This window comes from Brevundimonas aurantiaca (assembly GCF_014199955.1).
Lineage (GTDB): Bacteria > Pseudomonadota > Alphaproteobacteria > Caulobacterales > Caulobacteraceae > Brevundimonas > Brevundimonas aurantiaca.
On sequence record NZ_JACHOQ010000009.1, the window covers coordinates 1 to 85,841 of the forward strand.

The window sequence follows — 85,841 nt, forward strand, 5'->3', positions numbered from 1 at the left end:
CTACGCTGAACGGCCTCTTGCCAACCCCACCAACCCCAGTTCAGATCACCAAAGGACTCTCGTTATGGCTGGATGAGAAACGGGGGTCACGTCAGTCGAGATGACTGGGTCGAAGTGCGGGTAGCCCTTAAGGTCTGATTCCTTGATTTTCCAGTCGGTCATAGCCTGACCGGCGAGAGGGGGCGGCGGTACATCGCCGTGCATGCGAACCTGCCGCCCCACACTGTTGTCACCGAAGTACTGTGTCTTCTAACTGCACGATCTTCGACGTTGTCGTCTATACTGTCGTCATGGTGCGGTGCACCTGGGCGGCGGGAGTTCGACGCGATTACACGGAGACCCTTATGGACCTGACCATGTTCCTCGCGGCCAACTTTGGCCTTGACAGTTTCAACGATCACTCCGGCCCCCCAGACAAGTCCTCGTGGCAGGATTAGCGCAAGCGCCACAGAGGACAATGGGAAGCGGTCTAGCTTCCCGCAAGGGTGGTTACCAAGAAAATCACACCTTCACCTCCACCACCCCGCCCCCGGCGCGGAACTTCGCGCTCATCTCCGCCATCCCGGCCTCGGCCTCCGCCAGGCTCGCCCCCGCGTCGTTCTGCGCCGCCGCCGCGTCGCGGATGTCCTGGCTGATCTTCATGCTGCAGAATTTCGGGCCGCACATGGAGCAGAAGTGGGCGGTCTTGTGGGCCTCCTTGGGCAGGGTGGCGTCGTGGTATTTGCGGGCGGTTTCGGGGTCCAGGCCGAGGTTGAACTGGTCCTCCCAGCGGAACTCGAACCGGGCGCGTGACAGGGCGTCGTCGTGCAGCCGGGCGGCGGGGTGGCCCTTGGCCAGGTCGGCGGCGTGGGCGGCGATCTTATAGGTGATGACGCCGTCCTTGACGTCCTGACGATCCGGCAGGCCCAGATGCTCCTTGGGCGTGACGTAGCAGAGCATGGCCGTGCCGAACCAGCCGATCATGGCCGCGCCGATGGCGCTGGTGATGTGGTCATAGCCCGGCGCGATGTCGGTGGTCAGCGGCCCCAGCGTATAGAAGGGCGCCTCGTGGCAGTGTTTCAGCTGCTCGTCCATATTCTGTTTGATCTTGTGCATCGGCACATGGCCGGGGCCCTCGATCATCACCTGGCAGCCCTTGGACCAGGCGATCTTCGTCAGTTCGCCCAGCGTCCGCAGCTCGGCGAACTGGGCCTCGTCATTGGCGTCGGCGATGGAGCCGGGGCGCAGACCGTCGCCCAGGCTGAAGGAGACGTCATAGGCCCGCATGATGTCGCAGATGTCTTCGAAATGCTCATACAGGAAGCTCTCCCTGTGGTGGGCCAGGCACCATTTGGCCATGATGGAGCCGCCGCGCGAGACGATGCCGGTGACGCGTTTCGCCGTCATCGGCACGAAGGGCAGGCGCACCCCGGCGTGGATGGTGAAATAGTCGACGCCCTGTTCCGCCTGTTCGATCAATGTGTCGCGGAACACCTCCCAGGTCAGGTCCTCGGCTATGCCGCCCACCTTCTCCAGCGCCTGATAGATGGGGACGGTGCCGATGGGGACGGACGAGTTGCGGATGATCCAGTCGCGGATGTTGTGGATGTTGCGGCCGGTCGACAGGTCCATGACATTGTCCGCGCCCCAGCGGGTGGCCCAGACCAGCTTGTCGACCTCGTCGTCCACCGACGACAGGACGGCGGAGTTGCCGATGTTGGCGTTGATCTTCACCAGGAAGTTGCGGCCGATGATCATCGGCTCGACCTCGGGGTGGTTGATGTTGTGCGGGATGATGGCGCGGCCGCGGGCGATCTCGGAGCGCACGAACTCGGGCGTCACGAAGTCGGGGATCGAGGCGCCGAAGGATTCGCCGTCGCGCTCCAGTGGCGAGTGGCGAGTGGCGAGTGGCGAGGAGGAAGAGGGGACAGGGACCGTCGTGCCATCGGCTAGGGTGATGGTGGAGGCGACGTCACTCGCCACTCGCCACTCGCCACTCGCCACTGCCTCCCGCCGCAGGTTCTCCCGGATCGCCACATATTCCATCTCGGGCGTGATGATCCCGGCCTTGGCGTATTCGTACTGCGTCACCGGGCGGCCCTCCACGCCCTTGAAGACGCGGTGGTTGGAGGTGTCGAAGCGGGGGGCCAGGTGGCGGCCCGAGGCATGGCCGTTGTCCTCGGGCTTGACCTCGCGCGGGTTCAGGACGGGGGCGATGTCGCCGCGGTCCAGCTGCCAGCTGGATTTGACGTGCGGCAGGCCCTTCTTGATGTCGATCGTGACGTTCGGGTCGGTATAGGGGCCCGAGCTGTCATAGACCGTCACCGGCGGCTCGTTCGCCGAGGGGTGCAGGGCGATCTCGCGGAAGGGGACGCGGATATCCGGATAGAGGACGCCCTGGACATAGACCTTGCGCGACCCGGCACGTTCGCCGGTCGGGATACGGCCGGTCTCAGCCTCGACCGCCTTGCGCGCCTCGGCCAGGGCCAGATCCACATTGGGCTCTTCGGGCAGGGCGGGCGGGGTGACTTGGATGTTCATGGCGGCCTCAAACGGTTTGAGGTCCGCCGACGTCGGGCGCGAGGGTCCTGTGGCGCATGGACCTAAAGCGTACTCATCCCTTCGCCGGCATGACCCGGATCAGGTTCGACGGGTCAGAGGAGGAACCTCTATCTCAGCCGCTCGATTGCGACACCCCGGAGAACGGCCTCAGGGTGACGCCGGGGGAGGCGGACGTCAAGCCGGGCGGGCGGCGCCGGAAAAAGACGCCCCTTCCCACAGGCTTAGCCATGAAACGGACTTGCCCCCCGGCGTCGGGACGGCCAAACCACGGGGGTGACTGTCCAATCCCTGATCATCGACTGCGACCCCGGCGTGGATGACGCCGCAGCGCTCTTCCTGGCCTTCGCCGCCCCCGAGCTGGAGCTGCTGGCCGTCACCACCGTCGGCGGCAACGTCCCCGCCCATCTGACCCAGCGCAATGCGCGCATGCTGCGCCAGATCGCCGGCCGCGAGGACGTGCCCGTCTATGGCGGGGCCGAACGGCCGCTGAAACGCCCGCCCGCCGGCGCCGGCGACTTCCACGGGGCGGAGGGGCTGGGCGACCTGGAGCCGTTCGAGCCCCAGGGCATCATCGGCGACGGACCGGCGGCCAACGCCATCGTCGACCTGGTGATGAAGCGCCCCGCCGGATCGGTGGCGATCGCCGTCCTGGGGCCGATGACCAATCTGGCCCTGGCGATGAAGCGCGAACGGCGGCTGGCCGAACACCTGGGCCCGGTCGTGGTCATGGGCGGGGCGCGGTCGGAGGGCGGCAACATCACGGCTTCCGCCGAGTTCAACATCTGGGCCGACCCGGATGCGGCGGCCGTGGTGTTCGGCTCGGGCTGTCAGGTGACCGCCTTCGGTCTGGATGCGACGCATCAGGTGCGGGCGACCGAGGCCCGCATCCGCGCCATAGAGACGATCCGCACCGAACCGGCCCGCACCACCGCCGCCCTGCTGCGCTTTTCCCAGAGGACCGAACGGACCCTGGTCGGCTGGCCCAGCCCGGACTGGGGCGCCCCCCTGCACGACCCCTGTCCGATCGCCTGGCTGATGAAGCCCGACCTGTTCAGCCTGAAGCCCTGCCGGATCGAGGTCGAGACCGGATCGGACCTGACGCGCGGCCATACGGCGGTGGAGTTCCGGGTGGATCCGGCGACGGCCCGGCATCGCTGGGCGGTCGCGGCGGACGCTCAAGGGGTGTTCGACCTGATCGCCGAAACCCTGAAGGGCGCTGAAAGGGCGCGCGGGGGATGAGGATCACCGTCGTCGGCTCGATCAACCTGGACCTGGTGGCGTCGGCGCCCCGCCTGCCGGGCCCGGGCGAGACGGTGACGGGGGCGACCCTGGCCCGCTATCCCGGCGGCAAGGGCGCCAACCAGGCCTATGCCGCCGAGAAACTGGGCGCCGAGGTCAGCCTGATCGGGCGGGTCGGGAACGACTCCCTGGCCGGCGAGGCCCTGGCTCTGATGTCGGACCTGGGCGTCGATCTGGCGGGGGTGGAGGTCGATGTGGCGGCGCCCACGGGCGTCGCCCTGATCGCCGTCGATCCCACGGGCGAGAACCAGATCGTGGTGGCGGCCGGGGCCAATCATCTGGTCACGCCCGAACAGCTGCCCCAGCGGATCGAGGGCGCCCTGATCGTGCAGCTGGAGCTGCCGATCGAGACGGTGGAGGCGGCGGTCGGCCGGGCCACGGGCTTCGTCTGCGCCAATCTGGCGCCCGCCCAGCCGGTGTCGGAGGCCCTGCTGCGCCGCGCCGACCTGATCGTGGTCAATGAGACCGAGGCCGCCTTCTATGGCGAGGCCCTGCACCGGGGCGGCGGCCGGGTGGTGGTGACCCAGGGCGCTCGCGGGGCGGTGATGTATCAGCGCGGCGTTCAGACGGCCTGGGCCGAGCCGCCCGCCGTCCAGGCGGTGGATGCGACGGGCGCGGGCGACGCCTTCGTCGCCGCCATCACCGTGGCCCTGCTGGAGGGGATGGAGCCCGCGCAGGCGCTGCGCTTCGCCTGCGCGGCCGGGGCCTTTGCGGCGACGCGGCCGGGGGCCCAGCCGTCGGCGCCGGAACGGGATCAGGTCGAGGCGCTGCTGGGAGGGTGAGGGGGGCGGGCCCCCTCCGTCTCTTCGCTGCGCTCAGAGCCACCTCCCCCAAGGGGGGAGGATTGGGGTTGCCGCCGTGTTGCGGCTGTCGTTAGTCTGACACTTAAATCAGTGGGGACTTCAGACGATGATGATGCGTGTTCGCGGTTCCGGCCTTGCGCTGGCGGCGGTGTTGCTGGCCACGACGGCGAGCGGGGCCCTGGCCCAGTCCGCGGCGCCCGGCCAGACGACCTATCAGCAGCCGCCGTCCCCCATCGCCGACATTCTGGACGCCAAGCCGACGCCGTCGTCGATGCTGAGCCCGGACCGCAAGACCCTGGTACTGATGGACCGGTCGAACCTGCCCAGCATCCAGGCCCTGGCCGAGCCGATGCTGCGGCTGGCGGGGTCGCGGATCAATCCCCGCAACAACGGGCCGGCCGAGAGCCGGGTCTCGTGGCTGACGGGGCTGACGCTTCAGGCCGTGGACGGGGGCCAGCCCCGGGTCGTGGCCCTGCCGGCGGGGGCGCGGTTCACGGAGGCGCGCTTCTCGCCCGATGCGAAACACCTGGCCTTCGTCATGGACCGGCCGACGGGGCTGGAGCTGTGGGTCGTGGACGTGGCGAGCGCGCGGGCGCGCAAGCTGACCGAGCCGGTGGTCAATATGACGGGCGGGGCCGGCTATGACTGGCTGCCGGACAGTTCGGGCCTGCTGGTCGAGGCGGTCCCGGCCGGGCGGGGGGCTGCGCCGGACGTGACGGCGGCGCCGACCGGGCCGAACATCGAGGAGACGGCCGGGCGCGCGGCGCCGGTCCGGACCTATCAGGACCTCTTGTCCAATCCGGGCGACGAGGCCCTGTTCGACCACTATTTCACCAGCCAGCTGACCCTGGTTCCGCTGAACGGCCGTGCACGGACGATCGGCGCCCCGGCCGTCTATCTGGACGCCTCGCTGTCGCCCGACGGGAAATACATTCTGCACGAGATCGCCAAACGGCCCTATTCCTACGCCGTGCCGGCGGGCCTGTTCCCGACCGAGATCGTGGTGACGGACATGGCCGGTCGGGTGGTGCGGACCGTCGCCGACCTGCCGCTGAGGGACGATGTGCCGACCGCCTTCGACGCCGTGGCGCCGGGGCCGCGTTCCGTGGGCTGGCGGGCCGATGCGCCGGCGACCCTGACCTGGGTCGAGGCCCTGGACGGCGGGGACATCCGCCGCGAGGCCGAGTTCCGCGACCGGGTCTTCATGCAGGCCGCCCCCTTCACGGCCGAGCCGGTCAAGCTGATCGACCTGAAGGAGCGGTACGCCGGGATCGTCTGGGGCAAGGATGACTTGGCCGTGGTCAACAGCCGCTGGTTCAACACCCGGCATGAGAGCCGCTTCGTGGTCGATCCGTCCAAGCCCGGCGAGGGCCGGCTGCTGCTGGAGCGGAACTATCAGGCCCGCTACGACAATCCGGGCCAGCCGGTGACCCAGCCGAATGCGGCGGGCCGGTCGGTGATCCGCTTCACCCCCGACGGCAAGATCCTGATGCAGGGGGCGGGCGCCACGCCCCAGGGCGAATTCCCCTTCCTGGCCGCGATGGACTCGGCAACGGGGCGCAGCGAGCGGCTGTGGACCTCGGCCCAGACCGACTATGAATATGTGGTCGGTTTCCTGGACGCGGACGGCAAGCGGGTGGTGACCCAGCGCGAGACGCGGCTGGACCCGCCGAACCTGCAGATCCGCGACCTGACGACGGGCCAGACCACGGCCCTGACCAACTTCCCCGATCCGGCGCCGCAGCTGGCCGGAGCGACGCGCCAGCTGGTGACCTATGAGCGGGCCGACGGGGTCAAGCTGTCGGGGACCCTGTATCTGCCGGCCGGCTATGACAAGGACCGCGACGGGCCCCTGCCGATGCTGATGTGGGCCTATCCGGCCGAGTTCACCGATGCGGCGGTGGCGGGCCAGACGGTGGACGTTCAGAACCGGTTCGTGCGACCGGGCGGGTCCAGCCATCTGTTCCTGCTGACCCAGGGCTATGCGATCTTCGACAACCCCTCCATGCCCATTATCGGCAAGGATGGGGCAGAGCCGAACGACACCTATGTCGAACAACTGGTCGCCGACGCGAAGGCTGCGGTCGATGCGGTGGTCGGCATGGGGGTGGCGGATCGCGACCGGATCGCCGTCGGCGGCCACAGTTACGGCGCCTTCATGACGGCGAACCTCTTGGTCCATTCGGACCTGTTCCGGACCGGGATCGCGCGGTCGGGCGCCTATAACCGCACCCTGACCCCGTTCGGCTTCCAGTCGGAACAGCGCAACTATTGGGAGGCGACCGAGGTCTATACGGAGATGTCGCCCTTCACCTACGCCGACCGGATGAATGAGCCGATCCTGCTGATCCACGGCGAGGCGGACGACAACTCCGGCACCTTCCCGGTCCAGTCCGAGCGTTTCTATGCGGCGCTGAAGGGGCTGGGGGCGACGGCGCGTTACGTCACCCTGCCGCTGGAGGCGCACGGATACCGGGCGCGGGAATCGGTGGGCCATACGCTGTGGGAGATGACCCGCTGGCTGGACCAGTATGTGAAGAACGCGCCGCCGAAACCGGCGGCGAACTGAGCGATCAGGGCTTTGGCGTCGCGGCTTCGGTCGCGGCGTTGACGGCGGCGAGCCGGGCGTCCTGTTCCGCCTGGGGCGGGACGCCGAAGACCGCGCGTAGGCTGTCGGGGACAAGGGCGCGGTCGTAGGGTTCGAGGGTGGCCGGGGCGTCGCGGGTCTTGCGGGTCTGGGTGCCGTAGATCTGGGGCTTGTCCGTCATCTGCAGATAGCGGTCCAGGGTGGCGGCGGCGATCCAGGCGGCGTCCGCATCGCCCTTGGCCACCGCTGCGACGGCCAGGCTGTGGGCCAGCAGATAGTCCTCGGGCGTCGAGCCGTGCTGGAAGACGAAGGCGGCGGCGCGATAGTCGGCGCCGGTCTTCAGCGCCCCGGCGTCCAGCAGGGCGCGGGTCTGAACGCGCCGGGCGGCGTCGGCGGCGTGTATCTGCTCGACGAAGGCGCGGTCGCGAAACTTCTGGGGGTCGATGTTCTGGCGGACGGCCTGGTCGGCGGCGAAGATGGCCGCCATTTCGGCATTGTCCTGCCCCCGGGCGTTGTCGGATGGGGCGTCCTGGGCGAAGGCCGGGGCGGCGAAGGCGAGGACGACGGCCGACATGGCGGCGGCCAAGGACGGGCGGGACAGGCGCATGGTAATCTCCGCTGAAGCTTGGGCCGGGATTGGCGCTCGGCTTTGCGGCGGAAAACGGGCGCCGGAATTACCGTCTCTTCACGGGCGAACGATCAGCCGCACCACCTCCCCGGCGTGAAGCCGGTCGAAGCCGGCGTTGATCTCGTCCAGCGGGATGACGCCGCTCATCAGCCGGTCCACCGGCAGGCGGCCCTGGCGGTAGAGGGCGACATAGCGGGGGATGTCGCGGCTGGGGACGCAGGTTCCGATGTAGGAGCCCTTCAGGGTGCGTTCCTCCCCGACCAGGGAGACGATGTTGACGGCGAGCGCCGCCTCGGGCGGGGGCAGGCCGGCGGTGACGGTGGTTCCGCCGCGCCGGGTCATCTTCCAGGCGTTCTCCAGGGCGCGGGCCGAGCCGGCCATTTCGAAGGCGAAGTCGGCGCCGCCGAGGGTCAGGGCGCGGACCTGATCCACCGCATCGGGATCGGCGGCGTTGACGGTCTGGACCGGACCCAGGCTGCGCGCCAGGGCCAGCTTGTCCTCGGACAGATCGACGGCGATCACGGGCGAGGCGCCGCAGGCCAGGGCGCCCAGGACGCTGGCCAGGCCCACGCCGCCCAGGCCGATGACCACGACGCTCTGGCCCGCCTTGACCCCGGCGGTGTTCACCACGGCCCCGACGCCGGTCAGGACGGCGCAGCCGAACAGGGCCGCCTCCTCGAACGATAGGTCGGGGTCGATCTTGACCAGGGACCGGCGCGAGACCACGGCCCGTTCGGCGAAGGCGGAGCAGCCCAGGTGGTGGTTGACCGGCTCGCCCTCGCGAAAGAGGCGCCGGCCGCCGGACAGAAGCTCGCCCCGGCCGTTGGCGGCGGCGCCCGGCTCGCACAGGGCGGGACGGCCGCCGGCGCAGGGGTCGCAATGGCCGCAGGAGGGCATGAAGACCATGACGACGTGATCGCCGACAGCCAGGTCCGTGACGCCGTCGCCCAGGGCCTCGACCACGCCCGCGGCCTCATGCCCCAGGGCCATGGGCAGGGGGCGGGGACGGTCGCCGTTGATGACGCTGAGGTCCGAGTGGCACAGGCCGGCGGCCTTGACGGCGACCCGCACCTCGCCGGGGCCGGGCGGGTCGAGCGTCACCGTCTCGAGCGACAGGGGGCGGCTGTCGGCGTAGGGAAGGGCGGCGTCGCTCCTCGACAAAACGGCCGCGCGGGTCGTGATGCTCATAGTCAAGCTTCTCCTTGCGCTATCGCCGAGGACGCGGTCGTCAGCCGCTTGAGCGCTTGTGATCGTCCGCCTACCGATAGGCGCTTGACGCAACGTCGTCCAAGCTAGAGCGTCGCCATTAGAGCGACATGAACGTTCGCCGCGGAGGAAGACGACGATGCCCAAGCCGGATCTGGGGCCCCTGGCCGAACGCGCGACCTATCGCGCCTTTCACATGGTCTCGACCCGCTGGGCCGACAACGACCAGTACGGCCATATCAACAACGCCAAATTCTATGAGTTCGTGGACTCGGCGGTGAACGCCCATCTGCTGATCGCCGACGCCCTGAACGAGTCCATCGGCCTGGTGGTGGACAGCGGCTGCCGATACACCTCGGCCCTGAAGTTTCCCGATGTGATCGAGGTCGGGATCAAGGTCGACCGGATCGGCACCTCCAGCGTCACCTACGGCTTTGCGGTGTTCAAGCGCAGCGTCGACATCCCCGCCGCCGTCGGCCATTTCGTCCACGTCTATGTCGACGCCGAAACCCGCCGGCCCAAGCCCCTGCCCGCCAAGCTGAGGGCGGTGGTGGAGAATCTGAAGGCGGGGTGAGGGGGCGCCGGCCGGCGATTGACGGCTGTTCGATTGGCGTTGCGGTCTGGAAGGGGACTGTGAGATGAGTCCAGAAGTCGCATTTTTCCTTATACTTGCAGTAGCTTTTGTCGCTGCCGGGGTGCTTCAATCAAAGGCGTCGTCTGCTTTCATTGGACGCTTTCTGGGTGACGGTTCCAATCGGGCGCGAAAAACGCCGAGTCGATTTGAATATATCATCGCTATTGCTGCTCCATTTTTATTGGCAGCTTCGTTTCTTGCTATGGTCGCCTTTAATCGGGGAAAATTTGCATTTGAAGTAAATGTATCTTGCTTGGCGCTAGTGTCGTTGTGCGTATCGTACATGCTTTGGTACGGGCTAACTCGGTCGAGTAGATAGGAAACCCTTCCCGCTTGCGGGGTAGGCCGTCCCCGCCGCCGTCGGCCATTTCGTCCACGTCTATGTCGACGCCGAAACCCGCCGGCCCAAGCCCCTGCCCGCCAAGCTGAGGGCGGTGGTGGAGAATCTGAAAGCGGGGTGAGGGGCAGAGGCTGAGGGCCTTTCCCGGGCGGATTTGGTCGGTTCAGCCGAATCTCTTCGACCCGGCGACGCAAAGCACGACGATCAGCGCGGCTGCAATCATGGTCCAGCGGATCGGTTCGTGCAGCAGGGCGCCGGCCAGCAACAGGCCGAAAAAGGGCTGGAGCAGCTGCAACTGTCCGACCTTGGCGATGCCGCCGAGGGCGAGGCCGCGATACCAGAAGACGAACCCCACCAACATGCTGAAGATGGAGACATAGGCCAGGCCGATCCAGGCCGAGACGTGGATGTCGCTCCAGACGGACGGGCGGGTGAAGACCGCCAGGACCGTCATCGGCGCAAGCGACAGCACCAGCGCCCAGGATATGACCTGCCAGCCGCCCAGCTGACGCGACAGGGTCGCCCCTTCGGCATAGCCCATGCCGCAGACGGCGACGGCGGCGACCATCAGAAGATCGCCCGCCAGGGATCCGGCCTCGCTCTGAAACAGGGCGAAGGCGGCGACGGTCGCGGCGCCCAGGACGGCGAACAGCCAGAAGACGACCTTCGGGCGTTCGCCCCCGCGCAAGACGCCGAACAGGGCGGTCGCGAGCGGCAGCAGTCCGATGAAGACGATCGAACGCGCCGCCGTCATATGTTGCAGCGCAAGCGCGGTCAGAAGTGGAAAACCGACGACCACGCCCAGGGCGACGGCGCCGAGGCGAGGCATGTCGCAAAGGCCCGGGCGTCTTTGACGCCAGCCGGCCAGAAGGGCCAGGGCGAGCAGCGCAGCCAGGACGGCGCGGGCCGAGGTCAGAAAGAGCGGGGAAAAGTCCGCGACGGCCACGCGCGTGGCCGGCAGGGAGCCGCTGAAGATGATCACCCCCAGGAGGCCGGAGCCCCAGCCCGCTGATTTCTGTTCCATGACGTTCCGCCTCCGTATCGCCTCCTGACTAGGGCGGCGCGGCGGTCGCGCCCATATACAGTCCAGTACAATTCGACCAAACTGTATGGGGCTGTGTGGCCAGACAGTTGCGGGGTGCAAAGCAATGACGCGCACGGAGTCGGTGATGGGGGCGATCCGCGCCAAGATCGCCAGCGGGGCTTTAGGGGTCGGGGACCGGGCGCCTTCGATCCGAGGCTGCGCGCGGTCCCTGGGCGTGTCCCCCTCCACCGTGGTCGAAGCCTATGACCGGCTGGAGGCCGAGGGCGTCATCCAGGGGCGCCGGGGGTCCGGCTTCTATGTCGCGCGAGCGGACGCCCAACCCCTGAGCATCGCGCCCATAGAGGAGACGCGCGAGCACGACCTCGATCCGTTCTGGATTTCGAAACAGTCGCTCGACGCCGATCCGTCGCTGGCTGCGCCGGGTTGCGGATGGCTTCCGTCCGACTGGATGCCGCATTCGGCGCTGAGGCGGGGGTTGAGGGGACTGAGCCGGGCCCCTGAACGGGTCCTGACCCAGTATGGGTCCACGCGCGGGGCCGTGGCCCTGCGGCGGCTGCTGCAGGCCCGGCTGGCCGACGAGGGGGTGGCCGCCGGCCTCGACCAGTTTCTGCTCACCGGTTCGGGCACCCAGGCCATCGACATGATCTGTCGCCTGCTGGTGCGGCCCGGCGCGGTCGTCCTGGTCGACGACCCCTGCTACTTCAACTTTCGCGCGCTGCTGCAGGCTCACGACGTTCAGGTCGTCGGCGTTCCCTATACGGCCGCGGGCCCCGACCTCGCCGTGTTCGAGCAGAGGATGGTCGAGCACAGGCCCCAGCTCTACATCACCAATTCCGCCCTGCATAATCCGACGGGAGCCAGCCTGTCCCCCCAGGTCGCGCATCAGGTGCTGCGCGCCGCCTCAGCCCACGGGCTGACGATCGTCGAGGATGACATCTTCGCCGATTTCGAGCCCACGCCGTCGCCGCGCCTGGCCGTTCTGGACGGGCTGGACCGCGTGATCAGGATCGGCAGCTTCTCCAAGACATTGTCGGCCTCGGTGCGCTGCGGCTATGTGGCCGCCAGGCCGGATTTGATCGAGCGACTTGTCGATCTGCAGATCGCGACGAACTTCGGCGGTCCGAGCCCGCTCGCTGCGGAACTGGTCGCGGCCGTCCTGGGCGGCGGCGGTTATCGCAAACATATGGACGAGGTGCGCCGCCGTCTGGTGCGCGCCCGGACAGAGGCGATCGCGCGGCTGACGCCGCTGGGCCTTCAGCCCTGGGTAAGGCCGCGGGGCGGCTTTTACCTATGGTGCCGCCTGCCCGAGGGGCAGGACTCGGGCCTCATCGCGCGCCGGTGCCTGGCCGAAGGCGTCATGCTGGCGCCGGGCGACACCTTCAGCGTGTCCCAGTCGGCGGCCGGCTTTCTCCGCTTCAATGTGGCGCATATGGGCGACGCGCGGATCTTCGACACGCTCCGTCGCGCCATGGCCGGGTGAGGGCCGAGCCTGTCGACCAGCCCTCCGTGCGGCGCGCTCAAGGGGAAGGGGGCGGGCTGTCGCCGGGATGAGCGGAGGGGGACCTCAGTCGTCCAGCTGTCCCGTCAGGAACAGAACGCCGACGGCGGTCAGGGCGCCCAGGGTGAAGGCGGCGATGATGGAGCCGGCGGCGACGGCGGCGGGGACGGTGACGGGGCGGGTCTCGTACCATTCGACGATGTCGGCCTCGTGCAGGTCGTCGTCGGCGCGGCCCTCGGCTTCATAGATGTCGGTCGCGTTCATCGGGGGTTCCTTATCGGCTTGAGGGATCAATACCCCCAAATGGTTGAGGTTCCACTGCGCTTCTTCGTCCGCCGCCGCATCGTGACAGCCTGCCGCGCATCGGCTAGGGAGCGCGGCTCAGGTTTCAGACTGTCGAAGACGATCCCCATGGCCGGCCACTCGAAATTCAAGAACATCATGCACCGCAAGGGGCGCGCCGACGCGCAGCGCTCCAAGCTGTTCTCCAAATTGTCGCGCGACATCACCGTGGCGGCCAAGTCGGGCCTGCCGGACCCGGCGGCCAATCCGCGCCTGCGCCTGGCCATCAACAACGCCAAGGCCGAAAGCCTGCCCAAGGACGTGATCCAGCGGGCGATCAACAAGGCCTCGGGCGGCGACGTCGATACGATGGAAGAGGTCCGCTACGAGGGCCGGGGCCCCGGCGGCGTCGGCATCATCGTGGAAGCCCTGACCGACAACCGCAACCGCGCGGCGTCGAACATCGGCACGGCCTTCAAGAAGAACGGCGGCGCCCTGGGCGAGATGAACTCGGTCGCCTTCATGTGGGACAAGGTGGGCAAGATCGTCTATCCGGCCGAGGCCGGCAGCGAGGACGCCGTGATGGAGGCCGCCATCGAGGCCGGCGCCCAGGACGTCGAGAGCGATCTGGTCAAGCCGGACATCTATGAGGACGCGCCGGGCCACACCATCTGGACCGCCTTCGAGGACCTGAACGAGGTGGCCGAGGCCATGTCCAAGGTGCTGGGCGACCCCAAGTCCACCGCCATCGTCTGGAAGCCCCAGTCGGAGGTGACGGTGACGGGCGAGGCGGTCGGAACCCTGTTCAAACTGCTGGACGCCCTGGACGCCGAGGACGACGTGTCCGCCGTCTATTCCAATGAGGATATTTCCGACGAGGATGCGGCGAAATACGCCGGCTGATCGCCGAACGCGGGTCTCGACTTGGGCGCGCCTCGCGCTTAACCTTTCGTCAACGCTTGAGGCGCGGCTGATTCGACCGGGGGTCGAGCCTGGCCGGTGCGGCGAAGACGGAGGGGCGCGATCATGAAGCTGAGCAGAATAGACCGGGTGCTGTCCCGCAGCGGCAAGGCCCAGGGCAATGAGGCCCCGGCCGCCGCCCCCGCTTCGCGGGCGGAGGAGCAGGACGTCGCCGGCCTGATCGGCGAACGGTTCGAAACCATCCAGGACAGTCTGGATCGGCTGGCCGAAATGGCCCAGCGGTTCGGGACCTTCGAGACCCTGCTGGGTCAGCTGCGCGATCCGCTGGAGGCCGAGTTCCGGTCGCGGCGCGACAATCATGTCGAACTGGTCAATCTGCGCAACGCCCATGACGAGGCGGCCCGGCAGCTGGGTCTGGCCAACGCCGAGGTCCGCCGCCTGTCCGAGGCCCTGGCGGAGGCCGAGGCCAAGGTGGACGATCTGGAGGCGCGCGGCGCCGAGAGCGCGGCCAATCTGCAGGAGGCCCGGGTCGAGATCGGCCGTCTGCGCGCCGACCTGGCCCAGTCCGCCACCCGGATCGAAGGCTTCGAGGCGGTCGATCGCGCCGCCGTCCAGCGCATTCGCGAACTGGAGCAGGACCAGGAGTCGCTGCGCATCCAGCTGACCCAGGCCGAGACGGCGCGGTCCGAGCTGGAGGCCGCCCGCGCCCAGATCCAGCGCGACCACGCCCTGGTGCTGGAAGAGAACACCGTGCTGCGCCGCCGCGTGGACGAGGTGGGGACCGAGGTGGCCGCCCTGGCGCGGGCCGCAGCGACCGGCGAGGGCCAGCTGGCGACCGAACGCGCCCGCGCCGCCTCCGAACAGGCTGAGGCCGCCCGCGCCATCCGCACCCTGGAAAGCCAGGTCGAGGCCGCCCGCGCCGAGGCCGCCTCCCTGACCGCGCGGCTGGATACGGCCACGGCCCGGGCCAACGGCCTGGAGGTGCTGAACAGCGAACTGACCTCGCGGCTGGGCGAGCTTCAAACCGGGGGCCATGCGGCCGAGCGCCGGGCGGACACGCTGCAGATCAATCTGGACCGCGCCGTCGAGCGGGTGCGGGCCCTGGAGAGCGAGATCGAGGAGGCGCGTCAGCGTCAGGCCGCCATGGAGGTCGCCCGCGTGGCGGCCGTGGACCGCGCCGACGCCCTGGCCAAGGCGGCCGCCGGCCACGACAAGGCCATCGCCCGCGCCGAGGACCGGATGGTCAAGCTGCAGGCCAAGCTGAGCGCGGCGCAGGACGAGCATGAGAAGCGCGTCCAGACCCTGAACCAGCAGATCAGCGCCCTGCGCGAAGATCTGGAAAGCGTGCGGGCCGAGGCCGCCATGTCGGCCGCCGCCCTGGACGCCGCCCGTCGGGGCCGGGGCGGCCGTCCCAGCATCGCCGACGCCGCCGCCCAGCTTCAGGCCATCGTCGGCTGATCGTCCGAAATAGGACGCGCCCGGAACGTTCGGGCGCTCCCGTCGCTTGATCGGCATGATGAGCGACCTGTTGAACGGCGCGCTCTGGCCGATCCTCGGGGCGGTCGTCGCCGGCGGGACGATCGGGCTGGAGCGCGAATGGCGCGGCCGCGCGGCCGGGTTCAGAACCCACATCCTGGTCAGTCTGGCCTCGGCCCTTCTGATGCTGGCGGCCATGCGTCAGGCCGACTGGGCCTTTCGCGCCCTGCCCGATGAGAACATCGTCACCGATCCGACGCGGATGGCCCATGGGGTGCTGACCGGCATCGGCTTTCTGTGCGCCGGGGTGATCTTCCGCACCGGGTTTTCAGTGCACGGCCTGACCACCGCCGCCTCCCTGTGGATCACCTCGGCCATAGGGCTGCTGTTCGGAGCGGGGCTTTACGGCCTGGGCGCCCTGGGGACCGGGGTGACGGCCCTGATCCTGGGGGGACTGCGGCTGATCGACCTGCGCCTGCCCGACCGCAAGGTGGTGGATGTGGTCGTGGCCTGGGACCGGGCGGCCCCGTCGCCGGAGGATCAGGTCCAGGCGGCCATTCGCGCCATCGACCCCCAGGCCCATTCCGGGCGGCTGGAGCTGATCCACGACGGGCGCAGAATCCGGCGATCCTGGCGGCTGAAGGCGTCGACGGACGATGAGCTGGAGCGGCTGGCCGGCCTGTTGTGCGCCGCGCCGGGGGTCGCCGCCTATCGGTTGAATCCGCGCGACGGCTGAGCGGGGCGGGAACCGTCGCGGGCCGCGCGGATTAGCGGGGGGACCGTCAGACCCGCCATGCCCGGCGCCGCTCTGGTCGAAGGATGCAGACCCCGATGGACATCACCCAGCTGATCCTGGACGACCACGCCGAACAGCGCCGCCTGTTCTCGATCATCGAACAGATCGACCCGAAGGACGTGGACGCCCTGAGCGCGGTCTGGCTGAGGCTGTCGGCCTTTCTGGACGTCCATGCCGAGGCCGAGGAGCGGTTCTTCTATCCCGACCTGATCAAGCTGGGCGAAGGGGCCAATGACGCCGACGACGGGACGGTGGAGGGCGAGACCGAAGACGCCATCGAGGACCACAACAAGCTGCGCGATGCGGTCAAGGCGGTGGAACGGCATCCGGTCGGCAGCCCGGCCTGGTTCGAGGCGGTGGGCCGGGCCAATGTGGTCAACTCCAAACATATGGGCGAGGAGGAGCGGCAGGGGCTGACCGACTTCCGCCTGAACGCCGACGTGGCCCTGCGCCACGACCTGGCGGTCCGGTTCGCCGCCTTCGAGGCCGAACACATCACAGGGGTGAAGCCGGTCAACAAGGATCCGGACGCCTATGTGGAGGCCCACGGCTGAGGTCGATCCGGCCGGGTTTCTGAAGCTGTTCATTGCCCGCTAACCCTCTTTGCGGCATGAGGGGAACGGATGGCGAACGAAACAGTCAGAATCATCGGCCTGGACCCCGGTCTGCGGCGCACCGGCTGGGGTGTGATCACAGCCGACGGCGCGCGCCTGCGCTGGGTCGCGCACGGGGTGGTGGCCCCGCCCGAGGCCGCGCCCTTTTCCGAACGGCTGCTGTTCCTGTTTGAGGCCCTGGGGACGATCTGCGCCGACCACGGTTGCGAGGAGGCGGCGGTAGAAGAGGTGTTCGTCAATGTGAACCCGTCCTCGACCCTGAAGCTGGGCCATGCCCGGGCGGCGGTGATGCTGGCGCCGGCCCAAAGGGGCTTAAGGGTCGCGGAATATTCGCCGAACCTGATCAAGAAGGCGGTGGTCGGGGCCGGCCACGCCGACAAGGGCCAGATCGGCTTCATGGTCAAACGACTGCTGCCGACCGCCGGGGACGTGAAGGCGGACGCCGCCGACGCCCTGGCCGTGGCGATCACCCATGCGCAACTGAGGAAACGGTCCTTGCTGGAAGCCATGCACCGGGGGGCGGCGTGAGGCGCGACATTGAAATCCTCCCCCCTTGGGGGAGGGGGACCGCCCGAAGGGTGGTGGAGGGGGCCTGCCGCGAACAGGGTGTCTGGGGCAAGCCCCCTCCACCGCTTCGCGGTCCCCCTCCCCCTATGGGGGAGGATTGGTCGTGATCGGACGTCTGAGAGGGGTGCTGGCCGAGGTCGGGGAGGCGGACTGCCTGATCGACTGCGGCGGGGTGGGCTATGTAGTGTCGTGCGGGGCGCGGACCCTGGGCCGGCTGCCGGCGCCGGGGGACGAGACGACCGTGCATGTCCATTCGCAGTGGAGCGAGGACGCGGGCCCGCGCCTGTACGGATTCCTGACCCGCGACGAGCGGCGGGCCTTCACGACCCTTTTGGCCATTCAGGGGGTGGGGCCGAAGGCGGCCCTGGCGGTGCTGGACGTGTTGCCGCCCGCCGAACTGGCGTCGGCTGTGGCGCGCGAAGACAAGGCGGCGGTGGCGCGGGCCAACGGCGTGGGGCCGAAACTGGCGCTGCGGATCGTCACCGAGCTGAAGGGTAAGCCCCTAAGCAGTATAGTGGGTGACGTCAGCTTTGCGCCGGCCGCACCCGGCATGCACGTCGAGATCGCACCGCCGGTTCCGTCCATCACCGGCGAGGCCGTGTCGGCCCTGCTCGGGCTGGGCGTCGCCGAGGTCAATGCGCGCCGCGCCGTGGATCAGGCGTTGATCCGTTTGGGCGAAGAGGCCGAACTGTCGGCGGTGATCCGCGCGGCCCTGCAGGAGCTGGGGCGGTGATTGGAAGGGAGTGGCGAGTGGCGAGTGGCGAGTGGCGAGCCGGAACGTGCGGCGTCGTGGGCCTTTGCGTCATGTTTGCCGATGATATGCGGGAAGCTGGGGGGCTTTCTCGCCACTCGCCACTCGCCACTCGCCACTTCGCCGCCACTCGCCACTCGAGCCAATCATGACCCGCATCATCTCCCCCGAGGCCGAAACGGGCGAAGCCTTCGACCGCGCCCTGCGGCCCCAGACCCTGGCGGAGTTCGTCGGTCAGTCTCAGGCCAAGGGCAATCTGAAGGTCTTCATCGACGCCGCGCGCGGCCGGGCGGAGGCCCTGGATCATGTGCTGCTGTTCGGCCCGCCCGGTCTGGGCAAGACGACTTTGGCGCAGATCGTGGCGCGCGAGCTGGGGGTGGGCTTTCGGGCCACGTCCGGACCGATCCTGGCCAAGGCGGGCGACCTGGCGGCGATCCTGACCAATCTGGAGCCGCGCGACGTCCTGTTCATCGACGAAATCCACCGCTTAAGCCCCCAGGTCGAGGAGATCCTGTATCCGGCCATGGAGGACCATGTGCTGGACCTGATCATCGGCGAGGGGCCGTCGGCGCGGTCGGTGCGGATCGACCTGGCGCCCTTCACCCTGGTGGGAGCCACGACCCGGGCGGGCCTCCTGGCCACGCCGCTGCGGGACCGGTTCGGCATTCCGCTGAGGCTGGAGTTCTATACCCCCGACGAACTGACGGCGGTGGTGCGCGGCACGGCGCGCAAGATGGGCGCCGGGATCGACGAGGGCGGGGCGCGCGAGATCGCCTCTCGCGCGCGGGGCACGCCCCGGATCGCCGGGCGGCTGCTGCGCCGGGTGCGCGACTTCGCCTCGGCCGAAGGGGCGGAGACCATCTCGAAGTTGGTGGCGGCGCGGGCCCTGGCGCGGCTGGAGGTGGACGAGGCCGGGCTGGACAGTCTGGACCGGCGGTTCCTGAAGGCCCTGATCGAAAACTACGGCGGCGGGCCGGTGGGAATGGACACCTTGGCGGCGGCCATCGCCGAGGCGCGCGACGCGGTCGAGGACGTGATCGAACCCTATCTGCTGCAACAGGGCTTCATCATGCGCACCCCGCGCGGCCGCATGGCCTGCGCCAAGGCCTATGCCCACCTGGGGCTGACCCCGCCGCCGAACCCGAGCGCCGGACCCGTGCCGGGCGACCTGTTTGAATGACGATCGCCTTCGATCCGGGCAAGGATGGGATCAACCGCGAGAAACACGGGCTGTCTTTGGCGCGCGCCAGCGAAATCGATCTCCGCACCGCTTATGTGCTGGTGGATGACCGTCAGGATTACGGCGAGCCACGCTGGCGCGCCTATGGTATGTTGGACGGACGGCTGCATATGCTGGCCTTCACCGTCCGCGACGGCGTAATAAGGGCCATCAGTCTGCGGCGCGCGAACGTCAAGGAGGTCCGACGCTATGGCTGATCCCGAATTCAGCCTCGATCCGAACGACTATGAGGATGGCGAGATCGACGATCCCCAGAATCCGGAGTGGACGGATGAGGATTTCGCCAGGGCGCGGCCTTTGCGGGAAGCCTTGCCTGAGCTTTACGCCCAGATCGTCGCCGAGCGCGAAGTCGGTCTGAAACTGCCTGCCGACACCATTCGCGCCTTCGCCGAAGAGGGCGAAGACTGGAAGGAGCGGATGGCCCAGACCCTGACCGAGGCGGCGCGCAAGAAACACGCGGCCTGATCGTCGATAGGCGTTGCCAAGCGAGGCGGGCGGGGGTTTGCTGGGACGAACCGGAGCCCTCGACCCATGATCCTGCGCACCCTGGCCTTAGTGGCGTTTGCGGCCGGCCTGACCAGTCTGGCGCCGCCTGCGAAAGCAGCCGCCCCCGTCTTCACCGAAAAGGCCTGTCCGGCCGATTGGCCGACCGAGGTGCGCCAGGTGAGGTGCGGAAGCCTGACGGTGGACGAGGCGCGCGACGGGACGGGCAGCGACCGGCGCATCGACCTGGCCCTGGTCATCATCAAGGCCGCCGCCCCCTATAGGGACGCCTCGGGTCAGGCCCTGCCGACGGTGGTGATGTTCCACGGCGGGCCGGGCGGGGCCATGGTCGGCGGGGCCGGGCGGATGCTGACGGCCCTGCGTCGCAATCCGGAAGCCTTTGCGGTGGATCAGGACGTGATCCTGTTCGATCAGCGCGGCGGCGGCGCCGGCGCCCCGTCGATGGACTGTCCAGGGGTGCAGCTGACCGATGCGGGGCCGCCGTCGGATGCGGATCGCGACGGGCTGATCGCCTGTCTGAAGGGCTATCAGGCCCAAGGGATCGACCTGAACCAGTACAACGCCGCCGCCACCGCCGCCGATGTGAAGGATATGGTCCAGGCCCTGGGCCTGTCGAAGATCGACCTGTGGGGCGGCTCCTACGGCCCGCGCATCGAGGCGGCGGTCATCACCCACCAGCCCCAGATCGTCCGCGCCGCCGTGATGGACAGCCCCTGGCCGCCCGAGGGCAACTGGGCGGTTGGAACCCCGGAACAGGTATCGACGGCGGTCAAGATCATCCTGGGCAAATGCCAGGCCCAGGCGGACTGCGCGGCGCGCCATCCGGACCTTCAGGCGCGGTTCGAGGCCGAGGCGCGCAAATGGCTGGCCGGCCCCGTGGCGGGCAGGGACGGAAAGACCTTCACCGTCGACGACCTGTCGGCCTTTCTGATGGACACCACCTACAGCGCGCGGGGCGTGCGCAGCCTGCCGGCCGATCTGGAGAAGATCATCGCCGGGGACCTGAGCCCGGTCGCAGAGATCGCCGAGGACCGGACCTATTATTTCGAGGGTCAGCACATGGCCCATCTGTGCAAGGAAGAACTGCCGTTCGAATCCAAGGCGCGGCTGGCGGCGGGCGCCGCAGGCGATCCGGTCGCCGAGGTGCTGGTCCCCTCGCTGTCGCGGCTGTTCGACGTCTGCGCGGCGGTAGGGGAACGGCCCGCGCTGCCGATCGAGAATCTGCCGGTCAAGACCGACGTCCCGACCCTGTTCGTCGCCGCCGAGATCGATCCGGGCTGCCCGCCGCCCCTGACCGAGGCGGCGGCCAATGGCTACTCCAACAGCCAGGTGGTGATCGTGACCAATGCGACCCACGGCGTCATCAACGCCAGCCCCTGCACCCGCAAGATGGCGCGCGACTTCCTGCGCGATCCATCGGCGCCGGTGGATCGCAGCTGCCTGCCACCGGCGGACACGCCGCTGAACTTCATCGAGGCCGCGACGGCGGGCTGAGACATGGGGCGGGCCTGGGTCTTTCCATCCGCACCCCGCGCGGTCGCCGCCCTGTTCGTTGCGGCGGCGCTGACGGCGGCCGGGGCGGGACTGTGGATGATGACCCACCGGTCGCGGATTGCGCCGCCCGAGACGCCGTCGCATCGGGTCGTGCGCCAGATCGGCGAACAGCTGGGGCCGGGCGCCGAGCTGCGCTACGCCGAGGCGGGCGAGAAGCGGGCCGTCTGCGGCTATGTGGGCCGGTCCAGGGGCGGGGCGGCGGTGGGCTTCATCTCCGTGCCCAACCGCATCCTGTTCAGCGACGATCCCCTGCCGACCGAGTTCCGCGAGATGCGCCGACGCTATTGCCCCGGCTTCCTGACGCCGCCGCCCAGCGTTAGGCTGGGGACATGACCGATCTTCCCAGCGACCTTCCGACGGCCGGCCGTTTCGACGTGCGCGACCACCTGCTGCCCGTGCGGGTCTATTATGAGGACACCGATTTCACCGGCCTGGTCTATCACGCCAACTATGTCCGCTATTTCGAGCGGGGCCGGTCGGACTTTCTGCGCGCCATCGGCGTGGGGCACGCCGACCTGCTGGAGCAGGACCAGCCGATGGCCTTCGTCGTGGCCGAGCTGAACATCCGCTATCTGAAGCCCGCGCGGATCGACGACGCCCTGGTGGTGCGGACCGTCTATGAGCAGGTGAAGGGGGTGCGGCTGATCATCCGCCAGACGGTGGAGCGCGGGGGCGAGGTGCTGTGCCGGGCCGAGGTGACGGCGGTCTGCATCCATCTGGACGGACGGCCGCGTCGCCCGACGAAGGGGCTGATCGAGAAGGTCACGCCGTGGCTGGCGAAAGCCACCGGCGCCGATTAGGATTGGATGAAGTCGGGGGAGGCTGAACCGTGGAAAATCAGGGAATCACCGCCAGCGCGGTCATCGTGAGCTTCCTGCTGCTGGTCCTTGTGATCGGCGGCGGTCTGGTGGGCTGTCCCTATTACAAGGTCTGGGAGCGCAAGATGGCGGGCCAGGCCGAGCTGCAATATCAGCAGGGGGCGCGTCAGGCCCTGATCGCCCAGGCCGCCGCAGAAGACGAGGCGGCGATCAAACGGGCCGAGGCGGCGACGCGCCGGGTCCTGGGCTGGACCGATGCGGCCAAGCGCGGCTGCGAGGCCCTGGGCCGTCCGGGCGACCGCCAGTGCGAGGAGCAGCTGCTGAAGGACGCCGCCACCTATTCCATCGCCAAGGAAGGCCACGAGGGCGTCATCATCAGCGTCGGCGCCCCCGTCTCGGTGGCGGTCGATCCGAACCGGCGGCCGAGCGCCGAATGAGGACCTGAGGCGAGCGATCGGCCCAGAGGCAAGGCCATGATCATCGACCAGTTGGACGTCGCCGTCCGGGCCGGAGCGGCGGCGGCCCTGCTTTTGCCCGCCGCCCTGCTGCTGAGGCAATGGCGACGGATCGGCCTGCCCGCCCTGCTGTTTGCGCCCCTGGCCCTGTGTCTGACGGGTTTCGTCCTGGGCAATACGCCGCTGGCGCTCAAGCCTGACGGACCGGTCGGCGCCGCAGCTCGGGTGCTGAGCGGCTTTACGGTCATCTTTCTGTGGTGGTTCTGTCTGTCGTGTTTCGACAGGCGGTTTCGGGTGCGGGGGCCGGTCCTGGCGGTCGGCCTGATCTGGGGACTGATCGCCGCCCTGGATCGGGGCCTGTTCGGCGCGGCCCTGGGACAGTGGGAATGGTCGCGGCTGCTGTTGCCGCTGGGGTTCGCCATCGTCGGCCATCTGGTCTGGCGGCTGCTGGCCGAACGGGAGGACGACCTGATCCAGCAGCGGCACGACGCCCGCGTCCTGACCGCAGTCGGGCTGGGCGGGATGTTGTTCGTCGATCTGTCGGCCGACCTGCTGTTCGGCTTCGACTGGCGGCCGCTGGCCTTCGCCCTGAGCCAGAATCTGATGATCCTGATCTTCGGCCTTTGGCTGGCCGGGCGGCTGCTGACCGTGCGGCCCGAGGCCCTGACCTTCGGCGTGACGAACGCCGAGCGGGCGCCGGCCGAAGCGCCCGACCCGGGGGTGAGGGATGCGGCCCTTCATCGCCGTCTGACCGATCTGATGGAGGGCGAACGGGTCTTTCTGGATCCCGAACTGACCTTCGCCGCCTTTGTGGCCCGCATGGGGGCGTCGGAGCGGGCCGTGCGGACCCTGATCAACCACGAACTGGGCCATGACCATTTCCGCAGCTTCCTGAACCATTATCGGGTGGCCGAGGCGCGGCGGCGGCTGAGCGCGCCGTCGCACGCCGAAGACAAGCTGATCGCCGTCGCCCTGGACAGCGGCTTCGCCTCCCTGGCCAGTTTCAACCGGGCCTTCCGCGCGGTCGAGGGCTGCGCTCCGAGCCGCTACAGGGCGACCGCCCGCGCCGCCTTCTCGACAAAGGCAGGTTCTGAGGAGCCGAAAGCCGGGTTCTGAGGAGACGGCGCCGTCCCTGGGGCCCTAGTGCGGGCGGGTCTGACACAAGGGGACTAAAGTGAACGGATTGATCGGTTTGGCGGGGGTTCTGGCGCTTCTGCTGGGGCTGGGGACCGCGATCGGCTTGATGGACCGGCGCGGCTTTTCGTTTCGGTGGCTGCTGATCGCGGCCGGGCTGGTGGCGGTGAACGACGCCCTGCTCACCAATCTCTACGGCCTCTTGCCCGATGTGATCGGCGGGTCGTGGAACTGGCAGGGCAAGATATTGGCCCTGGCCGCCACCCTGGCGATCGCGGCCTGCCCCGGCTTCGGCCGGCGCCGCAGCGGCCTGACCCTGGTCCAGGCGCCGGGCAGTCTGAAAGCGGCCCTGCCGGTCGGCCTGCTCTATTGCGCCTTCTTCCTGGTCCTGGCCCTGGCCTTTTCGGGGGAGAGGGCCACGGGCGAAGAGATCGCCTTCCAGCTGACGATGCCGGGCCTGGAGGAGGAGCCCTTCTATCGCGGCGTGCTGTTGCTGGCGCTTTGCCAGGCCTTCACCGGGACCAAGCGCGTCCTGGGCGTGGATTGGAGCTGGGGGGCGGTTCTGTCGTGCCTGTTGTTCGGCCTGGCGCACGCCTTCGGCTTTTCGAAGGGCAGCTTTTCCTTCGATCCGCTGACGATGGCCATGACCGCCCTGCCCGCCTTCATCGCCGTCTGGCTGCGTCTGCGGACCGGAAGCCTGCTGGCGCCTGTCCTGCTGCACAATTTCGGAAACGCCGTGTCCCTGTTCCTCTGACGGGGCGCGCCTTTCTGGTGACGGCGGCGCGTGGGGCGGCTAAACGGGCGGGACGCCACACAATGGTCACGGCCGCTGGGTCGAAGAGGACGTGACCGATCCTGATCTCGCCCGGAGCGCCTGAATGACTACGCCCGTCGACGCCTCGATGATGAACCCCGTCGAGCTGTTCATGACCGCCGACTGGGTGGTGAAGTCGGTGATGGTGGGGCTGGCGGCGGCCTCGATCTGGTCCTGGACCATCATCATCGACAAAGCCTTCCGCTTCACCGCCCTGAACCGCCAGGCCGACGACTTCGACAAGGCGGTGCAGTCGGGCCGGTCGCTGGAGGATGTGGCGGCCCAAGCGGGACCGCAGCCGGAACACGCCCTGCCGCGCATGCTGGTGATCGCCCTGTCCGACTGGCGCGAGGCGCGTCAGAAGGGGGCGCTGAACGAACACCAGGGCGACCTGCTGATGACGCGGATCGACCGGGCCATGAACAGCCTGATCCAGCGCGAGGGCCAGAGGATCGAAAACGGCCTGGGCGTGCTGTCGGTCGTGGCGACGGCCTCGCCCTTCATCGGCCTGTTCGGCACGGTCTGGGGCATTATGAACGCCTTCGGCCGCATCGCCGCGGCGGGCAACACCAATCTGACCACGGTGGCGCCGGCCATCGCCGAGGCCCTGTTCGCCACGGCCATCGGCCTGGGCGCGGCCATTCCGGCCTATATCGCCTACAACAAGTTCTCGATCGACGCGGGCAAGTTCACCGGCCGGCTGGAAGCCTTCGCCGACGATCTTCAGGCGGCGGTGGCGCGGCGTCTGGGGGCTCCGTCCGCCCCGCCGCCCCCTCCGGTCGAGCCCGCCTCGGGCCTGAACCTGAAGCGGGGCGTCTGAGCCATGGCCTTGGGAGGCGGTTCGAGCGGCGGCGGGTCGCGTCGCGGGCGGCGGGGGCGCAAAGGCCCCCTGACCGAGATCAACGTCACGCCCCTGGTGGACGTGATGCTGGTGCTGCTGATCATCTTCATGATCTCGGCGCCGCTTCTGACCGTGGGCGTGCCGGTGGAGCTGCCCAAGACCGAGGCTAGCGCGGTCGAGACGAATAACGAACCCCTGTCGGTCAGCATCGACCAGCAGGGGGCGATCTTCATCGGCGACAGCGAGACGTCGTTCGACGATCTGGCGGTGCGTCTGCTGACCGAGGCCGGCGGATCGGACAAGGCGTCCGAGCGGCCGGTCTTCGTGCGGGCCGACGGCCGGGCGCCCTATCAGGCGGTGGCGCGGGTGATGGCGCGGCTGAGCGCCTCGGGCTTCACCAAGCTGAACCTGATCACCGACACGGCCCCGGAGGCCTGATTGCGCCGTCCGAGCCCCGCGATCCTCGGCTCCATCGCCCTGCACGCCGGGGTGGTCGCGCTCGCCTTCGTGTCGTTCTCGCAGAAGGCCGAGGAGGCGCCGCCGCTGGTGAACTCCGTGCCGGTGTCGATCGTGTCCGAGACCGTGATCGCGGCGGCGGCCGCCGACAATCCGCAGCCCGAGCCCTCGCCTGACGACGCCGCCACCGCCCCGGTCAGCGCGCCGGAAGAGCCGGCGCCGCCGGTCCCTGAACCGACCCCGCCGCCGCCGACGCCTGCGCCCGCATTGAGGCCCGCGCCCAAGCCCACGCCGACCCCGACGCCCCGGCCGACCCCCCCGCGGCCTGCGCCCCCGACGCCGGAAAAGGCCCGGCCGACGCCGCCGCGACCGACCCCGCCGACCCCGACCCGACCGGCGCCGAAGCGCGAGGAGCCGAGCCTGGACCTGGACGCCCTGGCGGGCCCGACGCGCCCGACCAACAATCGCGGCCGCCCGGCGACCGGTCAGCAGGGGTCGGGAACCGCCTCCCAGGCCACCGGGCCGCAGGTCACGGCCATCTTCAACCAGGTCTATCCGAACTGGATTCTGCCCTGCGACATCCCCGGGGCGGACCAGCTGCGCATTCAGGTCGAACTGACCCTGTCGGCCGACGGGCGGATCACGCGCGGCCCGACCCTGGTCAATCCGCAATCGTCCTCGGTCTATCGGGCGGCGGCGGACGGGGCGCTGCGGGCCCTGCGCCAGACCGCCCCCTTCGACGTGCCCCAGGGCTTTCCCGGCGGCGCCTATCGCCCGACCTTCAACACCGAACGGGCCTGCCGGAACCGGTGAGGCTCAGGTGTCCGTGATCAGGTGAAGGGCCGATCGTCCGCCTTTGACGGCGTCTGGGGACAGTCGGCGATCGAAGGTCGCAAGCCGGCCCCCGTTCGAGACCGCCAGAGCCAGGAGATAGGCGTCGGTGATCTGTTCCGGCTTGGTCAGGGCCGAGGGCTCGAACAGGCGTTCGTCGGCCAGGCTGACGGCATCCGGCCAAAAGACGTGACCAGCCATGTCTCGCAGCAGAGCGAGAATCCGAACGACATCGGAAGGCGGGCCGACCGGATTGCGATAGCGGCTGCTGCCGACGATGCGGACCAAACCGTTCTCGGTTATCGGACAGGTGGCCCAGGACGGAGCGGCTTCGCGTTGGAACCAGGTATTGGCAGGATGGTGAAAGACGTGGCGGGGATCGACGAGGGCGATCAGCACGTTCACGTCCAACAGATAGGTCAAGGCAGCTCGTCACGCAGGGCGTTGACGTCTTCCAGCGTGACCATGGGCCCAGGCCGATCGGGCAGAAGAGGAACCCCGTTGCGGAAGCGCACCATGCTCTCACGCTTTTGCAGCGCCTGACGAGCGAGTTCAGACATCACCTCACCCACCGTGCGGTCCTGGTGGGCGGCAAGGGCGCGAGCCGCATTCAGCACGTCGTCGTCTATGGCGAGGGTGGTGCGCATGCCGCCGAAGATAATGCATCACGCATCACGCATCAATGTGAGGCGCGCCTCCTCAAAGTCGCCCCATTCGCCGTGAGAAGCTGGCGATTGTCATACGAACCGGCGATAAGGTCGGCGATCTTTCGAGATTTACGGGAGCATTTGATGCGTCTGAACCTCCTTCTGGCCTCGGTCGCCGCCGTGGCGACGACCGTCTCTTCCGCCCAGGCCCAGAACGTCGCAGCCGCGCCCCAGCAGAGCCAGCCGGTCGAGGTCGAGATCGACCAGGGGGTGCTGCGCCCGCTCCAGATCGCCATAGTGCCCTTCAGCGGCGATCATGGGGCCGACATCTCCAGCGTGATCAGCGGCAATCTGAAACGGTCGGGCTTCTTCGAACCGCTGAACCCGGCCGGCTTCATCGAGACCGGCCTGACCCTGGCCAATGCGCCCAACTTCCCCCAGTGGACCCAGATCGGCGCCCAGGCGGTGCTGTATGGGGCGGTGACGCCGCGGGCCGACAATCGGGTGGACGTGGGCTTCCGCCTCTATGATCCGTACCGTCAGTGCCAGCTGGTCAGCTATCAGTTCACCGCCACGGCCGAGCAGTGGCGCCGGATCGCGCACAAGATTTCCGACGTCATCTATCAGCGGATGACCGGCGAGGCCGGCTTCTTCGATTCCCGCGTCATCTTCGTCTCCGAAGAGGGGACGCAGCTGAACCGGATCAACCGCCTGACCATCGCCGACCAGGACGGGTTCAACCCCGTCTATCTGACCCAGGGCGACGAGGTGATCATGTCGCCGCGCTTTTCGGCCTCCCAGCCGGACGAGATCACCTATGTGGCGCTGGGCAAGGATTACAGCCGGATCTATCTGTACAATCTGACCACGGGCCGGCGCGAAAGCCTGGGTCAGTTCGACGGCCAGGTGCTGGCGCCGCGCTTCTCCAACGACGGCAACAAGATCGCCTTTTCGATCATCCGGGGCGGCAATACCGACATCTATGTGATGGACCTGCGCAGCCGCCAGCTGTCGCGGCTGACGTCGGACCCCGGCATCGACACCTCGCCCTCCTTCAGCCCGGACGGCAGCCAGATCGTGTTCAACTCGGACCGGTCGGGGACGGCGCGCCTCTATGTCATGCGGGCCGACGGCTCGGGCCAGCGGCCGATCTCGCGCGGCGGCGGCGTCTATACGGCGCCGTCCTGGAGCCCCACCGGCGACCTGATCGCCTTCACCAAACAGTCGGGCGGCCGGTTCTCCACCGGGGTGATGAACTCTGACGGCTCGGGCGAGCGCATCCTGTCGTCCAGCTATTTCGAAGAAGGCCCCAACTGGGCGCCCAACGGCCGCTATGTGATGTTCGCCCGCCAGACGCGGGGCGGGGACACCCGGTTGTGGACGGTGGACCTGTCGGGCCGGGTGGTGGCCCAGGCGGGCTACAACGGCCGCGGCACCGACCCGGCCTGGTCGCCGCTGCTGGACGCGCCGCCGTCGAACCTGGGCTTCGGCCAGGGCCCCGACAGCTGCCCAGCCTGAGGTCGGGCGCCGTCGCGTGACGCTGTTCGCCGTCAGACGGAGCCATTCGGCTCAACACTGCGTTATCGCCCCTGGCGCCCAAAATCCGCCAAGGGCAGAACTTAAGGCCAAGCTTGAGGCCGCCGTCCTCATAATCCTTCAGGAGACGACCCGATGAAAAAATCCCGCATCATGACCGTGGCCATGGTCGGCTGCGCCGTCGCCGCCATGGCCGCCTGCGCCCGCAAGCCGGTCGAGGGCGTCGTGCCGACCGAACCCGCGACGACCGCCCCGACCGGCCCGGCCTATCCGACCGCCCCGACCGGCCCGGTGTCCGGCGGCAATATGGGCGCCGCCGCCCCCGGCACGGAACAGGACTTCGTCGTCAATGTCGGCGACCGGATCTATTTCGACCTGGATTCCTATGAGGTCCGGCCCGAGGCCATGCCGCGCCTGGACGCCCAGGCCCAGTGGCTGCAACGCTATCCGTCGGTCACGGTGCGGATCGAGGGCAACGCCGACGAACGCGGCACCCGCGAATACAACCTGGCCCTGGGCGCCCGCCGCGCCGAGGCCGTCCGCACCTATCTGATCAATCGCGGCGTGCCCGCCGGCCGGATCGACACCATCAGCTTCGGCAAGGAGCGCCCGATCGCCGAAGGCTCGAACGAAGAGGCCTGGGCCCGCAACCGCAACGCCCACACCGCCATCGTCTCGGGCGCCGCGCGCTAAGGGGCGAGAGCCGAAATCGAGACCGGAGAGGCGTCGGCGAAGGCCGGCGCCTCTTTTCTTTTCCGCCCGCCCTCCGCAAGGTGGCCTTCGCAAGACGACGGGGGATCAAGGGCGTGGATATCGAAGGAGCCGGCGGGGCCATCACCGGCGGGCTGATCGCGGGGGCGATCGAGAAACCGGCGGGCCAGGCGGGCGAGGCCGGCCACGGCGTCTGTTCGGACTGCGGGGCCGAGACCAGCGGAAACTTCTGCGCCCACTGCGGCCAGCCGACCCATGTCCACCGCACCTTGCTGCATCTGGGCGAGGAGCTGCTGCACGGAGTCATGCATTTCGACGCCCGGGTCTGGCGCACCCTGCCGCTGTTGGCCTTGAACCCCGGCCGTCTCACGCGCGAATGGGTTCAGGGCAAACGCACCCGCTATGTCTCGCCCCTGGCGATCTTTCTGTGCACCCTCTTCATCATGTTCTTCGCCCTCAGCTTCATGCCCCAGCCGGGGGCGCATGAGGGTGAGGCGGAACGCACCGCCCGTCTCCAGGCCGAGGTCGCCGAACAGCGGCTGGGTCTGGTCGAGGCGGAAAAGACCGTCGCCGAACTGCGCGCCGAACCCGAAGTGAACGACAGTCCGATCGCCGCCCAGACCCTGAAGACCGCCGAGGGGGTGGTGGAGAACCGCCGCCAGTCGCTGAACCGGCTGGAGACCGAGCTGCGCGACGGCCGGTCCGACGGCCTGGCCCCCGGCACCTGGCAGGCCCAGGTCAAGGACTTGGCCGCCGACGGCAAGGTCAAGGGCCACGGCCTGGGCGCCGTGCTGCTGAAGAAGCTCCAGAACCCGGACCTGGCCCTCTATAAGCTGCAGCAGACCCTCTATAAGTTCGCCTTCCTGCTGGTGCCCTTCTCCTTGCCGTTCGTGGCCCTGCTGTTCCTGTGGAAACGGGGCTTCACCCTGTACGACCACGGCGTCTTCATCCTGTATTCCCTGACCTTCATGGCCCTGCTGCTGATGGTCATGGTCCTGGCCGGGACGATCAACGGCGTCCTGGGCGGCTTCGTCGGCCTGATCGGGCTGGCGGTCATACCGGCGCATATGTTCGCCCAGTTGAAGGGCGCCTATGGTCTGTCGATCTTTTCGGCCCTGTGGCGGACGGCGGCCCTGCTGTTCTTCTGCAACATCGTCATCGGCCTGTTCGTCACGGCCATCGTCTATCTGGGTCTGGGTCATTAGGTCCGCCTTGCGGCGGCCCCAAATCGGTGAAAGCTAGAAGCCATGATCAAGCTGTCCTTCCCCCGTCTCCTGGCCCTGACGGCCGTCGGCCTGGTTCTGGCCGGGGGCGGCGTCGCCGTCGCCCAGCAGGCCGCGCCCAACATCATGCAGCCCATCGAATGGGACAAACGCCGGCTGGACCAGCTGGACCGCAATGTGCGTCGGCTGGAACGCGCCCTGACCCAGAGGAACGCCGCCGGTCAGCCGGTGCTGGTCGAGCCCGACCCCGAGGTGGTCACCCTTCAGGGGCAGTTCGGCCTGTTGAGCCAGAGGCTGGAGGACCTGGAGGCCACGGTGCGCCGGATCAACGGCGACAACGAACGGCTGACCTTCCAGCTGGACGAGGCCCAGCGCGACAATGCGACGCTGAGAACCCGGATCGTGGACGCCGAGGGCCGGATCGAGAAGCTGGAGCGGGCGGCCGAGCTGAACGCCCCGATCGAGGCCAATTCCCCGACCGGCGACGCCGGGCAGGACCTGGCGGCGGCCGTGCGGCTGATGGGCGAGGACCGGGCGCGCGGCGCGCGGGCGCTGGAGACGGTGGTCGTGACCTGGCCCGACACCCCCCAGGCGCGCGAGGCCAACTCCCGCCTGGGCGACATCCGCGTCTCGGCCAATGACAAGGCGGGGGCCGTGGCCTTCTACGCGGCGGCCCTGAAGGACTGGCCGCGCATCGGCTGGGCGGCCGATACGACGCTGAAACTGGCCGACGCCCTGTTCGCCACCGACCGCAAGACGCAGGGTTGTGCGGCCCTGGCGGAGTTCACACGCCGCTACGCCCCCTCGGCCTCTGACCCGCAGAAAGCCCGCGCCGCCCAGATGAAGACCGCCGGCGGGTGCAGCTGACGGTCGCGCCGGGCGGCCGGACTGGGGGGCTTCAGTCCCGGCTGTTTGCGCGGCTGGATGATCGGTTGACGGTCGATGACGACCGACCCGTCGCCCTGGCCCTGTCCGGGGGCGGGGATTCCATCGCCCTGATGCGGATGACGGCGGCCTGGGCCCAGAAGCGGGGCCGGCCGGTTCTGGCCCTGACGGTGGATCACGGACTGAACCCCGACAGCCCCGCCTGGACCCGGTTCGCGGGCGAGGCGGCCCAGGCTGCGGGCTGCGCCTGGCGGGGTCTGGTCTGGACCGGGGACAAGCCTGTTGCGGGCCTGACGGCGGCGGCGCGGGGCGCCCGGCACCGGCTGATCGCCGAGGCCGCGCGGGCCGCCGGGGCGCGGGTCGTGCTGATGGCCCACACGGCCGACGACGCAGCCGAGGCCGATCTGATGCGGGCCGAGGGTTCGACCCTGGGGCGGGTGCGCGAATGGGCGCCCTCGCCGGCCTGGCCCGAGGGGCGGGGGCTGATGCTGCTGCGGCCCCTGCTGGGCGAACGGCGCGAGACCCTGCGGGCCTGGCTGAGAGATCAGGGCGCCGACTGGATCGAAGACCCCGCCAACGCCGATCCCCGTTTCGGCCGCAGCCGGGCGCGGCGGAGGCTGGCCGAGCCGTCCTTGCAGGATGCGGTCCCTCCGCCCGAGCCCGCGCCGGCGATCAGGGCCGAGGCGGCTGCGGGCGTGCGTTTTTCGGCGGAGGGTTTGGCCCAGACGAGGCGCGACATCGACGCCCGCGCCCTGGCGACGGCCCTGGTCTGTATCGGGGGCGGATCGACGCCGCCGCGGGGCGAAAGGCTGGAGCGGCTGATCAGGCGATTGCGCGCGGGCGAGGATTTCGCCGTCGTCCTGTGCGGGACGCGGGTCGAGGCCGAGAGGCGGACGGTCCTGATGATGCGCGAAGCCGGAGAACTGGCGCGGACGGCGCGGGCCGACCTGGCCCTGGTCCCAGGGGCGGAGACGGTCTGGGACGGCCGGTTCTCCTTTGAGGCCCTGGCGCCGGGCTGGCGCGTGGGCGCCGCGCGGGGGCGTCTGGCGCAACTGCCCGCGTCGGATCGGGCGGCCCTGGGGCGGCTGCCGCCTGCGGCGCGGGGGGCGCAGCCTGTGCTGCTCCGGCCGGACGGGATCGGGCCGGTTCTTGCAAGCCCGGCCGTGCGGCGACGCGATCTGGCGCCCGAACGGCTCAGACTGGCGCTGGGCGAAACGACGCATGAGGACGATCTGATCGCGCCGCCATGGCGTAACGCGGCGGAAGCGCCTATTTTCCGAGACTGACAATCCAGCCGTCGGGCCAGAGGGCGCCGGCGGACGACCGAGGACCTCAATGAACCTGCGTAATCTGGCGATCACGGGCGTCATCATCCTGGCCCTGCTGGCGGTCTATGCGGCGGTGTCGCAGGGCGGCGCCATGACCGGCATGGCGGCCCAGGGCGGCCCCGGCGCCGGCCGGCCCGAGACCATCACCTATTCCCAGCTGGTGCAGCGGGTCGAGGCCGGCGACATCAAGGAAGCCACCGTGCGCGGCGACCAGGTGACCGGCGTCTATAAGAACGACGGCCGCTTCTCCGCCACCACCCCCTATCCGAACGAGCAACTGGTCAACTCCATGCTGGCCAACGGCGTCAACGTCGACGCCAAGACCACGCGCCAGTCGATCTGGATGAGCCTGTTGATGGGCATCCTGCCCATCGCCCTGCTGGTCGGGGTCTGGATCTTCTTCATGCGCCAGATGCAGGGCGGGGCGCGCGGGGCCATGGGCTTCGGCAAATCCAAGGCCAAGCTGCTGACCGAGCACAAGGGCCGCAAGACCTTCGACGACGTCGCCGGCGTGGACGAGGCCAAGGAAGAACTGACCGAGGTGGTCGAATTCCTGAAAGATCCCGGCAAGTTCCAGCGCCTGGGCGGCAAGATTCCCAAGGGCGCCCTGCTGGTCGGCCCTCCCGGCACCGGCAAGACGCTTCTGGCCCGTGCGGTCGCGGGTGAGGCGGGCGTGCCCTTCTTCTCCATCTCGGGCTCTGACTTCGTCGAGATGTTCGTCGGCGTCGGCGCGTCGCGGGTTCGCGACATGTTCGAACAGGCCAAGAAGAACGCCCCCTGCATCATCTTCATCGATGAGATCGACGCCGTCGGTCGCCATCGCGGCGCCGGCCTGGGCGGCGGCAATGACGAGCGCGAACAGACGCTGAACCAGCTGCTGGTCGAGATGGACGGCTTTGAAGCCTCCGAGAACATCATCCTGATCGCCGCCACCAACCGTCCCGACGTGTTGGACCCGGCCCTGCTGCGTCCCGGCCGTTTCGACCGTCAGGTGGTGGTGCCCAACCCCGACGTCTCGGGGCGCGAGCGTATTCTGCGCGTGCATATGAAGGACGTGCCCCTGGCCGCCGACGTCAACGTCAAGACCATCGCGCGCGGCACGCCCGGCTTCTCGGGCGCCGATCTGGCGAACCTGGTCAATGAGGCGGCCCTGATGGCGGCCCGCAAGGACCGTCGCATGGTCACGCACCGCGACTTCGAAGACGCCAAGGACAAGGTGCTGATGGGCTCGGAACGTCGCTCCATGGCGATGAACGAGGAAGAAAAGCGCCTGACCGCCTATCACGAAGCCGGGCACGCCATCGTCGCCATGAACGTCAAGATGGCCGATCCCGTGCACAAGGCCACCATCGTGCCGCGCGGCCGGGCGCTGGGCATGGTGATGCAGCTGCCGGAAGGCGACCGCTATTCGATGAAGTACCAGCAGATGATCGACCGGATCGCCATCATGGCCGGCGGTCGGGTGGCGGAAGAGCTGATCTTCGGCAAGGAGAACATCACTTCCGGCGCCTCGTCCGACATCGAACAGGCGACCAAGCTTGCAAGGGCGATGGTCACCCGCTGGGGCTTTTCCGAAAAGTTGGGCACGGTGGCCTATGGCGAGAACCAGGAGGAGGTCTTCCTGGGCCATTCGGTCGCGCGCAGCCAGAACGTCTCGGAAGAGACGGCCCGCACCATCGACGAGGAGGTCCGCCGTCTGGTCGCCTCGGGCTGGGACGAGGCGCGCAAGATCCTGACCGAAAAGGCCGAGCATCACGAGAAACTGTCCCAGGCCCTGCTGGAGTACGAGACCCTGTCGGGCGAGGAGATCAAGGACCTGCTGGAGAAGGGGGTCGCGCCGAACCGCGACGAGAACAACTTCCCCAACGCCGGGCCTTCGGTCTCGGTGCCGGTGACGCCGGTGTCGGACGGGACCGAGATCGAAATCCCGGTCGAAAAGCCCGCCGTGACCAGTGTGCCGACGGTCCACTGAGGGTCAGGCGCAGACAAAAGAAGAAGGGGCGGCCTGCGAAGGCCGCCCCTTTTTTTGACGTGGGGCAGGGTTGACAGAATCTGCGCCGCCTGGTCGAAGGTCAGGCGCGGCGAGCGGGGGAACAGGTTCTCGTCCGTGCCGTAACCCAGGTTCAGAATGTAGTTGGGTTCGACATGGCTGTCGGGGAAGAATTCGGCCTTCACCCCCGCGGCGTCGAAGCCCGACATGGGGCCGACGTCCAGACCCAGGGCCCGGGCCGCGATGGTCAGATAGCCGCCCTGGAGCGAGGCGTTGCGGAAGGCGGTCTCGCGCCGTCCGGCCTCGTCGGCGAACCAGTCGCGCGCGCCCGGAGCATGGGGAAACAGGGTCGGCAGATGGTCGTGGAAGTCGAGGTCCTGAGCCAGGATCAGATTGACCGGCGCCTGCTGGGTCTTGGCGCGATTGCCCTCGCTCATCAGCGGGATCAGCCGGGCCTTGGCCTCGGGCGAGGTGACGAAGACGAAGCGGGCCGGGCCGGCGTTGACGGCCGTAGGGCCGAACTTGGTCAGGTCGTATAGTTTCTTCAGCAGCTCGGGCGCGACCGGCCGGTCGCTCCAGGCGTTGCGGGTGCGCGCCTCGGTGAAGAGTTGCGCCAGGGCGGCGTCCGACAGAGGGAGGTCGCGGGGGGAGAGAGCGTCATAGGCCATGGGAGGGCGTCCTGATCTGCAAAAGCAACAAAGTCTGGTGCTAATTTAGCCCATTCCGCAACTGTCGCAAGTGCAAATCCGGCAATCCATCGTTTCCAACCGTGCGCCGCCCCCCTGTCGCAAGACGCGGCTTCGTCCTATCTAGGCAGGATGAAAGACCTGACCCAACTGATGCAGCAGGCCCAGGCGATGCAGCAAAAGCTGCAGGACGCCCAGGCCAAGATGGCCGAAACCACCGCCGAGGGCTCCTCCGGCGGCGGGCTGGTGAGCGTGGCCCTGAAGGGCGCGGGCGAGATCACGGCGATCAAGATCGACGACAGCCTCTTGACCCCCGGCGAGGGCGAGATCCTGGCCGATCTGATCGTGGCCGCCCATGCCGACGCCAAGCGCAAGCTGGACGAGGTGAACGCCGCCCTGATGCGCGAGGCCGCCGGTCCCATGGCCGGGATGAATATTCCCGGAATGCCGAAACTGTTCTGATGGCCGCCTCCGCCGGGCCCGAGATCGAGCGGCTCATCTCCCTTCTCGCCAAGCTTCCGGGCCTGGGGCCGCGCTCGGCCCGGCGCGCGGCCCTGGCCCTGCTGAAGCGGCGCGAGCAGCTGCTCGTGCCGCTGGCGGCGTCTCTGGCCGAGACGGCCGACAAGGTGGTCTCCTGCTCGGTCTGCGGCGCGCCCGATACGCGCGACCCCTGCGCCGTCTGTTCGGACGGGGCCCGCGACAACGGCCTGATCTGCGTGGTCGAGGAGGCCGGCGCCCTGTGGGCCATGGAGCGGTCCGGCGCCTTTCGCGGCAAATATCATTTGCTGGGGGGGCTGTTGTCCGCTCTGGACGGCGTCGGCCCCGAACATCTGCGCATCGCCGAACTGGTCGGCCGTGTGAAGGGCGGCGCCGTGCGCGAGGTCGTCCTGGCCCTGCCCGCCACGGTCGACGGCCAGACCACCGCCCATTATGTCGCCGAGCGGATCGCCGGCCCGGACGTCCAGGTCACCTCCCTGGCGCGCGGCGTGCCGGTGGGCGGCGAACTTGACTGGCTGGACGACGGCACCATTGTTCAAGCGCTGCGGGCCAGGCGGCCGGCCTAGACCTCGCGCGTCTTTCGCCGCGCGGCGACTCCGGCTAGGAACGGAGCATGAACACGCTCGTGCTGATCCTCGCCGTCGTCGCCGTCGCTCTGGGCGGCGGTTTTCTGTGGGCCTTTATGGGCTGGCAGAGGGCGCGGGGGGATCTGGCGGCGGCCCAGGCGCGGATCGACCTGGTCGAGGAGAGCCGCGTCACCATGGGCGAGCTGCTGAAGGCCCAGGCGGCCCAGTCGGCCCAGGCGGTGGCCGACCAGATGGTCAGCCGCGCTACCGAGACCTTCCGCGCCCAGGACCAGCTTGCGCGCGAGCGGATGGCGGCCCAGCTGAAGCCGGTGGCCGATACCCTGACGAAGTTTCAGGAACATGTGGCGGCGCTGGAAAAGGCCCGGGCCGAGGAGACCGGCGGCCTGAAGGAGCAGCTGACCCAGCTGATGGCCGCCTCGTCGGCCACGCGGGACGAGGCGCGCAAACTGACCGAGGCCCTGCGCGGCAACACCGGGCGGCGCGGCCGCTGGGGCGAACAGACCTGCCGCAATGTGCTGGAGGCCGCAGGCATGGCCGGCCGGTTCGACTTCACCGAACAGACCTCCAGCGCCGACGACGAGGGGCGCCAGAACCGGCCAGACTTCCTGGTGCGTCTGCCCGGCGGCGGCCTGTTCGTCATCGACGCCAAGGTGCCCCTGGCCTTCGACGAGGAGGAGGGGGACGAGGAGGCGCGCGCCCGGTCGGTCGGCCTGCGCATCGCCGCCAGCCTGAAGACCCATGTGCGCCAGCTGTCGTCCAAGGCCTATCAGGACCAGTTCAAGCCCAGCCCCGATTTCGTCGTCCTGTTCGTGCCGGGCGACAGCTTCCTGTCCACCGCGCTCGACCATGCGCCGAACCTGCTGTCGGACGCGATGGAATCGCGGGTCGTCATCGCCACCCCCTCTACCCTGTTCGCCCTGTGCAAGGCCGTGGCTTACGGCTGGCGCGCCGAGGAACAGGCGGCCAACGCCGACAAGGTCGCGGCCCTGGGCCGCGAACTCTACAAGCGGCTGTCGGTCATGGGCGGCCACGCCTCGGCGGTCGGTCGGGCGCTGGATCAGGCGGTGGGTAAATACAACCAGTTCGTCGGTTCGCTGGAGAGCCAGGTCATGGTCTCCGCCCGCCGGTTCGAGGATCTGCAGGTCGACCACGAGGGCAAGGAAATCCCCGCCCTGGCCCAGGTCGAAACCCAGCCGCGCCTGATCACTCGGCCGGAGCTGACGGGGCCGTCAGACAACTGACCTTGTCTCTTTGACAAGGGGGCTTGACATGTCGCTCGCTCTGGTGAGACAAGTATCCTTGTCATAACGACAAGGGAGATTGTCATGGCCAAAGGCCTCTGGAAAATCCTCGCCCTGTCCCTCGCGGGGATTCTGGCGATCATGGTGCTGGTCGTGATCGGCGCTGCGGCGGCCGTCCTGGCCTCGGAGCGCGGTCTGGTCCAGAAGGACGCCGCCCTACTGGCCGTGGTCGCGACGATGGCGGTTCTGATGATGGCCCTGTCCCTGTGGCTGGGCGTCGCCTGGATGGTCCGCATCGACGAGGCCGCGCGCGAGGCGCACAAGGCCGCCTGGTTCTACGGCGGTTCGGGCGGTCTGGCGGTGGGCGGGGTCTTCATCATCCTGGCCTCCACCCCGTCGGCGGCGCGGCTGACCCTTCCTGCCTGGTTTGACGGGCGCACCGACCCCGCCGCCTATGCCGCCACCGGCGCCGTGGGTCTGATGGCCCTGATGCTGATCGGCTACGGCGTCGTCTGGGGCTGGTGGTGGCTGGCGCGGCGGTGAGGAGCTGAACCATGAACAACCGCCTCAAGGTGCTGCGGGCCGAGCGCGACTGGTCCCAGGCCCATCTGGCCGAACTGCTGGGCGTGTCGCGTCAGACGGTCAATGCGCTGGAGACCGGTCGCTATGACCCGTCCTTGCCGCTGGCCTTCAAGATCGCCCGCATCTTCGAACAACCCATCGAATCCATCTTCTCGGAGGACTGACCATGTCGAGCGTTGAAGATCCGAAAATGTCCTGGCCGGTGCGTATCGGCGGCCTGTTGTTCCTCGGCCTGGCCGGGGCGGGCGTCGGCTATCTGGTCGGGGGCCGAATGGAGGTCGAAGACCTGCGCTGGGACGACGCCCTGGGCCTGGTCATCGCCGCCATGCTGCTGGCGACCGGGGCGATCATGGCCGGCATGGCCGCCGTGCGCTCGACCACAGTCCCGCCCGGCTGTGGCTGGCTTCAGGCAGTCGTCATGCTGATCGCCGGGGTTCTGATGATCGCGCCGATCTGGGGCGTTCATCTGGCTTCGCCCGACCTTGTCTTCGTCGGCCTGGTGGTTCTCTCTGTCGTCCAGTCCGTCGCCAATCTGATGCTGTGGCGCCGGGCCGACGAGATGCTGCGGCGGGTGATGGTGGAGACCAGCGCCCTGGCCTTCTGGGCCTCGCAGATGGCCTTGTTCCTCTATGCGGCGGCCGAGCGCCTGGGCCTGACCGGAGGGGTCTCCGCCTGGGGCATGATGGGCGTGCTGATGACGATCTACCTCCTGGCCTCCACCGTCGCCTCGATGCGGCGCGGCCTCCACTGAAAACTCTCAACCGAAGGAAACACCCATGACCCTCGCCAAACGTCTCAAATCCTCCGTCTCCAACCTGGCCCAGGGCGCCGTCGGCGTCGCCGCCGGACTGGCCCTGGTCTTCGCCATCGCCGGCGCCCCGACCCAGGTTCTGGCCCAGGCCGCCCCGGCGCCCGCCGCCCCGGCCGCCGCGCCCGCCATCCAGGGGCAGGGCCCGGCCCTGTGGGTGATCAAGGACGCGGACTCAACCCTGTATCTGTTCGGCTCGGTCCATGTGCTGCGCCCGACCACCGGCTGGGCCAGCCCCCGCGTCAACGCCGCCTTCGACAGCGCCTCGGACATCTGGTTCGAGATCACCAATCCGGAAGACCAGGCGGCCATGATGCCCCTGATCCAGCAGTACGGCCTGTCGCCCCAGACGCCCCTGTCCAGCCGTCTGACGCCGGAAGAAGTGGCCCAGCTGGACGTCGCCGCCAAGACCATCGGCGCTTCGGCCGCTCAGCTAGATCCGCTGAAACCCTGGCTGGCCGCCCTGTCCCTCTCGGTCGCGCCTCTGGTCAAGGCAGGTTATGATCCTCAGTCGGGCGTCGAACTGGCCCTGAAGGCCCGCGCCCAGGCCGCCGGCAAGCGCCTGCACGGCTTCGAGACCCTGGAGAAACAGGTCGGCATGCTGGCCACCCTGCCGGACGACGTCCAGCTGGAGTTCCTGCGCGAAACCCTGAAGGACTTCGACGAGGCGGTGGAGATGCTCGACTCCATGGTCGAGGCCTGGGCCAAGGGCGACGTCCAGGCTCTGGACCGCATCGTGGTCGAAGAAATGAAGACCGATGCGCCGGAACTGTACAAGGTGCTGCTGGTCGACCGGAACACCGACTGGGCCAATCAGATCCAGACCCTGCTGCAAGGCTCCGGCACCGCCTTCATCGCCGTGGGCGCCGCCCACCTGACCGGCGACGACAGCGTCCAGTCCATCCTGCAATCGCGCGGCGTGGCGGTCGAAACGGTCGAATAGGGCGACAGGCGGCGGCGCTCAGGCCTGGTTGACGTCCCAGACGAAGACCACCCACAGCGCCGCCGCCGCCGCTGCGGCCGTCAGGGCCGCCGCCAGACAGCCGAAGGCCAGGCCCTGCGGCCCCTGTCCGTCACCCTGGTTCATGCTCTAGCGCTCCCCTGCGCGCCCATACTGCCCCAAGCCCTTGAGCCCCGCCACCGCCCCGTCTATGGAAACAGGCGCGCGGGCGTAGTTCAGAGGTAGAACGTCAGCTTCCCAAGCTGAATGTCGTGGGTTCGATTCCCATCGCCCGCTCCAGTTTCCCGCCTATCCTCCGATCGCGCCCCTGGACCCGGACGCCTCTGCACGACGCGCCGTCCGCCGGTCGTGAGGCGCCCGGCACGCCCTGTGCGGGCGGCGCCCCCCAGGCCGAAAAGTATTTAGCACCGCAACTCAGAATTTTTTAAGTTGAAGCGCCCGTAGGTTGTGCGTGCTAAGGGTTTTTGCATCGACATCTGAGCTTTTAGAATCCCCCAGGTTGTGTCTTTACTTGGCCGACGGAGCTGATCCGTCTGCAATGGGGATGTCGTCACATGCGTCGTTTGCTTGTTTCAGGCGCCGCCCTGATCGCCGGCCGGCCGTCGCGGGGCCGCCTCGGCCCAGGGCCAGGGGACGTATTTTATCTATAATCAGACGGGGGTGAAGTTGAGCCTTGAGGCCAACACCTTTGCTGCGCGCACGAAGTTCCAAGACACAATTGACTCGGGTCAAACGGGTATGGGCGAAGTCACCCAGACCAACGGCCGGTCGGTGCACACCGGCAGTTTCACCTATGTCGGACCGAACAAGATGGGCTGTATCTTCACCACCACGATGATCCTGTCGTCCAAGGGCGTGTGGTCGTTCCGTTTCACCGCCACCCCCTATGGCGAGAACACCACGGCGGTCTGCACCTTCGAGCCCACATCGACCAATGCGTCGACCGGCCGATACTACGCCGACGCCAAGGTCTCCGGTCTCTGATCGGTTTACGTCTTAAAAGGGAAGAGATCGCAATCTGCGATCTCTTTCTCCTTCAGGGAAGCCCGCCATGACCGACGCCCTCAATCCCAAACCGCCTTCGGCTGCGGCCTCGGCCGCCGCGCCCAAATCCGACGCCGCGCCAAATCTCGCGCAGAACATGGAGCGGCTGCGGACCCTCGCCGCGATCATTACGGATGAGAGCGGGAACGTCACCACACAGGCCAAGCATGCGGCGGCTCTGGAGGAGCGCCGGATGTTTCTCGACGGAAAGTTCAAGGGGTCAGGTACGGAGACGACGCCGATATATCTTCAGATCAGCAACGGCGAGTTCAGAAAGAAAATAGATTCTATAAGAACTGAAATGATGAACTTAGACCTCAGTCCTGCGGACGAGGTGAAATTCGTTAATTCATACTCATCAGAAGACCAGCAGATCATATTCGATTTCATTTTAAGTCCCACATACGGAGACGGCTCTCGGCAGTACGCCGACCTCGACAGCTGGAAGAAGAATATGGAGGCCCTGTCCAAGGTTCAGGACTTCATGGCGAAGGCCAAGACGGACCCGGCGGTCAAGGCCGATCCCAAGTACGCCGAGGTGGAGAAGCTGTGGATGATGGCCGACACCTCCGCGCCGTCCTGGACCGCCCTGGTGCTGCAACTGTTCGGCGAGACGCCCAGTTCGAAACTGGACCTGTCGGACAAGGCCAGGACCGTCGTCGGCGACGTCAAGCCCAAGGCCCAGCCCGCCCCCTATGAGCCCGGAGCAGTGGCGTCAAAGCGCGTCTGATCCCTTCCTCCGACATCAAGAGCCGCTCCGATGACAGACGCCCTCAATACCGCCTCGACCCCCGCCGCCGGCGCCCGGCCTGCGATCAAGGCCGCTCCGAATTTGGCGCAGAACCTGGAAAAGCTGCGCACTCTGGCGGCGATCGTCGCGGACGAGAGCGGCGCCACAAGCGATAAGGCGAAGAGCGCGGCCTATAAGGAAACGCACCGAATGTTCTTGGACGGAGAGTTCATGGGGTCTTCCGGCGCGGATACGAATCCGATCTTTGCGACCATGATGAATAGCGAGTTCAAGAAGAAAATAGATGGGGCGAGAAATGAGATGATCGCCTTGGATCTGCATGGTGCTGATGAGGTGAAGTATATCGAATCCTACTCTCCCGAAGACCAGCAGCTTCTATTTGATTGGGTCTTGAGCCCTGTCAATCATGACGGCTCTCGGCAGTACGCCGACCTCGACAGCTGGAAGAAGAATATGGAGGCCCTGTCCAAGGTTCAGGACTTCATGGCGAAGGCCAAGACGGACCCGGCGGTCAAGGCCGATCCCAAGTACGCCGAGGTGGAGAAGCTGTGGATGATGGCCGACACCTCCGCGCCGTCCTGGACCGCCCTGGTGCTTCAGCTGTTCGGCGAGACGCCCAGTTCGAAACTGGACCTGTCGGACAAGGCCAGGACCGTCGTCGGCGACGTCAAGCCCAAGGCCCAGCCCGCCCCCTATGAGCCCGGAGCAGTGGCGTCAAAGCGCGTCTGATCATCAACCGTCCGCGCTAGAGCATGATCGTTTCTGTCGGAACCGCTTCGCGGTTCCGACAGAAGCGTGAATCATGCTCTCGCTTTAATCTGGAGCCTGATTCACGGCTTCAGCGGAATCGCGAAGCGATTCCACTTCAACCGATCAGGCTCTAAAGCACCAGAACCCCCGGCTCGGGCGCCGGCTTGCGGGTCAGGGGGGTGCGCTTCAGCCACAGTTTCAGCGCCTCCCAATGGATGGCGGCGACGACCTTCAGCGTCAGAAGCGGCATGGACAGGGCGGCGGCCACCAGGGCGCGGTCGGTCAGGGGGTGACGGCGGCCGGTCATGGCGGTGGCGATCAACAGGCCCTGGGCGTCGCGGCCGTCGATCGCCAGGCTCAGGGTCTCGCCGGGCGGGCGGCCCCGGAAGACATAGTCCATCTCCATCCCCATGAAGGGCGAGACATAGAGGCGTTTGTCGGCCTGCTGGCGGAACCGGTCGTCGTCGGCCTCGGCCGCAGGGACCGGCAGGACATAGGACCGGCGCTCGCCGAAGGTGCTGGTGACCTCATAGACCATGGCCGCCAGCCGCCCGTCGGGCCGGTGGCAGTAGTAGAGGCTGATCGGGTTGAAGACGAAGCCCAGCACGCGGGGCATGGTCAGGAGGCGGATCGCGCCGGAACCGACGTCGATCCCCGCCTCGGCCAGGCGGGCGACGATCTGGGCGCGAAGCGGGGCGCCCGAGCCGTCGCCGTGGTCGCGGTCGTAAAAGCCCATCAGGTTGAACCGGCCGCGCGAAAAGGTCTTGAGCCGGCGGTGCAGGACGTCGATCTCGTCCAGGTCCAGCATCAGCCAGAAGACGCGGTATTTCAGCCGGTGCCGCCGGGGCCTCAGACGGGTGTGAAAGACCCCGCCGACATAGAGGGCCGAGGCCCCCGTCACGCGACGCGCGCCAGGGAGGCGGCGCCAGAGGTCAGATGGATGCGACCGCTCTCATTCTCGACCGTCCAGGGGCGGCGCACCCCGCCCAGCTGTTCGGCGACGGCGAGACCCGACTGAAGCCCGTCCTCATGGAAGCCGGCGCCGAAATGGGCCCCGCAGAACCAGACGCCGCCGTGACCTTGCAGGCTCCACAGGTCTTTTTGCGCCCGGACGGCGGCCGGGTCGAAGATCGGATGTTCGTACAGTTCGCTGCGCAGCAGCGTCCCGGCCGCCGGGGGGCGCGGCGGGTTCAGGGTGACGAACAGATCCTGGCCCGGCAGGCCCTGAAGCCGGTTCATCCAATAGGTGACGCAAAGGCCGTCGTCGGCCCCGATATAGTTCCACGACGCCCAGGCCCGGCGGCGGCGAGGCATCAGGCCGGGGTCGGTGTGCAATATGGTCAGGTTGCGGCTGTAGCGGAAGGCGCCCAGCAGCTCGCGTTCGCGCGCCGTCGGCTGGGCCAGCATGGCCAGGGCCTGGTCTGCGTGGGCGCCGATGACGACATGGTCGAACCGTTCGGTCGCCCCGGTCGCGTCCTGAACCAGAACCCCGCCCTCGACCCGTCGGACCTGGGTCACGGCCCGGCCCAGACGCGACCCCTCGCCGCCGCGGCCGGCGGCGGCCGGGCCGGCCGCGATCTGGTTGGCCGCAATCTGGCGCGCCAGCGCCTGGACATAGACCCGGCTGCCCCCGACCACGGTGCGCCAAAGCGGCCGGCCGACCAGTTTCAGCAGGCCGTGATTGCCGCAGAACCTCAGGAAGGACTCGGCCGGATAGTCCAGCAGCGTATGGGCCGGAGACGACCAGATGGCGGCGGCCATGGGCAGGAGGTGATCGTCGCGGAAGGCTTCGCTGAAACCCTCGCGCTTCAGATAGTCGCCCAGGGTCACGTCGCTGTCAGCCAGGGCCGCCAGCCCTTCCGGCGCCGAGCGATAGAAGCGCAGAATCTCGCTCAGCATGGACCAGAAGCGCGGGCGCAGCATGTTGCGGCGCTGGGCGAACAGGCCGGGCGCCGCATATTCGAACCGTCCCTGATCCAGGGAGACGGCGAAGGACATGTCGGTGGCCTGGGTCTTCAGCCCCAGATGGGCGAACAGGGCGATCAGGTTCGGATAGGTGGCGTCGTTGAAGACGATGAAGCCGGTGTCCACCGCCGTCTCGCCCTCCGCCGAACGGACGTCGACCGTGTTCGAATGGCCCCCCAGCCGATCCTCGCGCTCATAAAGGGTCACGTCGTGACGGCCCGACAGCAGCCAGGCGCAGGACAGGGCCGAGACGCCGGAGCCCACGACGGCGATCCGCAGGCGGGGACCAGTCTGTACGGCGGCTGAAGGGGGCATTGGGTTTCCAGAAGGGCGGATGTTTGCGACGATACGCCGCCCGCTCTGCAGCGGATCACGAAATGATCCAGACTTCGACCTGAACCGTATTAGGGTCGATGCATGAGCAGATTTCCATCCTTCGGCCGATTCGGACGCCCGTGATCCCGGCGGGCGATGATTTCGACCGCCTGATCGAGGCGGTGGCGATGCGACGCGATCGGGACGCCTTCGCGCGCCTGTTCGACCATTTCGCCCCGCGGCTGAAGGCCTATCTGATGAAGGCGGGGGCCACGGCCGGAGCGGCCGAGGACTTCGCCCAGGACGCCATGCTGACCGTCTGGCGCAAGGCCGAGCTGTTCGACCGCACCAAGGCCCATGCCGCGACCTGGATCTTCACCATCGCCCGCAACCGGCGGCTGGACGTGCTGCGCCAGGACGCGCGGCGTCTGCCCCTGCCCGAGATCGACCTGGTTCAGGACGAGCCGGAACAGCCCGACACGGTCGTTCTGGCCGCCGAAAACGCCGCCCGGCTGAAGGCCGCCATGGCGCGGCTTTCGCCCGATCAGATCGAGGTGCTGCGCCTGGCCTTCTTTCAGGACAACCCCCATTCGGAAATCGCCCGGCGGCTGGAACTGCCCCTGGGCACGGTGAAGTCGCGTATTCGCAAGGCCATGATCAAGCTGAGAACCCTGCTGGACGACGAACAGGGAGGGGCGGCGTGACCGGCGTGCACAATCCCTCCGAAGAGCGGCTGTTGGCCTATGCGGCCGGGACCCTGAGCCCGCCCGAGGCGGTGGTGGTCGCCGCCCATCTGGCGATGCGGCCCCAGAACGAGGCCTGGGTCAGGACGCTTCAGGCCGTAGGCGGCCGTCTGCTGGACGAGCTGGAGCCTCAGGCCCTGGCCGAGGACGCCCTGGCGCGGGTGATGGCGCGCGCCGAGACCGACGCCGGAGAGGTTCTGGCCTCCACGCCGCTGAATGACATGGCCGGCCTGCCCGAGCCGTTGCGCCGCTACGCCTTGGGGCCGTGGCGCTGGCTGGGACCGGGCATGCGCGCCCGCGACGTCCATGCGCCGCGCGACGGCGATTGCCGCGTCATCCTGCTGGAGATCGGGCCGGGGCGGGAGACGCCCAAACACACCCACGGCGGGATCGAGCTGACCTGCGTCATCCACGGCGCCTACGCCACCGAGACGGCGCTGTTCGAGCCGGGCGATTTCGAAGAGGCGGACGGCGAGGTGCTGCACCAGCCGCGCGTGGTCTCGCCCGACCCCTGCCTGTGCGTCGTGGCCCTGGACGGCCAGATCCAGCTGGACGGCTGGCTGGGCAAGCTGATGCAGCCCTTCATCAAACTGTAGGCCCACAAGGAAAGACGCCCGGTCCGCAGGGACCGGGCGTCTTGGTTTTCAGGCCGGGAGAGGGCGATCAGCCGCGACGATTGTCCCAGTCGCGGCGCTCATAGCGGACCTGGGCCGCCAGGCGATCCAGGCGGCGGTCCAGATCGGCGCGCTCCCAACCGCTGAGGCCGCCCCGGCGGTAGCCGGCTTCCAGACGCTGGACGCTGTTGAGTTCGGCGCGCAGACGGCCGGCTTCGCGGCGGCTCAGCTGGCCGGTGCGCAGGCCCTGGTCGATGCGGCGGTCGAGTTGGTCGATGCGGACGTTGACCGAGGGGCCGTAGCCGTAGCCGGCGGGCTGGGCGTGATGCGGACGACCATGAGGGCCGTAGGATTGGGCGGCGGCGGGCAGGGCAGCCGAGGCCGCAGCGGCCAGGACCAGGGCGGGGATGAGGGCTTTCTTGTTCAGCATCGGATCAATCCTTGCGTTGGGGACGCTCCGAGGGGGAGCGCCGATGAAGCCAAGAGACCACGCCCCGCCTGAGCCCGATCTGAACGGCGCGTTTCAGGCGCCGTTCATCTGTTCGCCCCCGTCGTTCGCCCCCGTCAAACGAGCGAACGGGGCGCACTCCGCCGTCTTTGGCGCGGGCCGTCTTTGGTGTAAGGGCGGTTGACGGGGATTTTCATCAGTCTGGCCCCTTTCCGACACCCTTGTTCAGCGGCTGTTCAGAGCCGTCCGCCTAGAACCGCCCCATGACCCGCACCCGCGCCCTCCTCATCGCCGCCGTCCTGGCCCTGGTCCCTGCGACCCTGGTTCCCGCGACCCAGGTCTCGGCCCAGTCGCGCGAGGCGTCGCGGGATCAGGATCGCGAGGCCGCCCAGGACCGTCGGGGTCCGCCCCCGCGCGACAGCCGGGCCATGGACGCGCCCCGCGCCGACCTGGGGGCCGTGGTGCGCCGGGTCGGCGCCGGTCGCGAGGGCCGGATGCTGGGCGTCAGCCCGCGCGGCGACACAGTGGTGGTGCGCTGGGAATATCCCGGCGGCCGGGTGGCGGATATTCGCGTCGACGCCCGTTCGGGCCGCGTGATGGGAGAAGACTGAAGATGCGTGTCCTGCTGGTCGAAGACGACGCCGATCTGTCGCGGCAGCTGAAGGGCGCCCTGGCCGACGCCGGCTATGCGGTGGATCACGCCGCCGACGGCGAGGAGGCCTGGTTCCTGGGCGACACCGAACCCTATGACGTCATCGTTCTGGACCTGGGCCTGCCCAAGATCGACGGGGTGTCGGTGCTGGAGCGCTGGCGGCGCGAGGGCAAGGCCACGCCGGTCCTGATCCTGACGGCGCGCGGCGCCTGGTCGGACAAGGTCTCGGGCTTCGACGCCGGGGCCGACGACTATCTGACCAAACCCTTCCATACCGAAGAGCTGCTGGCGCGGCTGCGGGCCCTGCTGCGCCGCTCGGCCGGCATCGCCTCGGCCACCCTGTCGTGCGGCGGCCTGCGGCTGGACCCGCGCGCGGCCCGCGCCAACGTCAACGGCGAGCCGCTGCGCCTGACCTCGCTGGAGTACCGGCTGCTGCACTATATGATGATGCATCAGGGCCGGGTGATCAGCCGCACCGAACTGGTCGAACATCTGTACGACCAGGACTTCGACCGGGATTCCAACACCATCGAGGTCTTCATCGGCCGACTGCGCAAGAAGATCGGCTCGGACCGGATCGAGACGGTTCGGGGTCTGGGCTATCGGCTGGCCCCCCTGGCGGGCGAGTCCGAGGCGGCGTGACCCTGAGTCGATGAACCGGGACGGGGGGACGAGGCGCGCCGGCTGGGGCCGATGGTTCGGCCGGCCCGGGCGGTCGCTGACGCGGCGGCTGATCTGGCTGGCCTCGGGCTGGATCCTGCTGGCCCTGGTCGCCACGGGCCTGGTCCTGACCAATCAGTTCAAGGAATCGGCCCTGCGCCGCCTGGGCAACGTCCTGGCCGAGACGACCGACGAACTGGTGGTGCGGACCGTCACCGCCAGCGGGACGGTGATGACGCCCCAGATCATGGACGCGCCCACCTTGCGGGTCTTTTCCGGCAAATACTGGATGACGGCCGAGCCGACCCTGGCGGGGGGCTTGCGCATCCTGACCCGGTCGGACTCCCTGTATGGCGAAGACCTGGTCGCGCCGCCGGACCTGCCGGCGCGGCTGGACGACGCCTATGGCCAGACCATCACCTATAACGCCGTCGGTCCGGCGGGCGAGCCGCTGCGGATCGCCGCCAGCATGAAGTCCCTGCCGGGGCGGGCCGCGCCGGTGGTCTTCTTCGTCGGGATCGACCGTTCCAATGTCGAGGCGGATGCGCGCCAGTTCGCCACCGTGACCTGGGTCGCCCTGTTGCTGCTGGGTTTCGGCCTGGTCTCGGCGGTCTTCATCCAGGTCCAGGTGGGTCTGCGGCCCCTCTATGATCTGAGGAATGAGATCGCGGCGGTCCGCAAGGGCCAGGCGGCCCGGATCGAACGCGCCTATCCGCTGGAGATCCAGCCCCTGGCCGAACAGGTCAACAATCTGCTGGACCACAATCAGGAGGTCGTGGACCGTCAGCGCACCCATGTCGGCAACCTGGCCCACGCGCTGAAGACGCCCATCTCCGTCATGCTGGCCGAGGCCGGGACGGCGCAAGGGGCCCTGCCGGAACTGGTGCGTCGCCAGACCCAGATCATGCAGGGCCAGGTCGATCACCATCTGCGCCGCGCCCGCGCCGCCGCCCGCGCCGCCCACGGCCTGGGCGAGACCACGCCGGTGCCCGAGGTGCTGGACGAGCTGGCGGTCATGATCGAACAGGTGTTCCGCGACAAGGGGGCCGAGATCGACTGGCGCGCGCCCGACGACCTGGCCTTTCTGGGCGAGCGTCAGGATCTGCAGGAGATTCTGGGCAATCTTATCGAGAATGCGGCCAAGTTCTCGCGGCGGCGGGTGCGGGTCTCGGCCGGGGGCAACGGCCTGGGCCAGATGATCGTCGTGGTCGAGGACGACGGACCGGGCCTGCCGGCCGATCAGCGCGAGGCGGTGATGAAGCGCGGCGCCCGGCTGGACGAAAGCGCGCCCGGATCGGGCCTGGGTCTGTCGATCGTCGAAGACCTGACCCGCGCCTATGGCGGGCGGCTGACGCTCAGCGACAGCGACATGGGCGGGCTGAAGGCGGTGCTGGAGCTTCCCGCCGCCCACGGAGCCTGAGGCGGCGGGCGGGGCGGGAGCCATAGGCGGCCGGGCACGTTGAACGGCTCCGCCTCTTCAGGAGCCCGCATGGCTGTCGCCCGCCTTCGTCACGCCGCCGCCGCCCTGGGCCGAACCGTGCGCGACCGGCTTGCCGCCGCGCGCCGGACGCCGCCGCTCCATGTCCTGATCGAACAGGCGGCGCGGATCGGCTATGGGGCGCGGGGCTTCGTCTATCTGTCGGCCGGCGCCCTGACCCTGCTGGCGGCCCTGGACCGGATCGGCGACGCGGTCGGCACGGGCGGGGCGGCGGGCTGGCTGGCGGAACAGCCGTTCGGTCGGGTCTGGCTGGTGGCCCTCGGCCTGGGATTGTGGGCCTTCGTCGGCTGGCGCGTCCTGCAGGCCGTCTTCGATGCGGACCATGCGGGGCGCGATCTGAAGGGCTGGGCGACGCGGGCGGGCCAGGCGGCCAGCGGCCTGTTCTACGGCCTGCTGGCGGCGGGGGTGTTCGAATATCTGGACGAGGCGGGCGGCGCGACCAGCCAGGCGGCGGACCAGGCCGAAAGCATCGCCGAAAACCAGGAGAAGGCGGCCATGGTCCTGGACCTGCCGTTCGGCGACCTGCTGCTTATGTCGGCGGGGCTGGTGGTGCTGGGGGTCGGGATCGGCAACATCGTGCGGGCCTTCCGCGACGACTTCGACGCCGCCCTGGCCTGTCCTGACGGCCTGCGCCGTCCGGCCTCGATCCTGGCGCGGATCGGCTATGGGGCGCGGGGCTTCGCCTATCTGCCGCTGGGGGTCTTCGTCGTTCTGGCCGGTCTGCACACCCGATCGGGCGAGGTCACCAATACGGCGGCCGCCCTGGAGACGCTGGAAAGCCAGCCCGGCGGCTCATGGATCCTGGGGCTGACGGCTGTGGGTCTGATGGCGTTCGGCGCCTTCGCCTTCGTCGAGGCCCGCTGGCGACGGATCCGTCCGCCGCGCGATCTGAAACTGGGGTGAGTGAAGCGCGCGGGTGCGGGTGAACAAGCGGTGCGCGGGGTCTGCGGCGGCAGACCCGCCCCGCTCACCTCCTGCTCAATGGCGCCAGGGCAGCGGCCCTCCCATATGATCCGAAACCAAGGCTGTTTCAGAAGGCGCGCCATGTCCCAAACCGCTTCCAAGACCCTGAAGATCGACTTCGTCTCCGACGTGGTCTGCCCCTGGTGCGTGGTGGGGCTGGGCGGCCTGGAGGCGGCGCTGGACCGGCTGAAGGACGAAGGCGTCCAGGCCGACGTCACCTTTCACCCGTTCGAGCTGAACCCGCAGATGGCGCCGGAGGGCGAGAACATCGTCGAACACATCGGCCGCAAATACGGGGCGAGCCCGGAACAGTCGGCCGCCAACCGCGCCATGATCCGCGAGCGGGCAGGGGAGGTCGGCTTCGACATGCGGATGACCGATGAGAGCCGCATCTGGAACACCTTCGACGCCCACCGCCTGCTGTACTGGGCCCACGAGACCGCGCCTGAAAAGCAGAAGGCGCTGAAACAGGCCCTGTTTACCGCCCATTTCACCGAAAACCGCAACCTGACCGACGCGGGGGTTCTGACGGCCGCCGCCGAGGCGGCAGGGCTCGACCGGGCCGAGGCAGGCGAGGTCCTGGCGTCGGGCCGCTACGCCCAGGCGGTGCGCGCCGAGGAGGATCTGTGGCGGTCGCGGGGGATCAACTCGGTCCCGGCCGTGGTGGTCGAGAACAAATATATGATCAGCGGCGGCCAGCCGGCGGAGGTGTTCGAACAGGCCCTGCGCCAGATCGCGGGCGAAGCCTGACCTCTTTTATCGCGCCAGCCGGCCCTTGGCTTCGGCGGCGGTCAAGACCACTTCGTCGTCCGGTGCGGCGATCTCCTCGCCGCAATGGTCCAGCACCTTCAATATGTGCCGGATCAGGTTCAGCCGGGCGGTCTTCTTGTCGTCGGTGGCGATGACGGTCCAGGGGGCGTAGGCGCGGTCGGTCTCGTCCAGCATCCGGTCGCGGGCGGCGGAATAGGCGTCGAACCGGGCCTCGGCCTCGGCGTCCAGGGACGACAGTTTGAACTGTTTCAGCGGATCGACCCGGCGCTCCTTCAGCCGCTGAGCCTGCTCCTTGCGCGAAATGTCCAGCCAGATCTTGATCAGAATGATCCCGTCCTCGGTCAGCATCCGTTCGAACCGGGGGGCGTCGGTCAGGAACTGGGCGTATTGTTCGGGGGTGCAATAGCCCATGACCGGCTCCACCCCGGCGCGATTGTACCAGGAGCGGTTGAAGATGACGGTCTCGCCCGCCGCCGGCAGATGCGGGACATAGCGCTGGAAATACCACTGGGTGGTTTCGCGATCGCTGGGCTTGGGCAGGGCGACCACACGGGTCTGGCGCGGCGACATATGTTCGGTCAGCCGTTTGATGGCGCCGTCCTTGCCCGCCGTGTCGCGCCCCTCCAGCACGATCACCACGCGCAGCCCGTGTTCGATCGTCCAGGCCTGGGTCTTCACAACGGCGAGCTGGAGCCGTTCCAGTTCGGCGTCATAGGCGTCGGTCTTCTTTCCCATGGCGCCATGGTGCAGGGTCGGGCGTCCGGGGACAAGCGGAGCCTTGGGGCGGCGGCGCGTTTACGGATCAATACCTAGGGCGGCGTCCCCTATAAGTCCCGCGAGACGCAATTTTTGCTTGTGACTGCAACGATTTGACCTGGGCCTAAGGGTTCGTACCGGCGTCTTCTATACGCTTTCTACACCCTGACCTTTCATAGTCGCGACTTAACGAAACCGGGTCCGCCTATGTTGATCGGCAATCTTTCGGAGTTGAACAGGGACCCGTCGGGCGGCGGTCGCCGCCTGTCGCTTGGCCAGGGCGAATACGGGGTGTCCGACGAGCCCGATCTGGTCCTGACCACGGTTTTGGGCTCCTGCGTGGCCGCCTGCATCCATGATCCAGTGGCGCGCGTCGGGGGAATGAACCATTTCGTCCTGCCCCAGCGTCGGCTTGGGTCTTCGGGCGACCCGGCGCGTTACGGCGATGATCTGATGCCCCGATTGATCGAGGGTCTGTTGCAGGCCGGCGCGCGGCAGAGCCGGCTGGAGGCCCAGCTGTTCGGCGGGGCCAGCCCGGGCCGGTTCGTCAACTCCATCGGCGAGGACAATCTGGCCTTCGCCTATGACTTTCTGGACCGGTTGGGGGTTCGGGTCGCCCCGCCCCAGCAGAGCGGTCCGGCCGGGTGCCGGATCGATTTCCGACCCGCCGACGGCCATGTGAAACACGTCCCCCTGGCGCGTCTCGAGAAGGCCCAGGCGAGGCGCATCATCCTGCCGCGCGTCAAACCCCTGAACCTGACCCCGGTCGCCGCCTGAGCCTGGAGAACCGCCGGGATTGAACGCGCGCGCCCCGCTCGCGTTTGCCAGCGGGGCCGTTGGCGGTCCATGCTGGGGCCTCATGAAGCGCGACTTCGCCGATTTCTGGAATCTGATGTGGGAGGTCGGGCTGTTGGCCTGCGCCGCCTTCGCCCTGCTGAACGCCTATGCGCCGCCGCAGGATCTGCCCTGGAAACCGCTGGACTTGAACCAGCCGGTCGGGCGGGCGACGGCGGCCAAGGTGGCGGACTTCGACCTTTCCCCCACCGCCGCGCCTGAAGAGGTGCAGGGCGCGACCGAGGCCTGTATGCAGGTTCTGCGCGAGGCGGGGGTCGAGGTCGAGCGCGCCGCCGATCGCGACGACGGCGGCTTCTGCGTCGTGCGCGGCGCGGTGCGGATCACCGGCGGCGCGGCGACGCCCCTGGCCCCGGCTGATGTGGTGATGCAGTGCCCGCTGGCGGTGCGTTACGTCATCTGGGACCGTCAGGTCTTGCAGCCCGCCGCCCGCGAGATGCTGGGCTCGGTCCCGGCTCGGGTCGAAAACTATGGGACCTATTCCTGCCGCCGCATCTACGGCTCTCAGGACGTCAGCGAACGGCCCAGCGAACACGCCCGCGCCAACGCCCTGGACGTCGCGGGCGTGACCCTGGCGGACGGGCGCACCGTGACCGTGCTGGACGACTGGCGCGGCGAGGGGCGGGCGGGACCGGCGGGGTCTCGCTTCCTGCACGCCCTGCGTGACGGCGCCTGCGGCCTGTTCGCCACGGTCCTGACGCCCGACTATAACGCCGCCCACGAGAACCATCTGCACCTCGACGCCGCCGACCGGGGCGTCTGCCGTTAAGCGCGATAGGCGAAAAGGCCCGCCGCTTTGCTGTTGACCGTCTGGAAAAGCCGGGTGACAACAGAGGCGCAGTCCGGATTTTGCGTGGGGTCCACACCCGCGTCTCGCTCCTTCGCCTGAACGAGCTGTCCAGATGGATTGTCGGGTCCTCCCGAGGGAGATCCGCCTGGAAAAGCGCGTTTACGGAGACGCAGACATGGCGACCGGTACGGTCAAGTGGTTCAACCCCACCAAGGGCTATGGTTTCATCCAGCCCGACAGCGGCGGCTCTGACGTGTTCGTTCACGTCACCGCCGTTCAGAAGGCCGGCCTTCAGGGCCTCGATGAAAACGCCAAGGTCGAATACGAGCTGGAAAATCAGCGCGGCAAGACCTCGGCCATCGACCTGAAGCTGCTTTAAGTCGAAGAATGGAAACGGGCGCGGAGATGATCTCCGCGCCCGTTTTTCCTGTTGACTGCGGCCTTCGCCGCGAAGCTTGTTTGACGCGGCGTCCGCCGCAGGGCCTGGCTTCAGGCCGGCGCCTCGATGCGCGTGCGCAGGGCGACCTCCAGTCCCGGCTTCTGATCGCGATAGTCGATCTGACCGCCAAGCTGGGCCACCAGACTGCCGATCATCATCGAACCGAAGCCCTTGCCGGCCTTGTGGCCGCCCTTGCCGTCGTCGGACACCACCAGACGCAGGCTGTCGTCCGCCTCGGTCAGGCCGATGCGCAGCGGACCCGGCGCCCCGTCATAGGCGTATTTCTGAGCATTGATGATCAGTTCGGTCAGGATCAGGCCGATGGTCACCGCCCGGTCGGCCCCGACGCAGACCGGCGCCAGATCGGTCTCGATCGCCGAGACCCATTCCGGCCCCATGCTTGAGCCCAGATCCTCGACCAGTTCGCCGATATAGCGCGACAGGTCGATGGCCGCGTCATGATCCCCGCGATAGAGGCGGGTGTGGACGGTCGAGACGGCCCGCACTCTGCGCCGCGCCTCCTGCAAGGCGACCTTGGCCGGGCCGTCGCCCAGGTCGCGGGCCTGAAGTCCCAGGAAGCTGGACACCAGGGTCAGGCTGTTCTGGACCCGGTGATTGACCTCGCGCATCAGGAACTCCTGCTGCTCCAGCCGCAGGTCGCGCTCGGACAGGCGGGCCTGAAGCGACTGGTTCAGGCTGCGAAGCTGGGTGACGGAGGTGAAGTCCGACAGGGCGTCGCGCAGGCGGGCGGCGGATTCGACGGCGGCGGCGCCCCAGCGGCGGGCGCGGCCCGACACGGTCTCGCGCCATTCGGCGAAGGAGGCGCGGGGCGTCAGGGCGCCGCCCCCGTCCGTCGATTTGACGGCGGTCGAGGGATCGCCGGCCCAGCGCACCGTCTCCAGAATCTCGGCGCGGAACCATAGCAGGCTGAGCGGCTGCGGCCCCGGCAGGCGCACGGCCAGAAGGCCGCTGGCGTGGGTCCGCCAGGCCTCGGCCTCGGGCAGGAGGGTGGACAGGGCGTTGGTGGCGACCGGACGAAGCCCCGGCTGCGCCTCCAGCCAGTCCGCGATCTGACGCTGGGCCTCCGGCGGCGGGACATGGCCGAACCCCTCGATCCGGTCGCCCTGGACGATCGCCACGCCGTCGGCGCCGACCAGGTCCTTCAGCGCGCCCGCCTGATCCCCCAGGCCCGAGGCCAGGTCGCGGTCGCGCGACAGACCGATGATCAGCTCATCCTCCAGCCGACGCAGCCGGACCCGTTCGCGATACAGTTCGGCGTCCGCCTTGGTCTTCAGCTGGCGGGCCAGGGTGCGGGCCAGGGTGGTGCAGGCCACGCGCAGTTCATAGGACAGCAGCAGGGGCGTGCTGCTGTGGCAGGCGACCAGGCCCCACAGAACATCATCGACGATGATGGAGACCGAGGCCGAAGCCCGCACCCCCATATTGTGCAGATACTGGATATGGATCGGCGACACGGAGCGCAGGCCGCTGTCGCTCATGTCCAGCGGAGGCTCGTCCGGATACGGCGGCCGCAGCGGCTGGGGCGTGTAGCGGGTGTCGGGAATGACCCGCACCGGATTGCGCAGATAAAGGGCCCGCGCCTGGCGGGGAATGTCGGTCGCCGGGAAATGGTGGTTCAGGAAGGAGGTCGCCTCGCCCGCGCGCGATTCCGCCACCACCTGGCCCGCCTCGTCGTCCAGGAAGCGATAGATCATGACCCGCTCAAAGCCGGTCAGGCTTCGGAAGGCGTCGGCGGCGCGTTCGCAGACGCCTTGGACCGTGGCGCTGCGTTCCAGGGCCGCGCCGGCCGTATCGAGCCGGGTGATCAGTTCGACGCCCAGCCGGGCCTGTTGCGAGCTCTGCTCGACCTCGACCACCATCCGCAGGGCGGGGGCGGTCTCCGTCGCGGCCGCCTTTCCGGCGGGCGCATAATAGACGACGACGTCGTATTCCAGCCGGTTGGCCGCGCGCCAGCGGCCCGCGAAGCCCGCCTCGCGGATGGCCGCCATGTCGCGCAGACGACGCCCCACCACCTCGCCCAGAAGATCGGCGATCGGCAGGCCGATCCAGCGGGTCTGGCCGGTCAGATCCTCGATCGCCCCGGCTCCCTGTTCCAGAGTCAGGGCGTCTGGATTCAGCACCAGCAGCAGGCCGTGGCCCTGGATCGCCTGGGGGATGTGGATCGGCTCCCGGTCGCAGTCGTTCAGGGCGACCTGGGCGCGGACGTCGTAGTCCGTCATGATTTCGTCTTCCCGTTGCGGCGGGTTCGCTCCCAGCGGAAGGCCGCAGGTCCGACCTGCGAGGCAGACGGCAGGTCAGATAGGGAGAGGTCCATAGGGCTCACACCGTAACACATTGGCGAGGCTTGTCTATTTAAGCCTTCCGTGTACGGCGGCGTACAGTCTGGAGGGGCTGGACATGGAACGGCCCCAGTCGCATGGCGTTAGCCCCATTCCCTTCCACCGGTCAGACCCCATGAAATTGCGCGTTCGCGCCGAGCTCGTTTACAGCTTTGATCCGCCCACGGACGCCATCTACAAGATTCAGGTCGCCCACTGGCCCGGCCAGGAGATTCTGGAGGAGCGACTGACCTTCGATCCGCCGGTCCAGTTCCAGGAAGACGAGGACGTCGATTTCGGCGCCCGGACCCTGCGCTGCCACGTCCAGGGCGAGGTCAGCCTGGTCTATGAGGCGGTGGTCGACAATGGGGTGTTGAAAGGGCTGCCGCCCAGCGTCTCGCAGCACGACTGGGGCGATCTGCCGGCCGAGGTCCTGCCCTATCTTCAGCCCAGCCGCTATTGCCCGTCTGACCAGTTCGGCCGGTTCGTGACGCGCCAGTTCGGCGAGACGGCGGGCGGGGCGCGGGTTCTGGCCATTCTGAACTGGATCGCCGAGAACATCGACTATGAACACGGGGTCTCGGACACCGAGACGACGGCGGCCCGCACCTTCATTGATCGGGCGGGCGTGTGCCGCGACTTCACCCATCTGGGCATGACCTTTTGCCGGGCCTCGGGCATTCCGGCCCGCGCCGTCAGCGCCTTCGCCCATCAGCTGACCCCGCCCGATTTCCACGCGATCTTCGAGGTCTGGCTGGACGGGGGCTGGTGGCTGGTCGATCCGACGGGCCTGGCCCCGGTCGAGGGGCTGGTGCGGATCGCCTGCGGCCGCGACGCCGCCGACATCGCCTTTCTGACCACCCAGGAACGCTGCCGGATGGTGCGCCAGTCAGTGACGGTGGAGGCGGCTTAGGAGGCCATCAGCCTCTAGGGCTTGGCCGCCGCCCTCTGCTCGGCCTTATAGGCCTGAAGCCGGTCGATGACGTCCATCTGGCGCAGCACCTTGTTCTGCGGGTCGATCAGGACATGGGCGCCGGCCGGGACCGCGATCTCGCCCCGGCCGCCCGTCATGGCCACGGTCCGAACGCGGCCGTCGATCTCGACCTCGACCGGCATGGGGAAGACGCCGCCGTCGCCGGTCGTCCATTGCAGGCTCAGCCGGCCGTCACGCCGGGTCTGGGTCAGGACCGGCAGGGCGGCGTTGTACAGATAGCCGCGGAAGAACCAGCCATAGTCTTCGCCCGTCACCGCATTGACGATCTGCAGATAGTCCTGGGTCGAACGGTACAGGGGCGTAAAGGCGCCGGGGCGAGGATCGTCGGTCCCATAGACCAGCCGCGTCAGGGACCGATGGAAGGCGTCGTCGCCGATCAGCATCCGCAGCGAATGGGCGATTAGCGAACCCTTGGAATAGATGTCGCCGCCGGGACCCACGTCGCCCTTATAGACCTCGTCCTCAGTCTTGGGCGTGCCGGACACCACGGGGTATTTATTGACCAGCCCCTCGCGCTGATTGGCCAGTTCGCGCTGCATGTAGCGGTCGCCCAGCAGCCAGCGGGCGTACAGCGGCTGCATATAGCTGCCCAGTCCCTCATGCAGCCACATGTCGTCGGCGTTGGCGTTGGTCAGCTGGTTGCCGAACCATTCGTGGGCGAACTCGTGCTGCAGCAGCCAGTCATAGCCCCGGCCGTCGATCTTGTAGCCGTTGCCGTAGGCGTTGATGGTCTGGTGCTCCATGCCCAGGTGCGGGGTCTCGACCACGCCCATCTTCTCGTCGCCGAAGGGGAAGGGGCCGACGTTGGCTTCGAAGAAGTCCAGCATCTGGGGGAATTCGGCGAACAGGGCCTGAACCTTCTCGGGCGCGTCCGACTTCAGATGCCAGTAGTGCAGCGGGATCGTATTGCCGAACCGGCTCTGATACTGGCCGCTGACCTCCTCATAGGGGCCGACGTTCAGGGCGATGGCGTAGGTGTTGGGGCTCTTGGCCGACCAGTTCCAGGTGGTCCAGCCGTCGCCGTGATCGACCTTGCCCAGGAAGCGGCCGTTGGACGGAGCCGACAGGTCGGACGGGACGGTGATGTGCAGATCGACCCGGCCGGGCTCGCCGTGCGGGCTGTCGATACAGGGCCAGAAGATGTCGCAGCCCTCGCCCTGGACGGCCGTGGCGATCCAGGGCTCGCCCGAGGGGGCGGTGGACCAGACGAAGCCGCCGTCCCAGGGCGCGCGCGGGGCGACGCGCGGCTGTCCGGCATAGGCGACCCGCAGGACGACCGACCCGCCCGCCGCCAGGGTCTGGGGCAGTTCGACCGTCAGCCGCCCCTCGGGGTTGGACCAGCGGTCGGCGGCCAGTTCGACCCCGTCGATCTGGACCGAAGAGATGGGCAGCAGCGTATCCAGATCGACCACCAGCCGCTCCAGCGGCGCCTTGGCGGTGAAGCCCAGAACGGCGACGGCGTCGATGGCCTTGTCCTGGGGAGTGACCTTGATCGACAGATCGGCCGTGTCGAACCGCATGGCCTGCTGTTCGACGGTCAGGGGCTGGTCGGTCGCCAGGGTGTAGGGGGTCGATTCGCGCACCGGCGTCGCCGCCTGCGTCTCCTGCGCCTGGGCGATCGACGGCGCGACGGTCAGGGCCGACAGGCCCGAAACCGAAAGACCAAGGGCGGCGGCCGAGGCGGCCAGGGTGCGGGCGACAGTCATGCGGATTCCCCTCCGGTTGCCTGTCAGGCTTAATCCGGGCTTGGAAGGCGCGCAAAGAAAAAGGCCGGCGTCGCCGCCGGCCCTTTCCAGATCATGATGCGTCGCCCGACTTAGGCGGCGGCTTGCTCGGCCAGCTTGGCGCGGACCTGGCGCTTGATGCGCTGGGCGGCGATCGACAGCTGCTCGTCGCGGGCCTTGACGATGAAGGCGTCCAGGCCGCCCTTATAGTCCAGGGTGCGCAGGGCGGCGTTCGAGATACGCAGCGAGAAGGTCTGACCCAGGGCGTCCGAGGTGACCTTGACCGTCTTCAGCGACGGCAGGAAGCGGCGCTTGGTCTTGATGTTCGAGTGGCTCACGCTGTGGCCGACCATCGGGCCGATACCGGTGAGTTCGCAACGACGCGACATCGTCAGATCCTTAAGGTGCGGCGTCCGGCCCGAAGCGTGGGAGCGGACGCATGAAACAGTTGCGCGCGGGAACCAGCCCGCGCGAGAGGGGGCCGTATAAGGGAAGAGGCGGTCGGGCGTCAAGCCGAGTCTTGAACGCCGAGGCCAGGCGCGCCGGCGGCGGCCGAAATCCAGCCCTGCGGCTGGACGGCGGGGAACAGCCTCGTTCAGCCGTCATTCAAATGACGCGCTCTATACGCCATATCATGAAGACTTCCGCTGAACAGAAGGCCGCCATGTCCCGTCCGTCTCTTAAACTGCTGGCCGCCCTGGCGCCCGTCGCCGCCGGCGCCCTGATGCTGGCCGCCCCGGCCACGGCGCCCGCCCAGACTCCGGCCCAGTCGGAAGTGCTGCCGGGCTATTGGGAATACACCACCAGCGCCCTGGGCCAGAACGAGACCCATCAGAAATGCGTCCGTCCCAGCGAGATCAACCGCTTCTTCGGCGGCCTGTCGACCAACCGCTGGCGCTGCACCTATCCGACCCGGGTGGTCGGCGACGGCCGCGCCCGGTTCGAGGGGACGTGCCAGGACAAGAAGGGGCGGCGGATTCAGGTCCGGCTGAACGGAACCTATGAGGACACCAGCTTCAGCTTCCGCGGCGGGGCCCAGCTGCTGCGCGGCACCCCCTATATTCCGGCCAGCATCACCGCCCGGCGCATCAGCGCCCAGTGCCCCGCCAACGCCGAATATTTCTGACGCTCAGACCGGCTCGGCCCGCGCCACCACATAGGTGTGGGTCTGGTCGCCGGTCGAAAGGCTGAGGTATTCGCCGGTCTGGATCACTTCGTCGGCCAGGCGGAAGCCGTGGGCGTCGTCGGCCTCTCCGGGTTCGAAATCGAGGAACCAGCGGTCCGGCGCCGCATGGCGCAGGCGTCCGAAGGCCAGGGTGGCCCCGTGCGAGAAGCGGCGCACCCGGCATTTCTCGGGCGCCTCGCGCCAGACGGCGGCGTCCAGCCGGCGCTCGGCCGTCAGGGGCGCCAGTATGTCATAGCCCATGTCAGGGTCGCCTTCGGGGTGCTGGGGCTCGCGCGCCAGCTCCAGGCGGATGTGGTGAAACCCCAGCGGGGCGGCGTCGGTCATGGTCGGCTCCTTGTCGCCGGCCATCTGAGCGGATGAGGCCGCGCCCCGCCTTGACGTCGGTCAAAACAAAAAGGCCCCGGATCGCTCCGGGGCCTTTTCATTGTTCCGATGCGGACGCTTAGAGCATGATCGTTTCGGACGGAACCGCTTCGCGGTTCCGACAGAAGCGTGAATCATGCTCTCGCTTTAATCTGGAGCCTGATTCACGGCTTCAGCGGAATCGCGAAGCGATTCCACTTCAACCGATCAGGCTCTAGGCGGCTTCGGCGGTCGGGACCGGCTTTTTGGCGCTGAGCGACTTGGCCAGCAGCTCGACGGCGGCGTCCTTGTCAATCTTGTTGGCGGCGGCGACTTCGCGCGCCATCCGGTCCAGAGCCGATTCATAGAGCTGGCGCTCGGAATAGGACTGTTCCGGCTGGGTGTCGGCGCGGTGCAGGTCGCGGACCACCTCGGCGATGGAGATCAGGTCGCCCGAGTTGATCTTGGCCTCGTATTCCTGGGCGCGGCGCGACCACATGGTGCGCTTGATGCGGGCGCGGCCCTTCAGGGTGGTCAGGGCCTTGGTCACGACGTCGTCGGCGGCCAGCGAACGCAGGCCGGCGGTGGCCGCCTTCTTGGTCGGGACGCGCAGGGTCATCTTCTCGTGGTCGAAGGTCACGACATAGACTTCCAGCGACATGCCCGCGACTTCCTGAGTCTCGATGGCCGCCACCTTGCCGACGCCGTGCGCCGGATAGACGACCGCGTCGCCAACCTTGAACTCCAGACCAGTCTTGCTCGTCATATTCGTCCTTTCCCGGTCAGGGCCGGGCGAAGCGAAGGCGCATCAAACGCAATGCAGTCTCGCCGCCGGAAGCTTCCGTCGGTCGATGAAATGCGGACGTCAGATGCGGAAACGGATCACCAAACCTCTGGCCGATCCCGTCTATGGGCGGGATTCTGTCGCAAACACGGGCGGCGCGAAGGTTTCGCGGACCGCCCGATCCAATGAAACAGAACCTATCACAAATTTGCGGAATTTCAAAACGTCCACACAGCCGACGCGGAATGTCGCGAAGGTTTGAACGCGCGGCCCTGCGTCGGCCGCCCCGGCTCAGGAGCCCTTGCCCGGCTTGGGGCTGAAGTATTTCTCGAACTTGCCGGTCTCGCGCTCATACTGTTCGCGGTCGGCGGGGGGCGTGCCCTTGACGGTGATGTTGGGCCAGACCTTGGCGTACTCGGCGTTGACCTGAAGCCATTTGCCGTCCGGCTCATCCTCGGTGTCCGGCACGATGGCGTCGACGGGGCATTCCGGCTCGCAGACGCCGCAGTCGATGCATTCGTCCGGGGCGATGACCAGGAAGTTCTCGCCCTCGTAGAAGCAGTCCACGGGACAGACCTCGACGCAGTCCATGAACTTACATTTCACACAGGCGTCGGTGACGATGTAGGTCATTGGGCGGCGAAGAGATCACGATTGCGAGCGGGAGGTCTGCGACATGGCGACCGCGCAACCAACTGTCAACAGCAGGGCTTAATCTGAGAGGCGTTCGCGGCCCTAGCCCGACCGCTTGACAAAGGCCGGGCTTAACCGCAACTGTGTAGATTACATATCAACCCCTACCGGAACATGACCATGCGCGCTCCCCTGATGAAATACGCCTTCGCCAAATACGCCGTGGCCGGCGCCCTGGCCCTCAGCCTCGCCGCCGGTGGGGCGGTGGTGGCCCAGGCCGCCCTGACCCAGAACCCGGCCGAGGTCCGCGCCGGCGACTATGCGCTGGAGTCCAGCCACGGCAAGATCACCTGGTCGGTCAGCCACTTCGGCCTGTCGACCTATACGGGTCAGTTCGTGAACGTGAAGGCCGAGTTGAAGCTGGACCCAGCCAACCCCTCCGCCTCGACCCTGACCGCCACCGTCCCGCTGACCGACGTGGCGCCCAATGACGACCGGCTGAAGGCCCATCTTCAGACGGCCGACTTCTTCGACACCGCCAACCATCCGACGGCGACCTTCGTCTCGCGCTCGGTGACGGTCGATCCGTCCGATCCGAATGAGGCGACGGTGGTCGGCGACCTGACCCTGCGCGGCGTGACCAAGCCGGTGACGATCGAGGTTGAGTTCAATGCGGCCGGATCCGTCATGGGCGCCTATAAGGCCGGCTTCGACGGCGAGGCCACCATCAAACGCTCGGACTTCGGCATCAACTACGCCCTGCCGGCCGTCTCCGACGAGGTGAAGCTGCACATCGAAGGCGAGTTCGTGATCAAGTCGTAAGGCGGCTATAGAGGGCGCGGGCCTCTTCGGCGGGCCCGCGCCTTTCGCCCAGGGCCTCCACCCGCAGGGTCGTGACCTCGCCGTTCTGGACGAAGGTCAGTAGGTCGCCGGGGTGGACGCAGCGGCTGGGCTTGTCCAGCCGGGTCTCGCGCCCCTGATGGGTCAGCCGCACCGCGCCCCGCTCGACAAGGGCGGCGGCCAGGCCTCGCGTCTTCACGAAGCGCGCCCGCCACAGCCAGACGTCGATGCGACAGGCGTCGGTCTTCATCCCTTTCGTCATCCTCCGGCAAGCCGCTTGCGGCGCAGACCGGGGGACCCAGCGGCGCCGAAGGCGATGTGTCCGCCGCATAATGTCCACAGCGCCTTGTCCGCGACAGGTTCGCGCTCGCGCGCGCCGCTGGGTCCCCCGGTCTCCGCTTCGCTTCGCCGGAGGATGACGAAAGGACAGGGCCTCAAGAGGCGGCCTTTCGGCGCGGACGCCGCCGCTTGGGTCTGGCCGTCGGCGCCTCGGTCAGGGCGGCCAGGGCGGCGAAGGGGGAATCCTTGACGATCTTAGGCGCGGCGCCCGGCTTGTCGGGCCGGCGCGCGCGTTCGGTTTTCAGGGCGGCGATGAGCTGTTTCGCCTGATCGGCGCTCCACCCCAGATCGGTCAGGGCCTCGTCCGACAGCCGGCCGTGATTGGCGGCGCGCAACTCCGCCATCTTCTCCAGGGCCTCCACCGGCGCCAGCCACCGACCGGCGTGGCGCAGACCCGAGGCCGACAACAGACGCGGGGAGGGGGGCTCGACCGGGGCGGGGATCAGGTCGGGGCTGGCGGGGATCAGCGGGGCCGTGACGAAGGCCTGGGCGAAATGGCGGGCGCGGGGCTTTTGCAGGCCCGGCAGCCAGACCGAATGGACCCCGACGCGGATGGCGAAGCTTTTCAGGGTGCGGCGCTCCACCTGGCTCAGCGCCGCCAGATCCCGATCCACGTCGCGCCGGTCGATCAGCCCGCCGGCCTCGATCAGGCGGAAGGCGAGGCCGCGCGGCAGGCCCCTCAGCGCGCCGGATTCGACCGCCTGTTTCAGCCGCCGCAGATCGCGCAGCGCCCGACCGGCCTCGGACGCCAGCCAGGCCTCGATCCGTCGGCGGGCGCGCTCGCGGGCCGGCGTCGCCCCCAGGTCGCCCAACAGACGCACCGACGGCGAAAAGGGGTCGGCCCCGGTCGGCGTCGCCTGAATCTGGGCGGTCAGCACCCCGCGCCACAGCACAGCCCCGTCCGGCGTGACGGCGAAACCCTCGTCGGCCTCGGCCGCCAACTGCCCCAGACGGCGATTGATCTCGGGCGTCACGGCCCGCACCGCCGCCTGGCGCAGGGTGCGGTCCTCCAGGGCCGAGGCGCCCTTTTCCATCTGGAAGCGGACGCCCTCGAGCTGACCCACCACCTGGCCCTCCACCGTCACCTCGCCGTCCTCGGCGACGCCCGCAAACGCATCCTCCCGGACGTTCAGCGCCCGCATCAGGGCCGTGGTGCGTCGATCCACGAAGCGGGCCGTCAGCCGTTCGTGCAGCACGTCCGACAACCGGTCCTCCAGGGCGCGGGTCTTGTCGCGCCAGCCGTGGGCGTCATGGACCCAGTCTGGGCGGTTGGCGATATAGGACAGGGTCCGCACCGCCGAGAGCCGGGCCGACAGCTGGTCGATCTGGCCGTCGTCGCGGTCCACGAAGGCGAAGCGTGGCGCCATCCAGTCGTCGGTCAACCGCCCCCGCTTGCCGGTCAGGGCCTGGAACACGTCCTTGGCCAGGCGGGCGTGTTCATCCAGCGTGGTCTTCTGAAAGTCCGGCAGCTGGCAGGCTTCCCACAGCCGCATCACCGCCCCGCGCGAGCGGCCGATACGGGCGACCTCCTCATCCTTGATCAGGCGGCGCAGCAGGGTCTCGTCCAGGGCCTCGGCCGTCAGGCTGAGTCCCGCGCGGCCCGGCGTCACCGTCAGGGACCGCAGAAGGTCGGGCAGGGTGTCGAAGTCCAGCCGGGCGTTGCGCCATTCGGCCGCCTCGATCGGATCGAACCGATGCTCGACCACCTGTTCGACCAGATCCACGTCCAGATCCTCGGCCTCGGCCGTGACGCCGAAGGTTCCGTCGCGCAGATGGCGGCCGGCCCGGCCGGCGATCTGGCCGATCTCATGGGCGTGCAGCCAGCGGGTGCGGCGGCCGTCGAACTTTCTCAGGCCCGCAAAGGCGACATGGTCGACGTCCATGTTCAGCCCCATGCCGATGGCGTCGGTGGCGACCAGGAAGTCGACCTCGCCCGACTGGTAGAGCGCCACCTGGGCGTTGCGGGTGCGCGGGCTGAGCGAGCCCATGACCACGGCGGCGCCGCCCCTCTGACGCCGGATCAGTTCGGCGATGGCGTAGACCCGCTCGGTGGAGAAGGCGACGATGGCGCTGCGGCGGGGCAGGCGGGTCAGCTTCTTGGAGCCGGCGTAGGACAGGGTGGACAGCCGATCCCGGGTCACGATCTCCACATCCGGGATCAGGCGACGGATCAGGGGCTCCATGGTCCCGGCGCCCAGGAACATGGTCTCGAACCGGCCGCGGGCGTGCAGCAGCCGCTGGGTGAAGACGTGGCCGCGTTCAGGGTCCGCGACCAGCTGGATTTCGTCGATGGCCAGAAACTCGACCGACCGCTCCAACGGCATGGCCTCGACCGTGCAGACGAAATAGAGGGGGCGGGCCGGGACGATCTTCTCCTCGCCCGTGATCAGGGCGACGGCGGCGGCCCCGCGCTGTTTGACGATCCGCTCATAGATTTCGCGCGCCAGGAGCCGCAGGGGCAGGCCGATCATGCCTGAGGCGTGACCCAGCATCCGCTCGACCGCCAGATGGGTCTTGCCGGTGTTGGTGGGCCCCAGGACCGCAGTGACGCGCGATGGGGGCAGGCCTGCGGACCGGTCGCTCATGACAGGACAAGGTGGCGACGATCGCGCCCGGGCTCAAGTGAGTCTTTTGAGCCCAGAGGCGGCGGGCGTCAGGCGTCGGCCACGCTGAGCCCCAGCCGCACCAGCATGGACAGGCTCTGGGCCTGCATCTTCTGCATCACCTTGGCGCGGAAGATCTCGACCGTGCGGGGGCTGATGTCCAGGGCCAGGGCGATCTCCTTGTTCGACTTGCCGTCGATCAGGGCGTCGAACACCTGGCGCTCGCGCGGCGTCAGGCTGGCCAGCCGGGCGGCGGTCTGTTCGCGCGCCTCGCTCTCGACGCCCTGGCGCGCCAAGGCCGACAGACAGCCGCGCACCGCCTCCAGGATGCGGTTGGGATCGAAGGGCTTTTCGATGAAGTCCACGACCCCGGCCTTCATCAGCTGGACGGCCAGGGGCACGTCGGCGTGGCCGGTGATGACGATAACGGGCCAGGCCTCGCCCTTCAGCGCCTTGAGCCGCTGGATCAGTTCGGAGCCTTCAATCTGGGGCATCCGCAGGTCGGTGATGACGCAGGCGGACTTGTCGTCCGGCAGCTGTTCCAGAAACTGCATCGCGCTGGCGAAACCCCGCGCGCGGATGCCCTCGCCCCGCAGGAGCATGAGCAAGGAATCGCGCATGGCTTGATCGTCGTCGATGACGAAGACGGAATGGTCGGTCATGCGGCTTCGAGCTCCGTGACAGGCGTGAGGCGAAAGGAGAAGGCGGCGCCGCCCAGGGCGCTGCGGCCTACGGCCAGGGCGGCGTCGTGGCTCTCTATGATGGAGCGGGTGACGGACAGGCCCAGGCCCATGCCGCCGGCCTTGGTGGTCATCATCGGTTGGAAGATCCGGTCCATCTGATCCTCGGCGATGCCGGGGCCGTTGTCCTCGATCCGGATCTCATAGCCCTCATCGGCCAGGCTGCGGCCCGTGAGCGATACGACCGCACCGGGATGGTCGCCGACGGCGTCGACGGCGTTGCGCACCAGATTGGTGATGGCCTGCTGAAACTGGATTCGGTCGGCCAAGACCCGATCCCCGGTCGTATCGACGTCGATACGGACGGCGATACCGGTTTCCTGCCGGATCAAATCGAAGAGGGGGCGCAGGTCGTCCACCATGGAGGAGACCCGCTCTTCCGTCAGCTGGGACGCCCCGGTCGCGATCAGTTCGCGCATGCGCCGGATGATGTCCCCCGCGCGCAGAAGCTGGGTCTTGGCCAGGTCGAGGGCGCGGCCCGCGCTGTCGCCGATCGGTCCAGCGCGCGCGATGTCGGTTTGGCACGCATGGAGATAGACGGTGGCGGCCGTCAGGGGCTGGTTCAGCTCATGCGCCAGGATAGCCGCCATCTCACCCATGGAATTGAGCCGCCAACTCTTGCTGAGCTGGTCCATCAGGTCGCGCATGCGATCGTTGACGGCCAGGCTCGGACGCTGGTCCGCCAGGGACAGGACCACCCGCTCGGAGGCCATGCTGTGCGCCAGCAGCCCGCCGTGGATGATCACCGGCACGATCTCGCCGTTGGGACGTCTCACCAGCCAATAGCCGGAGGGCGGGGCGGCCAGGGGGGCGTCCTTGACGAAACTCGCCAGGATGTCCTCGCCGAAGTCCGGCGCGAACAGGCTGAAAGGGCGTTCGTGAGCATCCTCGGGCGCCACGCCCAGCAGATCGGCCGCCGGGCCGGTGATGCGGCGAATACGCCCCTCGTCGTCCAGCGTCACCACGGGCACCGAGGTCAGTATGCTGTGCAACAGGGCGGTCCGGTTGGTCAGCCGATGACCGACTTCGGCCAACAGCAGGGATACGGCGATGAAGAGGCCGGCGCCGACCGCCGCATCGAAGAGGTCGCTTCGCCCCTTCATCGCCAGATCGGCGGCGATGGAGACGCCGATGACGAAGAGGGTCGCGGTGCGGCTGCCGACCAGGGCGGTCGCCATGACGGCTCCGAACAGCGGCAGGTAGTGCACGTGATCGACGTCGCGAAGAGCCACGCTCGTCGTAACCGCCAGCGGGACGCAGACGCAAGCGAGCAGAACGGCGTTCTTCGGAGATGCGTTCGCGGATTTTCCGATGACCCGCTTCAACAACTCAGTAAAGGCGTCCGCTCGCGCCCCTGTCATGTTGGATCTCGCCGTTGCGAAATCATCTGGACTTCACCGTCGCCGCTTTTCTGACCAATTTACTACAACGACAATGGCGTGGCTGGGAAGCGATATCGTCGTCTTTTCACACGCCTCGCGACTATCGAGCGCACTTCGTCCGATGCGATTCAGGAGATCCGCCGCGTTCGCTGCGCCGGATGGCGCCGCCCCTCAGCCCGCGCCAACCTTCGCTACGCATTCCTACCTAAGCCGCAGTTCAGAAATCGTATTAATCATCCTTCCATCCTTGGTCGGACAGATGCGGGTTCATCGCAGAGGGGCGGCTGACGCGCCGCAAAGGGCCGTTTCGGCCGTGGCGGCGCGCTCAGATCGACGAAGACCGTAGGAGTTTGGGTTGCGTTTTATTGAGAACATGTCCGTCGGACGGAAGCTCGCCGTGGCTTTCGGCGTGGTCCTGGCCGCCATCGCCGTCATGGGCGTGGTGGTGGTGACGAACCTTCTGGCCTTGCAGCGCGCCGACCACGCTCGCAATCTGGAAGGTGAGATCAATCAAGTGCTCGCCGTCGCCGAGTTCCGCCTGTCCAAGCAGGAAAACTCCTATCGCGGCTATCTGCTGTCGCAGGACCCCTATTACGCCGAACGGCTGGATCTGCACCGCGCCAAGTTCAAGGAAGCGCTGGAGGAGGTGCGGGCAAAACTGCCCGCCGATCGCGCCGCGCCCGTCGACGAGGCCATCAAGGCCGCTGACGGCTGGTACGCCAACATCGTCCAGGTCGGTAAGGCGATGGTCGCCGAGGGGCGGATCGCCGAGGCCAGCCGGATGGTCGGTCAAACCGGCGTCGCCGACCAGTTCATCGCTCCAGTTGAAGAAGCGATCGACGTCCTGAGGGCTGAGAACGAGGCCGCCCGCGAGGCGACCCGCAAGGCCCAGGCCGAGGCGGCCCAGGCCGCCCTCATGGCCGTGATCGTGGGCATGGTCTGCGCCCTGCTGATGGCCCTGGCTGCAGGTCTGGTCGCCACCCGTTCGATCGTGCGGCCGACCTTCACCATGATCGGCTATATGCAGAAGCTGATGGCGGGCGACACCGCCATCCAGGTCCAGGGCGCCGACCGCAAGGATGAGTTCGGCAAGATGGCTCAGGCCATCGTCGCCTTCCGCGACGCGGCCATTGAGAAGGCGCGTCTGGCGGCGGAGGCGCTTTCGCAACGCTCGATGAGCGAGCAGGAGCGGGCCGCCCGCGAGGCCGAGAAGGCGGCGGAGGCCGAGGCCGACCGGGTGACGATCGAGGCCTTGGGCCGGGGTCTGGCGGCCATGGCGGACGGCGACCTGACCTATCGGATCGACACCGAGTTCGCGCCCAAGGCCGCCCAACTGAAGTCCGACTTCAACGCCGCCATCGCCCAGCTGCAACAGGCGGTCTCGGTGGTGGTGGCCAATATCGCCGGCATCCGCTCCGGCGCCGGAGAGATTTCTCAGGCCGCCGACGACCTGTCGCGTCGTACCGAACAGCAGGCTGCGGGGCTGGAGGAGACGGCGGCGGCTCTGGACGAGATCACCGCCACGGTGAACAAGACGGCGTCGGGCGCGCGCCAGGCCTCGGACGTGGTCCAGGCCGCCAAGGGCGACGCCGAGACCTCGGGCGTCATCGTCCGCGACGCCGTCCAGGCCATGCAGGCGATTGAGGGCTCCTCCGAACAGATCAGCCAGATCATCGGCGTCATCGACGAGATCGCCTTCCAGACCAATCTTCTGGCCCTGAACGCCGGGGTCGAGGCGGCCCGGGCGGGCGAGGCCGGTCGCGGTTTCGCCGTCGTGGCCTCCGAGGTCCGGGCCCTGGCCCAGCGATCGGCGGAAGCCGCCAAGGAGATCAAGACCCTGATCTCGACCTCCAGCACCCAGGTCGGTTCGGGGGTGAAACTGGTCGGCCAGACCGGCGAGGCCCTGCAGCGGATCGTGGACCGTGTCGCCGAGATCGACGGCCTGGTGTCGGAAATCGCGGCCTCGGCCCAGGAACAGGCCATCGGCCTGGCCGAGGTCAATACGGCCGTCAACCAGATGGACCAGGTCACCCAGCAGAACGCCGCCATGGTCGAACAGTCGACCGCCGCCAGCCACTCTCTGGCCCAGGAGGCCCAGTCGCTCCAGGCCTCGGTGGCCCGGTTCAAGGTCGGCTCAGCGGCCCAGGTCGCCGCCGCCCCCGCCCGCGCCCCTGCGCCCGCGCCGGCGCCTTCCGCACCGGCCAAGCCGGCCCACCGCATGGTCCAGGCCCTCAAGACCCTGGGCCGCGGCGGCGCCGCGCCCGCCCAACAGGCCGCTCCCGCCGAAGACGGCTGGGAAGAGTTCTAAAATGCTCCGTTCTTCAAGCGATATTTACCAACCGCGTGAGACGAAGCGGACGGGGCTGAAACAAGGAAACACCAATGGCTGAGGTCATAAGTCTCGCATCGGTCCTGGACATGAACGCAGCCGAGCCGCTGAAGGCCGAACTGTTGGCCAAGCGCGGCCAGGCCGTAACGGTGGATGCGAGCGGCGTCGAACGCCTGGGCGGTCTTTGTCTCCAAGTCCTTCTCTCCGCCCGCAAGACCTGGGCGGCCGACGGGGTCGATCTGATGATCACGCCCCAATCGACGTCTTTCGCTGAACAATGGGCCGCCTTCGGCGCGTCCGAAACCAACGCACCAGACCTCACTGAAGGAGCGCTCGCGTGAGCAAGACCGTTCTGACCATCGACGATTCCCGCACCATGCGGGACATGCTGCTGATGGCCCTGGAAGACGCCGGCTATGTCGTCATCCAAGCCGTAGACGGCGTGGACGGCCTGGAGACGCTCGCCGCCCAGGGCGCCGACGTCATCATCACCGACATCAACATGCCCCGCATGGACGGTTTCGGCGTCATCGAAGGCGTGCGCGCCGATCCGAACCACCGCACCACCCCGGTGCTGGTGCTGACGACCGAGAGCGACGCCGAGAAGAAGGCCCGCGCCCGCGCCGCCGGCGCGACCGGCTGGATCGTCAAACCCTTCGACCCGGTGAAACTGGTCGACGCCGTTCGCCGCGTGGCGGCCTAACACTTTTCCAGATCGGTCGGGCCAACAGCCATGGACGCCTTCGAAGCCATCAAAGCCACCTTCTTCCAGGAGTGCGACGAACTGCTCGCCGAACTGGAATCGAAGCTGATGCTGTTGGAGCAGGGTCAGACCGACCTGGAGACGATCAACGCCGTCTTCCGCGCCGTTCACTCGGTCAAGGGCGGGGCGGGGGCGTTCGGCCTGGAGGCTCTGGTCCGGTTCGCCCACGTCTTTGAGACCCTGATGGACGAGCTGCGGGGCGGCCGCAAACCCTGCGACGCGGTCACGATCAAGACCCTGCTGCGCGCCTCTGACGTGCTGGCCGACCACATCCAGGCCGCCCAGGGCCTGGCTCCTCCGGTGGACGAAGAGCGTTCGGCCGGCCTGGTCCAGGAGCTGGAGCTTCTGACCCACGGCGGCGAGGCGCCGCCCGCCGTCGAAGAGGAGGAGGAAGACGACTTCGGCTTCACCCCCATGGCCTTCGACGCGCCGCTGGACGACCCGGCGCTGGCGGTCGAGGCTCCCGCTGCGGATGCGGCGCCCGCAGGCCAGCCCGGCTGGCGCATCGTCTTCAAGCCGCACGGCCGCATGTACGGCAGCGCCAATGAGGCGGGGCTGCTGCTGCGCGAAGTGGGCCGGCTGGGCCCCATCACCGTCTCTGTGGACGAGGCCGCCCTGCCGACCCTGGACGTGCTGGTCGCCGAAGACGGCTATCTGACCTGGACGATCGACCTGGTCGCCGATGTCGATGAAAAGGCCGTGCGGGAAGTGTTCGACTTCGTCGAGGCCGACTGCGACCTGACCATCACCCCGCTGGGCGGCGCCCCGGCCCTGGTCTTCGAGGAAGAGCCGCCGGCCGTCCTGCCCGCCAGCGACGAACTGGACATCGCCGCCCTTCTGGCCAAGGCCGCTGCAGGCGCCGCGCCCGAAACGCCCGCCGCCGCTCCGGCGCCGGCCCCCGCGCCCGAGCCGGTCGCGCCTGCGCCGGTCGCCGCCCAGGTCTCCGCGCCTGAGCCCGCACCGGCCCCGGCCGCCGCCCCCGTTCCGTCCGCCCCCATTCCACCTGCTCAGGTCGCCACCCCCGTGGCGCCGGCGCCGGTCACCATCCGCGTCGACCTGGATCGGGTCGATCGCCTGATCAACGTCGTCGGCGAACTGGTCATCCAGCAGGCCATGCTGTCCCAGCGCGTGCTGGAAAGCGGCCTGGCCCGCTCTTCGGGCATCGCGCTTGGGATGGAAGATCTGGAGCTTTTGACGCGCGAGATCCAGGACAGCGTCATGGCCATCCGCGCCCAGCCGGTGAAGTCGGTGTTCCAGCGCATGCCGCGCCTGGTCCGCGAAGTCGCCGACATGGTCTCCAAACAGGTCCGTCTGGTCACGTCCGGCGAAGACACCGAGGTCGACAAGACCGTGGTCGAACGCCTGGCCGAGCCGATCACCCATATGCTGCGCAACGCCATCGACCACGGGCTGGAGACGCCGGAGGAGCGGATCGCCGCCGGCAAGCCGGCCGAGGGTACGGTGCGCCTCGCGGCCCTGCACCGCTCGGGCCGGATCGTCATCGAAATCGCCGACGACGGCCGCGGCATCAATCGCGAACGGGTCAAGAAGATTGCGGTGGACAAGGGGCTGATCGCCGCCGACGCCGCCCTGACCGACGAACAGATCGACAATCTGATCTTCCTGCCCGGCTTCTCCACCGCCGCCGTGGTGTCCGACATCTCGGGTCGGGGCGTGGGGATGGATGTGGTCAGGCGGTCGATCCAGGCCCTGGGCGGCCGCATCTCGATCAGTTCGGTCCCCGGCAAGGGCTCGACCTTCACCCTCAGCCTGCCGCTGACCCTGGCGGTTCTGGACGGCATGGTGGTGACGGCCGCCGACCAGACCCTGATCGCCCCTCTGCCGGCCATCGTCGAAAGCCTGACGCCGCAGGAAAGCGACCTGCACTATGTCGGCGGGCTCGATCCGGTGATCCGCTTCCGCGATCGCTTCCTGCCGCTGATCGACGTGGCCCTGACCATGGGCTTCCGCGAGACGCCGATGGTCCCTTCCGAAGGCGTCGCCGTGGTGGTCGAGACCGAAGGCGGCCAGCAGGCGGCCCTGCTGTTCGACGCCATCCAGGGCCAGCGCCAGGTGGTGATCAAGAGCCTGGAGACCAACTACCGCCAGGTCGAGGGCGTCGCCGCCGCCACCATCCTGGGCGACGGCCGTGTGGCCCTGATCCTCGACGTCGATGTCCTCGTCACCGACATGCGCCGCAAATCTCCCCGATCCGACTTCAAGCTCGCGAGCTGACCCATGACAGAAGCCAACGACACCCAGCGCGAACTCATCGCCTTCCGCATCGGCCGGCAGGAATTCTGCGTCGACATCATGTCGGTGCGCGAAATCCGCGGCTGGACGCCCGCAACCCCCCTGCCGCGCTCGCCCGGCTATATGAAGGGGGTGATCAATCTGCGCGGCACCGTCCTGCCGATCATCGACCTGGGCGCCCGGTTCGGGCTTGAGACGTCCGAGCCGACCGCCCGCCACGTCATCATGGTGGCCCATATCGGCGGCCGCATGGTGGGGCTGCTGGTCGACGCCGTGTCCGACATCCTGGAGATGAACGACGCCGCGGTTCAGCCGACGCCCGATGTCGCCAGCGATCAGGTGAAGACCTTCGTCAAAGGCATTTTCTCGATCGACGGGCGGATGATCAGCCTGATCGAACTGGACCACATCCTGCCCCAGGTCGAGGCCGAAGCCGCATGAACCCCGCCCCGGGACGGGGGTCGATCGTCGAAGGCGAGTTCGTCTTCACCGCCGACGACTTCCGTCAGATCGCCCAGATGCTGCACGCCCACGCCGGCATCGCCCTGAACGAGGGCAAGGCCGCGCTGGTCTATTCGCGTCTGGCCAAGCGGCTGCGGACCCTGGGCCTGACCAGCTTCCGGGACTATTGCGCCCTGGTCGAGGGCGCCGACGGCGTGGACGAGCGTCAGAAGATGACGGCGGCCCTGACGACCAACGTCACCCGCTTCTATCGCGAGCCGCATCATTTCGACGATCTGCGCGACCGCGTCATGCCCGATCTGGCCGCGCGCGCCCGCGCCGGGGGCCGGGTGCGGCTGTGGTCGGCCGCCTGTTCGAACGGGCAGGAGCCCTATTCGATGGCCCTGACGGTGCTGTCGGTCCTGCCGGAAGCGGCCGACCTGGACGTGCGCATCCTGGCGACGGACATCGACCCCAATATGGTGGCCCAGGGCTATGACGGGGTCTATTCCGAAGAGGCGCTGGAGCCGGCGCCGGCGACCCTGTGGCGCAAATATTTCAACCGCGCGGACCGTGGAAACTGGGTGGCGGGGCCGCAGCTGAAGCGGCTGGTCACCTTCCGCGAACTGAACCTGATCGGCGACTGGCCGATGAAGGGCCGGTTCGACGTGATCTTCTGCCGCAACGTGGTCATCTATTTCGACGATCCGACGCAGGAGCGGATCTGGAGCCGGTTCACCCCGCTGATGAACCCCGGCGCCACCCTCTACATCGGTCATTCCGAGCGCGTGTCCGGCCCGGCGAGTCGCCAGCTGCAGACCGCCGGCCTGACCACCTACCGCCTGGGAGCCGCCTGATGGCCGATCGCGTCAAAGTCCTGGTCGTGGACGACAGCCTGACCATGCGCGGCCTGATCTCGGCCGCCCTGAAGTCGGACCCCGAAATCGAAGTCGTCGGCACCGCCGCCGATCCGCTGGAGGCCCGCACGGCCATCAAGGAGCTGAATCCCGACGTCCTGACCCTGGACGTCGAAATGCCCAATATGAACGGGCTGGAGTTCCTGGATAAGATCATGCGGCTGCGCCCCATGCCGGTGGTCATGGTCTCGACCCTGACCGCAGCGGGCACGGACGTGACCCTGGCGGCGCTGGAGATCGGCGCGGTGGACGCGGTCGCCAAGCCGGCCGTGGCCAGCGCCGAGGCCTTCCACGAACTGATCGGCAAGGTGAAGACGGCGGCCCGGTCGCGGGTTCGCGCCCGCGGCGACGTGCCCGCCGCCGCCGCCGCCCCCAGCGCCTATCGCCCCGCGCCCAATCACGTCCTGGCCATCGGCTCCTCCACCGGCGGGGTCGAGGCCCTGCTGACGGTCTTGAGCGGCTTTCCCGCCAACTGCCCGGCGACGGTCATCACCCAGCACATGCCGGCGACCTTCACCTCCAGCTTCGCGGCGCGCCTGGACCGGGTCTGCGCCCCGGCGGTCAGCGAGGCCGTGGACGGCGCGCCGCTGAAGCCCGGCCACATCTATCTGGCGCCCGGCGGCGCCGCGCACCTGGAGCTGACGCCGGGCCTGTCGCCGCGCTGCCGCCTGGTGAACAGCGAACCCGTCAACGGCCACCGTCCGTCGGTGGACGTGATGTTCGATTCCGTCGTCCGTCTGAAACGGCCCATGACCGGCGTGATCCTGACCGGCATGGGCAAGGACGGCGCCAAGGGGCTGAAGGCCATCCGCGATGCGGGCGGCCGCACCCTGGGTCAGGACGAAACCACCTCGGTCGTCTATGGCATGCCCAAGGCCGCCTTCGAACTGGGCGCTGTAGAGCGGCAACTGCCGCTGCACCGCCTGGCCCCAGCCATCCTTGATCTGTGCGCCGATCCGGCCGCACGGTCCGTCGCCTGACACCGGGAGCCGTACTCATGCCCGCCGCCGCCTCACTCCACTGCCTGGTCGTCGACGATCAGATGACGATGCGCTCTCTGGTCCGCACCAGCCTGCAACAGCTCGGCGTCCGCGAGATCCGCGAAGCCGCCGACGGCGAGATCGCCCTGCGTGACATCATCGCCAAGCCGGCCCATCTGATCATCTCCGACTACAACATGCCCAATCTGGACGGGCTGGGTCTGTTGCGCGCGGTGCGTGCCCACCCCCCGACCTCCAAGACCGCCTTCATCATGTTGACGGGTCGCGCCGACCGCGAGCTGGTCCAGCGCGCGGTCCAGTTCGGCGTCAACAATTACCTGGTTAAGCCTTTCACCGTCGCCCAGCTGAAGGGCAAGATGGAAGCCGTCTTCGGCGCCCTGACATGACCTTTTCCGCCCTGAAGGACACGCAAGAAAAGCGTCTGCACGTCGGACAGGGCGAACACCATGTCACGCGCGATCCCAATGTGGTGCTCAGCACCATTCTGGGCTCCTGCGTCGCCATGTGTCTGCGCGATCCGGTCGCCGGGGTGGGCGGCATGAACCACTTCCTGCTGCCCGAAGGGTCCGGCGCCGGCACCGACGCGGGCCGCCGCTACGGCGCCTACGCCATGGAACTGCTGATCAACGACGTGCTGAAGGCGGGCGGCCGGCGCGATCGGCTGGAGGCCAAGCTGTTCGGCGGCGGCCGCATGTTCGACTCCCTGCGCGACGTGGGTCGCTCCAACGCCGATTTCGCCGAGAAATTCCTGCGTGACGAAGGCATTCCGGTCGTCGGCGGCAGCCTGCGCGGAGACGGCGGGCGCCGGGTCCACTACTGGCCCGTGACCGGCAAGGCTCTGCAACGCGCCGTGACCGACACTGTGGCGCCGCGGCCCGCGCCCGTCGCCCCGCCTCCGGTCGATACCGGCGCCCTGGAGCTGTTCTGATGCACGCCCCTCCCGAACACGCCGAACTGCTGGTCGCCGTCGCCGACGAGCTGACACGGGTGCGCGAGGGGATCGACCATGTCGAGGCCCTGGTCAGCCGTCTGGTGCGCCGCGCCCCGGCCGAGGATCGGGCCGAGGCCCTGACCGAGGCCCAGGCCCTGGACGCCCTGACCCAGCGGCTGGAGGCCCTGTCCGGCGTCCTGCGTATGCTGGGCGACGGGGCCACCCCGGCCGAGTCCGTCAGCCGCATCTCCCTGGCCGACATGGCGGTGCGGCTGCGGCCCGCCGCCGGCGTCAAGGTCTCGGCTCCGCCCGATTCGGGCGATCTGACCCTATTCTAACGCCGTGACCAAGGCGCCCGATAAGGTCAATCTGGCGCATTCCACCCTGCTGCTGGTCGATGACCAGCCGACGTCGCTGGATCTGCTCAGCTCGATCGTCCAGGGGTTCGGAGTGCGCGAACAGCTGAAATGTCCGTCCGCCAAGGAGGCGGTAGAACTGCTGCGTCGTCGGGCGGTGGACCTGATCCTGGTCGATTGCGCCATGCCGGAGATGGACGGCTACGACTTCGTCACCTGGCTGAGGCGCGAGGCGCCCGAGCCGGCCCGTTTCACGCCCGTGATCATGATCCTGGGCCACGCCGCCCAAGCGCGGGTCGCGCGCGGCCGCGACTGCGGCGCCAGCTTCATCGTCGCCAAACCCCTGACGCCGTCGGTCCTCCTGCGCCGCATCGTCTGGCTGGGCGCCCAGAACCGCCAGTTCATCGAGGCCGAAAACTATGTCGGGCCGGATCGGCGCGTCCACAACTACGGCCCGCCGCCCGGCGAGGATGGCCGCCGCAGCACCGACCTGTCGGGCGAGGTCGGCGAGGCGGTCGGCGAAAACATGAACCAGGACGATATCGACATGCTGTTGAAGCCGATGAAGGTGAACCTGTGACCGCCGCCTCCAAAGCCGTTTCTCAGGATGTCTCAAAGCCCGCCGTGCGGATTCGCGACATCACCACCTCGCTTCAGCGGCAGATGGCGCGCCCCGGCGGCATAGATATCGAGGCCGCCGTCGCCGCCGCCGAACAGGGACTGGAGGGGCGCCGGGAGGAAACCCTGCGGGTGATCCAGGACAAGGTCCAGGCCTTGGCGGCCTTCTGCGCCGGTCGGCCCGCCGCCCCGGAGGCCGAGCTCTACGCCATCGCCTCCGTCCTGGTGGATACGGCGGGCTTTCTCGACATGCCCGCCTTCTATGAGGCCGCCTACAGCCTGTGCGAGGTCGTCAGCCGGATGTCGGCGGCCGAGGCCTGGTCCTGGCCCTCGATCGACGTCCATGTCCACGCCCTGTCGCTGATCCTCGGCGAGGGGGGCGGCGCCTCGGACGCCAATTCGACCCTGCTGGCCGGTCTGCGCGCCGTCGTGGACCGCACGCCCGCGCCCGGTTAAGCGCGATCCGCAGCCGGCGGAACAGGGGCGAAACGAATCAGGACCGAATCGCGGACTCGCGCCGATTCAGCCTTTGTTCACCCCAAGATATTGTATCTTAAGACAGATTAACCACAATCGAGTTGAGGCGGCTCCGACGGCGCGGCCAAGAAAATGCAGTTCGCCGCACCCACCGTCTTCCCCCCTCCGCCCCGACCCGCTAGTTCACCCCTGCGGGCCCCGTAGCTCAGCTGCATAGAGCAAGGCTTTCCTAAAGCCGAGGTCGCAGGTTGGAGTCCTGCCGGGGTCGCCATGCTTCACGTTTTGTTGTTTCAGAACAAAGCGATAGGGGCAAAGTGTCTAACCGGTTAGACACGACCTGTTCTGGTTTCGGCCTCTTCCAACCTGGCCATGGCGTCGTCGGCCAGGTGCGCCTGGCTGGCTTCGCGGGTGTAGCGGGCGACTTCGCTTAGGCTGCGGTGCCCGAGGATTGCGGCGATCTGCTTCTCCGAGCACCCGGCTTCGGCTAGTCGGCGGCCGGCCGACTTGCGCAGTCCGTGCGGACTCTTGCCCTTGAGGCCGGCGGCGGCGCAGGCGTCGCGGAACCAGTTTCCGAAGCCCTCGACCGTGAATGCCGATCCTGCCTGCGTCGTCACAAAAGTTAGGTGTTTTTTGGCCGTCGGATGGGCGGCGTCGTAGGCGGCGATTTCGGCCGACAGGGCGGTGTGAAGGCGGATCTTCAATCGGGCCGACGTCTTCTGCTGGGCCACGCTGATCCGACCGTCCTTCACATGTTGCCGGCCCATGGTCACGACGTCAGAGCGTCGCTGGCCGGTGTAGAGGCACAGGGCGAAGGCCAGGCGCTCTCGCGTGCCGGACTTCCAGTGGGTCTCGAACTGCGCGATCTCCTGTTCGGACCAGCCCTTGATGCCCCGGTCGCGTTTGCGCGCCACCTCTGTTTCGGTCACTGGATTGTCCTGGCGCCAGCCCAGGCGCACCGCCAGGCGGAAGACGCGGCGGAGGCGTTTGCGGAGATTGACGGCCGCCTCCGGCGTCGCGGCCATGGCGAGAAAGATGGCCTCCAGGTGGTGGGCCTGAATGCTGAGCGCGCCCTTGTCGCCGTGGGCGGTTCGAAAGCGGTCCAGCTGGCCGCGATAGGCGCGCCGGGTGCTGGGCGCCAGTTGGGTGAACTCGGCCGAGCGGTAGTATTCCAGGATCAGGGCGGTGACCGAGCGAGGCTGGATCCGGCTGGCGGCCTTTTCGGCCGCGATGACGGCGTTCGGACGCGGCGCGCGCGCGTCGGCCATCTGGTAGGCGGCCATGAATTCGGCTGTGCCGGGTTCGCCGGGCAGGGCGACGGTCGCCAGACCCTTGCGCCGATAGTAGTAGCGCATGCGCCCGTGACGATCCTTGTACGCCTTCACATAGGCGATCTCGATCTTGGCCATGGCCTTCATCGGGGCAGAACGACGTCCCATTCGTTCGACCCGCCGATCCCTGCAACGGCGACCGGGACCGGGTCGCCAAGGATCAATCGAAAGCCGCCCTCCTTGGGGAAGTCAACCGCAGCGACCTGACGCCCGCACTTCTCCATCGCCACGATCGCGCGGCGTATGTCGGCGACAGAGAAGGCGGCGCGGGCCGTCATGGGGTCAGGCGCGCTCCAGGACACGAAACGAGACCGCCCAGACCCAAGGGTTGGCGTCCCAGCTGCCGGCGCCGTTGATGTGCTCCCAGAGGCTGTAGTAGGCGCCGCGAGCGTCACATCCGGCGAACTCGGGCTTGCCGTCGAACCAGACGCCATTCGCGCAGGGGGAGGCGCCCTCGGCCATAGCGTCGGCCTCGCTGATGTCCTGGAGCCGTTCGACCCGGACTTCCGTGATCTCCAGCGTCAGGCGGGAGGCCCAGCGGGGCATGTGGATGGACGGGCGCCAGCGGCCGGGCCTTGATCGCTCCCAGGCCGCGGCGTAGACGGCCGCGTCGTGATCGTCTCCCGGCTTGAGCGTCTGCTGGACGCCTTCGCTCATGGCGTAGGCCGTGCGGGGCACGATCGCGTGCATCTCTCGTACCCACAGCCGATCTCCGGGGGCGCTGTAGGGGCAAAGACCGTTTGCAGGATCGGCGACGAAGCCGGGGCCGAACCCCGCATCGGCCAACCATTCTAGGGCGCGGCTCTTCACGACCCGCCGAGTCTGGGCCTTGGTGCCGTCCAGCAGGGCGCGGACCATGGGGCCGCTGAAGAGGATGGGGCGTTCCTTGGGCGCAGTCATTGGGACGCCCCCGGCAAGCCCTTCAGCAGGACCTCGAGAATATCGGGGTCGGTGACGTCCGGCGTCGCCAGGCGCAGGGTGGTGCGTGCAAAGACGGTCGCAGCGGCGGCGGCGGCGGAGACCACGACCTCGCGTTGGTAAGGGGTTTCGCAAAGCATGAAGGTGCGCCGGATCGTGGCGCCGACGTCGTCGGCGACCTTGCGTCCGAGGTCGCTGGCGAGGGCGAAGTCCGCAGCGTTGGCAGGTTCCGTGCTCATGCCCGCACCTCCCCGTCTTTTGGAGCGGCGGACGATTTCAGGGCGGAGAGGACCTGCTCCGCGAGCGAAGAGACGTCGATGGTCAAGAACGCCTTTGGCGTCGGGATCGCCAGGGTCGCGTTGCCGTCTTCCTCAACGAACGCATCGGGGTTCTGACGCAGCAGGTCGCCGTGGATCGCGTCCATGATAGCGGTGTGCAGGTCGCCAGGTCGCGCCCTGTCGGTATGGGCGACTGGGGTCGGGCGGATTTCACCGCCAACCGTGCTCTCGTTGAACGACCGCTGGAACTTCTCCACGGAGATGCCGAACATGTGGGGCTTGCCGCTGTCGTCAGCCCACGGGAAGCTGACCGCCTCGGCAATCGCGTTGAGGGTGCGCTGGTACGGGAAGTCGAACGCCACAGGGGCGGTGGTGGGGGAGGTCTGGGTCATCACGCGGCGTCCTCCATGTCGGCGGGCAAGACCAGGCGGTTACGGCGTAGGGCGGCCTGGAGCGTCTCGCGGCCCCGGCCGTCGAGGTAGGCGTGGCCGATCAGGCGGTCGCGGTCGTTGGCGGCGTCCAGAGTGAAGACGCTGACGGCGCGGCGGGGCTGGGGATCGCCCTGGATCTCCAGATCCTCAGTCTCGACCAGCTCCAGGGCCTGAAGGCCGCGTTCGCGCTGGATGTGGCGGGCCAGGGCCTCCAGGTCGGGAAAGACCTTCGGCTTGGCGGCGGGGTCGGCGGACAGAATGGCATAGCGGGCGTCGGCGGGCATGACGGGTCTCCGGCGATAAAGGTCGGCTGGGATGGCGGCGGGGTGGTGATGGGCCGCCAGCAGGGCGGCGGCCTCGGTCCAAGGCGGACGCATCAGGCGGCCTCTTCCTGCTCCGAGTCGGCGTCGGCCGTGCCGTCGTCGCCGGTCGGCGTGTCGCCAGCGGCGGCGAGGTGTTCGTGGGTCAGGATGACGGCGCCCTCGTGGGTCCAGTCGAAGCCGTCCTCGCCGAACGCGACGCCATTGTCGTCGAGGAAGCTGGCCAGGATCTGGGCGGCCAGTTCGTTCGCCTGTTCCTCTGTCAGGTCGGGGCGGCGGTCGGCGGCGACAGCGGCGATCGCCTCGACGAACTCATCTTCACTGGTTGCGTCAGGCTGGGCGGGCGTGGGGGTCAGGACGCCGCCGGCGGCGTTGGCGGCGACCACGATCATCTGATTGATCGCCAGTTCCTGTTCACTGGGCGCGGCGTAATGGCCGAAGCGGTCTTTCACCGTCTTGCCGTTGGCGGCGGCGATGACGCCGGAGGGCAGGGCCTGCCAAGGCAGAGGGCGGTCCAGATCGCTGGCGATGCTGACGACCTCATCCGGCTGGCCCGCTTCCGGGCGTTCCTGGGCCGCAGCCAGAAGGCGGAGGTGGCGCTGGCGGGCCTGGGCCCAGACCGCATCGCGCGCCGCGACTGCGGCGGCGCGGTCGCGGTTCTCCTGCTCCCGCTTTTCGGCCTCCAGACGGGCTTCCTTCACCAGGGCCGCGCCCTCCGGCGTCAGTTCGCCGGGTTCGGCCAGCCAAGGCGTTGCGAGAATCGGCGTTTCGTCGTCCCAAACCGGAGCGTCATCGCCGAAGACCTTGGCCTGGGCTTCACGCAGCATGGCGGTCCGCGCGGCGCTGCTCGCGTGCAGTCCGGCGGGCAGGGCGGGCGCGCACCAGTCCAGCCTGTGAGGCGCGCTGTAGGCGTGCTTGACGGTAAAGCGGCCCAGGTGGGCGCCGTAGCGTTGGATGTCCGAAAACAGCAGGATCCCCAGCTCTTGCAGGCGCTGGGCCTCCGGTGTGTCGCGGGCGTTCGGCGCCACTACCACTTCGTTCCAGAGATTGCCGTGGCGGGTCATTTCATAGGCGGCGAAAACAGTTTCGACGGCGGCCAGCCACTCGGCCGGCGTCAGATCGATGGGCTTGGGCGCATTATCCTTGGCCGACAGCTTCTGGCGGGCCTCCCGCACCGACAGGTGTTTGGGATCGTCGCGGGGCAAGGTCATCCGGACCTGATCCGCTTCGTCCAACGTCAGAAAGCGACGATGCTGCTGGATGTGTTCGGGGGTGTAGCCCAGGCGTTCGGCGATCAACTTGTTCTCGAAGCCCAGCGCCGCCAGCTGTTCGAAGCCCTTGGCCTTCTCGATCGGGTTCAGCTTTCGCCGCAGCAGGTTTTCCGCGATGGCGGCAAAGCGGGTCTCCTTGGCGTCCCGGTCCAGCAAGCGGGTCAGGATCGGCGCATCGGCTTCCCAGTCGCCGTCGTTGATCGCCTCGCCGATGGCGCGCCAGCGGCGTTCGCCGGCGACGAGGCGATAGCGTGGCAGGGTCAGTTCGCCGGTCGGTGTGACGACGGTGATCGTCGCGTCCTGAAGGTCATCCTCGGCCATGGGGCGCACGACCAGGTTCTGAAGCAGGCCGTTCTTGACGATGTCGGCGCGAAGAGCGTCCAGCTCCTCCCTGGCCTCTTCGCTGGTCCAGTCCTGACGGGCGTTGTCCGGATCGGGCAGGATCTGGTCGTGGCGCAGGGCCAGCAGCCCGTCGGGCAGAGTCTCAGCGCCCTCTGCGGTTTCGGCGCGGTTGATGGCCTCCAGCTGCAACAAGCCGTCCGAGGTCAAACCGTCCGCCATCGGATCCGGCAAAAGCAGGCCGGCGGCGGCCATGCCCTTCATCGTCTTGCCGAGGTTGGAGTCATCACGGCCGATGGCGGCCGCCAGCATCTTGATCGTGGGCGTGGCGCGCCGGGCCTGGGGCGTGGCCAGGGCGCGCAGGACGTCGGCGTTCTGGACGGCGAGGATGTTCAGTTCGGTCATGAGCGGGCTCCGGTCAGGCGAAGGCGCGCAAGGCCAGGAGGGCCGTGGCGAGCAGGAGGACGGCGATCAAGGTTCGACCGCCCGACCCGCCGGGGCGCCCCCGCAGGGGGCCGTCGTTCGGACGGCGGCGCTCGGCCTGGTCCGCGGCCTGGTCGAAACGCAGGGCCAGACCCAGGGCCCCGGCGAAGGCGTTGTCGGCGCGCAGGCCGGCGGCGACGTCGCGGGCCTGATCCGGCGTCAGCAGGCGGTCATAGCCGGGCGTGACGACCGCGACCCGCCCCTGTCGCGACAGGCTGCGATGGGGACAGACGCAGGGTTCGGCCCAACAGGTCGATTCCAGCGCCAACAGACAGTCGGCGACCGGATCGACGCCGGCGGATGCGGGGCGTTCGACCAGGGCGTCAACCCGGCGGGCGAGCCGGGCGGCGGCGGGCGGAGACAGGCGACGAACCAGGTTCGTCGGCGAAGAGGGGAAGGGCTGGACGTTGGACATGGCGCGGACGCTCCCGTGGATGGGCGTCCGCACCGGCCCTCGACGCTTTCAACCCGAAGGCAGCGCCGAGATCAGCGGGGGAACCGGGTCGCGTTGGCCGGTGCGGACAAGGCAGACGCTCGCATTAATGCAAGTTCACAGTCAAGAGCATTTATGCAAGTCGCAGTGAGGCGTGCGAGCCACTACCCTCAGAGCACCTATGGGAGAGGTATTATGATCGCGATTGTTGCTGCGCTTTTGATGACCGCTTCGGCAGCTCCGAGCCCTGACGAGCGTGAGGAAAAAGTCGGCGATTGGACCATGATCTCAATTACGGATCCGATCACAGATGAGGGTCGGATGGTGGCAGTGATCCGTGGCGAAGGCGGTACGCTCGGTATTAAGTGCGATGCTCCAGGTCGAGACAGCGTTTATATTCATTGGATCTCCGACGACTATTTCGGCGGCGACTTCCAGCGCCGAAAAATGACCGTTCGGTTCGACCAAGACGCGCCGTTCGATGATCGCTGGGCCTACGAGACCGATAACGCTATTCAAACATGGGACCGCGAGGCGATGAGCTTTGCACGTCGCATAGTAACCGCGCAGCGGGTGGTTCTGCGCGGTCTGGATTTCCGTGGGGCATCGCAAACTGGGATCTGGACACTTCGTCCGGAAGACACCCGCATCGCTGTCGAGCGCGTATTTGAGACTTGCCGCGCTGGAGCGCTTTAGCGGCGGCGCGGTCGGTAGCTTCCGATGACCAGGGCTGCGACTTCGATCTCGATTGATTGATCTTCTTCGACACCGTCGACCAGGCGTACCGGTTCCTGCCATCGGGGATTAGACGACCGAGGCCAGAACTCAAAGGTGCCTGACTGGGTTCGAACAACCTCCTTTACCGTCCTCTCCATTTCCGCGCCGTTGTTGCGCCGCCGGACTAGAACAACGTGATCGCCATGCTGAGGCGCGTAGCCAAGCGCCAGAGCATCTACGACATGGATCAACTCCCCATCGCGATATTCACGGTCCATTGAATCGCCGGACACGCGCTCAAGCCACTGCGGAAAGCTGGCATAGGCCGGGTCTGGGGCGACGGTGCCGGAGCCGTAGAAGACCTGACTGTCAGAGATCTCCTGCCAGTTGCCAGCGCCCACTTCATATCGGATCGGCAAGAACTCGGCCCCCACCATTTGCGGTTCGGAGCTGTTAGTTTCGGGAGCCGCTACGCCAATTGCGGACGCCAGCCGTGAGAGCGTGCGGCTGGAGGTGACGTACTGATAGTCTTCCTTGAGTGCGCGGTGGATCGTGGACTCAGCAACGCCCGCACGTTTAGCCCACTGCTTCACCGTCAGGCCGGTTTCAGTCAGTGTTTCCTGAAGCCAGGAGCGGATGGCGGCAGCTGTCGTCATGGGCTTGCATTGTTGCAAGTTCTCCCCGGTTTGGGCGACTTGCATTAATGCGCTTGACGTCGCTTGCATTAATGCGTCACTCTGCGCGCCATGTCTCCAGAGATCGCCGCCTTTGAGAACGAGTGCGCCGCCGCCGGCGTAACGCCCGCCGCTGCCGTCGAGGCTGGGGGACTGAACCCTTCCACATGGTTCAGGTGGCGCAACGGCGCCTCGTCTCCCAACCTCCGCAGTTTCTCGGCGGCCCGTGAGGGTTGACGTGACCCCCGTTTCTCATCCAGCCATAACGAGAGTCCTTTGGTGATCTGAACTGGGGTTGGTGGGGTTGGCAAGAGGCCGGTCAGCGTAG

At 68.2% G+C, this 85,841-nt stretch carries 96 protein-coding genes, 2 tRNA genes, 1 pseudogene and 1 riboswitch; of the genes and pseudogenes, 67 read left to right on the top strand and 32 right to left on the bottom strand.

Annotated elements, in window-relative coordinates; all coding sequences use genetic code 11:
- Window positions 1-501 precede the first annotated feature (501 nt).
- Window positions 502-2,520 (bottom strand): phosphomethylpyrimidine synthase ThiC, encoded by a 2,019-nt coding sequence (thiC, locus tag GGQ93_RS13510; RefSeq protein WP_224764453.1) that lies wholly within the window; start codon window positions 2,518-2,520, stop codon window positions 502-504.
- 58 nt (window positions 2,521-2,578) lie between these two features.
- Window positions 2,579-2,688, bottom strand: a riboswitch (TPP riboswitch).
- Between the two features lie 126 nt (window positions 2,689-2,814).
- Between thiC and GGQ93_RS13515 the strand changes: the two genes are divergently transcribed.
- The 3 genes from GGQ93_RS13515 (at window position 2,815) to GGQ93_RS13525 (ending at window position 7,212) form a co-directional block, all read left to right on the top strand.
- Window positions 2,815-3,780 (top strand): nucleoside hydrolase, encoded by a 966-nt coding sequence (locus tag GGQ93_RS13515; protein WP_183217730.1) that lies wholly within the window; start codon window positions 2,815-2,817, stop codon window positions 3,778-3,780.
- Complete coding sequence (locus GGQ93_RS13520; protein WP_183217732.1) at window positions 3,777-4,622, top strand: ribokinase; 846 nt, start codon at window positions 3,777-3,779, stop codon at window positions 4,620-4,622. Before GGQ93_RS13515 ends, GGQ93_RS13520 begins: the two co-directional genes overlap by 4 nt.
- A gap of 127 nt (window positions 4,623-4,749) precedes the next feature.
- The gene (locus GGQ93_RS13525) at window positions 4,750-7,212 is read left to right on the top strand and encodes a S9 family peptidase (RefSeq protein WP_183217734.1); all 2,463 of its coding nucleotides are present in this window, start codon (window positions 4,750-4,752) and stop codon (window positions 7,210-7,212) included.
- A 4-nt stretch (window positions 7,213-7,216) separates the two neighbouring features.
- Here the strand turns inward: GGQ93_RS13525 and GGQ93_RS13530 are convergent, their stop codons facing one another.
- Window positions 7,217-7,837: a DUF6624 domain-containing protein gene (locus tag GGQ93_RS13530; RefSeq protein WP_183217736.1), complete on the bottom strand. Its 621-nt coding sequence runs from the start codon at window positions 7,835-7,837 to the stop codon at window positions 7,217-7,219.
- A 78-nt stretch (window positions 7,838-7,915) separates the two neighbouring features.
- A complete protein-coding gene (locus GGQ93_RS13535) occupies window positions 7,916-9,046 on the bottom strand; it encodes a zinc-dependent alcohol dehydrogenase family protein (protein ID WP_183217738.1) in 1,131 nt (376 codons plus the stop codon).
- Window positions 9,047-9,203: 157 nt separating this feature from the next.
- On the opposite strand from GGQ93_RS13535, the gene GGQ93_RS13540 reads away from it, so the two are divergent.
- Entirely contained in the window at window positions 9,204-9,638 is a 435-nt protein-coding gene (locus tag GGQ93_RS13540; protein ID WP_183217740.1) for an acyl-CoA thioesterase, read from the top strand.
- Window positions 9,639-10,201: 563 nt separating this feature from the next.
- Here GGQ93_RS13540 and GGQ93_RS13545 read toward each other — a convergent pair.
- Window positions 10,202-11,062 (bottom strand): DMT family transporter, encoded by an 861-nt coding sequence (locus GGQ93_RS13545; RefSeq protein ID WP_183217742.1) that lies wholly within the window; start codon window positions 11,060-11,062, stop codon window positions 10,202-10,204.
- Between the two features lie 124 nt (window positions 11,063-11,186).
- On the opposite strand from GGQ93_RS13545, the gene GGQ93_RS13550 reads away from it, so the two are divergent.
- Window positions 11,187-12,563 (top strand): aminotransferase-like domain-containing protein, encoded by a 1,377-nt coding sequence (locus GGQ93_RS13550; RefSeq protein ID WP_224764452.1) that lies wholly within the window; start codon window positions 11,187-11,189, stop codon window positions 12,561-12,563.
- An 84-nt stretch (window positions 12,564-12,647) separates the two neighbouring features.
- Here the strand turns inward: GGQ93_RS13550 and GGQ93_RS13555 are convergent, their stop codons facing one another.
- Window positions 12,648-12,845: a hypothetical protein gene (locus tag GGQ93_RS13555; RefSeq protein ID WP_152949480.1), complete on the bottom strand. Its 198-nt coding sequence runs from the start codon at window positions 12,843-12,845 to the stop codon at window positions 12,648-12,650.
- 147 nt (window positions 12,846-12,992) lie between these two features.
- Here GGQ93_RS13555 and GGQ93_RS13560 point away from each other — a divergent pair, with 147 nt between their 5' ends.
- The 18 genes from GGQ93_RS13560 to tolA all read left to right on the top strand — a co-directional run bounded on the left by GGQ93_RS13560 (window position 12,993) and on the right by tolA (window position 26,617).
- On the top strand, window positions 12,993-13,766 hold the full coding sequence (locus tag GGQ93_RS13560) for a YebC/PmpR family DNA-binding transcriptional regulator (protein WP_152949481.1): 774 nt from the start codon (window positions 12,993-12,995) through the stop codon (window positions 13,764-13,766).
- A gap of 123 nt (window positions 13,767-13,889) precedes the next feature.
- Window positions 13,890-15,242, top strand: coding sequence for a hypothetical protein (locus tag GGQ93_RS13565; RefSeq protein WP_183217744.1), 1,353 nt, complete (start codon window positions 13,890-13,892; stop codon window positions 15,240-15,242).
- 58 nt (window positions 15,243-15,300) lie between these two features.
- Window positions 15,301-15,996: an MgtC/SapB family protein gene (locus GGQ93_RS13570; protein WP_375782445.1), complete on the top strand. Its 696-nt coding sequence runs from the start codon at window positions 15,301-15,303 to the stop codon at window positions 15,994-15,996.
- Window positions 15,997-16,091: 95 nt separating this feature from the next.
- On the top strand, window positions 16,092-16,610 hold the full coding sequence (locus GGQ93_RS13575; RefSeq protein WP_183217748.1) for a hemerythrin domain-containing protein: 519 nt from the start codon (window positions 16,092-16,094) through the stop codon (window positions 16,608-16,610).
- Window positions 16,611-16,679: 69 nt separating this feature from the next.
- Window positions 16,680-17,198, top strand: a complete 519-nt coding sequence (gene ruvC / locus GGQ93_RS13580) for a crossover junction endodeoxyribonuclease RuvC (RefSeq protein ID WP_183217750.1) — start codon at window positions 16,680-16,682, stop codon at window positions 17,196-17,198.
- Window positions 17,199-17,340: 142 nt separating this feature from the next.
- Complete coding sequence (gene ruvA, locus GGQ93_RS13585; RefSeq protein ID WP_183217752.1) at window positions 17,341-17,970, top strand: Holliday junction branch migration protein RuvA; 630 nt, start codon at window positions 17,341-17,343, stop codon at window positions 17,968-17,970.
- Between the two features lie 166 nt (window positions 17,971-18,136).
- On the top strand, window positions 18,137-19,168 hold the full coding sequence (gene ruvB / locus GGQ93_RS13590) for a Holliday junction branch migration DNA helicase RuvB (protein WP_054764704.1): 1,032 nt from the start codon (window positions 18,137-18,139) through the stop codon (window positions 19,166-19,168).
- Window positions 19,165-19,425, top strand: coding sequence for a BrnT family toxin (locus tag GGQ93_RS13595; protein WP_054764705.1), 261 nt, complete (start codon window positions 19,165-19,167; stop codon window positions 19,423-19,425). Before ruvB ends, GGQ93_RS13595 begins: the two co-directional genes overlap by 4 nt.
- The gene (locus GGQ93_RS13600; protein ID WP_054764706.1) at window positions 19,418-19,693 is read left to right on the top strand and encodes a BrnA antitoxin family protein; all 276 of its coding nucleotides are present in this window, start codon (window positions 19,418-19,420) and stop codon (window positions 19,691-19,693) included. The genes GGQ93_RS13595 and GGQ93_RS13600 overlap by 8 nt, the downstream gene beginning before the upstream one ends.
- 66 nt (window positions 19,694-19,759) lie before the next feature.
- On the top strand, window positions 19,760-21,226 hold the full coding sequence (locus GGQ93_RS13605; RefSeq protein WP_183217754.1) for an alpha/beta hydrolase: 1,467 nt from the start codon (window positions 19,760-19,762) through the stop codon (window positions 21,224-21,226).
- A gap of 3 nt (window positions 21,227-21,229) precedes the next feature.
- Window positions 21,230-21,619 (top strand): hypothetical protein, encoded by a 390-nt coding sequence (locus GGQ93_RS13610; protein WP_183217756.1) that lies wholly within the window; start codon window positions 21,230-21,232, stop codon window positions 21,617-21,619.
- Complete coding sequence (ybgC, locus tag GGQ93_RS13615) at window positions 21,616-22,086, top strand: tol-pal system-associated acyl-CoA thioesterase (protein WP_183217758.1); 471 nt, start codon at window positions 21,616-21,618, stop codon at window positions 22,084-22,086. The genes GGQ93_RS13610 and ybgC overlap by 4 nt, the downstream gene beginning before the upstream one ends.
- Window positions 22,087-22,115: 29 nt before the next feature.
- Window positions 22,116-22,541 carry a hypothetical protein gene (locus tag GGQ93_RS13620; protein WP_054764710.1) on the top strand — a complete coding sequence of 142 codons (426 nt, stop codon included), beginning with the start codon at window positions 22,116-22,118 and terminating at the stop codon, window positions 22,539-22,541.
- Window positions 22,542-22,577: 36 nt separating this feature from the next.
- Window positions 22,578-23,675, top strand: a complete 1,098-nt coding sequence (locus tag GGQ93_RS13625; RefSeq protein WP_183217760.1) for a helix-turn-helix domain-containing protein — start codon at window positions 22,578-22,580, stop codon at window positions 23,673-23,675.
- Between the two features lie 58 nt (window positions 23,676-23,733).
- Window positions 23,734-24,447 (top strand): CPBP family intramembrane glutamic endopeptidase, BDIM_20840 family, encoded by a 714-nt coding sequence (locus tag GGQ93_RS13630; RefSeq protein WP_054764712.1) that lies wholly within the window; start codon window positions 23,734-23,736, stop codon window positions 24,445-24,447.
- A gap of 124 nt (window positions 24,448-24,571) precedes the next feature.
- Window positions 24,572-25,327, top strand: coding sequence for a protein TolQ (gene tolQ / locus GGQ93_RS13635; RefSeq protein WP_054764713.1), 756 nt, complete (start codon window positions 24,572-24,574; stop codon window positions 25,325-25,327).
- 3 nt (window positions 25,328-25,330) lie between these two features.
- Window positions 25,331-25,786, top strand: coding sequence for a protein TolR (tolR, locus tag GGQ93_RS13640; protein ID WP_183217762.1), 456 nt, complete (start codon window positions 25,331-25,333; stop codon window positions 25,784-25,786).
- Window positions 25,787-26,617, top strand: coding sequence for a cell envelope integrity protein TolA (tolA, locus tag GGQ93_RS13645; RefSeq protein ID WP_183217764.1), 831 nt, complete (start codon window positions 25,787-25,789; stop codon window positions 26,615-26,617).
- Window positions 26,618-26,620: 3 nt separating this feature from the next.
- Here the strand turns inward: tolA and GGQ93_RS13650 are convergent, their stop codons facing one another.
- Window positions 26,621-27,058: a TA system VapC family ribonuclease toxin gene (locus GGQ93_RS13650; RefSeq protein WP_054764716.1), complete on the bottom strand. Its 438-nt coding sequence runs from the start codon at window positions 27,056-27,058 to the stop codon at window positions 26,621-26,623.
- Window positions 27,055-27,282 carry a CopG family transcriptional regulator gene (locus tag GGQ93_RS13655; protein WP_183217767.1) on the bottom strand — a complete coding sequence of 76 codons (228 nt, stop codon included), beginning with the start codon at window positions 27,280-27,282 and terminating at the stop codon, window positions 27,055-27,057. The genes GGQ93_RS13650 and GGQ93_RS13655 overlap by 4 nt, the downstream gene beginning before the upstream one ends.
- Window positions 27,283-27,426: 144 nt before the next feature.
- Here GGQ93_RS13655 and tolB point away from each other — a divergent pair, with 144 nt between their 5' ends.
- From tolB to ftsH, 6 genes are all read left to right on the top strand, one after another.
- Window positions 27,427-28,800: a Tol-Pal system beta propeller repeat protein TolB gene (gene tolB, locus GGQ93_RS13660; protein ID WP_152949498.1), complete on the top strand. Its 1,374-nt coding sequence runs from the start codon at window positions 27,427-27,429 to the stop codon at window positions 28,798-28,800.
- A 153-nt stretch (window positions 28,801-28,953) separates the two neighbouring features.
- Window positions 28,954-29,511: a peptidoglycan-associated lipoprotein Pal gene (pal, locus tag GGQ93_RS13665; RefSeq protein WP_152949499.1), complete on the top strand. Its 558-nt coding sequence runs from the start codon at window positions 28,954-28,956 to the stop codon at window positions 29,509-29,511.
- 113 nt (window positions 29,512-29,624) lie between these two features.
- Window positions 29,625-30,734: a DUF3667 domain-containing protein gene (locus GGQ93_RS13670; RefSeq protein WP_183217769.1), complete on the top strand. Its 1,110-nt coding sequence runs from the start codon at window positions 29,625-29,627 to the stop codon at window positions 30,732-30,734.
- 42 nt (window positions 30,735-30,776) lie between these two features.
- Window positions 30,777-31,619, top strand: a complete 843-nt coding sequence (locus tag GGQ93_RS13675) for a tol-pal system YbgF family protein (RefSeq protein WP_183217771.1) — start codon at window positions 30,777-30,779, stop codon at window positions 31,617-31,619.
- Window positions 31,610-32,923, top strand: a complete 1,314-nt coding sequence (tilS, locus tag GGQ93_RS13680; protein ID WP_183217773.1) for a tRNA lysidine(34) synthetase TilS — start codon at window positions 31,610-31,612, stop codon at window positions 32,921-32,923. The genes GGQ93_RS13675 and tilS overlap by 10 nt, the downstream gene beginning before the upstream one ends.
- Window positions 32,924-32,972: 49 nt before the next feature.
- Complete coding sequence (gene ftsH / locus GGQ93_RS13685) at window positions 32,973-34,937, top strand: ATP-dependent zinc metalloprotease FtsH (RefSeq protein ID WP_054764722.1); 1,965 nt, start codon at window positions 32,973-32,975, stop codon at window positions 34,935-34,937.
- 74 nt (window positions 34,938-35,011) lie between these two features.
- On the opposite strand, the pseudogene GGQ93_RS13690 reads toward ftsH, so the two are convergent.
- Window positions 35,012-35,623 (bottom strand): annotated as a pseudogene (locus GGQ93_RS13690) (malonic semialdehyde reductase); the annotation flags it as partial.
- A 150-nt stretch (window positions 35,624-35,773) separates the two neighbouring features.
- Between GGQ93_RS13690 and GGQ93_RS13695 the strand changes: the two are divergent.
- From GGQ93_RS13695 to GGQ93_RS13725, 7 genes are all read left to right on the top strand, one after another.
- Window positions 35,774-36,103 (top strand): YbaB/EbfC family nucleoid-associated protein, encoded by a 330-nt coding sequence (locus GGQ93_RS13695; RefSeq protein WP_054764724.1) that lies wholly within the window; start codon window positions 35,774-35,776, stop codon window positions 36,101-36,103.
- Complete coding sequence (gene recR / locus GGQ93_RS13700) at window positions 36,103-36,705, top strand: recombination mediator RecR (RefSeq protein ID WP_183217775.1); 603 nt, start codon at window positions 36,103-36,105, stop codon at window positions 36,703-36,705. Before GGQ93_RS13695 ends, recR begins: the two co-directional genes overlap by 1 nt.
- A gap of 47 nt (window positions 36,706-36,752) precedes the next feature.
- Window positions 36,753-37,967 (top strand): DNA recombination protein RmuC, encoded by a 1,215-nt coding sequence (locus tag GGQ93_RS13705; RefSeq protein ID WP_183217777.1) that lies wholly within the window; start codon window positions 36,753-36,755, stop codon window positions 37,965-37,967.
- 84 nt (window positions 37,968-38,051) lie between these two features.
- Window positions 38,052-38,510, top strand: coding sequence for a hypothetical protein (locus tag GGQ93_RS13710; RefSeq protein ID WP_183217779.1), 459 nt, complete (start codon window positions 38,052-38,054; stop codon window positions 38,508-38,510).
- An 11-nt stretch (window positions 38,511-38,521) separates the two neighbouring features.
- Window positions 38,522-38,713, top strand: coding sequence for a helix-turn-helix transcriptional regulator (locus GGQ93_RS13715; protein WP_152949505.1), 192 nt, complete (start codon window positions 38,522-38,524; stop codon window positions 38,711-38,713).
- A gap of 2 nt (window positions 38,714-38,715) precedes the next feature.
- Window positions 38,716-39,300 (top strand): hypothetical protein, encoded by a 585-nt coding sequence (locus GGQ93_RS13720; protein ID WP_183217781.1) that lies wholly within the window; start codon window positions 38,716-38,718, stop codon window positions 39,298-39,300.
- 25 nt (window positions 39,301-39,325) lie between these two features.
- Window positions 39,326-40,300, top strand: a complete 975-nt coding sequence (locus GGQ93_RS13725) for a TraB/GumN family protein (RefSeq protein WP_183217783.1) — start codon at window positions 39,326-39,328, stop codon at window positions 40,298-40,300.
- Window positions 40,301-40,318: 18 nt separating this feature from the next.
- Here the strand turns inward: GGQ93_RS13725 and GGQ93_RS16325 are convergent, their stop codons facing one another.
- Window positions 40,319-40,444 (bottom strand): hypothetical protein, encoded by a 126-nt coding sequence (locus GGQ93_RS16325; protein WP_255478930.1) that lies wholly within the window; start codon window positions 40,442-40,444, stop codon window positions 40,319-40,321.
- A 78-nt stretch (window positions 40,445-40,522) separates the two neighbouring features.
- Between GGQ93_RS16325 and GGQ93_RS13730 the strand changes: the two genes are divergently transcribed.
- The 4 genes from GGQ93_RS13730 to GGQ93_RS13745 all read left to right on the top strand — a co-directional run bounded on the left by GGQ93_RS13730 (window position 40,523) and on the right by GGQ93_RS13745 (window position 42,842).
- A tRNA-Gly gene (locus tag GGQ93_RS13730) sits at window positions 40,523-40,597 on the top strand.
- Between the two features lie 459 nt (window positions 40,598-41,056).
- On the top strand, window positions 41,057-41,302 hold the full coding sequence (locus GGQ93_RS13735) for a hypothetical protein (protein ID WP_183217785.1): 246 nt from the start codon (window positions 41,057-41,059) through the stop codon (window positions 41,300-41,302).
- A 67-nt stretch (window positions 41,303-41,369) separates the two neighbouring features.
- Window positions 41,370-42,092 (top strand): hypothetical protein, encoded by a 723-nt coding sequence (locus GGQ93_RS13740; protein ID WP_183217787.1) that lies wholly within the window; start codon window positions 41,370-41,372, stop codon window positions 42,090-42,092.
- A 30-nt stretch (window positions 42,093-42,122) separates the two neighbouring features.
- Window positions 42,123-42,842, top strand: coding sequence for a hypothetical protein (locus tag GGQ93_RS13745; protein ID WP_183217789.1), 720 nt, complete (start codon window positions 42,123-42,125; stop codon window positions 42,840-42,842).
- Window positions 42,843-42,993: 151 nt separating this feature from the next.
- Here the strand turns inward: GGQ93_RS13745 and GGQ93_RS13750 are convergent, their stop codons facing one another.
- Both GGQ93_RS13750 and GGQ93_RS13755 read right to left on the bottom strand, forming a co-directional pair.
- The gene (locus GGQ93_RS13750) at window positions 42,994-43,764 is read right to left on the bottom strand and encodes a DUF1365 domain-containing protein (protein WP_183217790.1); all 771 of its coding nucleotides are present in this window, start codon (window positions 43,762-43,764) and stop codon (window positions 42,994-42,996) included.
- Entirely contained in the window at window positions 43,761-45,143 is a 1,383-nt protein-coding gene (locus GGQ93_RS13755) for an NAD(P)/FAD-dependent oxidoreductase (protein WP_183217792.1), read from the bottom strand. The genes GGQ93_RS13750 and GGQ93_RS13755 overlap by 4 nt, the downstream gene beginning before the upstream one ends.
- 98 nt (window positions 45,144-45,241) lie before the next feature.
- Between GGQ93_RS13755 and GGQ93_RS13760 the strand changes: the two genes are divergently transcribed.
- Entirely contained in the window at window positions 45,242-45,847 is a 606-nt protein-coding gene (locus GGQ93_RS13760; RefSeq protein WP_182714564.1) for a sigma-70 family RNA polymerase sigma factor, read from the top strand.
- On the top strand, window positions 45,844-46,482 hold the full coding sequence (chrR, locus tag GGQ93_RS13765; RefSeq protein WP_183217794.1) for a cadmium/peroxide/UV radiation responsive anti-sigma factor ChrR: 639 nt from the start codon (window positions 45,844-45,846) through the stop codon (window positions 46,480-46,482). The genes GGQ93_RS13760 and chrR overlap by 4 nt, the downstream gene beginning before the upstream one ends.
- A 67-nt stretch (window positions 46,483-46,549) precedes the next feature.
- On the opposite strand, the gene GGQ93_RS13770 is transcribed toward chrR, so the two are convergent.
- Entirely contained in the window at window positions 46,550-46,930 is a 381-nt protein-coding gene (locus GGQ93_RS13770) for a hypothetical protein (RefSeq protein WP_182714562.1), read from the bottom strand.
- 281 nt (window positions 46,931-47,211) lie between these two features.
- On the opposite strand from GGQ93_RS13770, the gene GGQ93_RS13775 reads away from it, so the two are divergent.
- From GGQ93_RS13775 to GGQ93_RS13795, 5 genes are all read left to right on the top strand, one after another.
- Window positions 47,212-47,559 (top strand): hypothetical protein, encoded by a 348-nt coding sequence (locus GGQ93_RS13775; protein ID WP_054764738.1) that lies wholly within the window; start codon window positions 47,212-47,214, stop codon window positions 47,557-47,559.
- Between the two features lie 2 nt (window positions 47,560-47,561).
- Window positions 47,562-48,242: a response regulator transcription factor gene (locus GGQ93_RS13780; RefSeq protein WP_054764739.1), complete on the top strand. Its 681-nt coding sequence runs from the start codon at window positions 47,562-47,564 to the stop codon at window positions 48,240-48,242.
- A gap of 10 nt (window positions 48,243-48,252) precedes the next feature.
- The gene (locus GGQ93_RS13785; protein WP_183217797.1) at window positions 48,253-49,680 is read left to right on the top strand and encodes a sensor histidine kinase; all 1,428 of its coding nucleotides are present in this window, start codon (window positions 48,253-48,255) and stop codon (window positions 49,678-49,680) included.
- A 69-nt stretch (window positions 49,681-49,749) separates the two neighbouring features.
- The gene (locus tag GGQ93_RS13790; protein ID WP_183217799.1) at window positions 49,750-50,661 is read left to right on the top strand and encodes a DUF1206 domain-containing protein; all 912 of its coding nucleotides are present in this window, start codon (window positions 49,750-49,752) and stop codon (window positions 50,659-50,661) included.
- Between the two features lie 141 nt (window positions 50,662-50,802).
- Window positions 50,803-51,471: a DsbA family oxidoreductase gene (locus tag GGQ93_RS13795; protein WP_183217800.1), complete on the top strand. Its 669-nt coding sequence runs from the start codon at window positions 50,803-50,805 to the stop codon at window positions 51,469-51,471.
- A 6-nt stretch (window positions 51,472-51,477) separates the two neighbouring features.
- On the opposite strand, the gene ppk2 is transcribed toward GGQ93_RS13795, so the two are convergent.
- Entirely contained in the window at window positions 51,478-52,227 is a 750-nt protein-coding gene (ppk2, locus tag GGQ93_RS13800) for a polyphosphate kinase 2 (RefSeq protein WP_182714573.1), read from the bottom strand.
- Between the two features lie 228 nt (window positions 52,228-52,455).
- Here ppk2 and GGQ93_RS13805 point away from each other — a divergent pair, with 228 nt between their 5' ends.
- The 3 genes from GGQ93_RS13805 (at window position 52,456) to GGQ93_RS13815 (ending at window position 54,269) form a co-directional block, all read left to right on the top strand.
- Window positions 52,456-53,025: a chemotaxis protein CheD gene (locus tag GGQ93_RS13805; RefSeq protein ID WP_182714557.1), complete on the top strand. Its 570-nt coding sequence runs from the start codon at window positions 52,456-52,458 to the stop codon at window positions 53,023-53,025.
- Between the two features lie 82 nt (window positions 53,026-53,107).
- On the top strand, window positions 53,108-53,869 hold the full coding sequence (locus GGQ93_RS13810) for an extensin-like domain-containing protein (protein WP_183217802.1): 762 nt from the start codon (window positions 53,108-53,110) through the stop codon (window positions 53,867-53,869).
- 196 nt (window positions 53,870-54,065) lie between these two features.
- The gene (locus GGQ93_RS13815; protein WP_008264090.1) at window positions 54,066-54,269 is read left to right on the top strand and encodes a cold-shock protein; all 204 of its coding nucleotides are present in this window, start codon (window positions 54,066-54,068) and stop codon (window positions 54,267-54,269) included.
- Between the two features lie 110 nt (window positions 54,270-54,379).
- Here the strand turns inward: GGQ93_RS13815 and GGQ93_RS13820 are convergent, their stop codons facing one another.
- Entirely contained in the window at window positions 54,380-56,569 is a 2,190-nt protein-coding gene (locus GGQ93_RS13820) for a histidine kinase dimerization/phosphoacceptor domain -containing protein (protein ID WP_183217805.1), read from the bottom strand.
- Window positions 56,570-56,804: 235 nt separating this feature from the next.
- Here GGQ93_RS13820 and GGQ93_RS13825 point away from each other — a divergent pair, with 235 nt between their 5' ends.
- A complete protein-coding gene (locus tag GGQ93_RS13825) occupies window positions 56,805-57,581 on the top strand; it encodes a transglutaminase-like domain-containing protein (RefSeq protein ID WP_183217807.1) in 777 nt (258 codons plus the stop codon).
- 14 nt (window positions 57,582-57,595) lie between these two features.
- On the opposite strand, the gene GGQ93_RS13830 is transcribed toward GGQ93_RS13825, so the two are convergent.
- Together GGQ93_RS13830 and rpmB are read right to left on the bottom strand one after the other, a co-directional pair.
- Window positions 57,596-59,368 carry a M1 family metallopeptidase gene (locus tag GGQ93_RS13830; RefSeq protein ID WP_183217809.1) on the bottom strand — a complete coding sequence of 591 codons (1,773 nt, stop codon included), beginning with the start codon at window positions 59,366-59,368 and terminating at the stop codon, window positions 57,596-57,598.
- 110 nt (window positions 59,369-59,478) lie between these two features.
- On the bottom strand, window positions 59,479-59,775 hold the full coding sequence (rpmB, locus tag GGQ93_RS13835) for a 50S ribosomal protein L28 (protein WP_054764747.1): 297 nt from the start codon (window positions 59,773-59,775) through the stop codon (window positions 59,479-59,481).
- Between the two features lie 275 nt (window positions 59,776-60,050).
- On the opposite strand from rpmB, the gene GGQ93_RS13840 reads away from it, so the two are divergent.
- Window positions 60,051-60,512 carry a DUF3617 domain-containing protein gene (locus GGQ93_RS13840; RefSeq protein ID WP_224764378.1) on the top strand — a complete coding sequence of 154 codons (462 nt, stop codon included), beginning with the start codon at window positions 60,051-60,053 and terminating at the stop codon, window positions 60,510-60,512.
- Window positions 60,513-60,515: 3 nt separating this feature from the next.
- Here the strand turns inward: GGQ93_RS13840 and GGQ93_RS13845 are convergent, their stop codons facing one another.
- The 3 genes from GGQ93_RS13845 to fdxA form a co-directional block, all read right to left on the bottom strand.
- A complete protein-coding gene (locus tag GGQ93_RS13845; RefSeq protein ID WP_224764379.1) occupies window positions 60,516-60,896 on the bottom strand; it encodes a hypothetical protein in 381 nt (126 codons plus the stop codon).
- 253 nt (window positions 60,897-61,149) lie between these two features.
- Entirely contained in the window at window positions 61,150-61,680 is a 531-nt protein-coding gene (locus GGQ93_RS13850; protein ID WP_054764749.1) for a CarD family transcriptional regulator, read from the bottom strand.
- 309 nt (window positions 61,681-61,989) lie between these two features.
- Window positions 61,990-62,331: a ferredoxin FdxA gene (gene fdxA, locus GGQ93_RS13855; protein WP_054764750.1), complete on the bottom strand. Its 342-nt coding sequence runs from the start codon at window positions 62,329-62,331 to the stop codon at window positions 61,990-61,992.
- 180 nt (window positions 62,332-62,511) lie between these two features.
- On the opposite strand from fdxA, the gene GGQ93_RS13860 reads away from it, so the two are divergent.
- The gene (locus GGQ93_RS13860) at window positions 62,512-63,153 is read left to right on the top strand and encodes a YceI family protein (RefSeq protein WP_224764380.1); all 642 of its coding nucleotides are present in this window, start codon (window positions 62,512-62,514) and stop codon (window positions 63,151-63,153) included.
- On the opposite strand, the gene GGQ93_RS13865 is transcribed toward GGQ93_RS13860, so the two are convergent.
- From GGQ93_RS13865 to GGQ93_RS13880, 4 genes are all read right to left on the bottom strand, one after another.
- The gene (locus GGQ93_RS13865; protein WP_183217813.1) at window positions 63,143-63,421 is read right to left on the bottom strand and encodes an RNA-binding S4 domain-containing protein; all 279 of its coding nucleotides are present in this window, start codon (window positions 63,419-63,421) and stop codon (window positions 63,143-63,145) included. The two genes, GGQ93_RS13860 and GGQ93_RS13865, sit on opposite strands and share 11 nt — an antisense overlap.
- A 184-nt stretch (window positions 63,422-63,605) precedes the next feature.
- Entirely contained in the window at window positions 63,606-66,095 is a 2,490-nt protein-coding gene (locus tag GGQ93_RS13870) for a helicase-related protein (protein ID WP_183217815.1), read from the bottom strand.
- 68 nt (window positions 66,096-66,163) lie between these two features.
- Complete coding sequence (gene fixJ / locus GGQ93_RS13875) at window positions 66,164-66,775, bottom strand: response regulator FixJ (RefSeq protein ID WP_054764753.1); 612 nt, start codon at window positions 66,773-66,775, stop codon at window positions 66,164-66,166.
- Window positions 66,772-68,085, bottom strand: a complete 1,314-nt coding sequence (locus tag GGQ93_RS13880) for a sensor histidine kinase (protein WP_224764467.1) — start codon at window positions 68,083-68,085, stop codon at window positions 66,772-66,774. Before GGQ93_RS13880 ends, fixJ begins: the two co-directional genes overlap by 4 nt.
- A 523-nt stretch (window positions 68,086-68,608) precedes the next feature.
- Here GGQ93_RS13880 and GGQ93_RS13885 point away from each other — a divergent pair.
- From GGQ93_RS13885 to GGQ93_RS13945, 13 genes are all read left to right on the top strand, one after another.
- Entirely contained in the window at window positions 68,609-70,543 is a 1,935-nt protein-coding gene (locus GGQ93_RS13885; RefSeq protein WP_183217847.1) for a methyl-accepting chemotaxis protein, read from the top strand.
- Between the two features lie 74 nt (window positions 70,544-70,617).
- Window positions 70,618-70,905: an STAS domain-containing protein gene (locus tag GGQ93_RS13890; RefSeq protein ID WP_054764755.1), complete on the top strand. Its 288-nt coding sequence runs from the start codon at window positions 70,618-70,620 to the stop codon at window positions 70,903-70,905.
- On the top strand, window positions 70,902-71,267 hold the full coding sequence (locus tag GGQ93_RS13895; RefSeq protein WP_054764756.1) for a response regulator: 366 nt from the start codon (window positions 70,902-70,904) through the stop codon (window positions 71,265-71,267). Before GGQ93_RS13890 ends, GGQ93_RS13895 begins: the two co-directional genes overlap by 4 nt.
- 30 nt (window positions 71,268-71,297) lie before the next feature.
- Entirely contained in the window at window positions 71,298-73,562 is a 2,265-nt protein-coding gene (locus GGQ93_RS13900; RefSeq protein ID WP_183217817.1) for a chemotaxis protein CheA, read from the top strand.
- A 3-nt stretch (window positions 73,563-73,565) separates the two neighbouring features.
- Window positions 73,566-74,021 (top strand): chemotaxis protein CheW, encoded by a 456-nt coding sequence (locus tag GGQ93_RS13905; RefSeq protein ID WP_054764758.1) that lies wholly within the window; start codon window positions 73,566-73,568, stop codon window positions 74,019-74,021.
- Window positions 74,018-74,878: a CheR family methyltransferase gene (locus GGQ93_RS13910; protein ID WP_054764759.1), complete on the top strand. Its 861-nt coding sequence runs from the start codon at window positions 74,018-74,020 to the stop codon at window positions 74,876-74,878. Before GGQ93_RS13905 ends, GGQ93_RS13910 begins: the two co-directional genes overlap by 4 nt.
- Window positions 74,878-75,918 (top strand): protein-glutamate methylesterase/protein-glutamine glutaminase, encoded by a 1,041-nt coding sequence (locus tag GGQ93_RS13915; RefSeq protein ID WP_182715089.1) that lies wholly within the window; start codon window positions 74,878-74,880, stop codon window positions 75,916-75,918. The genes GGQ93_RS13910 and GGQ93_RS13915 overlap by 1 nt, the downstream gene beginning before the upstream one ends.
- A 17-nt stretch (window positions 75,919-75,935) precedes the next feature.
- Complete coding sequence (locus GGQ93_RS13920) at window positions 75,936-76,325, top strand: response regulator (RefSeq protein WP_054764761.1); 390 nt, start codon at window positions 75,936-75,938, stop codon at window positions 76,323-76,325.
- Window positions 76,322-76,867 carry a chemotaxis protein CheD gene (locus GGQ93_RS13925; RefSeq protein ID WP_054764762.1) on the top strand — a complete coding sequence of 182 codons (546 nt, stop codon included), beginning with the start codon at window positions 76,322-76,324 and terminating at the stop codon, window positions 76,865-76,867. The genes GGQ93_RS13920 and GGQ93_RS13925 overlap by 4 nt, the downstream gene beginning before the upstream one ends.
- Window positions 76,867-77,208: a DUF8776 family protein gene (locus GGQ93_RS13930; protein ID WP_054764763.1), complete on the top strand. Its 342-nt coding sequence runs from the start codon at window positions 76,867-76,869 to the stop codon at window positions 77,206-77,208. Before GGQ93_RS13925 ends, GGQ93_RS13930 begins: the two co-directional genes overlap by 1 nt.
- A gap of 4 nt (window positions 77,209-77,212) precedes the next feature.
- Window positions 77,213-77,806, top strand: coding sequence for a response regulator (locus GGQ93_RS13935; protein ID WP_054764764.1), 594 nt, complete (start codon window positions 77,213-77,215; stop codon window positions 77,804-77,806).
- Window positions 77,803-78,300, top strand: a complete 498-nt coding sequence (locus GGQ93_RS13940) for a hypothetical protein (RefSeq protein ID WP_183217819.1) — start codon at window positions 77,803-77,805, stop codon at window positions 78,298-78,300. Before GGQ93_RS13935 ends, GGQ93_RS13940 begins: the two co-directional genes overlap by 4 nt.
- Before the next feature lie 215 nt (window positions 78,301-78,515).
- Window positions 78,516-78,592: transfer RNA gene (locus tag GGQ93_RS13945), tRNA-Arg, on the top strand.
- Between the two features lie 55 nt (window positions 78,593-78,647).
- On the opposite strand, the gene GGQ93_RS13950 is transcribed toward GGQ93_RS13945, so the two are convergent.
- From GGQ93_RS13950 to GGQ93_RS13985, 8 genes are read right to left on the bottom strand one after another with little or no spacing between them, the layout of a single operon-like run.
- Window positions 78,648-79,757 (bottom strand): tyrosine-type recombinase/integrase, encoded by a 1,110-nt coding sequence (locus GGQ93_RS13950; RefSeq protein ID WP_183217821.1) that lies wholly within the window; start codon window positions 79,755-79,757, stop codon window positions 78,648-78,650.
- A complete protein-coding gene (locus tag GGQ93_RS13955; RefSeq protein ID WP_183217823.1) occupies window positions 79,733-79,927 on the bottom strand; it encodes a hypothetical protein in 195 nt (64 codons plus the stop codon). The genes GGQ93_RS13950 and GGQ93_RS13955 overlap by 25 nt, the downstream gene beginning before the upstream one ends.
- Before the next feature lie 4 nt (window positions 79,928-79,931).
- Complete coding sequence (locus GGQ93_RS13960) at window positions 79,932-80,549, bottom strand: hypothetical protein (protein ID WP_183217825.1); 618 nt, start codon at window positions 80,547-80,549, stop codon at window positions 79,932-79,934.
- Window positions 80,546-80,806: a hypothetical protein gene (locus GGQ93_RS13965; protein ID WP_183217827.1), complete on the bottom strand. Its 261-nt coding sequence runs from the start codon at window positions 80,804-80,806 to the stop codon at window positions 80,546-80,548. The genes GGQ93_RS13960 and GGQ93_RS13965 overlap by 4 nt, the downstream gene beginning before the upstream one ends.
- A complete protein-coding gene (locus GGQ93_RS13970; RefSeq protein WP_183217829.1) occupies window positions 80,803-81,237 on the bottom strand; it encodes a hypothetical protein in 435 nt (144 codons plus the stop codon). Before GGQ93_RS13970 ends, GGQ93_RS13965 begins: the two co-directional genes overlap by 4 nt.
- On the bottom strand, window positions 81,237-81,653 hold the full coding sequence (locus tag GGQ93_RS13975; RefSeq protein ID WP_183217831.1) for a hypothetical protein: 417 nt from the start codon (window positions 81,651-81,653) through the stop codon (window positions 81,237-81,239). The genes GGQ93_RS13970 and GGQ93_RS13975 overlap by 1 nt, the downstream gene beginning before the upstream one ends.
- Complete coding sequence (locus GGQ93_RS13980; protein ID WP_183217833.1) at window positions 81,653-83,611, bottom strand: ParB/RepB/Spo0J family partition protein; 1,959 nt, start codon at window positions 83,609-83,611, stop codon at window positions 81,653-81,655. The genes GGQ93_RS13975 and GGQ93_RS13980 overlap by 1 nt, the downstream gene beginning before the upstream one ends.
- Before the next feature lie 13 nt (window positions 83,612-83,624).
- The gene (locus GGQ93_RS13985; RefSeq protein ID WP_183217834.1) at window positions 83,625-84,104 is read right to left on the bottom strand and encodes a hypothetical protein; all 480 of its coding nucleotides are present in this window, start codon (window positions 84,102-84,104) and stop codon (window positions 83,625-83,627) included.
- 213 nt (window positions 84,105-84,317) lie between these two features.
- Here GGQ93_RS13985 and GGQ93_RS13990 point away from each other — a divergent pair, with 213 nt between their 5' ends.
- Window positions 84,318-84,818, top strand: a complete 501-nt coding sequence (locus GGQ93_RS13990) for a hypothetical protein (RefSeq protein ID WP_183217836.1) — start codon at window positions 84,318-84,320, stop codon at window positions 84,816-84,818.
- On the opposite strand, the gene GGQ93_RS13995 is transcribed toward GGQ93_RS13990, so the two are convergent.
- Window positions 84,815-85,540 (bottom strand): LexA family protein, encoded by a 726-nt coding sequence (locus GGQ93_RS13995; RefSeq protein ID WP_183217838.1) that lies wholly within the window; start codon window positions 85,538-85,540, stop codon window positions 84,815-84,817. The genes GGQ93_RS13990 and GGQ93_RS13995 overlap by 4 nt on opposite strands.
- Window positions 85,541-85,841 lie beyond the last annotated feature (301 nt).

Excerpts from the sequence above, each read along its gene's own strand:
- thiC (WP_224764453.1), bottom strand. The coding sequence starts at position 2,520 with ATGAACATCCAAGTCACCCCGCCCGCCCTGCCCGAAGAGCCCAATGTG.
- GGQ93_RS13520 (WP_183217732.1), top strand. The coding sequence starts at position 3,777 with ATGAGGATCACCGTCGTCGGCTCGATCAACCTGGACCTGGTGGCGTCG.
- GGQ93_RS13525 (WP_183217734.1), top strand. The coding sequence starts at position 4,750 with ATGATGATGCGTGTTCGCGGTTCCGGCCTTGCGCTGGCGGCGGTGTTG.
- GGQ93_RS13530 (WP_183217736.1), bottom strand. The coding sequence starts at position 7,837 with ATGCGCCTGTCCCGCCCGTCCTTGGCCGCCGCCATGTCGGCCGTCGTC.
- GGQ93_RS13535 (WP_183217738.1), bottom strand. The coding sequence starts at position 9,046 with ATGAGCATCACGACCCGCGCGGCCGTTTTGTCGAGGAGCGACGCCGCC.
- GGQ93_RS13540 (WP_183217740.1), top strand. The coding sequence starts at position 9,204 with ATGCCCAAGCCGGATCTGGGGCCCCTGGCCGAACGCGCGACCTATCGC.
- GGQ93_RS13545 (WP_183217742.1), bottom strand. The coding sequence starts at position 11,062 with ATGGAACAGAAATCAGCGGGCTGGGGCTCCGGCCTCCTGGGGGTGATC.
- GGQ93_RS13550 (WP_224764452.1), top strand. The coding sequence starts at position 11,187 with ATGACGCGCACGGAGTCGGTGATGGGGGCGATCCGCGCCAAGATCGCC.
- GGQ93_RS13555 (WP_152949480.1), bottom strand. The coding sequence starts at position 12,845 with ATGAACGCGACCGACATCTATGAAGCCGAGGGCCGCGCCGACGACGAC.
- GGQ93_RS13560 (WP_152949481.1), top strand. The coding sequence starts at position 12,993 with ATGGCCGGCCACTCGAAATTCAAGAACATCATGCACCGCAAGGGGCGC.
- GGQ93_RS13565 (WP_183217744.1), top strand. The coding sequence starts at position 13,890 with ATGAAGCTGAGCAGAATAGACCGGGTGCTGTCCCGCAGCGGCAAGGCC.
- GGQ93_RS13570 (WP_375782445.1), top strand. The coding sequence starts at position 15,301 with ATGAGCGACCTGTTGAACGGCGCGCTCTGGCCGATCCTCGGGGCGGTC.
- GGQ93_RS13575 (WP_183217748.1), top strand. The coding sequence starts at position 16,092 with ATGGACATCACCCAGCTGATCCTGGACGACCACGCCGAACAGCGCCGC.
- ruvC (WP_183217750.1), top strand. The coding sequence starts at position 16,680 with ATGGCGAACGAAACAGTCAGAATCATCGGCCTGGACCCCGGTCTGCGG.
- ruvB (WP_054764704.1), top strand. The coding sequence starts at position 18,137 with ATGACCCGCATCATCTCCCCCGAGGCCGAAACGGGCGAAGCCTTCGAC.
- GGQ93_RS13595 (WP_054764705.1), top strand. The coding sequence starts at position 19,165 with ATGACGATCGCCTTCGATCCGGGCAAGGATGGGATCAACCGCGAGAAA.
- GGQ93_RS13600 (WP_054764706.1), top strand. The coding sequence starts at position 19,418 with ATGGCTGATCCCGAATTCAGCCTCGATCCGAACGACTATGAGGATGGC.
- GGQ93_RS13605 (WP_183217754.1), top strand. The coding sequence starts at position 19,760 with ATGATCCTGCGCACCCTGGCCTTAGTGGCGTTTGCGGCCGGCCTGACC.
- GGQ93_RS13610 (WP_183217756.1), top strand. The coding sequence starts at position 21,230 with ATGGGGCGGGCCTGGGTCTTTCCATCCGCACCCCGCGCGGTCGCCGCC.
- ybgC (WP_183217758.1), top strand. The coding sequence starts at position 21,616 with ATGACCGATCTTCCCAGCGACCTTCCGACGGCCGGCCGTTTCGACGTG.
- GGQ93_RS13625 (WP_183217760.1), top strand. The coding sequence starts at position 22,578 with ATGATCATCGACCAGTTGGACGTCGCCGTCCGGGCCGGAGCGGCGGCG.
- tolQ (WP_054764713.1), top strand. The coding sequence starts at position 24,572 with ATGACTACGCCCGTCGACGCCTCGATGATGAACCCCGTCGAGCTGTTC.
- tolR (WP_183217762.1), top strand. The coding sequence starts at position 25,331 with ATGGCCTTGGGAGGCGGTTCGAGCGGCGGCGGGTCGCGTCGCGGGCGG.
- GGQ93_RS13655 (WP_183217767.1), bottom strand. The coding sequence starts at position 27,282 with ATGCGCACCACCCTCGCCATAGACGACGACGTGCTGAATGCGGCTCGC.
- tolB (WP_152949498.1), top strand. The coding sequence starts at position 27,427 with ATGCGTCTGAACCTCCTTCTGGCCTCGGTCGCCGCCGTGGCGACGACC.
- pal (WP_152949499.1), top strand. The coding sequence starts at position 28,954 with ATGAAAAAATCCCGCATCATGACCGTGGCCATGGTCGGCTGCGCCGTC.
- GGQ93_RS13675 (WP_183217771.1), top strand. The coding sequence starts at position 30,777 with ATGATCAAGCTGTCCTTCCCCCGTCTCCTGGCCCTGACGGCCGTCGGC.
- ftsH (WP_054764722.1), top strand. The coding sequence starts at position 32,973 with ATGAACCTGCGTAATCTGGCGATCACGGGCGTCATCATCCTGGCCCTG.
- GGQ93_RS13695 (WP_054764724.1), top strand. The coding sequence starts at position 35,774 with ATGAAAGACCTGACCCAACTGATGCAGCAGGCCCAGGCGATGCAGCAA.
- recR (WP_183217775.1), top strand. The coding sequence starts at position 36,103 with ATGGCCGCCTCCGCCGGGCCCGAGATCGAGCGGCTCATCTCCCTTCTC.
- GGQ93_RS13705 (WP_183217777.1), top strand. The coding sequence starts at position 36,753 with ATGAACACGCTCGTGCTGATCCTCGCCGTCGTCGCCGTCGCTCTGGGC.
- GGQ93_RS13710 (WP_183217779.1), top strand. The coding sequence starts at position 38,052 with ATGGCCAAAGGCCTCTGGAAAATCCTCGCCCTGTCCCTCGCGGGGATT.
- GGQ93_RS13715 (WP_152949505.1), top strand. The coding sequence starts at position 38,522 with ATGAACAACCGCCTCAAGGTGCTGCGGGCCGAGCGCGACTGGTCCCAG.
- GGQ93_RS13720 (WP_183217781.1), top strand. The coding sequence starts at position 38,716 with ATGTCGAGCGTTGAAGATCCGAAAATGTCCTGGCCGGTGCGTATCGGC.
- GGQ93_RS13725 (WP_183217783.1), top strand. The coding sequence starts at position 39,326 with ATGACCCTCGCCAAACGTCTCAAATCCTCCGTCTCCAACCTGGCCCAG.
- GGQ93_RS16325 (WP_255478930.1), bottom strand. The coding sequence starts at position 40,444 with ATGAACCAGGGTGACGGACAGGGGCCGCAGGGCCTGGCCTTCGGCTGT.
- GGQ93_RS13735 (WP_183217785.1), top strand. The coding sequence starts at position 41,057 with ATGGGCGAAGTCACCCAGACCAACGGCCGGTCGGTGCACACCGGCAGT.
- GGQ93_RS13740 (WP_183217787.1), top strand. The coding sequence starts at position 41,370 with ATGACCGACGCCCTCAATCCCAAACCGCCTTCGGCTGCGGCCTCGGCC.
- GGQ93_RS13745 (WP_183217789.1), top strand. The coding sequence starts at position 42,123 with ATGACAGACGCCCTCAATACCGCCTCGACCCCCGCCGCCGGCGCCCGG.
- GGQ93_RS13755 (WP_183217792.1), bottom strand. The coding sequence starts at position 45,143 with ATGCCCCCTTCAGCCGCCGTACAGACTGGTCCCCGCCTGCGGATCGCC.
- GGQ93_RS13760 (WP_182714564.1), top strand. The coding sequence starts at position 45,242 with ATGCATGAGCAGATTTCCATCCTTCGGCCGATTCGGACGCCCGTGATC.
- GGQ93_RS13770 (WP_182714562.1), bottom strand. The coding sequence starts at position 46,930 with ATGCTGAACAAGAAAGCCCTCATCCCCGCCCTGGTCCTGGCCGCTGCG.
- GGQ93_RS13775 (WP_054764738.1), top strand. The coding sequence starts at position 47,212 with ATGACCCGCACCCGCGCCCTCCTCATCGCCGCCGTCCTGGCCCTGGTC.
- GGQ93_RS13780 (WP_054764739.1), top strand. The coding sequence starts at position 47,562 with ATGCGTGTCCTGCTGGTCGAAGACGACGCCGATCTGTCGCGGCAGCTG.
- GGQ93_RS13785 (WP_183217797.1), top strand. The coding sequence starts at position 48,253 with ATGAACCGGGACGGGGGGACGAGGCGCGCCGGCTGGGGCCGATGGTTC.
- GGQ93_RS13790 (WP_183217799.1), top strand. The coding sequence starts at position 49,750 with ATGGCTGTCGCCCGCCTTCGTCACGCCGCCGCCGCCCTGGGCCGAACC.
- GGQ93_RS13795 (WP_183217800.1), top strand. The coding sequence starts at position 50,803 with ATGTCCCAAACCGCTTCCAAGACCCTGAAGATCGACTTCGTCTCCGAC.
- ppk2 (WP_182714573.1), bottom strand. The coding sequence starts at position 52,227 with ATGGGAAAGAAGACCGACGCCTATGACGCCGAACTGGAACGGCTCCAG.
- GGQ93_RS13805 (WP_182714557.1), top strand. The coding sequence starts at position 52,456 with ATGTTGATCGGCAATCTTTCGGAGTTGAACAGGGACCCGTCGGGCGGC.
- GGQ93_RS13810 (WP_183217802.1), top strand. The coding sequence starts at position 53,108 with ATGAAGCGCGACTTCGCCGATTTCTGGAATCTGATGTGGGAGGTCGGG.
- GGQ93_RS13815 (WP_008264090.1), top strand. The coding sequence starts at position 54,066 with ATGGCGACCGGTACGGTCAAGTGGTTCAACCCCACCAAGGGCTATGGT.
- GGQ93_RS13820 (WP_183217805.1), bottom strand. The coding sequence starts at position 56,569 with ATGACGGACTACGACGTCCGCGCCCAGGTCGCCCTGAACGACTGCGAC.
- GGQ93_RS13825 (WP_183217807.1), top strand. The coding sequence starts at position 56,805 with ATGAAATTGCGCGTTCGCGCCGAGCTCGTTTACAGCTTTGATCCGCCC.
- GGQ93_RS13830 (WP_183217809.1), bottom strand. The coding sequence starts at position 59,368 with ATGACTGTCGCCCGCACCCTGGCCGCCTCGGCCGCCGCCCTTGGTCTT.
- rpmB (WP_054764747.1), bottom strand. The coding sequence starts at position 59,775 with ATGTCGCGTCGTTGCGAACTCACCGGTATCGGCCCGATGGTCGGCCAC.
- GGQ93_RS13840 (WP_224764378.1), top strand. The coding sequence starts at position 60,051 with ATGTCCCGTCCGTCTCTTAAACTGCTGGCCGCCCTGGCGCCCGTCGCC.
- GGQ93_RS13845 (WP_224764379.1), bottom strand. The coding sequence starts at position 60,896 with ATGACCGACGCCGCCCCGCTGGGGTTTCACCACATCCGCCTGGAGCTG.
- GGQ93_RS13850 (WP_054764749.1), bottom strand. The coding sequence starts at position 61,680 with ATGACGAGCAAGACTGGTCTGGAGTTCAAGGTTGGCGACGCGGTCGTC.
- fdxA (WP_054764750.1), bottom strand. The coding sequence starts at position 62,331 with ATGACCTACATCGTCACCGACGCCTGTGTGAAATGTAAGTTCATGGAC.
- GGQ93_RS13860 (WP_224764380.1), top strand. The coding sequence starts at position 62,512 with ATGCGCGCTCCCCTGATGAAATACGCCTTCGCCAAATACGCCGTGGCC.
- GGQ93_RS13865 (WP_183217813.1), bottom strand. The coding sequence starts at position 63,421 with ATGAAGACCGACGCCTGTCGCATCGACGTCTGGCTGTGGCGGGCGCGC.
- GGQ93_RS13870 (WP_183217815.1), bottom strand. The coding sequence starts at position 66,095 with ATGAGCGACCGGTCCGCAGGCCTGCCCCCATCGCGCGTCACTGCGGTC.
- fixJ (WP_054764753.1), bottom strand. The coding sequence starts at position 66,775 with ATGACCGACCATTCCGTCTTCGTCATCGACGACGATCAAGCCATGCGC.
- GGQ93_RS13885 (WP_183217847.1), top strand. The coding sequence starts at position 68,609 with ATGTCCGTCGGACGGAAGCTCGCCGTGGCTTTCGGCGTGGTCCTGGCC.
- GGQ93_RS13890 (WP_054764755.1), top strand. The coding sequence starts at position 70,618 with ATGGCTGAGGTCATAAGTCTCGCATCGGTCCTGGACATGAACGCAGCC.
- GGQ93_RS13900 (WP_183217817.1), top strand. The coding sequence starts at position 71,298 with ATGGACGCCTTCGAAGCCATCAAAGCCACCTTCTTCCAGGAGTGCGAC.
- GGQ93_RS13905 (WP_054764758.1), top strand. The coding sequence starts at position 73,566 with ATGACAGAAGCCAACGACACCCAGCGCGAACTCATCGCCTTCCGCATC.
- GGQ93_RS13910 (WP_054764759.1), top strand. The coding sequence starts at position 74,018 with ATGAACCCCGCCCCGGGACGGGGGTCGATCGTCGAAGGCGAGTTCGTC.
- GGQ93_RS13915 (WP_182715089.1), top strand. The coding sequence starts at position 74,878 with ATGGCCGATCGCGTCAAAGTCCTGGTCGTGGACGACAGCCTGACCATG.
- GGQ93_RS13920 (WP_054764761.1), top strand. The coding sequence starts at position 75,936 with ATGCCCGCCGCCGCCTCACTCCACTGCCTGGTCGTCGACGATCAGATG.
- GGQ93_RS13925 (WP_054764762.1), top strand. The coding sequence starts at position 76,322 with ATGACCTTTTCCGCCCTGAAGGACACGCAAGAAAAGCGTCTGCACGTC.
- GGQ93_RS13930 (WP_054764763.1), top strand. The coding sequence starts at position 76,867 with ATGCACGCCCCTCCCGAACACGCCGAACTGCTGGTCGCCGTCGCCGAC.
- GGQ93_RS13950 (WP_183217821.1), bottom strand. The coding sequence starts at position 79,757 with ATGGGACGTCGTTCTGCCCCGATGAAGGCCATGGCCAAGATCGAGATC.
- GGQ93_RS13955 (WP_183217823.1), bottom strand. The coding sequence starts at position 79,927 with ATGACGGCCCGCGCCGCCTTCTCTGTCGCCGACATACGCCGCGCGATC.
- GGQ93_RS13960 (WP_183217825.1), bottom strand. The coding sequence starts at position 80,549 with ATGACTGCGCCCAAGGAACGCCCCATCCTCTTCAGCGGCCCCATGGTC.
- GGQ93_RS13965 (WP_183217827.1), bottom strand. The coding sequence starts at position 80,806 with ATGAGCACGGAACCTGCCAACGCTGCGGACTTCGCCCTCGCCAGCGAC.
- GGQ93_RS13970 (WP_183217829.1), bottom strand. The coding sequence starts at position 81,237 with ATGACCCAGACCTCCCCCACCACCGCCCCTGTGGCGTTCGACTTCCCG.
- GGQ93_RS13975 (WP_183217831.1), bottom strand. The coding sequence starts at position 81,653 with ATGCGTCCGCCTTGGACCGAGGCCGCCGCCCTGCTGGCGGCCCATCAC.
- GGQ93_RS13980 (WP_183217833.1), bottom strand. The coding sequence starts at position 83,611 with ATGACCGAACTGAACATCCTCGCCGTCCAGAACGCCGACGTCCTGCGC.
- GGQ93_RS13985 (WP_183217834.1), bottom strand. The coding sequence starts at position 84,104 with ATGTCCAACGTCCAGCCCTTCCCCTCTTCGCCGACGAACCTGGTTCGT.
- GGQ93_RS13990 (WP_183217836.1), top strand. The coding sequence starts at position 84,318 with ATGATCGCGATTGTTGCTGCGCTTTTGATGACCGCTTCGGCAGCTCCG.
- GGQ93_RS13995 (WP_183217838.1), bottom strand. The coding sequence starts at position 85,540 with ATGCAAGTCGCCCAAACCGGGGAGAACTTGCAACAATGCAAGCCCATG.